General features: G+C 68.8%; 116 protein-coding genes, 2 tRNA genes and 1 pseudogene (2 of these 119 cut by a window edge). 70 read left to right on the forward strand and 49 right to left on the reverse strand.

Going from position 1 to position 114,886, the window contains the following annotated elements:
- The 5 genes from RYH79_RS00920 to trpG form a co-directional block, all read left to right on the forward strand.
- Nucleotides 1-27, forward strand: partial view of a class I SAM-dependent methyltransferase gene (locus RYH79_RS00920; RefSeq protein WP_370895317.1) — the end only. Its footprint begins 618 nt before the window's first position; only the last 27 of its 645 coding nucleotides appear in the window; the start codon falls outside the window, past its left edge; it ends in the stop codon at nt 25-27.
- Between the two features lie 120 nt (nt 28-147).
- A complete protein-coding gene (gene trpD, locus RYH79_RS00925; protein ID WP_370895318.1) occupies nt 148-1,146 on the forward strand; it encodes an anthranilate phosphoribosyltransferase in 999 nt (332 codons plus the stop codon).
- 46 nt (nt 1,147-1,192) lie between these two features.
- Entirely contained in the window at nt 1,193-1,861 is a 669-nt protein-coding gene (locus tag RYH79_RS00930) for a phosphoribosylanthranilate isomerase (RefSeq protein WP_370895320.1), read from the forward strand.
- A 157-nt stretch (nt 1,862-2,018) separates the two neighbouring features.
- Complete coding sequence (gene trpE / locus RYH79_RS00935; RefSeq protein ID WP_370900716.1) at nt 2,019-3,548, forward strand: anthranilate synthase component I; 1,530 nt, start codon at nt 2,019-2,021, stop codon at nt 3,546-3,548.
- A complete protein-coding gene (gene trpG, locus RYH79_RS00940) occupies nt 3,545-4,138 on the forward strand; it encodes an anthranilate synthase component II (protein ID WP_370895322.1) in 594 nt (197 codons plus the stop codon). Before trpE ends, trpG begins: the two co-directional genes overlap by 4 nt.
- Before the next feature lie 183 nt (nt 4,139-4,321).
- Here the strand turns inward: trpG and RYH79_RS00945 are convergent, their stop codons facing one another.
- Nucleotides 4,322-4,630 (reverse strand): DUF7718 family protein, encoded by a 309-nt coding sequence (locus tag RYH79_RS00945; RefSeq protein WP_370895324.1) that lies wholly within the window; start codon nt 4,628-4,630, stop codon nt 4,322-4,324.
- Nucleotides 4,631-4,865: 235 nt separating this feature from the next.
- Between RYH79_RS00945 and RYH79_RS00950 the strand changes: the two genes are divergently transcribed.
- Entirely contained in the window at nt 4,866-5,249 is a 384-nt protein-coding gene (locus RYH79_RS00950) for an HVO_A0114 family putative DNA-binding protein (RefSeq protein WP_370895325.1), read from the forward strand.
- Nucleotides 5,250-5,900: 651 nt separating this feature from the next.
- Here the strand turns inward: RYH79_RS00950 and RYH79_RS00955 are convergent.
- Complete coding sequence (locus RYH79_RS00955) at nt 5,901-7,169, reverse strand: arginine deiminase family protein (protein ID WP_370895327.1); 1,269 nt, start codon at nt 7,167-7,169, stop codon at nt 5,901-5,903.
- 323 nt (nt 7,170-7,492) lie between these two features.
- Here RYH79_RS00955 and RYH79_RS00960 point away from each other — a divergent pair, with 323 nt between their 5' ends.
- The 4 genes from RYH79_RS00960 to RYH79_RS00975 all read left to right on the forward strand — a co-directional run bounded on the left by RYH79_RS00960 (nt 7,493) and on the right by RYH79_RS00975 (nt 12,549).
- Complete coding sequence (locus RYH79_RS00960) at nt 7,493-7,798, forward strand: HVO_A0114 family putative DNA-binding protein (RefSeq protein WP_370895329.1); 306 nt, start codon at nt 7,493-7,495, stop codon at nt 7,796-7,798.
- 216 nt (nt 7,799-8,014) lie between these two features.
- Complete coding sequence (locus RYH79_RS00965; protein WP_370895331.1) at nt 8,015-10,168, forward strand: acetate--CoA ligase family protein; 2,154 nt, start codon at nt 8,015-8,017, stop codon at nt 10,166-10,168.
- Nucleotides 10,165-11,301 carry an AAA family ATPase gene (locus RYH79_RS00970; RefSeq protein WP_370895333.1) on the forward strand — a complete coding sequence of 379 codons (1,137 nt, stop codon included), beginning with the start codon at nt 10,165-10,167 and terminating at the stop codon, nt 11,299-11,301. Before RYH79_RS00965 ends, RYH79_RS00970 begins: the two co-directional genes overlap by 4 nt.
- Nucleotides 11,302-11,370: 69 nt before the next feature.
- Complete coding sequence (locus RYH79_RS00975; protein ID WP_370895335.1) at nt 11,371-12,549, forward strand: pyridoxal-phosphate-dependent aminotransferase family protein; 1,179 nt, start codon at nt 11,371-11,373, stop codon at nt 12,547-12,549.
- A gap of 82 nt (nt 12,550-12,631) precedes the next feature.
- Here RYH79_RS00975 and RYH79_RS00980 read toward each other — a convergent pair whose 3' ends face one another.
- Nucleotides 12,632-12,838, reverse strand: a complete 207-nt coding sequence (locus RYH79_RS00980; protein ID WP_370895337.1) for a hypothetical protein — start codon at nt 12,836-12,838, stop codon at nt 12,632-12,634.
- Between the two features lie 426 nt (nt 12,839-13,264).
- Here RYH79_RS00980 and RYH79_RS00985 point away from each other — a divergent pair, with 426 nt between their 5' ends.
- From RYH79_RS00985 to RYH79_RS01000, 4 genes are all read left to right on the forward strand, one after another.
- Entirely contained in the window at nt 13,265-14,182 is a 918-nt protein-coding gene (locus RYH79_RS00985) for an ADP-ribosylglycohydrolase family protein (protein ID WP_370895339.1), read from the forward strand.
- A gap of 292 nt (nt 14,183-14,474) precedes the next feature.
- Nucleotides 14,475-15,662: a M24 family metallopeptidase gene (locus RYH79_RS00990; RefSeq protein ID WP_370895341.1), complete on the forward strand. Its 1,188-nt coding sequence runs from the start codon at nt 14,475-14,477 to the stop codon at nt 15,660-15,662.
- Between the two features lie 62 nt (nt 15,663-15,724).
- Complete coding sequence (locus tag RYH79_RS00995) at nt 15,725-16,339, forward strand: HAD family hydrolase (protein ID WP_370895343.1); 615 nt, start codon at nt 15,725-15,727, stop codon at nt 16,337-16,339.
- A gap of 129 nt (nt 16,340-16,468) precedes the next feature.
- Nucleotides 16,469-18,001 carry a TrkH family potassium uptake protein gene (locus RYH79_RS01000; RefSeq protein WP_370895345.1) on the forward strand — a complete coding sequence of 511 codons (1,533 nt, stop codon included), beginning with the start codon at nt 16,469-16,471 and terminating at the stop codon, nt 17,999-18,001.
- A 35-nt stretch (nt 18,002-18,036) separates the two neighbouring features.
- On the opposite strand, the gene RYH79_RS01005 is transcribed toward RYH79_RS01000, so the two are convergent.
- Complete coding sequence (locus tag RYH79_RS01005; protein WP_370895347.1) at nt 18,037-19,287, reverse strand: MFS transporter; 1,251 nt, start codon at nt 19,285-19,287, stop codon at nt 18,037-18,039.
- Nucleotides 19,288-19,494: 207 nt separating this feature from the next.
- On the opposite strand from RYH79_RS01005, the gene RYH79_RS01010 reads away from it, so the two are divergent.
- Both RYH79_RS01010 and RYH79_RS01015 read left to right on the forward strand, forming a co-directional pair.
- A complete protein-coding gene (locus tag RYH79_RS01010; RefSeq protein WP_370900718.1) occupies nt 19,495-19,839 on the forward strand; it encodes a hypothetical protein in 345 nt (114 codons plus the stop codon).
- A 73-nt stretch (nt 19,840-19,912) separates the two neighbouring features.
- Nucleotides 19,913-20,848: an alpha/beta fold hydrolase gene (locus tag RYH79_RS01015; protein ID WP_370895349.1), complete on the forward strand. Its 936-nt coding sequence runs from the start codon at nt 19,913-19,915 to the stop codon at nt 20,846-20,848.
- 2 nt (nt 20,849-20,850) lie between these two features.
- Here RYH79_RS01015 and RYH79_RS01020 read toward each other — a convergent pair whose 3' ends face one another.
- Nucleotides 20,851-21,342, reverse strand: coding sequence for a hypothetical protein (locus RYH79_RS01020; RefSeq protein ID WP_370895351.1), 492 nt, complete (start codon nt 21,340-21,342; stop codon nt 20,851-20,853).
- 3 nt (nt 21,343-21,345) lie between these two features.
- On the reverse strand, nt 21,346-22,071 hold the full coding sequence (locus tag RYH79_RS01025; RefSeq protein ID WP_370895353.1) for a hypothetical protein: 726 nt from the start codon (nt 22,069-22,071) through the stop codon (nt 21,346-21,348).
- Between the two features lie 359 nt (nt 22,072-22,430).
- Between RYH79_RS01025 and RYH79_RS01030 the strand changes: the two genes are divergently transcribed.
- Nucleotides 22,431-22,736 carry a hypothetical protein gene (locus RYH79_RS01030; RefSeq protein ID WP_370895355.1) on the forward strand — a complete coding sequence of 102 codons (306 nt, stop codon included), beginning with the start codon at nt 22,431-22,433 and terminating at the stop codon, nt 22,734-22,736.
- Nucleotides 22,737-22,985: 249 nt separating this feature from the next.
- On the opposite strand, the pseudogene RYH79_RS01035 reads toward RYH79_RS01030, so the two are convergent.
- Together RYH79_RS01035 and RYH79_RS01040 are read right to left on the reverse strand one after the other, a co-directional pair.
- Nucleotides 22,986-24,671 (reverse strand): annotated as a pseudogene (locus RYH79_RS01035) (ABC1 kinase family protein); the annotation flags it as partial.
- A gap of 6 nt (nt 24,672-24,677) precedes the next feature.
- Nucleotides 24,678-25,058, reverse strand: a complete 381-nt coding sequence (locus RYH79_RS01040) for an Hsp20/alpha crystallin family protein (RefSeq protein WP_370895357.1) — start codon at nt 25,056-25,058, stop codon at nt 24,678-24,680.
- A 262-nt stretch (nt 25,059-25,320) separates the two neighbouring features.
- Here RYH79_RS01040 and RYH79_RS01045 point away from each other — a divergent pair, with 262 nt between their 5' ends.
- The 3 genes from RYH79_RS01045 to RYH79_RS01055 all read left to right on the forward strand — a co-directional run bounded on the left by RYH79_RS01045 (nt 25,321) and on the right by RYH79_RS01055 (nt 29,895).
- Nucleotides 25,321-26,817: a molybdopterin molybdotransferase MoeA gene (locus tag RYH79_RS01045; RefSeq protein ID WP_370895359.1), complete on the forward strand. Its 1,497-nt coding sequence runs from the start codon at nt 25,321-25,323 to the stop codon at nt 26,815-26,817.
- Complete coding sequence (locus RYH79_RS01050) at nt 26,814-28,805, forward strand: molybdopterin biosynthesis protein (protein WP_370895361.1); 1,992 nt, start codon at nt 26,814-26,816, stop codon at nt 28,803-28,805. The genes RYH79_RS01045 and RYH79_RS01050 overlap by 4 nt, the downstream gene beginning before the upstream one ends.
- Before the next feature lie 67 nt (nt 28,806-28,872).
- On the forward strand, nt 28,873-29,895 hold the full coding sequence (locus RYH79_RS01055; RefSeq protein ID WP_370895363.1) for a lysylphosphatidylglycerol synthase domain-containing protein: 1,023 nt from the start codon (nt 28,873-28,875) through the stop codon (nt 29,893-29,895).
- 41 nt (nt 29,896-29,936) lie between these two features.
- On the opposite strand, the gene RYH79_RS01060 is transcribed toward RYH79_RS01055, so the two are convergent.
- Nucleotides 29,937-30,158 (reverse strand): hypothetical protein, encoded by a 222-nt coding sequence (locus RYH79_RS01060; RefSeq protein WP_370895365.1) that lies wholly within the window; start codon nt 30,156-30,158, stop codon nt 29,937-29,939.
- A gap of 122 nt (nt 30,159-30,280) precedes the next feature.
- Between RYH79_RS01060 and RYH79_RS01065 the strand changes: the two genes are divergently transcribed.
- Together RYH79_RS01065 and RYH79_RS01070 are read left to right on the forward strand one after the other, a co-directional pair.
- On the forward strand, nt 30,281-31,183 hold the full coding sequence (locus RYH79_RS01065; protein ID WP_370895367.1) for a ParA family protein: 903 nt from the start codon (nt 30,281-30,283) through the stop codon (nt 31,181-31,183).
- Nucleotides 31,180-32,706 carry a chemotaxis protein CheW gene (locus RYH79_RS01070; RefSeq protein WP_370895369.1) on the forward strand — a complete coding sequence of 509 codons (1,527 nt, stop codon included), beginning with the start codon at nt 31,180-31,182 and terminating at the stop codon, nt 32,704-32,706. Before RYH79_RS01065 ends, RYH79_RS01070 begins: the two co-directional genes overlap by 4 nt.
- Nucleotides 32,707-32,728: 22 nt before the next feature.
- Here RYH79_RS01070 and RYH79_RS01075 read toward each other — a convergent pair whose 3' ends face one another.
- From RYH79_RS01075 to RYH79_RS01085, 3 genes are all read right to left on the reverse strand, one after another.
- Nucleotides 32,729-33,040, reverse strand: coding sequence for a DUF7521 family protein (locus tag RYH79_RS01075; RefSeq protein WP_370895371.1), 312 nt, complete (start codon nt 33,038-33,040; stop codon nt 32,729-32,731).
- A complete protein-coding gene (locus RYH79_RS01080; RefSeq protein ID WP_370895373.1) occupies nt 33,037-33,432 on the reverse strand; it encodes a helix-turn-helix domain-containing protein in 396 nt (131 codons plus the stop codon). The genes RYH79_RS01075 and RYH79_RS01080 overlap by 4 nt, the downstream gene beginning before the upstream one ends.
- 73 nt (nt 33,433-33,505) lie before the next feature.
- Nucleotides 33,506-34,285, reverse strand: coding sequence for a helix-turn-helix domain-containing protein (locus RYH79_RS01085; protein ID WP_370895375.1), 780 nt, complete (start codon nt 34,283-34,285; stop codon nt 33,506-33,508).
- 161 nt (nt 34,286-34,446) lie between these two features.
- Between RYH79_RS01085 and RYH79_RS01090 the strand changes: the two genes are divergently transcribed.
- The 4 genes from RYH79_RS01090 to RYH79_RS01105 all read left to right on the forward strand — a co-directional run bounded on the left by RYH79_RS01090 (nt 34,447) and on the right by RYH79_RS01105 (nt 38,183).
- Nucleotides 34,447-34,797, forward strand: a complete 351-nt coding sequence (locus RYH79_RS01090) for a helix-turn-helix domain-containing protein (protein WP_370895377.1) — start codon at nt 34,447-34,449, stop codon at nt 34,795-34,797.
- A gap of 199 nt (nt 34,798-34,996) precedes the next feature.
- On the forward strand, nt 34,997-36,589 hold the full coding sequence (locus tag RYH79_RS01095) for a phytoene desaturase family protein (protein WP_370895379.1): 1,593 nt from the start codon (nt 34,997-34,999) through the stop codon (nt 36,587-36,589).
- A gap of 62 nt (nt 36,590-36,651) precedes the next feature.
- A complete protein-coding gene (locus RYH79_RS01100) occupies nt 36,652-36,969 on the forward strand; it encodes an Htur_1727 family rSAM-partnered candidate RiPP (RefSeq protein WP_370895381.1) in 318 nt (105 codons plus the stop codon).
- The gene (locus RYH79_RS01105) at nt 36,966-38,183 is read left to right on the forward strand and encodes a TIGR04347 family pseudo-SAM/SPASM protein (RefSeq protein WP_370895383.1); all 1,218 of its coding nucleotides are present in this window, start codon (nt 36,966-36,968) and stop codon (nt 38,181-38,183) included. The genes RYH79_RS01100 and RYH79_RS01105 overlap by 4 nt, the downstream gene beginning before the upstream one ends.
- A 1-nt stretch (nt 38,184) precedes the next feature.
- Here the strand turns inward: RYH79_RS01105 and RYH79_RS01110 are convergent, their stop codons facing one another.
- The 7 genes from RYH79_RS01110 to RYH79_RS01140 form a co-directional block, all read right to left on the reverse strand.
- Nucleotides 38,185-38,415 (reverse strand): hypothetical protein, encoded by a 231-nt coding sequence (locus tag RYH79_RS01110; protein ID WP_370895385.1) that lies wholly within the window; start codon nt 38,413-38,415, stop codon nt 38,185-38,187.
- Nucleotides 38,416-38,450: 35 nt separating this feature from the next.
- A complete protein-coding gene (locus RYH79_RS01115; RefSeq protein ID WP_370895387.1) occupies nt 38,451-38,690 on the reverse strand; it encodes a hypothetical protein in 240 nt (79 codons plus the stop codon).
- Nucleotides 38,687-39,682, reverse strand: a complete 996-nt coding sequence (locus RYH79_RS01120) for a DUF8098 family protein (RefSeq protein ID WP_370895389.1) — start codon at nt 39,680-39,682, stop codon at nt 38,687-38,689. Before RYH79_RS01120 ends, RYH79_RS01115 begins: the two co-directional genes overlap by 4 nt.
- Nucleotides 39,683-39,762: 80 nt before the next feature.
- A complete protein-coding gene (locus RYH79_RS01125; RefSeq protein WP_370895391.1) occupies nt 39,763-40,389 on the reverse strand; it encodes a GNAT family N-acetyltransferase in 627 nt (208 codons plus the stop codon).
- Between the two features lie 68 nt (nt 40,390-40,457).
- Nucleotides 40,458-41,801: an outer membrane protein assembly factor BamB family protein gene (locus tag RYH79_RS01130; protein ID WP_370895393.1), complete on the reverse strand. Its 1,344-nt coding sequence runs from the start codon at nt 41,799-41,801 to the stop codon at nt 40,458-40,460.
- Nucleotides 41,802-41,871: 70 nt separating this feature from the next.
- Nucleotides 41,872-42,198 carry a DUF7977 family protein gene (locus RYH79_RS01135; RefSeq protein ID WP_370895396.1) on the reverse strand — a complete coding sequence of 109 codons (327 nt, stop codon included), beginning with the start codon at nt 42,196-42,198 and terminating at the stop codon, nt 41,872-41,874.
- Nucleotides 42,188-43,228 (reverse strand): zinc-binding dehydrogenase, encoded by a 1,041-nt coding sequence (locus tag RYH79_RS01140; RefSeq protein ID WP_370895398.1) that lies wholly within the window; start codon nt 43,226-43,228, stop codon nt 42,188-42,190. Before RYH79_RS01140 ends, RYH79_RS01135 begins: the two co-directional genes overlap by 11 nt.
- A 160-nt stretch (nt 43,229-43,388) precedes the next feature.
- Between RYH79_RS01140 and RYH79_RS01145 the strand changes: the two genes are divergently transcribed.
- From RYH79_RS01145 to RYH79_RS01195, 11 genes are all read left to right on the forward strand, one after another.
- Entirely contained in the window at nt 43,389-44,786 is a 1,398-nt protein-coding gene (locus RYH79_RS01145; protein ID WP_370895400.1) for an MATE family efflux transporter, read from the forward strand.
- Between the two features lie 287 nt (nt 44,787-45,073).
- Complete coding sequence (locus RYH79_RS01150; RefSeq protein WP_370895402.1) at nt 45,074-46,924, forward strand: ABC transporter substrate-binding protein; 1,851 nt, start codon at nt 45,074-45,076, stop codon at nt 46,922-46,924.
- 182 nt (nt 46,925-47,106) lie between these two features.
- Nucleotides 47,107-48,168, forward strand: coding sequence for an ABC transporter permease (locus RYH79_RS01155; protein WP_370895404.1), 1,062 nt, complete (start codon nt 47,107-47,109; stop codon nt 48,166-48,168).
- A 1-nt stretch (nt 48,169) separates the two neighbouring features.
- The gene (locus RYH79_RS01160) at nt 48,170-49,639 is read left to right on the forward strand and encodes an ABC transporter permease (RefSeq protein WP_370895406.1); all 1,470 of its coding nucleotides are present in this window, start codon (nt 48,170-48,172) and stop codon (nt 49,637-49,639) included.
- A 50-nt stretch (nt 49,640-49,689) separates the two neighbouring features.
- A complete protein-coding gene (locus RYH79_RS01165; RefSeq protein WP_370900720.1) occupies nt 49,690-50,850 on the forward strand; it encodes an ABC transporter ATP-binding protein in 1,161 nt (386 codons plus the stop codon).
- 23 nt (nt 50,851-50,873) lie between these two features.
- Nucleotides 50,874-52,385, forward strand: a complete 1,512-nt coding sequence (locus tag RYH79_RS01170) for an oligopeptide/dipeptide ABC transporter ATP-binding protein (RefSeq protein WP_489753357.1) — start codon at nt 50,874-50,876, stop codon at nt 52,383-52,385.
- Nucleotides 52,385-52,906, forward strand: a complete 522-nt coding sequence (locus RYH79_RS01175) for a DUF7555 family protein (protein WP_370895410.1) — start codon at nt 52,385-52,387, stop codon at nt 52,904-52,906. Before RYH79_RS01170 ends, RYH79_RS01175 begins: the two co-directional genes overlap by 1 nt.
- Before the next feature lie 51 nt (nt 52,907-52,957).
- Nucleotides 52,958-54,049, forward strand: a complete 1,092-nt coding sequence (gfo6, locus tag RYH79_RS01180; protein ID WP_370895412.1) for a D-xylose 1-dehydrogenase Gfo6 — start codon at nt 52,958-52,960, stop codon at nt 54,047-54,049.
- 263 nt (nt 54,050-54,312) lie between these two features.
- On the forward strand, nt 54,313-54,582 hold the full coding sequence (locus tag RYH79_RS01185; RefSeq protein ID WP_370895414.1) for a hypothetical protein: 270 nt from the start codon (nt 54,313-54,315) through the stop codon (nt 54,580-54,582).
- Nucleotides 54,583-54,625: 43 nt separating this feature from the next.
- Nucleotides 54,626-55,189: a class I SAM-dependent methyltransferase gene (locus tag RYH79_RS01190; RefSeq protein ID WP_370895416.1), complete on the forward strand. Its 564-nt coding sequence runs from the start codon at nt 54,626-54,628 to the stop codon at nt 55,187-55,189.
- A gap of 79 nt (nt 55,190-55,268) precedes the next feature.
- Nucleotides 55,269-56,624, forward strand: coding sequence for an LLM class flavin-dependent oxidoreductase (locus tag RYH79_RS01195; protein ID WP_370895419.1), 1,356 nt, complete (start codon nt 55,269-55,271; stop codon nt 56,622-56,624).
- A 229-nt stretch (nt 56,625-56,853) separates the two neighbouring features.
- On the opposite strand, the gene RYH79_RS01200 is transcribed toward RYH79_RS01195, so the two are convergent.
- Together RYH79_RS01200 and RYH79_RS01205 are read right to left on the reverse strand one after the other, a co-directional pair.
- Complete coding sequence (locus RYH79_RS01200) at nt 56,854-57,033, reverse strand: DUF8015 family protein (RefSeq protein WP_370895421.1); 180 nt, start codon at nt 57,031-57,033, stop codon at nt 56,854-56,856.
- A 43-nt stretch (nt 57,034-57,076) separates the two neighbouring features.
- On the reverse strand, nt 57,077-57,784 hold the full coding sequence (locus RYH79_RS01205; RefSeq protein ID WP_370895423.1) for a DUF7114 family protein: 708 nt from the start codon (nt 57,782-57,784) through the stop codon (nt 57,077-57,079).
- Between the two features lie 61 nt (nt 57,785-57,845).
- On the opposite strand from RYH79_RS01205, the gene RYH79_RS01210 reads away from it, so the two are divergent.
- Nucleotides 57,846-58,544 (forward strand): enoyl-CoA hydratase/isomerase family protein, encoded by a 699-nt coding sequence (locus RYH79_RS01210; RefSeq protein ID WP_370895425.1) that lies wholly within the window; start codon nt 57,846-57,848, stop codon nt 58,542-58,544.
- Nucleotides 58,545-58,688: 144 nt separating this feature from the next.
- Nucleotides 58,689-59,030, forward strand: coding sequence for a helix-turn-helix domain-containing protein (locus RYH79_RS01215; RefSeq protein ID WP_370895427.1), 342 nt, complete (start codon nt 58,689-58,691; stop codon nt 59,028-59,030).
- Here RYH79_RS01215 and RYH79_RS01220 read toward each other — a convergent pair whose 3' ends face one another.
- The gene (locus RYH79_RS01220; RefSeq protein WP_370895429.1) at nt 59,031-59,762 is read right to left on the reverse strand and encodes an RAD55 family ATPase; all 732 of its coding nucleotides are present in this window, start codon (nt 59,760-59,762) and stop codon (nt 59,031-59,033) included.
- Between the two features lie 169 nt (nt 59,763-59,931).
- On the opposite strand from RYH79_RS01220, the gene RYH79_RS01225 reads away from it, so the two are divergent.
- Nucleotides 59,932-60,510 (forward strand): HalX domain-containing protein, encoded by a 579-nt coding sequence (locus tag RYH79_RS01225; protein WP_370895431.1) that lies wholly within the window; start codon nt 59,932-59,934, stop codon nt 60,508-60,510.
- A gap of 2 nt (nt 60,511-60,512) precedes the next feature.
- Here the strand turns inward: RYH79_RS01225 and recJ are convergent, their stop codons facing one another.
- On the reverse strand, nt 60,513-62,024 hold the full coding sequence (recJ, locus tag RYH79_RS01230) for a RecJ family nuclease (protein ID WP_370895433.1): 1,512 nt from the start codon (nt 62,022-62,024) through the stop codon (nt 60,513-60,515).
- Between the two features lie 114 nt (nt 62,025-62,138).
- On the opposite strand from recJ, the gene RYH79_RS01235 reads away from it, so the two are divergent.
- Entirely contained in the window at nt 62,139-62,549 is a 411-nt protein-coding gene (locus tag RYH79_RS01235; protein WP_370895434.1) for a hypothetical protein, read from the forward strand.
- Between the two features lie 234 nt (nt 62,550-62,783).
- The gene (locus RYH79_RS01240; RefSeq protein WP_370895436.1) at nt 62,784-62,972 is read left to right on the forward strand and encodes a hypothetical protein; all 189 of its coding nucleotides are present in this window, start codon (nt 62,784-62,786) and stop codon (nt 62,970-62,972) included.
- Between the two features lie 21 nt (nt 62,973-62,993).
- Here RYH79_RS01240 and hemB read toward each other — a convergent pair whose 3' ends face one another.
- Nucleotides 62,994-63,974 carry a porphobilinogen synthase gene (hemB, locus tag RYH79_RS01245; protein WP_370895438.1) on the reverse strand — a complete coding sequence of 327 codons (981 nt, stop codon included), beginning with the start codon at nt 63,972-63,974 and terminating at the stop codon, nt 62,994-62,996.
- Between the two features lie 113 nt (nt 63,975-64,087).
- Between hemB and RYH79_RS01250 the strand changes: the two genes are divergently transcribed.
- The 3 genes from RYH79_RS01250 to RYH79_RS01260 all read left to right on the forward strand — a co-directional run bounded on the left by RYH79_RS01250 (nt 64,088) and on the right by RYH79_RS01260 (nt 69,166).
- On the forward strand, nt 64,088-64,573 hold the full coding sequence (locus RYH79_RS01250) for a thiol-disulfide oxidoreductase DCC family protein (protein WP_370895440.1): 486 nt from the start codon (nt 64,088-64,090) through the stop codon (nt 64,571-64,573).
- Nucleotides 64,574-64,731: 158 nt separating this feature from the next.
- Nucleotides 64,732-66,843, forward strand: a complete 2,112-nt coding sequence (gene hisS / locus RYH79_RS01255; RefSeq protein WP_370895442.1) for a histidine--tRNA ligase — start codon at nt 64,732-64,734, stop codon at nt 66,841-66,843.
- A gap of 181 nt (nt 66,844-67,024) precedes the next feature.
- Complete coding sequence (locus tag RYH79_RS01260; protein ID WP_370895444.1) at nt 67,025-69,166, forward strand: hypothetical protein; 2,142 nt, start codon at nt 67,025-67,027, stop codon at nt 69,164-69,166.
- Between the two features lie 9 nt (nt 69,167-69,175).
- On the opposite strand, the gene RYH79_RS01265 is transcribed toward RYH79_RS01260, so the two are convergent.
- A complete protein-coding gene (locus tag RYH79_RS01265; RefSeq protein ID WP_370895446.1) occupies nt 69,176-69,373 on the reverse strand; it encodes a hypothetical protein in 198 nt (65 codons plus the stop codon).
- Nucleotides 69,374-69,518: 145 nt separating this feature from the next.
- On the opposite strand from RYH79_RS01265, the gene RYH79_RS01270 reads away from it, so the two are divergent.
- Entirely contained in the window at nt 69,519-70,328 is an 810-nt protein-coding gene (locus RYH79_RS01270; protein WP_370895448.1) for a transcriptional regulator TbsP domain-containing protein, read from the forward strand.
- A 16-nt stretch (nt 70,329-70,344) separates the two neighbouring features.
- Here the strand turns inward: RYH79_RS01270 and RYH79_RS01275 are convergent, their stop codons facing one another.
- Nucleotides 70,345-72,318: an aconitate hydratase gene (locus RYH79_RS01275; RefSeq protein WP_370895450.1), complete on the reverse strand. Its 1,974-nt coding sequence runs from the start codon at nt 72,316-72,318 to the stop codon at nt 70,345-70,347.
- Between the two features lie 556 nt (nt 72,319-72,874).
- Here RYH79_RS01275 and RYH79_RS01280 point away from each other — a divergent pair.
- On the forward strand, nt 72,875-73,387 hold the full coding sequence (locus RYH79_RS01280; RefSeq protein ID WP_370895452.1) for a deoxyuridine 5'-triphosphate nucleotidohydrolase: 513 nt from the start codon (nt 72,875-72,877) through the stop codon (nt 73,385-73,387).
- A 10-nt stretch (nt 73,388-73,397) separates the two neighbouring features.
- Here the strand turns inward: RYH79_RS01280 and RYH79_RS01285 are convergent, their stop codons facing one another.
- The 6 genes from RYH79_RS01285 to RYH79_RS01310 form a co-directional block, all read right to left on the reverse strand.
- The gene (locus RYH79_RS01285; RefSeq protein WP_370895454.1) at nt 73,398-74,090 is read right to left on the reverse strand and encodes a TMEM165/GDT1 family protein; all 693 of its coding nucleotides are present in this window, start codon (nt 74,088-74,090) and stop codon (nt 73,398-73,400) included.
- Nucleotides 74,087-74,791 carry a metal-dependent transcriptional regulator gene (locus RYH79_RS01290; RefSeq protein ID WP_370895456.1) on the reverse strand — a complete coding sequence of 235 codons (705 nt, stop codon included), beginning with the start codon at nt 74,789-74,791 and terminating at the stop codon, nt 74,087-74,089. The genes RYH79_RS01285 and RYH79_RS01290 overlap by 4 nt, the downstream gene beginning before the upstream one ends.
- A 91-nt stretch (nt 74,792-74,882) precedes the next feature.
- Nucleotides 74,883-75,845, reverse strand: a complete 963-nt coding sequence (locus RYH79_RS01295; protein WP_370895458.1) for an extracellular catalytic domain type 1 short-chain-length polyhydroxyalkanoate depolymerase — start codon at nt 75,843-75,845, stop codon at nt 74,883-74,885.
- An 81-nt stretch (nt 75,846-75,926) separates the two neighbouring features.
- Nucleotides 75,927-76,724, reverse strand: a complete 798-nt coding sequence (locus RYH79_RS01300) for a methyltransferase domain-containing protein (RefSeq protein ID WP_370895460.1) — start codon at nt 76,722-76,724, stop codon at nt 75,927-75,929.
- A gap of 175 nt (nt 76,725-76,899) precedes the next feature.
- Nucleotides 76,900-76,973: transfer RNA gene (locus RYH79_RS01305), tRNA-Lys, on the reverse strand.
- Nucleotides 76,974-77,009: 36 nt separating this feature from the next.
- Entirely contained in the window at nt 77,010-77,723 is a 714-nt protein-coding gene (locus RYH79_RS01310) for a DUF7119 family protein (protein ID WP_370900722.1), read from the reverse strand.
- 103 nt (nt 77,724-77,826) lie between these two features.
- Between RYH79_RS01310 and RYH79_RS01315 the strand changes: the two genes are divergently transcribed.
- Nucleotides 77,827-78,462, forward strand: a complete 636-nt coding sequence (locus RYH79_RS01315) for a non-canonical purine NTP pyrophosphatase (protein WP_370895462.1) — start codon at nt 77,827-77,829, stop codon at nt 78,460-78,462.
- Nucleotides 78,463-78,584: 122 nt separating this feature from the next.
- Here the strand turns inward: RYH79_RS01315 and RYH79_RS01320 are convergent, their stop codons facing one another.
- From RYH79_RS01320 to RYH79_RS01330, 3 genes are all read right to left on the reverse strand, one after another.
- The gene (locus RYH79_RS01320) at nt 78,585-79,073 is read right to left on the reverse strand and encodes a DUF7384 family protein (RefSeq protein WP_370895464.1); all 489 of its coding nucleotides are present in this window, start codon (nt 79,071-79,073) and stop codon (nt 78,585-78,587) included.
- Nucleotides 79,074-79,182: 109 nt separating this feature from the next.
- On the reverse strand, nt 79,183-80,145 hold the full coding sequence (locus RYH79_RS01325; protein WP_370895466.1) for an ABC transporter ATP-binding protein: 963 nt from the start codon (nt 80,143-80,145) through the stop codon (nt 79,183-79,185).
- 3 nt (nt 80,146-80,148) lie between these two features.
- On the reverse strand, nt 80,149-81,195 hold the full coding sequence (locus RYH79_RS01330) for an ABC transporter permease (RefSeq protein ID WP_370895468.1): 1,047 nt from the start codon (nt 81,193-81,195) through the stop codon (nt 80,149-80,151).
- Nucleotides 81,196-81,256: 61 nt separating this feature from the next.
- Between RYH79_RS01330 and RYH79_RS01335 the strand changes: the two genes are divergently transcribed.
- The gene (locus tag RYH79_RS01335; protein WP_370895470.1) at nt 81,257-81,988 is read left to right on the forward strand and encodes a TOBE domain-containing protein; all 732 of its coding nucleotides are present in this window, start codon (nt 81,257-81,259) and stop codon (nt 81,986-81,988) included.
- Nucleotides 81,989-81,991: 3 nt separating this feature from the next.
- On the opposite strand, the gene thrC is transcribed toward RYH79_RS01335, so the two are convergent.
- Both thrC and RYH79_RS01345 read right to left on the reverse strand, forming a co-directional pair.
- Nucleotides 81,992-83,260, reverse strand: a complete 1,269-nt coding sequence (gene thrC, locus RYH79_RS01340; RefSeq protein WP_370895472.1) for a threonine synthase — start codon at nt 83,258-83,260, stop codon at nt 81,992-81,994.
- A gap of 79 nt (nt 83,261-83,339) precedes the next feature.
- Entirely contained in the window at nt 83,340-83,750 is a 411-nt protein-coding gene (locus RYH79_RS01345; RefSeq protein ID WP_370895474.1) for a putative quinol monooxygenase, read from the reverse strand.
- 114 nt (nt 83,751-83,864) lie between these two features.
- Here RYH79_RS01345 and RYH79_RS01350 point away from each other — a divergent pair, with 114 nt between their 5' ends.
- From RYH79_RS01350 to RYH79_RS01360, 3 genes are all read left to right on the forward strand, one after another.
- Complete coding sequence (locus RYH79_RS01350; protein WP_370895476.1) at nt 83,865-84,773, forward strand: ketopantoate reductase family protein; 909 nt, start codon at nt 83,865-83,867, stop codon at nt 84,771-84,773.
- 168 nt (nt 84,774-84,941) lie between these two features.
- The gene (locus RYH79_RS01355) at nt 84,942-88,277 is read left to right on the forward strand and encodes a S8 family serine peptidase (protein WP_370895478.1); all 3,336 of its coding nucleotides are present in this window, start codon (nt 84,942-84,944) and stop codon (nt 88,275-88,277) included.
- A gap of 88 nt (nt 88,278-88,365) precedes the next feature.
- Nucleotides 88,366-89,106 (forward strand): cohesin domain-containing protein, encoded by a 741-nt coding sequence (locus RYH79_RS01360; RefSeq protein ID WP_370895480.1) that lies wholly within the window; start codon nt 88,366-88,368, stop codon nt 89,104-89,106.
- A 123-nt stretch (nt 89,107-89,229) separates the two neighbouring features.
- On the opposite strand, the gene RYH79_RS01365 is transcribed toward RYH79_RS01360, so the two are convergent.
- The 3 genes from RYH79_RS01365 to RYH79_RS01375 form a co-directional block, all read right to left on the reverse strand.
- Nucleotides 89,230-90,051 (reverse strand): DUF4097 family beta strand repeat-containing protein, encoded by an 822-nt coding sequence (locus RYH79_RS01365; protein WP_370895482.1) that lies wholly within the window; start codon nt 90,049-90,051, stop codon nt 89,230-89,232.
- Nucleotides 90,052-90,471: 420 nt separating this feature from the next.
- Nucleotides 90,472-90,543, reverse strand: a tRNA-Thr gene (locus RYH79_RS01370).
- Nucleotides 90,544-90,629: 86 nt separating this feature from the next.
- Nucleotides 90,630-92,501, reverse strand: coding sequence for a stage II sporulation protein M (locus tag RYH79_RS01375; RefSeq protein ID WP_370895484.1), 1,872 nt, complete (start codon nt 92,499-92,501; stop codon nt 90,630-90,632).
- Between the two features lie 107 nt (nt 92,502-92,608).
- Between RYH79_RS01375 and RYH79_RS01380 the strand changes: the two genes are divergently transcribed.
- A complete protein-coding gene (locus RYH79_RS01380) occupies nt 92,609-93,208 on the forward strand; it encodes a transcription antitermination protein (protein ID WP_370895486.1) in 600 nt (199 codons plus the stop codon).
- A gap of 121 nt (nt 93,209-93,329) precedes the next feature.
- On the opposite strand, the gene RYH79_RS01385 is transcribed toward RYH79_RS01380, so the two are convergent.
- On the reverse strand, nt 93,330-93,596 hold the full coding sequence (locus tag RYH79_RS01385; RefSeq protein WP_370895488.1) for a DUF7553 family protein: 267 nt from the start codon (nt 93,594-93,596) through the stop codon (nt 93,330-93,332).
- A 185-nt stretch (nt 93,597-93,781) separates the two neighbouring features.
- Between RYH79_RS01385 and RYH79_RS01390 the strand changes: the two genes are divergently transcribed.
- The 4 genes from RYH79_RS01390 to RYH79_RS01405 all read left to right on the forward strand — a co-directional run bounded on the left by RYH79_RS01390 (nt 93,782) and on the right by RYH79_RS01405 (nt 97,943).
- Nucleotides 93,782-94,975, forward strand: a complete 1,194-nt coding sequence (locus RYH79_RS01390; RefSeq protein WP_370895490.1) for an extracellular solute-binding protein — start codon at nt 93,782-93,784, stop codon at nt 94,973-94,975.
- A gap of 7 nt (nt 94,976-94,982) precedes the next feature.
- Nucleotides 94,983-95,957, forward strand: a complete 975-nt coding sequence (locus RYH79_RS01395; protein ID WP_370895492.1) for an ABC transporter permease — start codon at nt 94,983-94,985, stop codon at nt 95,955-95,957.
- Nucleotides 95,958-96,043: 86 nt separating this feature from the next.
- Nucleotides 96,044-96,880 carry an ABC transporter permease gene (locus RYH79_RS01400; RefSeq protein ID WP_370900724.1) on the forward strand — a complete coding sequence of 279 codons (837 nt, stop codon included), beginning with the start codon at nt 96,044-96,046 and terminating at the stop codon, nt 96,878-96,880.
- 49 nt (nt 96,881-96,929) lie between these two features.
- Nucleotides 96,930-97,943, forward strand: a complete 1,014-nt coding sequence (locus RYH79_RS01405) for an ABC transporter ATP-binding protein (RefSeq protein WP_370895494.1) — start codon at nt 96,930-96,932, stop codon at nt 97,941-97,943.
- 16 nt (nt 97,944-97,959) lie between these two features.
- On the opposite strand, the gene RYH79_RS01410 is transcribed toward RYH79_RS01405, so the two are convergent.
- Both RYH79_RS01410 and RYH79_RS01415 read right to left on the reverse strand, forming a co-directional pair.
- Nucleotides 97,960-98,922, reverse strand: coding sequence for a Gfo/Idh/MocA family protein (locus tag RYH79_RS01410; protein ID WP_370895496.1), 963 nt, complete (start codon nt 98,920-98,922; stop codon nt 97,960-97,962).
- 50 nt (nt 98,923-98,972) lie between these two features.
- Complete coding sequence (locus tag RYH79_RS01415) at nt 98,973-99,323, reverse strand: nuclear transport factor 2 family protein (RefSeq protein WP_370895498.1); 351 nt, start codon at nt 99,321-99,323, stop codon at nt 98,973-98,975.
- An 88-nt stretch (nt 99,324-99,411) separates the two neighbouring features.
- Here RYH79_RS01415 and RYH79_RS01420 point away from each other — a divergent pair, with 88 nt between their 5' ends.
- From RYH79_RS01420 to ncsA, 5 genes are all read left to right on the forward strand, one after another.
- Complete coding sequence (locus RYH79_RS01420) at nt 99,412-100,311, forward strand: SDR family NAD(P)-dependent oxidoreductase (protein WP_370895500.1); 900 nt, start codon at nt 99,412-99,414, stop codon at nt 100,309-100,311.
- A 206-nt stretch (nt 100,312-100,517) separates the two neighbouring features.
- Nucleotides 100,518-100,988: a histidine kinase gene (locus RYH79_RS01425; protein ID WP_370895502.1), complete on the forward strand. Its 471-nt coding sequence runs from the start codon at nt 100,518-100,520 to the stop codon at nt 100,986-100,988.
- 57 nt (nt 100,989-101,045) lie between these two features.
- The gene (locus RYH79_RS01430; RefSeq protein WP_370895504.1) at nt 101,046-101,510 is read left to right on the forward strand and encodes a DUF5799 family protein; all 465 of its coding nucleotides are present in this window, start codon (nt 101,046-101,048) and stop codon (nt 101,508-101,510) included.
- A 118-nt stretch (nt 101,511-101,628) separates the two neighbouring features.
- Nucleotides 101,629-101,940, forward strand: coding sequence for a DUF5779 family protein (locus tag RYH79_RS01435; protein ID WP_370895506.1), 312 nt, complete (start codon nt 101,629-101,631; stop codon nt 101,938-101,940).
- 40 nt (nt 101,941-101,980) lie between these two features.
- Nucleotides 101,981-102,955, forward strand: a complete 975-nt coding sequence (gene ncsA / locus RYH79_RS01440; protein WP_370895508.1) for a tRNA 2-thiolation protein NcsA — start codon at nt 101,981-101,983, stop codon at nt 102,953-102,955.
- On the opposite strand, the gene RYH79_RS01445 is transcribed toward ncsA, so the two are convergent.
- Nucleotides 102,952-103,653: a hypothetical protein gene (locus RYH79_RS01445; RefSeq protein WP_370895510.1), complete on the reverse strand. Its 702-nt coding sequence runs from the start codon at nt 103,651-103,653 to the stop codon at nt 102,952-102,954. The two genes, ncsA and RYH79_RS01445, sit on opposite strands and share 4 nt — an antisense overlap.
- 104 nt (nt 103,654-103,757) lie before the next feature.
- Here RYH79_RS01445 and RYH79_RS01450 point away from each other — a divergent pair, with 104 nt between their 5' ends.
- From RYH79_RS01450 to RYH79_RS01460, 3 genes are all read left to right on the forward strand, one after another.
- Complete coding sequence (locus RYH79_RS01450; protein WP_370895511.1) at nt 103,758-103,922, forward strand: hypothetical protein; 165 nt, start codon at nt 103,758-103,760, stop codon at nt 103,920-103,922.
- 90 nt (nt 103,923-104,012) lie between these two features.
- Entirely contained in the window at nt 104,013-106,106 is a 2,094-nt protein-coding gene (gene uvrB / locus RYH79_RS01455; RefSeq protein WP_370895513.1) for an excinuclease ABC subunit UvrB, read from the forward strand.
- Nucleotides 106,107-106,180: 74 nt separating this feature from the next.
- Nucleotides 106,181-106,393 (forward strand): DUF8149 family protein, encoded by a 213-nt coding sequence (locus RYH79_RS01460; protein WP_370895515.1) that lies wholly within the window; start codon nt 106,181-106,183, stop codon nt 106,391-106,393.
- On the opposite strand, the gene RYH79_RS01465 is transcribed toward RYH79_RS01460, so the two are convergent.
- The 4 genes from RYH79_RS01465 to RYH79_RS01480 form a co-directional block, all read right to left on the reverse strand.
- Nucleotides 106,390-108,354 carry a DUF460 domain-containing protein gene (locus tag RYH79_RS01465; RefSeq protein WP_370895517.1) on the reverse strand — a complete coding sequence of 655 codons (1,965 nt, stop codon included), beginning with the start codon at nt 108,352-108,354 and terminating at the stop codon, nt 106,390-106,392. The genes RYH79_RS01460 and RYH79_RS01465 overlap by 4 nt on opposite strands.
- A 66-nt stretch (nt 108,355-108,420) precedes the next feature.
- The gene (locus tag RYH79_RS01470; RefSeq protein WP_370895519.1) at nt 108,421-109,761 is read right to left on the reverse strand and encodes a hypothetical protein; all 1,341 of its coding nucleotides are present in this window, start codon (nt 109,759-109,761) and stop codon (nt 108,421-108,423) included.
- A gap of 63 nt (nt 109,762-109,824) precedes the next feature.
- Nucleotides 109,825-110,472 (reverse strand): histidine phosphatase family protein, encoded by a 648-nt coding sequence (locus RYH79_RS01475; RefSeq protein WP_370895521.1) that lies wholly within the window; start codon nt 110,470-110,472, stop codon nt 109,825-109,827.
- A gap of 46 nt (nt 110,473-110,518) precedes the next feature.
- A complete protein-coding gene (locus RYH79_RS01480) occupies nt 110,519-110,956 on the reverse strand; it encodes a DUF7994 family protein (protein ID WP_370895523.1) in 438 nt (145 codons plus the stop codon).
- A gap of 124 nt (nt 110,957-111,080) precedes the next feature.
- Here RYH79_RS01480 and RYH79_RS01485 point away from each other — a divergent pair, with 124 nt between their 5' ends.
- The 5 genes from RYH79_RS01485 to RYH79_RS01505 all read left to right on the forward strand — a co-directional run bounded on the left by RYH79_RS01485 (nt 111,081) and on the right by RYH79_RS01505 (nt 113,826).
- A complete protein-coding gene (locus RYH79_RS01485; protein WP_370895525.1) occupies nt 111,081-111,290 on the forward strand; it encodes a hypothetical protein in 210 nt (69 codons plus the stop codon).
- Nucleotides 111,291-111,381: 91 nt separating this feature from the next.
- Nucleotides 111,382-111,696, forward strand: coding sequence for a hypothetical protein (locus RYH79_RS01490; RefSeq protein WP_370895527.1), 315 nt, complete (start codon nt 111,382-111,384; stop codon nt 111,694-111,696).
- Nucleotides 111,693-111,992, forward strand: a complete 300-nt coding sequence (locus RYH79_RS01495) for a hypothetical protein (RefSeq protein ID WP_370895529.1) — start codon at nt 111,693-111,695, stop codon at nt 111,990-111,992. Before RYH79_RS01490 ends, RYH79_RS01495 begins: the two co-directional genes overlap by 4 nt.
- Before the next feature lie 325 nt (nt 111,993-112,317).
- The gene (locus tag RYH79_RS01500) at nt 112,318-113,520 is read left to right on the forward strand and encodes a chymotrypsin family serine protease (RefSeq protein ID WP_370895531.1); all 1,203 of its coding nucleotides are present in this window, start codon (nt 112,318-112,320) and stop codon (nt 113,518-113,520) included.
- The gene (locus tag RYH79_RS01505; protein WP_370895533.1) at nt 113,521-113,826 is read left to right on the forward strand and encodes a hypothetical protein; all 306 of its coding nucleotides are present in this window, start codon (nt 113,521-113,523) and stop codon (nt 113,824-113,826) included.
- Nucleotides 113,827-114,154: 328 nt separating this feature from the next.
- Here the strand turns inward: RYH79_RS01505 and RYH79_RS01510 are convergent, their stop codons facing one another.
- Nucleotides 114,155-114,886: the 3' portion of an MATE family efflux transporter gene (locus RYH79_RS01510; protein ID WP_370895535.1), read on the reverse strand. Its footprint extends 642 nt past the window's final position; only the last 732 of its 1,374 coding nucleotides appear in the window; the start codon falls outside the window, past its right edge; it ends in the stop codon at nt 114,155-114,157.

Consider the following 114,886-nt stretch of genomic DNA (forward strand, 5'->3'; position numbering starts at 1 on the left):
ATCTGGACGTTCGCGCACGAGAGCTGAGACTTCCGGTTCCACAACATCGTCCGGGTGGAGCAGACTCTGAGGCCGACGAGCTGAGTGAGCCGCGAAAGCCTCAAGTCGATGTACACACTCGTACATCGCACGACCAAATCGTACACCATGTCCATCCAGAGTCTCACAGAACGGGTGACGGACGGCGAGGACCTGAGCGTCGACGAGGCGCGGGAGGCGTCGCGGCTGGTCTTCGAGGAGGCGACGGAGGCACAGATCGGGGCGTTGCTGGCGGCGCTCCGGGCGAAAGGGGAGACGGAAGCGGAGATCGCCGGCTTCGCCCAGGGGATGCGGGAGGCGGCCCGGACGATCCAGCCGGACGCCGACCGACTCGTCGACACCTGCGGGACGGGCGGGGACGACTTCGACACGATCAACGTCTCGACCACGTCGGCGTTCGTCGCGGCCGGCGCGGGCGTCACCGTCGCCAAACACGGCAACTACAGCGTCTCCTCGCCGTCGGGGAGCGCGGACGTGTTGGAGGCGATCGGCGTGGACGTGGAGGCGGAACCGGCGGACGTGGAGGCGGACATCGAAGACAACGGGATGGGGTTCATGCTCGCGCCCGTCTTCCACCCGGCGATGAAGGCGGTGATCGGCCCGCGCCAGGAGTTGGGGATGCGGACGATCTTCAACGTGCTCGGGCCGCTGACGAACCCGGCGGGCGCGGACGCCCAGGTGTTGGGCGTGTACAGCGAGGCGCTGGTGCCCCAGATCGCGGAGTCGCTGACCCACATGCCGACCGAACGGGCGCTGGTCGTCCACGGCGACGGCGCAGACGAGATCGCGCTCCACGGGGAGACGACCGTTGCAGAGGTGGACGGGGACGAGGTGACGGAGTACACGCTGACGCCGGAGGATCTCGGCTTAGAACGGGCACCGGTGTCGGAGATCGCCGGCGGCTCGCCCGAGGAGAACGCGGCGGATCTGGAGGGGATCGTCCGCGGGGAGGTGACCGGCCCGAAACGGGACGTGATCCTCGCCAACGCCGGCGCGGCGGTGTACGTCGCCGGGCTGGCAGACTCCCCGGCCGAGGGAGTGGAGGTCGCAGCCGACGCCATCGAGAACGGCGAGGCGGCGGCGGCGCTGGAGCAGATGCGGTCGTGAGCCGCGAGGGTCAGAGTGAAGCCCACCGCCCCACGAGGAGAAGACGATGACCAGAGTGAAGATCTGCGGCGTGACGAACGCCATCGACCTGCGAGCGGTCGTGGAGACGGGTGCGGACGCGGTCGGCCTGATCACGGACGTGTCCGCGGACACGCCACGCGAGATCGACCGGTCGACGGCGGCGGATCTGGCGGCCCGAACGCCGCCGTTCCTGACGAGCGTCGCCGTCACGATGTCGGAGACGCCGGAAGACGCCGTCGACACCGTGCGGTCGGTCGCCCCGGACGTGGTCCAGCTCCACGCCGACTTCGACGCCGAGCAGTTGGGGTACGTCCGGGCGGAGACGGAGACGCAGGTGGTGCCGGTCGTCGACGCCGACAGCCCACACCGTGCCCGGGAGATCGACGAGGCGGCCGACGCCGTCTTGGTCGACTCCACGACGGAGTCGGGCGCGGGCGGCACCGGAGAGACACACGACTGGTCGGCGACCGGGGAGCTGGCCCGGGAGCTGTCCTCTCCGGTCGTGCTCGCGGGCGGGCTCACCCCGGACAACGTCGCCGACGCCGTCCGGGTTGCGGAGCCGTTCGCCGTCGACGTGGCGAGCGGCGTAGAGCGGGCCGGCGGCGCGAAAGACCACACCGCGGTCGCCAGGTTCGTCCGCAACGCCGGGCGCGCGTTGGACGAGCCGGCGGTCAGCGAGGGGGAACTGGGCTGACGAGTCGACACGGACGCGAGGAGCCACAGTGACAGACCAGACACACACGAACGAGACGGCAGCGACACCCGGGGGGGACTCCGGCGAGACGGACGGCGGGCGGGCGGTCGAGACGACGGTCGAACTCGACCGCTCGCGAGAGACGTTCCGGGATCTCGTGGCCGACGCCGACGGACCGGTGGTCACCAGACTGGCGGCGCCGGTGCCGGCAGACGTGGAGCCGTTGACGGCGTACGCCGCCCTCTCGGAGCGGTCGGACCACTCGTTCCTGTTGGAGAGTGCACAGAAAGTGGCCAGCTCCGACCCGGACGGCGCCTTCGCCCCGAGCACGGACGACGCCGACCGACACGCCCGGTTCTCCTTCGTCGGCTACGACCCGGATGCGGTCGTCACCGTCCGGCCGGAGGAGACGACGGTCGACGCCCGCGGACCGGCCGCGGAGTACGTCGAGACGGCGACGGGAGACACGTTAGATCGGGTCCGGGCGGCGCTGCCGGACGTGACCCGCGTCGGGTTCCCGGACCACGACCGCCAACACCTGGACGGCGGGCTCGTCGGCTTCCTCTCGTACGACGCCGTCTACGACGTGACGCTGTCGGAGGTGGGTGTCGACCGACCGACGCCGGTCGCCCCGGACGCGGAGTTCCTGCTCACCACCCGGACGCTCGTGTTCGACGACCGGACGGACAGTGTCGAACTCGTGTTCACCCCGGTCGTCGGCCCGGACGACGACCCGGACGCCGTCTACGACGAGCTACAGACGGAGGCGGCGTCGGTGGTCGAGCGACTGTCGACGGCAGCGCCGCCCGAGACCGGCGGGGTGACGGTCGACGCGGAGACTGCCGGCGCGCAGGCGGACTACGAGGAAGCCGTCGAGACGACCAAACAGCACGTCCTCGACGGCGACGTGTACCAGGGGGTGATCTCCCGCACGCGGACGCTCTCGGGCGACGTGGACGACCTCGGACTGTACGAGTCGCTGCGGGAGGTGAACCCCTCGCCGTACATGTACCTCCTCCAACACGGCGACCGGTCGGTGATCGGCGCCTCGCCGGAGACGCTCGTGTCCGTTCGTGGAGACCGGGTCGTCGTCAACCCGGTCGCGGGCACCTGCCCCCGGGGGACCTCCCCGGTGGACGACCGGCGGCTGGCCGGGGAGATGTTGGCCGACGAGAAGGAACGGGCGGAGCACACGATGTTGGTGGACCTGGCCCGCAACGACGTGCGCCGGGTGAGCGACCCCGGCTCCGTCCGGGTGGAGGAGTTCATGAACGTCCTGAAGTACAGCCACGTCCAGCACATCGAGTCGACAGTCGTGGGCACCCTCGCGGCCGACGCCGACGCCTTCGACGCGACGCGGGCGACGTTCCCGCGTGGCACCCTCACGGGCGCGCCGAAGGTGCGGGCGATGGAAATCGTCGACGACCTAGAGACCTCCCCGCGGGGGATCTACGGCGGCGGCGTCGGCTACTACTCCTGGAGCGGGGACGCGGACCTGGCGATCGTGATCCGGACCGCGACCGTCGACCACGGTGGGTCGACGGACGAACTCGGCGTCCGGGCGGGCGCGGGAGTCGTCGCCGACTCCGACCCGACCGCGGAGTACGAGGAGACGGAACAGAAGATGCGCGGGGTGTTGGACGCGGTCGACCGGATCGCCGACCGCGACGGAGGTGGAGGGTCGTGAAGGTCGCGTTCGTCGACAACTACGACTCGTTCACCTACAACATCGTCGAGTACGTCAGCGACCACGAGCCGGACGGCGAGCCCGTCGAGACGACGGTATTGAAGAACGCCGTCGACCTGGAAGACGTACGGGCGGCCGACCCGGACGGGATCGTCATCAGCCCCGGCCCGGGCCACCCGAAGAACGACCGCGACGTGGGCGTGACGATGCCGGTCCTCCGGGAGCTGTCCCCGGAGATTCCCACACTCGGTGTGTGTCTCGGCTTGGAGGCGGCCGTCTACGAGTACGGCGGCAGCGTCGGCCACGCGCCCGAGCCGATCCACGGGAAGTCGTACCCGGTGTCACACGACGGCGAGGGGGTGTTCGCCGGGCTCGATCAGGGACTGCGCGCAGGCCGCTACCACTCGCTGATCGCCACGACGGTGCCCGACTGCTTCGACGTGACTGCGACGACCGACCACGACGGCGAAGAGCTTGTGATGGGTGTGCGCCACCGCGAGCACCCCATCGAGTGTGTCCAGTTCCACCCGGAGTCCGTGTTGACCGGTGCCGGCCACGACGTGATCGAGAACTTCCTCGGGAGCGTCTGAACTACCGCAGCCGACACCCGAACAGACTCGAGACCTGTTGGTAGACGAACTGTCACACTCGTAGATCGCCCGAGTGGCCCTCGCGCGGTGACGAGACACAGTCGTCGTCGATGTCACAGGGACCGCCCAACTGAGTGTATTCACCCCCACCCAACTCGATGCAGCTTCCGTCGGGAGACGAGCCTACCGTGGGTCAGTTACGTCTCTGTCCTCACGGTAGCGTGCGTACCGCCACGCGTACACCCGCCACTTCTCGGTGAAGTGGTCGATAGCGTCGTCGACAGTGAAGTCGGATCCGAGCCAGTCTTTGTCCCTCTGTGCAGGCGGGAGCCAGGGCTTGTCGAGGTGTGGTTCTCCGTGATCCGTGTCGATACGTACGACGTTGGTGTTTGCTGCGGGTTCTGATCGAACAACCGAGACACACCACTCGTCTGTTTTCCCAGGTCTTTTAGCAATATTGATGTAATAAATGTCTCCTTCGTACTCTCCCAACGGCACGTCGTCAACTGTCTCCTTAGATCCGCGAGTCACGAGACATCACGCGTACCGAGACCGTTCCCGTTCGGTCGTTTGAGCCGTTCGTTGGGCCTGTCTATCCGGGTTCTCGTCATTGTCGAACGCACGAACTGTGTCTGTATAGAGTATTTAGTAATCTAACTACTGTTGACACCAATCAGTACGTTTTTGTCGTTGGAGTATCTACCAACAGTCAGTAGGGGAACAACAGATGGGTAAACACGACGACGACACAGACGCGCCGAGAGACGCTGTCGGCGAGATCGGGGCGTCCGCCGAGGAACGCCCCGAGCAGAGACGGGTCCGATTCTACCGTGCGCTGCGGGACGCCGGCTACAACGACCTCACGATCATTAGACGCGAGGACGTTGCAGACGAGTTCAACCACAGACACTTCGCAATCATCGACTATCTCCGGGAGGAGTCGGCCGACTCGGTCCGCGACCTCGCGCGCGAGCTCGGCCTCGACAAAGGGGATGTCTCCGAGGACATACAGTTCCTCTCTCGTCTCGAGATCGTCACGTGCGAGACGGACGGCCGAGCCAAGATCCCTCGCCTGAAGAAGGATCACGTCTTCGTCGAACCGCTCGTCTGAGGGGGCTGTCGACGGCGTCTTCCGTGTTCGACTGTCACCTTTCGCCTGCGACCGAGCACGGAGAAGCGCTCGGACACGGACTGACAGCGCTGACGCGGGGGTACGCCGCTGGTCGTTCACTCCGCGTCCCACAACGGCAACACACCGACTCTTCGTAGTGCCCAGTCGACTACCATACACACGCCCAGTAGTATCGAGAAGAACACGAGATCATAGCGGACGCCGGCGAGGAATGCGATTCCCGCTACGACACCGGCGACTCCGTAGCTAACTGACTCCCACTGTCGGCGTCCGAGACGACACCAGTCCCGTTCTATCGGGACGTACCCCGCGAACACGACTCCGTGACAACCGCACAGTGCAGCCACGTACGGGTGACTACTGGACACGTGGACGGCGATGAAGAACAGAGCAGCCGAAACACCGATATTGAGCAGAGCGGTGTACATCGGTCGAGATCACACGAGTGGTGACGTGCAGTCGTTCCCCCCGTCTGATCGAGACGGTCCAGACCAGTTCGCACGCTCTCTCTGGTCGAACACACGACACTGTACCCAAACGAGCGATCAAAAGTCTTGTCGAATATCACTCACAATCTGTGGCCTGATGGGTGTCCCACAGCCCAGCGACAGCAGTTTACTCGTGGGCGAGTCACCCACGCGCCAGCGGCGCAGTCATGCAGTGGACGCCGCCGTAGCCGCTCCGGAGCGCCTCCATCGGGAGGCCGGTGCCGTCGGGGACGATCTCGACGCCTGCGTCGCGGAGTCGTCGGATCGTCTCGTTTCGTTCCGGGTCGAACGCGCCGTCCTCGTCGGGGTAGTAGATCGGGAGGACAGTCCGGTCCGACAGCGTGAGGAAGTTAGTGCCGACCGCGCGTTCCGCGTGGGGGACGGCAACGAGGTCGAAGCCGTGATGGTCGAGGTAGTCGGCGAGCGAGCAGTCGCGGTCGTGGTGGTAGCCGTCGCCGTCGCGGACGAACACCTCGACGGTGGCGGCCTCGACGAGCGGCTCCCGTCCGACGGCCAGGTCGTGGCCGGCGACGTTGAACCAAGTGTCGAGGTGCATGATCTCCATCTCCGCTTCTCTGTCGTCGCCAGCGTGGCGCGCCCGGCTCCGGCGGTCGGCCGCCAACGGCGCTCGGACGAGCCCAACCTCCGAGTGGCCGACGGCGTCGGCGGCCAACAGCTCTCGTGCGGCCGCCCGGCTCGTTCGGACCACTCGGTCACCGTCCGGGCGGTCGGCGGAGACGCCGAAGAGGCCGAACTCCCCGGCGGGGAGGTAGTCGCCGCCCTCCAACGGGCCGGTCGACACCCGGTGGACGGGGTCGACGGCCCGCGCGACGATTTCCCGTTCCCGGCGTCTGGTGTCGGTGGCGGCGGCACACAGCACGTGCCCCCGCGGGGTGGTGATCTGTTGGTCGCGTTGGAAGTAGAGGTTCGACGCCGGCTCGTCGAACACCAGCCGGGACGTCTCTAGGCGCCCGGGGTCGAGGTCGCCGGCCAGCGAGTCGGTCTCGTCGTCGTGCGGGGCGGCGCCGAGCCGGGTGACGCGCGCGCCGGCGGCGATCAACTGGAGCTGTTGACGAGACGAGAGCCCACGGAGCGTCTCGTGGAGCTGTCGTTCGACCGTCTCGCGGCGGTCGTCACGGAGCCCGTCCGTGTCGACGGCCACCGTCTCGGCGACCAGTCCCGACAGTTGGCCGGCGGCGGCCAACTCGTCGGTGAGCGTTCTGACGGTGACGCCGGCGTCCTCCAGGGCCGCGACGAGCCGTCCGTGTTCTCGTCTGGCGGCCTCCAGGGAGAACCCCCTTCGAAAGAGGTTCGGCAACGGGTCGACCACCCCGGCGAGCGTCTCGAACCCGGGCTCGTGAACCCGGACGGCGGTCAACGGCTCCCACTCCGCCTCGACGGTTTCCTTCATCGACGGTCCGTTGCAACCTCGGACACAAATCGTTACTCGTATTTGAAAGACAAGCTACACGATTGCGGCCGCGCTCACTCGGCGTCAGCGTCGGACGGGGACCGACTCCTCTGGAGACGGAGGGATAGAGAGACGTCGTGATCTCACTGGCCGTCGACGGTGGTGCGGTGGTACACGGAGCCACGAGCGTCGGTGGAGACCAGGAACGAGAACGACACTACCGTGGGTCGGTCACGTCTCTGTCCTCGCGGTAGGTTGCGTACCGCCACGCGTACTCCTCCCACTCCTCTGTGAAGTGATCGACAGCGTCGTCGACTGTCTCCTTGGAGCGACGAGTCCGCTCCTACCGCGCGCTGCGAGACGCCGGCTACAGCGACCTCACGACCGTCAGACGCGAGGACGTCGCAGCGGAGTTCAACCACAGACAGTTCGCGGTCGTCGACTACCTCCGGGAGGAGTCGGCCGACTCGATCCGCGACCTGGCGCGCGAACTCGGCTTCGACGAGGAGGACATCTCCGAGGATCTCCAGTTGTTGTCCCGTCTCGAAGTCGTCACGTGCGAGACGGACGGGCGGGCGAAGGTGCCTCGCCCGAAGAGAGAACACGTCTCCGTCGAACCGCTCGTCTGACGCGCTCTCTGCCGTCCCTCACGTTCGACCGTTACCTTCCTCCCTCTCGGTTCAGGAAGAAAGAGAGACTCTTGACCCTGGACCGACAAGTCCGACGCGACGGTGCGTCGCCGGCGGGCGGCGACGCGCCGAGCGAGCACGAATGACACGCACACGACGGCCGCGGACGGGGGTCCGGGGCTACGAGACGGGCGAGACGCGCAGGAGGTGTCGCGGGTGACGGACGGCGGACTGTTCGCGCCCGAGCGGGTGGCCGTCGTCGGCGCGACGGAGCGGGACGGCTCCGTCGGCCGGGCGGTGACGGCGAACCTGTTGGCGGACTTCGACGGCGAGGTGGTGCCGGTGAACCCCAACCGGGAGACGGTGTTGGGCGAGCCGTGTGTCGCGGCCGTCGGCGACAGCGGCGCCGATCTGGCGATCGTCGCCATCCCGCCGGAGCCGGCGGTGGAGGCCGTCCGGGCGGCGGGCGAGGCGGGGATCACCAACCTCGTCGTGTTGACGGCCGGCTTCGGCGAGACCGGCAGCGAGGGAGCCACCCGGGAGCAACGGCTCCGGGAGATCGCCGCGGAGTACGACCTGACGCTCGTCGGCCCGAACAGTCTGGGGATCGCCAGCACGCCCGTCGGGCTGAACGCGACGTTCGGCCCGTCGATGCCCGATCCGGGCGGGATCTCCTTCATGAGCCAGTCGGGGGCGTTCGTCACCGCGGTGATCGACTGGGCGTTCGAGCAGGACATCGGCTTCAGATACGTCGTCTCGCTGGGCAACAAGGCGGTCGTCGACGAGACGGACCTGGTCGCCGACTGGGGCGACGACGACGGGACGGACGTGATCGTCGGCTACCTAGAGAGCGTCGAGGACGGCGAGGCGTTCGTGGAGACGGCCCGCGAGGTGACGAAGGAGACGCCGGTCGTCGCGGTCAAGTCCGGCCGGACGGAGGCTGGCGCGGGGGCGGCCGCGAGCCACACGGGCGCTATCGCCGGCAACGAGCGGGCCTACGAGGTGGGGTTCCGCGAGGCGGGCGTCCTGCGAGCGGAGTCGACGGGAGAGCTGTTCGACGCCGCTCGGGCGTTGTCGGGCCAACCGTTGCCGAAGACGGACGGCGTGGCGGTCGTGACGAACGCCGGCGGGCCGGGCGTGATGGCGACGGACGCCATCGGCGACGCGGAGTCGTTGTCGCTGGCGGATCTCTCGGACGAGACGGTCGACCGACTCGCGGAGGTGTTGCCGGCGGAGGCCAACCGGTTCAACCCGGTCGACGTGATCGGGGACGCGGACGTCGACCGGTTCCGGGACGCGTTGGAGGTGACGCTCGCGGACGACGGCGTCGGCGCGGCCGTCGTGTTGTCGGCTCCGACGGCGACGCTGTCGTTCGACGAGCTGGCGACGGCGATCACGGAGGTGCAGGCGGACGCGGAGCTGCCGGTCGCCGCCTGTCTGATGGGCGGCGAACGGGCAGACGAGTCGAGCGGCGTGTTGTCGGCGGCGGGGATCCCGACGTACTTCGACCCCTCGCGGGCCGTCGGCAGCCTCGACACGCTGGCCCGGTACCGGGAGATCCGCGAGCGGCCGACGCCGGAGCCGGAGCGGTTCGACGTCGACCGCGAGCGGGTCCACGAGGTGCTGTCGCGGGTCCGCGACCGGTCGGACAACCGACTGGGCGTCGAGTCGATGGAGATCCTAGACGCCTACGGCGTACCGACGCCGGACGGCGAGATCGTCGACAGCCCGGCGGACGCGGCGACGGTCGCGGCCGGGATCGACGGCCCAGTCGTGATGAAGATCGTGAGCCCGGACATCGTCCACAAGAGCGACATCGGCGGGGTCGCCGTCGGCATCGCGGACGACGAGGTGCGAGACACCTACGAGCGGCTCGTGACCCGGGCACGAAACTACCAGCCGGACGCGACGGTGTTGGGCGTCCAGGTGCAGGCGTCGATCGACCTGGACGCGGGCGTCGAGACCATCGTCGGCGTCAACCGCGACCCGCAGTTCGGCCCGCTGGTGGTGTTCGGGCTCGGCGGAATCTTCGTCGAGACGTTGGAAGACACCGCGGCGAGCCTGGCGCCCGTCGACGAGCGGGCGGCCCGCGAGATGACAGAGGAGATCCAGGCGGCACCGTTGCTCCGTGGCGCGCGCGGCCGGGAGCCGACCGACCTGGACGCCGTCGTGGAGACGATCCAACGGCTGTCACAGCTCGCAGACGACTTCCCGGCGATCCTCGAACTGGACGTGAACCCGCTCGTCGCCACGCCCGAGGGGGTCCAGGCGGTCGACCTGCGACTGACCGTCGATCCGGAGCAGTTGGGCGAGGCGCCCACGACGACGGACACGCCCGTCGAGGCGACCGACGGGGGAGAGTCACAATGACAGACACAGACCCAGACACAGACACGGAACCCGACGCGGCGACGGATGGATCGACGACGGACGACGGCGAGACGGACGTGGTGCTGATCGGCTCCGTCGACGGCAGCGGCGGCAAGACGGCCGTCGCCTTGGCGCTGGCGACACTCGCACGACGGCGGGGGCTCGACGTGGGCTACGCCAAGCCGAAGGGGACGCGGCTCCGGAGCCGCGTCGGCAAGACCTTAGACGAGGATCCGATGCTGGCCCGGGAGCTGCTCGGTACGGACGACGAGGTGCACGAGATGGAGCCGGTCGTCTACTCCCCGACGTTCGTCGAGGGTGCCATCCGTGGGATGGAAGACACCGACGAGCTCCGGGCGCAGGTCCGCGAGAGCTTCGAGACGGTCGCGGCCGACAGGGACTTACTCGTGGTCGAGGGCGGTGACAGCCTCGCCACCGGCCGCGCGGTCGACCTGGCGGACCCACAGGTAGCGGCGCTGTTGGACGCGGAGATCCTGTTGGTCGCGGACTACGAGGAGCCGGGCGACGTGGACGACGTGTTGGCGGCCGCAGACGACGCCGGCGACCGACTCGCGGGCGTCCTGTTCAACCGCGTGACGGACGCACAGTACGACGATGTGGCCGCGGACGTGGCGCCGTTCCTGGAGAGCCGGGACGTGCCGGCGCTCGGCGTGCTGCCCCGGCGGTCGGCGCTGGCGGGCGTCACGGTCGACGCGCTCGGCTCGGAGCTCGGCGCCGAACGACTGACCGACGCCGGCGGCGACGAGCTCGTCGAGGGGTTCCTCGTCGGCGCGATGGGGGGTGACGCCGCCCTACGACACATGCGTCGGCGGAAGGACGTGGCCGTCATCACGGGCGGCGACCGGTCGGACGTGTTGACCGCAGCGATCGACGCCGGCGGGGTGTCGTGTCTCGTCCTGACGGGCGGCCACCGCCCCTCGGGGGCGATCCTCGGCAAGGCGGAGACGGCCGGCGTCCCGGTGTTGCTGCTCAACACGGACACGCTGACGGCCGTCGAGCGGGCGGAAGACGTGATCCACGAGGGCCGTACCCGCGACGCGGAGACGGTGGCGGTGATGCGGGAACTACTGTCGGATCACGCGGACGTGGAGACGATCCTGGACCTGGCGTAGTCGTCGCGGCGACACGCGAGTGTCGCACCCCTCGTTGGCTTTATCGTAGTTCCGTCCCTGAGTACGTGTATGGACGACGACTTTCTCCTCTTGAATCCGGGACCGGTGCCGGTGCGACAGTCGGTCCTGGACGCGATGGCGGAGCCGATGGTGTCACACCGGTCGGCGGAGTTCGAGGCCGTCTACGAGCGCGCACAGACGGGCGTCGAGTACGTGTTCGAGCAGTCGACGCCGACGGAACGAGAGACCGCCGCCGGTGGGACGGCGTTGTTGCTCAACGGCACCGCGACCATGGGGATGGAGGCGGCAGTCGCCAACCTGGTCGACTCGGACGGCCACGTCGTGGCCCTGGTCAACGGGAAGTTCGGTCGGCGGTTCGCCCGGATCGCGGAGCGACACTCCGAGAACGTGACCCGTGTGGACGTGCCCTGGGGGGAGTCGATCCCGTTGTCGGCGGTGAGAGACGCCGTCCAGCCGGACACCCAGCTCGTGACGATGGTGCACAACGAGACGTCGACCGGGCTCCAGAACCCGGTGTGGGGGGTCGGCGACGTGGTCGCGGACCACGACGCCCACTTCGTCGTCGACGGCGTGACGAGCGTCGGCGGCGACGTGTTCTGCGTCGACGACTGGAACGTGGACGTGGCGATCACGGACGCTCAGAAGGCGTTGGAGACGCCGCCGGGAATCTCGGCGGTGTACGTGACGAGCGAGGTGCGCGACGAGTTCGACGGCGAGTCGGCGCCGTTCTACGAGGACCTGGAGTGGCACCTCAGGAAGGCGGAGAGCCACCAGACCCCGTTCACCTCGGCGGTGCCGTTGTTCCGTGGAATGGCGGAGGCCGTGAAGGCAATCGAACGCGAGGGGATGCCCGCCCGGATCGCCCGGCACCACAGACAGGCTCGAGCGTTCCGCCACGGGTTCGCCGCGCTCGGGTTGGAACCGTTCCCCGACGCGGCGGACCACACGGTGTTGTCGAACACGGTGACGGCGATGTCGCTCCCGGAGTCGCTCCGCGGTGACCCCGAGGAGTTCTTCGCGGCCGTAGAGGAACGCGGCGTGTCGATCTCCGGCGGCCAGGCCCACCTCGGCGGAGAGATCTTCCGGGTGTCGAACATGGGGTCGCTCCGGGGCGACCAGGTCGTCCGCGGCGTCCGGGTGGTCGGGGAGGCGCTGTCGGCCGTCGGGATCGACGCCGACGTGGACGCCGGCGTCGCGGCCGCTCGTGAGCGGGTGGAGACGAACTGATCGGCTCGAAGAACGGAGGAACTCGTGGAGGGTGACGGGCCACGAACCCGTAGTCGTCGAGACGCGACCGCCTACTGACCGATCACCAGAGGCCGAAGATGGAGCCGACCTCGTAGACCGTCTCCGCGACGGTAATGATGGTGTCGGAGTTGTCCCCGATCCAGTTGAAGGCGTCCGTGAACCAGCCTGCCGTGGCGGCCTGCAGAGTGGTCTGGGCTGCGACGGGGTCAACGAACGACGCGACTGCGACCAGGGCCATTGCGGCCAGGACGATGCGCTTGATGTTCATGACGCACCTACTGATACAGGAGATAACAACTAAAACTTTTCTCTAGCTATCTAACTAGTCCTCTTCGAAATTAGTTTCAACTCCGAAAGCCAAGTCTCGGACGCGAACAGTGAATTATAGTGCAGGTGGCGAGTGAGGAGCCCGCGTGGACGACGAACAGTACGGCTGTGACCGTGACACGCGTGGTCGGGGGGTCGGCTCGGCGCTCACGGCTCGCGTGTGGATACGATCGATCGAAACTGAGAATTTCAGCTGCGTTACGAGTCACTGCCGAACGTAACACTGTCGTCTGCGGGCGGGAGTCGGGCTTCGACAGTGGGGCGTGTCGGTCGGTCGACGCGACAGACGCTCGTCTCCGTCGTCTGGTCGCGTCAGCGTTCCCGCGGCGCCGAAAGAGCGATTGGTCTGCCGGCCGCGGGTGGAGGCGTGACCACGACACACTCACGCGCGGTCGGCTGTCTGCTCGGGCTGGCCTGCGGCGACGCCCTCGGCCGGCCGGTCGAGTTCCAGTCGTCGACCGGGATCGCAGACCAACACGGTCGCGTCGACCAGATGTACGGCGACGGTACCCACGGCCAACCCGCCGGCACCGTGACGGACGACACGGAGCTCGCGCTGGCGCTCGCCAGGAGTCTCGCGGACACCGGCGGCTTCGACGCCGCGGACGTCGCCGACCGGTACGTCGCGTGGTACGAGTCGGGGCCGTTCGACGTCGGTCTGGCGACCGCCGACGCGCTCCGCGAGCTCCGCGACGGGGCCGACCCGGCGGACGCCGGGCGGATCGTCTGGGAGCGCCGTCCGGAGGGACAGAACGCGGGCAACGGTAGTCTGATGCGGTGTGCGCCGTTGGCGCTGGCGACCCCGGACGACGAGCGTCGCGCGGCGGCCGCCGCCGCAGACTCCCGGATCACACACGCGGACCCGCGGTGTGTCGAGGGCTGTGTCGCCTACCTGACCGTGCTCGACCGACTGCTCTCGGGGGCCGACCCGGAGTCGGCCGTCGACGCCGGGCTGTCGACCGCCGCCGACCGCGACGCACCCCGCGCGGTGCGGACCGCGCTGGCCAACGCGACGGACGGCCAGGCGGCGTCGTTGGAGACCTCCGGCTACGTCGTCCACACGCTGGAGACGGCACTGTACGACGCCGCGACCGCGACGACCGCCGAGGAGGCGATCGTCACGACGGTCTCCCGAGGCGGGGACACGGACACGCTCGGGGCAGTCGCGGGCGCCGCCGCCGGCGCACGCTTCGGCGCCGACGCGATCCCGGACCGGTGGCTGGACGTGCTCGACGTCGAATCGGAGCTTCGAGAGCTCGCGGAGACACTGATCGACGAGCGGTAGCTCGCTCGCGGACACGGCGACGTGGGTGGAGGTGCAGCTCCCGACCCGTGGATCACGGTCTCCTCGCAGAGAGCGTACGCCGTCTACCTGCAGGTCTCGTCTCTCTCCCGGAGTAGTTCTCGCCCCTCTGTCGTGCTCTCCCGTTCTCGTCCCGGCCCGCGGTGGGCAGTGACGGCGAATTCTCTATCGCGCTATGCGCTTTACGAGTCGGGATGCGCGGGCGGTTCGACGGCTCGCTCGGCGGGGGCCGGGACCCCGTCACTTATACCCCAAGCCGCGGGAAATTGGTCGTATGTCGACACGACTGCCGGAGGCGGCCTTCGACGAGCGGCTCGCGGCCGTCCGAGACCGGCTCGCGGAGACGGACGCAGACGCGGCGGTGTGGTTCGGGGCGACCAGCATCGAGTACCTCACCGGGTTCCACCACGTCCCGACGGAGCGGCCGGTCGCGCTCGCGGTCACCGACGACCGGGTAGAGATCGTCGTCCCACGCCTGGAGGTGGAGCGTGTGGAGCCGAACCCACGGATAGACGGGGTCCACAGCTACTTCGACTACCCGGGCGATGCTCCGTTGGAGACGGTCGCGGAGATGCTGGCCGGACTGGACACCGACCGGGTCGCGGCCGACGCCGACGGCGCACCGGGCGTGATGGGGTACGAGGGCCCGGCGCTGTCGGCGTTCGTGGAAGTCGACACCCAGGGGTGGGTCGCGCGAATGCGCTGGGAGAAGAGCGACGCCGAGATCGACCTGATCCGGGAGTCGGCCAAGTGGGCCAACCTCGGGCACCGCTACCTCGCAGACTACACGGAGCCGGGCGCACACCCCGCGACCGTGAGCCAGCGCGCGTCGATGGACGCCTCGCGGGCGATGCTGGACGCGCTGGGCGACCGCTACGCCGTCCGGGTGCGTGGCGACGGCCCGGTCCACGCGGGCTACATCTCCGGCCACGAGACCGCCCTCCCGCACGGTCACACGCCCAACGAACGCCTCTCGGAGGGTGACGTGCTCGTCACCGGCGCGTCGGCCAACGTCGACGGCTACCGCTCGGAGCTGGAACGGACGATGTTCGTCGGCGAACCCAGCGAAGAGCAGACCCACTACTTCGAGCTGATGCTGGAGGCCCAGACCATCGCTATCGACGCGCTCGGGCCGGACGTACCCGTCGCGCACGTCGACCAGGTCGTCTGGGACTACTTCGAGGAACAGGGCGTGACGGATCTCGCACAACACCACGTCGGCCACAACATCGGGCTGGGTGGCCACGAGCCGCCGTACCTCGACCGCGGCTGGGGGGAGTACGACCACGTCGAGGAAGGCGACGACGTGATCCGGCCGGGTCAGGTGTACACGCTCGAACCCGGGCTGTACACCGAGGAGTACGGCTACCGCCACTCCGACACCGTCGCCGTCACCGAGGACGGCACGGAGACGCTGACCACGTTCCCCCGGGACCTGGAGTCGAACACGATCCGACACTGACAGCGAGTGAAGCCGAGCCGAAGCCGAACCAGAGAAGTTCACGCGCCCGCCTACCCCCGGGCGTGACAGCCAACTCCTTCGAACTGTTCGGGACGCTCGTCGACGCAGACCTACCAGACGACCCCGCACGCGCCGTCGGTCGGGAGCTGGCCGACCGCGGCGTCGACCTCCCGGCCGACTGGGCGACCGCTTACGACGAGACACACATCGACCCGCCGGCGGAGGCGGTCGTCCCGTTGCCGGCCCACGTCAGCGCCGCCCTCGGCTCGCGGGGGGTAGACGCCCCGGACAACGCCCCGCGACGAGCGGTTGTCGCGGCGTTCGACCCGGAAGTCCGGACGCGCGAGGGGGCAAGTGAGGCGCTCGCGGCCGCGGCCGACCGCGGCCCCGTCGCGGTGCTCGCGGACGCCCCCGCGCCGGAGTTGGCCCGCCGGACGCTGATCCGTGCGGACCTGGACCGCTCGCTCCTCGACGCGACCGTCTCCACCGCCGCCTGCGGCTGGGCGCTGACCGCTCCGGAGGCCCACGAGACGGTCGCGCGCCGACTCGGGGCCGAGCGAGTGGTCCACGTCGGCCGCGCTGCCGTCGACCGCGAGCAGGCCCGCGACGTGACGGAGACACCCCTCCCGGCGCTGGCCCGCGAGTGGCGGGAGTCGCCGGACGACGCCGCTCGGTAAACCAGATACCGCGATACAGAATCGCCGTCTCCACTCTCGGTCGCGCCGAGTCGACTCGGGAGACTTTTTCACTACGCCAGCCGTCCGGATGAACGTCTCTGTGAGACGAAATGCTCCGAGGTGTCGGTCGTGACGTTCCGCGTCGACCTCCGGACGACGGCGAGCGTGCTCGGACGGGTGCTCCAGTACCTCGCGGTGCCGGTGGTGTTCCCGTTGACGATCGCCGTCTACTACGGCGAGAGTCTACTCCCGTTCGTGGCGACCATCGTCGTCGCGGTCGTCGTCGGTACGGCGCTGTCACGTCTCGATCCAGACCCGGACCTGGACGCGCCCGAGGGGTTCCTGTTCGTCGGGCTGACGTGGCTCGTCGTCCCGCTCGTCGGGACCATCCCCTACCTCGTCGCCGGGGAGGGGACGATCGCGGCGTTCCCGAACGCGTTGTTCGAGGCGATGAGTGGCTTCACCACGACCGGCGCGACCGTGCTCGGCGACATCTCCGTCGACACGCACGGTCGTGCAGTGCTCATGTGGCGACAGCTCACCCAGTGGCTCGGTGGGATGGGAATCGTCGTCCTGATGGTGGCGATTCTCCCCGAACTCGGCGCCGGCGGTGCCCAGCTCGTCGAGTCGGAGTCGCCGGGACTGGAACTGGACAAGCTCACCCCACGGATCGCCGAGACGGCGCGAGCGCTGTGGCTGTTGTACGTCTTCCTGACGGCCATCCTGGCCGGGCTCCTCTACCTCCTCCACCTCCTCGGGCTGGCGGACGGGATGACCCTCTACAACGCCGTCGCGCACGCCTTGACGACGATGCCGACCGGCGGCTTCTCGCCGGAGGCCCGGAGTATCGAGGCGTTCTCGCCGGCGGTCCAGTGGGTGATCACCCTGTTCATGGTCGTCGCGGGAACGAACTTCGCGTTGCTGTGGCGGGTACGGGCGGGTGACCCCGACCGACTCCTCCGCAACGAGGAGTTCCGGACGTACCTCGCGGCCGTCGCCGGGGTCGCCGTCGTCGCGGCGACGTTGCTCGTCACCGGCGCCGGGCTGGCCCGGACGCCGACCGGCGTGCCGGCGATCGTCGGCAACGTGGAGCGAGCGCTCCGGCACGGACTGTTCCAGGCGGCAGCCATCGTCACGACGACGGGCTACGCCAGCATGGACTTCAACACCTGGAGTGCGCCCGCGAAGTACCTCCTGTTGGCGGCGATGTTCCTCGGCGGCTCCGCCGGCTCCGCGGCCGGCTCGGTGAAGATCGTCCGCTGGGTCGTCGGGGTGAAGACGGCCGTCCGGGAGCTGTTCACCACCGGCCGCCCGGACGCCATCCGACCGGTCCGGACTAGCGGCGAGGTGGTCGACGAGGCGACGATCCGGGGGATCTTCGCCTTCCTCTTCCTGTTCGTCGTCACCTTCGCCGTCTCGACGCTGTTGTTGTTCCTCGACGCCGTCGGCACTGGGCTGGATCTCTCCGTACTGGAGGCTGCGAGCGCCACTGTCGCCATCCTGGGCAACGTGGGCCCGGGATTCGGCGCGGTCGGCCCGATGAACGGCTACACGGACTTCTCCACCCAGTCGAAGCTGTTCATGGTGTTGTTGATGTGGATCGGACGCCTGGAGATCGTCTCCGTGCTCGTCCTACTGACGCCCTCGTTCTGGCGGACGTAGTCGTCACGTGGGCGTCTCGCTGCGCGCTCCCGGCCTCACGCGGCCATCGTAGTGTCGAGTCGCCCGCGCGCGACCCACCCCACCGCGAGCAGGACGCCGCCGGCGACGGCGAACCCGGCTGCCGGGGAGACGCGGGCGGCGAGCCAGCCGCCGCCGAGGTACGCCAGCGGGAACGGCAGTTGGTACAGCGCGTTCGCCGCGCCAACGACGGTGCCGCGGTCGCGTTCCGGCACGCTCGCTTGCAGGACGCTGTCCGTCGGGACGTTGAACGCCGGCTGTGTCGCGCCGACGACGGCGGCCGCGACGGCCGCGGCCGCGAGCCCGACGGTCGTGCCGCCGCCGACGGCGACGACCGCGGCGAGTCCGAGGGTTGCGAGTCCGCAAGCGACGACCCCGCCCGCGAGGGCGGCCGTCCGGTCCCAGTCGGCACGGGCGACGACCCCGTTGCCCAGGAGTTTGCCCGCCTCGAACCCGACGAGCAGCACGGTGTACGCGAGCGCCGCCTCGAACGTCGCCGCTCCCAACGCCGCGAAGAACAGACTGTACGCGGGCATCACGAGGTTGATCCCGACGGCGACGGCGACGAGCACCGCGAGCGGGCCACGGAGGTAGCCCACGCCCGTCCGGGTCCGCGACAGCAACGCCCGAGGGCGCAAGCCCGGGCCCGTCTCGTCGGAGTCGCTCGTCTCGTCGCGCCCGTCGGCCCGCCCGGGTGGGAGCGCCGCCAACGGGACGGCCCCGACGAGTGCGGCGGCGCCGGCGACGCCCAGCGCGGTCGTCGCCGTCGTCGCGGCGGTGAGGAGCCCGCCGGCCAGCAGGACCACCACCTGCGTCGCCGCGTCCGTGCCGTGGACGACGGCGTTGGCGGCGTCCAAGTCCGTGACCAACTCCGGCAGCCACGCCTGACGGGCGACGTGGTGGAGGAACTGCCCGACGCCGAGCACGACCACGACGGCGTACACCGCCGGCAGTGACAGCGCTCCGACGGCCGCCAACGCCGGCAGCGCGACGAGCCCGCCGCCGAACAGGATCACTCCGGCCGCGACCACTCGGCGGCGCGGGAGGTGGTCGACGAGCGAACCGACGACCGGCGCCAGCAGCGCGTCGACGGAGCCCAGAGCCAGCGTCGCGCCGAGTTGGAGCGGCGACCCGGTCCGGCTCACGACGAGCCACGGCAACGCGACCCGCCGGAGCCCCGCCGCCAGCCTGACCGCGAGGCCGACGGTCCACAGCAGCGCGAACGAGCGTCGTCGTCGGAACAGCGAACGCAGCCACACGCGAACCACCCGCGGGCCGTTCGCCCGACCCCGATTTGACCGTTTCGACGGTGTGTGAGTCTGGAACACGGCGACGGCGGCGAACGTCGGCCGTCCGGCGGGACGGGGGACTTTTGTCCCGGCCGCGTGAAGTGTCGTCTCGTGACAGACGGGGGCGTCGACGAGGAGACTGCCGGCGGACGAGCCGACGGCCCGACGGCCGATCAGGTGGCCGAGTTGGCCGAGCGTGACTGGCGAGCGGCGCTGGCGGCCACGGGAGAGCTCGTCGGCCCGATCACTGACGAGATCATCCGGACCCACGGCGACCGCGGCCGTCGCGCCATCGAGGCGGTGTCGGAGCTCCGGGTGAAGCAGTACCGCGACTTCACGGTCGTCGTCGGCCACCACGAGGAACACGTCGTCGAGGACGGGGGCTGTGACTGTGCCGACGCCGCCTACAACCTCGACCCGGACGACCCGGATCAGCAGTGCTGGCACGCGCTCGCCGTCGACGTGGCCGAACGGGTCGACGCCGTCGACCACCACGACATGTGGTACTCCGAGGTGCGGGAGTTCCTGTAGGCCCCCGACGAGTCGTCTGCCCGGTGTAGCGACGAGCGACACGCTTTCGCCGTCAGTCCGCGTACCGACGCCCGTGACAACCGCCGCGTCGGAGCGACGGACGGACGACCTCCCCGCGGGTGTGCCGGGCGAGGCCACCTACCGGACGGTCGACGGCGAGTCGTTCCACGTCGTCGAGGCCGGGCCGGAAGGGGGCGAACTCGTCGTGTTGCTCCACGGCTTCCCGGAGTTCTGGTACGGCTGGCGCGACCAGATCGCACCGTTGGCGAACGCGGGCTACCGCGTCGTCGCCGTCGACCAACGGGGGTACAACCGGTCGCCCAAGTCGCCGGAGCGCCGCGACTACCGCCTCGCCGCGCTCGCAGAGGACGTGATCGGGCTCGTCGACGCCTACGACCGCGAGCGAGCGCACGTCGTCGGTCACGACTGGGGCGGCGTGGTGGGGTGGTGGCTGGCCGCCCGTCGCCCGGAGCGACTGCGCCGGTTCGTCGCCGTCCAGGCGCCCCACCCCGCGGTGATCCGCGGGACGCTCCGGCGCGACCCGACGACGCTCGTGCGAGCGAGCCACGCCGTCGCGTTCCAGGTGCCGGTCGCCCCGGAGGCGGCCTCTCGGGCGCTCGGCTGGCGGCTCCCCAAGACGATCATGCGCCGGACCGCGATGCCCGGCAGCTTCGACGAGGCGGACTTCCGGCGGTACGTCGCCGCCTGGGAGCGTCCGGGCGCGTTCACCGCGATGCTGAACTGGTACCGGGCGAACGCGCGGCCGCCGCCGCGACTCCCCGAGTCCGTCTCCGTGCCGACCCGGATCGTCTGGGGCGGCGACGACAGCTTCCTGCCGACGCAGATGGCCCACGACAGCACCGACCACGCCGCCGACGTCCGGATCACGATGCTGCCGGAGGCGACCCACTGGCTGCAACACGACGTGCCCGCGAAGGTGACGGACGCGATCCTGGACGAACTCGGCGGCCGCGGCGGGGGTCGGTCGGCACGCCGACGGCCGGAGTGAGCTTATTCCTTCGCCATCGTCACCCGAAGCCGGCCGCTTGGAGAGATGTCCAAGAAGAGAGCCTCGTACCCCGGAACCCCACCCGGCGGGACGCCGAACACCATCGTCTCGACTTCGTCGTGCTCTTCAGATGTCAGCTGTACCTCGTACCGCTTGTTCCCCCTGAGGTTGAGCGACTTCTCGGTGACACGCGGGGTCGCAGTACCTCCGGAGCCCAGAGCTGGGAGTGAGAACGAGCGTCCGTACACCGGGGGATCAGCCTTCTCGAATCCGCTTCCCGGCGTCTCAGTGACCGGAACAATCCTGACGATCGGAGTGTGGCCCGTCTGTGCACGATTCTCGACCTTCATGTCGAATGGAATCGCCCGGTCGGGACGACTGCCACTCTCGTCGTCTGCTGCGGCAACTGTCGAAGTTGATCCGATTCCAGCGACGGCTGCCGCGGTGAGAGATTGGAGAACTGTCCGTCTGTCGTGGTCTGTGTTGTCACTCATGATCTACTTCTGGTAGGCGTACGGGCTCCACTCGTCGAGACAGCAGCTCGACCAGATGTGCCGGAACAGCACGTCGTCGGCTCCGGTGTCTGTTCCTTTGTCGTAGTAGTGCGGGACGCCACACTCGTTCTCGTCTTTCCCTTTGATAACCCCCATCGGGGTGGTCTGATACTTCGTTGAGGAACTTGAGGTGCGGTCTGTCTTGCCTACGTTGTGTTCGTACTTTGGATCAGTGTTCTCCATGAACGCGTGCCCAAGTTCGTGGAGTACGGTACTCATAGCAGCGTGGGCTTTCCCGTTGCCTGCTTTTTGATAGCTAGAGGGTAGTTGTGAGACCCAGTACCCGGTTTGAGCATGCATGCACCGTGCGAAGGCCAACCCTCCACTTGTCTCATCCGTATTTGAGAGGAGAACGGATACGTCGTCGAACTCATCGTGACCCGGCTGAAGGCTTTTACACGCTAGCCAGTCTCTGAACCATCCGTTGAGCCAACTCCAATCACTGCTAATGGACCCACATGGTACCGGTCCACTAACGTCCTTATAATACTCTTGTGGCGGATTTGGAGTTTTTGACCTGATTTCGATATCGATAGTGAGATTGATTCTGCTAAACGCACCTTTGATGTACGTCTTAGCACGGTTAAGCGCCCTCTGAGCATGTCTTTCGTTGTACATTCGATTATACAATGATTGCGTCTGATAGAGATAGATGTTTTTATCTGCCATCTACCGGCACCTCCTGTGTGTCGTGGTTGTCATCGGCACTTGGTCTATTTTATGGGGAAAGTAATGAAAACCACGATGATCTGTATTGCAAAAGGTTATTATAGTACTGATAGAGTTCGGTGTATGTGGAAACGAAACGCCGGCGGTTAGTCGCGGTTATATGTGGGATGCTCACTGCTGGCTGTGCAACCCGCGGCGACGAAAACGGAGTGACGGAACCCGAGACAACGGACTCGTCACGAACCCGAACACCAACCAAGACCCGGACACCCACACCACGCGAGACGATCACCTGGGAGACTTGGATCGATCTGGTCCCAATTGTCCTCTCTGACGAGGAGCGCGAGCGGGTTGAGCCGATGTCGTTTGAGTCGCTGCCCGCCGAAGAGCGGCGGATCGTCCGTGAGGCGGCTGACGGGGAGTTTTCGGTCAGCTACGGCCGATACCAGACCCCAACGGACGGCGGCCGGGCAGCCGGACTGTCCTCGCTGACGGACCGCATCTTCGCCCGCCTGGACCGTCAGATCGCAGCATACGAGTCGACACACGGAACGGACACGGAGGTGCCTTCACACGTCAGAGCCGTCTACGTTCGCTACGAGGGACAACTGTACTGTCTTGATGTCGTTGTCGGCGACGCGAAACGGTACAGTTGCCCGTACTGACCCTCAGTCCCGCCCGGACTTGACTTCGATCTCGGTGGTGTCGCCGTCTGTGGTCGTGTCGGCACCGCCGTCCGCGTTCCCGTCGCCTGCGCCGCCGCCGCCCGCACCACCGCCGCCGCTCGCCGAGCCGCCGGCCTGATTCGCCGCCCCCGGCAGCACCGTCTGGGCACCGGGCCCGTCGTCTTCCCCGCCGTCGCCGTCCTCGTCGTCACCGAAGTCAGTGGCGGCGGCGACGCCGCCGCTTCCCCCCTGGCGTTCCTTGAGGTTCTGGCGGGTGAACTGCGGTTGGGCCTGGAGACTCTTCGACCGACTGCGGAACGAGCGGTAGAGGAAGAACACCATCGGCAGCGTGAGCACGACGATCCCGGCGGCGATGTACAGGTCGACCGTCTCCGTCGCGGCCGTCCGGAAGGAGTAGACGATGGCGGCGGACAACAGCCCGACCGCGGTGAGGATGGAGTACGACAGCCGCTTGGCCAGCCGGTCCAACACGTCGTTGTCGTCTTCGAGGTTGACGTTGACCGTCAGACTCTCGCGTTCGACGCTGTCGAGGACGCTGTCGAGCTTCGGCGGGACCGTGAACAACGCCTCCGTCGTCTCCCGCACCTGGCCGGCGGCGTCGGCGGCGTACCGCTGGGCCGTCTCCTCCAGGTAGCCCTGTTCGCCCAGGTAGTCCGTCGCCACCTCGATGAAGTCGAACTCGGGGTCGAGCGTGACACACACCCCTTCGACGACGGTGGCGACCCGGAGGACGAGCGCCATGTTCTGTGGCAGCCGCAGCGGGAAGTCGTAGATCGTCGACTCCACCTCCTCGATCACCTGTTGGACGCGGTACTGTTCGACGTCCTCGCCGCGCACGTCCGCGATGGCCAGCTCCATCACGTCGGCCATCACGTCCCGGTCTGCCTCCGGCGAGAGCGTCCCCATCTCCACGAGCGCGTCCAGGATCCCGTCGATGTTCTGGTCGGCGACGGCGACGTAGAAGTCGATGATCTTCTCCTGGACGAACGGGTCGACCCGGCCGGACATCCCGAAGTCGTAGAAGACGATCGCACCGTCGTCCGTCACCGCGAGGTTGCCCGGGTGCGGGTCGGCGTGGAACACGCCGTCTTCCGCGATCATCTGGAGGTAGATTCGTTGGAGCGTCGTCGCCAGCTCCGTCCGGTCGATCCCCTTCTCGTCTAACGTCTCCACGTCGGAAATCTTCACCCCGGGGATGTACTCCATCGTCAACACCCGGCCCGTCGACGCGCGGTGGACCGGCTCCGGAATGACGACTCGGTCGTTGCCCGCGAAGTTCTCCTTGATCTGTGTCAGGACGCGCCGTTCCCGGTCGTAGTCCATCTCCTGGTTGATCGTCTTGTCGAACTCGTCGGCGAGATTCTCCAACGAGAACGCCTGGCCCTGGCCGACGAACCTGACGAGCAACGGCACGGACCACTTGATCACCTTCAGGTCTGCGTTCACGAGCTCCTCGATGCCCGGGCGGCGCACCTTCACCGCCACCGTCTGGCCGTCGTACTCCGCGACGTACACTTGGCCGAGGCTGGCTCCCGAGATGGGTTCGCGGTCGAACTCGTCGAACACCTCGTCGACGGGGCCGAGCTCCTCTTCTACGACCGCCTTCGACTCCGTCCACGACGCCGGCGGCACGTCGTCTTGCAGCTGTGACAGCGCCTCGATGTACTCTGCCGGGAGCACGTCCGGTCGGGTGGAGAGAATCTGCCCGAGCTTGATGAACGTCGGACCGAGGGTGAGCAGGGTGTCCAACAGAATCTCTGCACGGCGGCGCCGCTGGTCTGGCGTCACCTCGCGGCCGGGGCCGAACAACAGGAACCGGTTGCGGTCCCGGAGTAAGGCGACGATCAGCGGCAGGAACCGATAGACGACGAGCGGGAACCGACGGTAGGCGCGGAGAGAGACCAGCGTGACCACCCCGGCTTACGCACTCGCGTCCGACGCCGTGTCGGGCTCCGTCACCGGAATCGTGCGCTCGCTGTCCGTCTCCCGCTTCGGGAGGCGAACCTCCAACACCCCGCGGTGCATCGAGGCCTCCGCCCCGTCGCCGACCGCGTCCGGCGGCAACGGAATCTCCGCGTCGAGGAACAACGCGCGGTCCTCGCCGAGGTACTGGAACTCGTGTGGCGTGTCCTTCTCGCGTCTGGCCTCCACGCGCAGTCGGCCGCCGCCGAACGACACGTCCGTGGTCTCGGCGCTCGCACCGGGGAGGTCGACGACGAGGAGGTACGCCGCCTCGCTCTCCAACACGTCGGCGAACACCGTCTCCGGCAGGTCACGGAGCGCCTCGCGGAGCTTCGACATACGCGGAACTACACGGAGCACGTCGAAAAAGGCCGCGATTCGTCTCTCGTGTTGTTCGTGTGGTCGCCCGTGTCCGTCGGATTCTGTGACTGTACGGCGCGTGTTCTCGTCTGGGTGGAAGCCCGCGGCTCTCGCTTCGGTGCCGAAGAGTCTCGCTCCCCGGCAGTCTGGCGGGGCGTTCGGCCCGTCCGTGACCCTGCGACAGTCGGGCGAGACGACGAACGACCGTCAGACCCGTAACGGAGCCCGCCCAACGGAGCCCGTGACACACGAACACACGGGCATCAAGCGCCGGACGCGGGTGGCGGCGGCCCGAGAGCGGCTCCACGAACGACTCCGTCCCCACGACCGGACGGAGCAGGTCCCGTTGCGCGAGGCGGTCGGCCGGGCGCTAGCGACGGACGTGACGGCGTCACGCGCGGTCCCACAGACGGACCGCGCGGCGGTCGACGGCTGGGCAGTCCGGGCGAGTGACACGGTGGGCGCGAGCCCTCGGGCGCCGGCCGTCCTGCGCGTCGCCCGGGACGGAGACGGTGCGGAGACCGACGGGACCGACACGACCGACACACACGCCGAGACTCCGACGGTCTCCCCGGAGGCGGCAGTTCCGGTCGACACGGGTGAACCGTTGCCGGCCGGCGCCGACGCGGTCGTCCGGGTGGAGGTGACGACGCGTGTCGGCGACGAACTGGAGGTGGCCCGCGCGGTGCCCGAACGGGGGGACGTGGTGGTCCGCGGCGAGGACGTGACCGGGGGCCAGCAGCTGTACCGCGCCGGGCACCGGCTGCGGGCGGGCGATCTGGGGCTGCTGCGGGCGGTCGGACGCGAGCAGGTGACGGTCGCCGAGCGGCCACGGGTCGCCGTGTTCCCGACCGGGGACGAGTTGGTGGGGCGCGACCCCGACCCGGGGGAGACGCTGGAGACGAACGGCGTGGTCGTCGAGCGGCTGACGGCCGCCTGGGGGGGTGACGCGACGGTCGAGCCGGCCGTGCCGGACGAGCCCGCGGCGCTCCGAGCGCGGCTGTCGACTGCCGCACGCGGACTCGACACGTCAGAGACAGTCGACGACGCTGCCGACGGCCCAGCCGGTGCCGACACTCCCACCGACGCGGACGTGATCGTCACGGTCGGCGGGACGGCGGTAGGGGGGCGCGACCACCTCCCGTCGGTGGTGGCGGAACTGTCGGAGGGCGACGAGAACGCGACCGAGAGAGACGAGCGGGCCGAGCCGGACGACCCGGCCGACGAGCCGTTCGTCCGCGGGGTCGCGGCGGAGCCGGGCCACCCGACGACGCTGGGGGTCGTCGGCGACACCCCGGTCGTCTGTCTGCCGGGCTACCCGGTCGCCTGCGTCGTGGCAGCGGTGCAGTTCCTCCGCCCGGCCGTCCACCGACTCGCGGGGGGTCACACGCCGCCACACCCGACCACGGAGGCGGAGCTCACCCGGAAGGTGGCGTCCGGGCCGGGCGTCCGGACGTTCGCGCCCGTCCGACTCGGGGACGACGGTACCGACACCCACCGATCCGACACTGTAGGCACCGACGGCGCCGACGACACAGACACCGCGCACGACACGAACGTCACGGGCGCCACCCCGACGGACGGCGGCACGAGCGCGCGGTCGACGCTCGGGCTCGCGGACGGCTGGGTGGTCGTCCCGGAGTCACGCGAGGGGTACGACACGGGCGAGACGGTCACGGTCGAACTGTGGGAGCGGCCGGCGGCCGGCCCGGCCGACACCGTGGGGGGACCGGCGTGACGGACCGCAAGCAGTTTCGGGACCTGATCGACCCGGAGACGGCCCGCGAGACGATCGCGGACCTGGAGATCGCGCCGCCGCCGGAGACGGTGCCGCCGACGGACGCCCGGGAGCGCGTGCTCGCCGAACGGGTGGACGCCGGAATCGACGTGCCGGGGTTCGACCGCGCGGCCGTCGACGGCTACGCCGTCCGGGCGGCGGACACGGCGGGCGCCGACGCCGACCCCGTCGAACTCCCGCTGACGGGGACGGTCCACGCGGGCGAGACGCCGGCGACGACCGTCGAGTCGGGGGCGTGCGTCGAGGTGTCCACCGGCGCGGTGCTGCCGGACGGCGCGGACGCGGTGGTGATGGTCGAGGACACGGACGAGCCGACGCAGTCGTCGGCCGACGACGCCGACCGAGCGGACGGCGAGACCGGCACCGACACCACACACGCGCCGACGGTGACGGTCCGGACGGCCGTCGCCCCCGGTGACCACGTCGGCTTCGCGGGCGAGGACGTGGCCGCCGGCGCCCGGGCGCTCGGCCCGGGGACGCGGGTCGGGCCACAGGAGGTCGCGTTGTTGTCGGCGCTGGGGGTCGCCGAGGTGCCGGTCCGCGGGCGGCCGACGGTCGGAATCGTCTCGACGGGTGAGGAACTCGTCCGGCCGGAGACGGAGCCGAACCACGCCCGCGGCGAGATCCACGACGTGAACGCCTACACGGTCGCGGCGGGCGTCGAGGAGGCCGGCGGTGACGCGGAGATCTACCCGCACGTCTCGGACAACGTGAGCGACCTGGCCGGGACGCTCCGGGAGGCGGCCACAGAGTGTGATCTCGTCGTCTCCTCGGGGTCGACCTCGGCCAGCGCCGTCGACGTGGTGTATCGCGTGATCGAAGAACAGGGGGAACTGTTGTTCCACGGCGTCGCCATCAAGCCGGGCAAGCCGACGCTCGCCGGCAGACTCGACGGCACGCCGTACGTCGGACTGCCGGGCTACCCCGTGTCGGCGGCGACGATCTTCCGGACGTTCGTCGCGCCGGCGATCCGGTCTGCCGCCGGGCTGCCGGAGCCGGCGACGGCGACCGTCGACGGCAGGATGGCCGTCAGACAACGGACGGAGGAGGGTCGCCGGCGACTCCTCTCTGTCGGGCTCGTCGAAGACGGTGCCGGCGAGACGCTCGTGTACCCGGTCGACAGGGGGTCGGGCGCGACGACGAGTCTGGTCAACGCCGACGGCGTCGTCTCCGTCCACCCGGACACGACGTACCTCGCGGCCGGCGAGCGCGTCACCGTCCAGACGTTCGGCGCGGACGCGCGACCGCCGACCGTGTTCGGCGTCGGCGAGGACGACCCCGCCGTCTCGCGGCTGCTCGACCGACTCGACCGCCCGCGGTACCTCGCGGAGGGGAGCCGTCGCGGGCTCCGAGAGCTCCGCGCCGGCGTGCCGGACGTCGCCGTCACCGCCGGGCCGGTCGACGGGACGGGCGAGACAGCCGGGGCGACCGACGCGGGCGACGCGCCGGACGCGGGTGACGCGGCCGAAGTCGGGGGGTGGACCCGCGACTGGGGGCTGCTCGTCCCGGCCGGCAACCCACGAGACGTACGCGGGATCGCGGACCTGATCGACCGCGACCTCCGACTCGTCGCCCGCGACAACGGCTCCGGGCTCCAGACGAGTCTGGCGAACGCCGTCGCCGCGCTCGCGGACGAACGGGGGGTCGACCGCCACGACGCGGTCGCGGCCATCGACGGCTACGACCGCGGGCTCCGCGCCCACGAGTCGCCCGCCAGACGTGTGCTCGCGGACGACGCCGACGCCGGCCTCGGGCTGCGCGTCACCGCCGACCGGCTCGACGTGTCGTTCGTCCCGGTCGACGACCAACGGGTCCGGGTGTGGGCTGCCACAGACCGTCTGGACAAACCCGGCGTGGAACGACTCCGTGACGCTGTCGACGCCGGCGTCGCCGACGGGCTCGCGGGCTACCGAGAGTCAACTGACTGACGCCCGGCACGGCTCCCGACGGGGGACGACCGACGGCCTTTCGACCGTGCGTCTCGCAGCGAAAGCTGTGCGCCGTCGTCTGCGGTTCCTCGTCGGGCTCGCCCTCGGTGGCGGTGCCCTCGCCGTCGGCCTCCAGTTCGTCGGGACGGACGCGGTCGTCGCCAGTGCCAGACGGCTGGCACCGTGGGCGCTGGCAGTCGTCGCAGTGCTCGTCGCCGCCGAGGCGGTTGTCGACGGACTCGGAGTGTGGGCGTCCGCCCGACCGCTGGCGGGTGGGCTGTCGGCCGCCGACAGCGTGAAGTTCGCGCTCGCGGGGGACTTCTTCGACACCGTCAGCCCGGCCGGTCCGGTGAGCTCCGAGCCGGTCGTCGCCCGCTTCCTCGCCGTCGAGACCGACACCGGCTACGCCGACGCGCTGGGCGTCCGGTCGACCGCGAAGTACGTCAAGTCCGGCACACAGTTGTTGGCGTCGCTCGCGCTCGGTGGGGTCGTTCTCCTGGGCGTCGGTGCGACCGGACCGTCGTCGACGGCCGTGCTCACGGTGCTCGGGGGGGCGGCAGTCCTGCTCGTCGCCGGCGGGGTGGTCGTGGTGCGGGCGCGAGCGCCGCTCTCGCGGGGCGTGGTCGCGGTCCTGACGCCGACACTCGGCCGTGGGGCGCGACTCCTCGGCCGAGAGCCGCCGACGCGGGCGGCAGTCGAGGCGGCGGTCGACCGATTCTGGGGACGGGCGCTCGTGTTCGGCGCCCGGCCACGACTCCTGGCGGCCATCGCCTTGGCCGGCGTCGCCGAACAGCTCCTGGCGGCGTCGACGCTGTGGGTCGCGCTCGTCGCCGCCGACGTGACGGCGCCGTTGTCGGCCGTCGCGGCGGTCGTCCCGCTGACCCGGGTCGCGAGCGTCGTCCCCGTTCCCGGGAGCCTCGGGGCGTACGATCTGTTGCTCGTCGGCGCGCTGGTGGCGGTCGTCGCGGTGCCGACGGCGCCGGCGACGGCTGCGGTGCTCGTGGTCAGGGCGGCCGCGTTGCCGTTCGCGCTCGTCGCCGGCGGCGTCGCGGTCGCGTTCCTGCGGGGCTGGCGACCGACGAACGGCTGACCGTCACGAGCGACACTGTCGACAGAAGAGGAGACGGGAGTTCAGTCGTGGTCTGGCGCGCCACGTCCCGGGACTGGGCGACCGTCCGCCCAGGCGATCCAGACGAGCCAGTAGCCGACGGCGACGACCGGCAGCGCCCACCAGACGGGCGCGGCGACGTCGGGCGCCGGAACGAACCCCGCGGAGACGGCCAACATGAGCGCCGGCATCGCCGCAGCCGCGACGGCGGCGGCGACGACCCGGAGCGGCGGCGTATCTGTCATGATCGTTCACAGCAACGGACGGTACAAGAGGCTGTCGGGTTCACTCGGAGGCGAAAGAATTGCCGAGCGGGCGCTCCGCCGAGTCTGGGACGTTTATGTGCCGGTCGCCGGTACGTTCGACCATGGACAGCGAGGCAACGGGAGACGACGCCGTCCGGATCTGCGTCACCAACGCGAAGGGGGGGACCGGGAAGACGACCGTCGCAATCAACGTCGCGGGGGCGCTGGCCCGCCGGGGCCACGAGGTGTTGTTCGTCGACCTCGACCCGCAGGGCAACGCCACCGAGGGACTGGGCTTCCCGGAGGCGTACGACGCCGAGCCGCCGACGATCCTCGACGCGCTCACGTCGACGGCCGCCCGCGACACGACTGCGCTCCTCCGTGACCACGCGGAGCTGGACCTGTTGCCGAGCAACACGGACCTGTTGCACGCCGAACACGAGCTGACGATCGCGGATCTGATCGCCCGGGCGGAGGCGGAGCCGGACGTGCGGCTGGACCCGGCGAGTCTGTCGGCGCTGTCGATCAACCTCGACCCGGGGATCGTCGGCGACGGGGGGCACGCGGTCGACCAACTCGATCGGGTGCTCGACCGAGTCGACGACCCGTACGACTTCGTGTTGGTGGACACGCCGCCGTTCTACGGCCGGCTGACGGACAACGCGATGTACGCGGCGCCGAATCTCCTGATCCCGGCGTTGACGGAGGCCACCTCCGAGCGGGCTATCGAACTCCTGTTCGACCAGGTGGCGGTGTTGGAGGACGAGACCGGGGTCGAGGTGTCGGACGTCGGGGTGGTCGCCAACCGTGTGGAGACCACCAACGAGGACACGGAGATGATCGAGTGGTTCCGGACGGTGTTCCCGGACGTGCCCGTCTGGGAGGTCCGGAAACGGGTCGCGCTCCAACGGGCGTTCTCCAACGGCACCTCGGTCTTCGAGTACGACGACACTGTCGACATGGCAGAGGTGTTCCTCGACGTGGCCCGATCGCTGGAGGGCCGCTTCGACCGGGAGGCGACATGAGCGACGACGCCGACGACGCCAGCGACACAGCCGACACAGCCGACCGAACGACCCGCGCCGACCGGATCCGTCGCCGGCGTGGAGACGGTGCAGACGACGACGCAGAGACGACCGAAGACGGCGGGGCGTCGACGGACACGAGCGGAGCCGGCGACGACGAGACGGCGGACGGCGCCGGGGCCGACGAGACGGTGGACACGGACGGAGCCCCCGAGACCGACGGCGACGCTGCCGACTCGTCGGGCCCCCGGCAGAGCCGTGCCGAGCGGCTCCGCGACTCCCGAGACGCCGGCGGCAGTCGCGCCGACCGGATCAGTCGAGCCCGCTCCGGCCGGCGCGACGACACGGCGTCGGCGGATACGGCGGACTCGGTGGACGGAGTGGATTCGACCGACGAGACAGACGACGACGACGACACGACGAGTGAGAACGAGACGGACGACGACGACACGACGAGTGAGAACGAGACGGACGACGACGACACGACGAGTGAGAGCGAGACGGACGACGACGACACGACGAGTGAGAGCGAGACAGACGACGACCGAGATGGCGTGAGCGACGACTCCGGCGACGCCGTCACCGCAACCGCGACTGACGAGGACGCCGACGAGGACGCCGACGAGACGGCGACGACCGACGCGGCCGAGCCAGACGGCGAGGCGACGGACACCGTCGGCTCGTCGCCCACCACCGCCGAATCCGTCGAGACGGAGCCCGCGGAAACGGCGGCTGAATCCGTCGATACGGGGCCGTCGGACCCCGAACGGGCGGCCGGGTCGACGACGGACGGCCCGTCGGCACCGGAGACAGACGCGACTACGGCAGAGTCGGACACGACGGAGCCCGACACCGAACAGACGGACGACGCGGACCCGGCGGCCACGGCGGAGCCGTCGCCGACCGACACCGCCGTCGGGTCGGCGTCGACCGACGACGAGACGACAGGGGCCACCGACGAGCCGACCGATTCGACCGTGGAGCCGACGGGTTCAGACGACGAGCTGGCGGAACCGGACGAGCCGACAGAGCCGGACGAGCCGACGGTGCCGACGCGCCACGAGGGCGCACACCCGACCGAGCCGTTCGAGGTGATCGAGTTCCGGCTCGGCGAGGAGACGTTCGCGCTGGCGATCGACTACGTGGAGGCGATCGAACGGATCGACGACGTCACGGAACTGACTCGGGTGCCGGGGACGCCGCAGCGAGAGGTCGGCGTGACGGCCGTCCGGGGGCGGACGACGACGGTCGTCGACCCGGACGTGACGCTCCGGGCGGACTCCGGGGTGGCAGACGGCGACGAGAACGGAGAACGGACGCTGATCGTGTTGGACGAACGGACCGTCGCGGCCTCACGCCAGGTCGGGGTGTTGGTCGAGAGCGTCCGGGCGGTGACGACGGTGGACCCGGAGCGGCTGACGGACCCGCCGACGCCGGACGACCACGTCGCGGGCGTCGTCGACCGTGGTGACGAGTTCCTGATCTGGGTCGCGCCGACGTTCGCCGTTCCGGACGCCGAGTAGGAGAGCCAGCCAGCCCCGCCGATCAGTCCATGTACAACGAGTAGGTGATGACGCCGAACCCGACGAGCGTGAGCGTGCTCGTCACGAGCACACCCCACAGCGTCGACTCCGACCCGAGGAGGAACTGGTCGATCACGCCACCCAGGGCGGTGCCGACGGTGACGACGGCGAAGCCGACGGACAACGCCCGCAGCGGGGGGGCGCGGGTCCGGCTGTACGCCTGCCAGCCCAGATACGAGATCAGCCCGCCGAGCACGAGCGTTCCGAGCTTCGTGACGGCGATGGCGGTGTCGACGTGGATCAACGGCGCGAGGAGGGTGGTGTCGGGGATCACGTCTCTCTGCGCACCTCCTGCCACATCGTCGACAGCCGTTCTTCGGCGCCCGTGCTCTCGGGACGTTCGACGCCCACGTCCAGCGAGCGGTCCTCCTCCAGGCTCACCCGCACCTCGTCGAAGTCGGTCACGTAGACGCTCGCGTGGTGGCCGTCGGGGCGCACCTCCGTCCCCTCCTCGACGAGCGCGGCCTCCGAGAGGAGATCGAGCTTCCGGTACATCGTCGAACTCGGGATGTCGGTCGCGTCGGAGAGCTCTGCTGCGGTCATGGGTTGATCGAGGTGTTCGATGATCGTGCGGCAGTCCCCGTCGTTCAGGGCGTCGAGTACCGCGTCGAGGTCGGGATCCGGACCGTCGCCCGGTCGCCGCCGCGACAGGGTGTCGCGGGCCATACCCCCTCTCTCTCGGAGAGGTACTTATCCTCGGCGTTCCGTCGACAGGCTCTCGCGCCCGTGTGAGGCCCCGTTAGCGGTCGAACACGGAGCCGAACAGCTTCGCCTGTGCAGTCGCCAGGTGCTCGCGGAACGTCGCGGCCGACACCCCCAGCTGCTCGGCGACCGTCTCGGCGTTCGACTCCCGCGGGTGGGCGAAGTAACCCGCCTCGTAGGCGGTCTCGACCGTCTCTCGTTGGCGGTCGGTGAGCCGACCGCGGTCGACGACGACGGCGTCCGACCGCTCGTCGCCGGCGCTGACGACGTAGTTGAGCCGAACGTCGTTTGCGGCCTCGCGTGCGGCCGCGATGACCTCCCGGAGCCGTTCGTTCGACCGGACGCGAAACTGGACGAGCAGCCGGCCGTCCGTCGCCCGCACGTCGTCGACCGGACAGCCGACGGCCTCGATCCGTTCACAGACGCAGTCGTCCCAGTCGCGGTCGAACTCCAGCGTCTGGGCGCTGCCGTCGTCGAAGACGGTGTCGAACGCCGGGGCACCGTCCGGTATCGACGCCGGGGTGTCGGAGGGTGTTCTGCCGCCGGAGCCAGGACTCGAGTCGGGGTCGGAGTCGGTCTCGGGGTTGGATCCGGCTTCGGCCTCGGCGTCTGCCCCGGGGCCTCGGTCCGTGTCTGTGTCGGTCCCGCCGATCGGAGCGTCGCTCGACACGTCGAAGCGTTCCACGGTTCCGTCGGAGTCGTCCGTCGTCCACGTCACGTCGCGGAGAGTCTCGTCCGTTGCGAGCGAGGCGGCCGCCACCGGGCAGCTCTCGACGGCCGAGATCGACAGTTCCGCGCGGAGACCAGTCACGTTCACACTCTTATCGCCGGCAGCGGCATAATGTCACCGTTCGCAGGGGCCGAGTCGTCACCCGTAAGTTCGTGTGGATCTCTCGCACGGTGGGATTCCAACCTACTTGAAACCCCCCGGTACCGTGGGATCAGCTATCCGGGGCTGGAGTGCCAACGTAGTCGTGTATGACGCGAAACGCGCCAGCCGCCGAGACGGTGTTCGAGGTGCTCGGAGACGAGTCGACTCGCCGGGTGTTCGCCCGACTGGACACGCCGCTGTCGGCACAGGACGTCTCCGACGAGAGTGGCATCCCGTTGTCGACCGTCTACCGTGCGCTCGACCGCCTGGAGGAGGCGGACCTCGCCGAGCGCAAGATCGTGATCCGGGACGACGGCAACCGGGTGTTCCGGTTCGTCCGCGCGACGGACGAGCTCGCAGTGTCGGCCGGCGGCGGCGACCTCGAACTCGACGCCGGCTTGGAGGAGACGGCCGTCGACGCCCGCGCCGCACACTCGGCGGCCGGCGCGTCCGACTGAGTCGACTACGACGGAGACCACCCACCCGTTCTGTACACACGCCACCCACCGAACAGTGACGGTGCCGTCCCGCGACGCGACCTCCACCCGCCACGGCGACCGCCCCGACGACCCCAGCCGCGCCGCCGTCGCGCCGGCCGGTTCCAGCCGGCCGGGAATCCCGCCCCGCTTGAGACGGGTCGGGCCCTTACCACTCGATATGTCACGGAGCGACGCAGGAGATCGGTTCGTCGGCGACGTGTCGCCACGCAGCCCCAGCGACGCTCTCCGTGGGGCGACGGCGACGGTCGTCGGCGGTGGAATCGGCGGGCTCGCTGCGGCCGCCTCGCTGGCGGCCGACGGCGCGGACGTGACGCTGTTCGAACAGGGGGACCGACTCGGGGGCTCCGCGAACCTGATCGAACGAGACGGCTTCCGGTTCGACACCGGCCCCTCGTGGTACCTCATGCCGGGCACCTTCGAGCGGTTCTTCGCCCAGTTCGACCGCGACCCCAGCGACTACTACGACCTGGAGCGGCTCGACCCCCACTACCGGGTGTTCTGGAAGGACGGCGACCGGGCGGACGTGGCCGACGACCTCGCGGCCGTCCGGTCGTTGTTCGAGGAGTACGAGGACGGTGCCGGCGAGGCGCTGGACAGCTACCTGGACGACGCCGAAGAGGCGTACGAACTCGGGCTGGAACGGTTCGTCTACACGGACCGCTCCCGGCTCCGGGACTTCGTCGACTTGGACGTCGTCAAGAGCGGCCGGGCGCTTCCGATGCTCCAGTCGATGGACGACTACGTCCAGTCGTACGTCGAACACCCGAAGCTCCGCCAGCTGCTGGAGTACACGCTCGTGTTTCTCGGCGGCTCCCCGTACAACACGCCGGCGCTGTACTCGATGCTGAGTCACGCCGACCTGAACCTCGGCGTCTACTACCCCGAGGGTGGGATGTACGCCGTCGTGGAGGCGCTGAGAGATCTCGGTACCGAGCTGGGCGTGGAGTTCCGGACGGGCACACCCGTCACGGGAGTCGACGCGACGGACGGTGGCGGTCCGTTCGACCGCGAGTTCACCGTCACGACCCCCGACGGTCCGGTCCGAGCGGACACGGTCGTCTCCAACCTCAACCCCGCAGTCGCGGAGCGTGACCTCCTGGCGCCGGACCTCCGACGGCACGGCGACGACTACTGGGACCGGTCGACGCTCGCGCCGTCCGCGTACATGCTGTACCTGGGCGTGGAGGGCTCCGTCGAGCCGTTGGAGCACCACACGCTCGTGCTCCCGACACACTGGGACGACCACTTCGCGTCCATCTTCGACGATCCGGCGTGGCCCGACGACCCCGCGTACTACGTCTCCGTCCCCTCCCGGACGGACGACACTGTCGCGCCCGACGGTCACGAGACGGTCGTCGTCCTGGTGCCCATCGCCCCCGGGCTGGAGGACGGGCCGGACGCGCGCGACCGCTACCGCGAGACAGTGCTGTCTGATCTCGCGGAGTTCACCGGCGTCGACCTCCGGGACCGGATCGTCGTGGAGGAAGACGCCTGCGTGACGGAGTTCGCCGAGCGGCTCGGCGCCCCCGGCGGGAGCGCACTCGGACTGGCCCACACGTTGGACCAGACCGGGCCGCTCCGGCCGGGCCACCGCGGCGGCGCGCCCGGGCTCTACTTCACCGGCGGCTACACCACGCCCGGGATCGGCGTGCCGATGACGCTCCTGTCCGGCTCGCAGACGGTGGACGCGCTCCGGGCGGACGCGGAGTCCGACCGGCTGCTGCCCGCGTCCGTTCCGTTGCCGCTGTAGGCGTTCCCACCCGTCGGGAACTGCCGCGGGGCGTACACCCAGGCAGTTCCTCACCCCTGCCGATGACCGACGACGGCGACTGGCACCGCGTGGACGCGCCGCGCGCCGACGCGGGCCGCGAGTGGGAGGTGTTCGTGCGCGAGACGACGGACGACGGCCTGTCGCACGTCGGCAGCGTCTCCGCTCCGAGCGACGACCTCGCGCACGAACAGGCGACGGCGTTGTTCGGCCACGCCGCCGAGACGATCTGGCTGTGTCCCGCCGACGAGACCCGACGGGTCACCCGCTCGCGGCTGGGGGCCGCCCACGCCGACGGCGACCAGACGGACCCCGGGACGGACGCCGACGGCAACCGGCGAGAGGGGGGTGACGCGGCGTGATCTCCATCAGCAAGCTCCTCCACGGGCTGGACGCCGAGGGGGACGGGCTCCGGTACGACGCCGCAGACGAGAGCGACCGCCGACAGATCCGCGAACAGAGACAACGCCGCCCGGTCGTCGTCTGGAACACGACCGAGCAGTGCAACCTGGCGTGTGAACACTGCTACGCCGCCGCCGAGTTCGAGCGAGCGCCCGGCGAGCTGTCGACGGCGGAGGCGAAGGGACTGATCGACCAACTCGCCGACTTCGGCGTACCCGTGATCCTCTTCTCCGGCGGCGAGCCGTTGCTCCGGCGCGACCTCGTCGAACTCGTGGACTACGCCACCGACGCCGGGCTCCGTGCGGTGTTGTCGACCAACGGCACCCTGCTGACGGAAGAGCGCGCCCGCAAGCTCCAACGGGCCGGTCTGTCGTACGCGGGCGTCTCCGTCGACGGCCGCCGGGAGACGAACGACGCCTTCCGCGGCCAGCAGGGGGCGTTCGACGCCGCCGTCCGCGGGATGGAGGCGTGTCTCGACGTGGGGCTCAAGACCGGGCTCCGCTACACGATCACGGACGCCACCGCCCCGGACGTGGAGGGGATCGTCGACCTCCTCACGGACGTGGGCGTCGACCGGTTCTGTTTCTACCACCTCGACTACGGTGGTCGCGGGGTGCCGGACGCGGACGTGTCCCGGGAGCGCCGGCGCGAGGCGGTCGAGCGCATCTGTGAGCTGACCGGCGAGTACCACGACCGCGGCGAGGCAATCGAGACGCTGCTCGTCGGCAACTACGCCGACGCCGCCTTCCTCGTGGAGTACGCCCGCCGGGAGTACGGCCGCGAGCAGGCCGAACGGGTCCGTCGGTACCTGGAGGTGAACGGCGGCGACCCCGCCGGCGAGCGGGTCGCGGACGTGGACTACCAGGGCAACGTCCACGCCACTCAGTTCTGGCAGGGCTACTCGCTGGGCAACGTCCGGGACCGCCCGTTCGGCGACATCTGGTCGGACGAGGACAACCCCGTGCTCGACGCGCTCCGGGCGCGCCCGGAGAACCTCACCGGGAAGTGTGCCGACTGCGGCTACCGGAGCGTCTGTCGCGGGGGGTCGCGGCTCCGCGCGCTCGGCGTCTCCGGTGATCTGTTCGCCCCCGACCCGCAGTGTTACCTCACAGAGCGGGAGCGCACCTCGCCGGTGGAACTGGACACGGGCGGTACCTCGGCGTCGGCAGACTGAGCTACGGGTGCTCGCAGTTCGGCAACAGGGTCAACTGATCGAACGCTCTGTAGTGTTTGTCCCACGTTGCGACGTGTGACAGTGCAGACTGCTCGACGAACGCTTTGGTGAGAAAGTCCGTCATCGCGCCGCCGTGGTCGTCGAACGCGACGAACGCGTCACACGCCGCGTCGAGTTCGGCACACGACACCGAACGGATCTCGACGACGGTCGACTCCCGAACGCGGCTCACGCACTCGACCGCGTCGGCGTGTCCGTGTCTCTTCTTCAGTCGAGTCGCAGCCTCGTCGACGACGTGATCGTTGACAACGACTCTGGTGAACGGGAGCTCTCCGTCTCCCACCAGTCGACCAGTTTCCGTGCGAACCGTCGTCTCCGCCTCTCGTCCTCGTTAACGGGAGTCGTCACGAAAACCGACGTGAGGAACTTCGGCCCGACACAGACGAACTGCGTGTACCCACTTCGGTCGGGTCTGAAGTGCTCCCGCGTCGGGGTGTCGACGCTCACTCCACCACCTCGAACAGTGGGTCGTCGTCGGGGACCGATCGCTGCTCTCCCGCGAGGATGTCTGGCTCCACCCCGGCCTCCTCGACGTAGTCGTCGAATTCGAGGTTCGGGAGACGATCCGTCGTCGCTTCGACGGCGACGCCCAGTCCGTCCACTGCCATCTGGAACTGCCCGAGCTTGGCCTCGAACAGCTCCCGCTGTCCGGACGCTTCGCGTCTCCGTCGCGCTTTGGTGTCGTCGGCAGACGGTCCCTCGACAGTGACGTAGCTCATCCGCTGTCCACACCCGCGCCAGACACCGTCGTAGAAGAGTTCGTACAGCCTGTCGAACTCGTCGTAGTGCTCGACTGGACTGTTGTCCCACTCGTGCCGCTCGATCCACCCGACGAACGGCTCTGCGGCCCGGGCGAACTCGGTGACGTACGGCTGGATTCCGTCGAACAGTGCGTATCGGGACAGCGCACGCTTCAGCGCTCCACAGGACGTTTCGACCGTCGTCGATAGATCATCCGGAACCTCGCCTCCGGCACCCATCGCTGCGTCTCGGGTTCGATGGAGCGCTGCGTACAACGGAAGTGCGGCTCGATAGACGTCTTCGAACGGAATCGATCGCTCTCGGTAGTAGTCCCCGAGCCACTCGAACGTCTCTGCCGACAGCGCCTCGTGTACGTACTCCCTGCTGTCCCCGGTCAGCTCGTCGAAGATCTCGTCCTGCGTCGGAATATCGCTGTCCACGCCGGTCGGGAGATCCAGCGTCGCGTTTCCGGCCCTGTTGTCGGCCTTCCCCTTGACCGCAACGTCGCCGTGGAGATACCACTGTGTCGTCACGTACGCCTCGACACCGAACTGCCGAACCGTGTAGAGGATCAGCTTCTGTCTGGTGATCGGATCGAGATTGGCGGTCGAGACACCCTCGATCTCGGTTGCGGCACGCTGAACCTCGCTGTCGACCGTCGACAGCAACGGGTCTTCGAGGAACGAGGGCTCGCTCATCGTCGGATTGTGGCTCGGTTTCGAATATAAACTCTTCTCCCCGAAGCGTGCGTTCGACCGCCGAGAACGCCGTCGTCGGCTCACTCGTCGCTCGTGTCGCCGCCGAGCGCCAGCAAGTGTGGCGGAATCGACGCCGGGAGCGACCGGTGGAACACGCCGATCCCACACGAACAGTCGGCGGCGCCACACTCCGAACAGACACCGTCGTCCGGCCATGAGAGGCCGGCGTGGTAGACGGGCTCGAAGCCGAGCCCGCGGAGGAGTCCCCGCGCGTCACGGTCGGGGTCGTACTCCCACACCTCGACGAACACGCGGGAGTGACCGGCGCGGACGGCGAGCGCCAACAGCTGCCGGAGCATCGTCTCGCCCACCCCGCGCGACTGGTGGGGTGGAGCGACGTAGGCGTACGCCAGGTAGCCGACAGACTCCGAGCGGCCGACCCCGAGTTCGTCGGCCGTCGGCGGCGGGACGGCCATCGACCCGTCGACCACGTCGCCGCCGTCGCGTTCGAGGTAGAGACTCATCGTCGCCACGACGCCGTCCTCCGGGGTCGTGGCGACGAGCGTGTGCGGGTCCGCCAACGGGTCCGTCATCTCGCCGACGGGGGCGTGGACGCTCCCCGGCCCGTCTGCGACGCCGGCGACCCGCGCGATCAGCCGGGCGACGGTCGGCTCGTCTGCCGGCGTCGCCGTCCGGTAGTCGTACACGATCCGGTCGTCGCAGTGACTGTACAAGTCTCTTTCTGGTTGGGCGAACGTGACAGCCGTCGGAACAGTCAGGCGTCGATCACGCCGAGTCGGCTGCCGGTCGAGAGGAACAGTCGCCCGTCCGGCCCCAGGACGGCGCTCTCGACGGAGAGGCCGTCGAGACGGACCCGCTCGCTCCCGTCCGGCACGGCCCAGACGCGAACGGCCTCGGGGGTCCAGAACGAGACTCGTCCGTCCCGAACGGTGACCGGCGGGCCGTCGACGCCCCCGGCCGGGCTGCCGAGGCCCGGTGTCGTGACGGACGAGAGTCCGTGTCGCCGGCGCCACTGGACCGTGCCCGACGAGCCGACGGCCGTCAGCGTCTCGCCGTCGATCACGTACGCACCGGCGCCGCCGACGGCCCCGACCGCGCCAGGCCGACGCCACCGCACCGTTCCGTTCCGTCTGTCGACCCCGGTCGTCACCCGACCGCCGTCGAACCCGGTCGCGTAGACGACCGGACCGACGGCGACCGGGGTCGTGGCGGGCTCGTCGACGCGCCACCGTAGGTCACCGGTCGTCGTGTCGAGCCCGACCATCGCGGCGTCCGGCCCGCCACAGACGACAGTCCCGTCGTGGCCGACGGTCCGTCGCGGCGCGAACTGGCCGTCTGGGGTGTGCCGGCCGCGGTGTGTCCCGGCCTCGGCTGCCAGCAGGTCCACCCGACGGCCGTCGACGACGGCGATTGCGTCACCGACACGACGGCTCGTCGTGTCGAGCGACGGCTCGACGGGGTCTGGGAGCGTCGTCCGCCACCGCACTGCGCCGGTGTCGGGCTCTCGGCAGACGAGCCCGTCGCCGTCGTGTGTGAGGAGGTGGCTGTCGGTCCAGGAGACGAGTTCCCCGACTGACTGTTCCCAGACGATTTGCCACTCGTCCGTGTCGAGCCGGAGCACAGTCTCCGGGCCGTCTCCAGCGACTCGAAACCACAGTCCGTCGCCGAACGCGAGCAACCGGAGGCGTCGTTCGTCGCGCCACCGTGCGTCGGTCTCCGGAAGCGCGTACGTGGCCGTCGCGGTCGGTGTCTGCTCGACGACTACTCCGTCGGGGGTGACGACGGACCGACCTCCCGTTCGCAGTGTGCGCAACTCCGTCAGCGTGGCCGGATCGTACACGCCGATCAATCGCCCTCCCGACCGTTCCTCCGAGCCGATCAGGAGCGAGGGAGAGACAGTGAGTCGCTCGGCCACGGCCGACTCCGCCACCGTGTCGAACGGCTCCGAACGGGTCGGCGTCGACCGGAGCGCCGGATTCACCGTCTCGCCGCTGCCGTCGTCGCTGTCGTCGCCGAGCGCCGAACACCCCGACAGTGTTGTCGCCGCCGCGAGCGCCGCGACCAGTTCCCGTCGCTCGATTCTGTCTGGACTCGACACACTGGAACCGCAGTCGGCACTGTAATGTAAATCGTGGGCTCGATAGCGAAACTGCGACACCCCTCTCCGACTACTCCCCGTCGGAGACGGCCGTCCACACTGCGACCACGCCCAGCAACAACGCCGGGACGAACGGGAGCGCGAGCATCGCCACGAGGAACGGGAGTCCGGCGTCGCCCGGCGCGGTGGGGAAGACGTAGATCAGCCCGGGGATACCGAGGAACGCGAGCGCGACGACGGCGACGAGCGCCCAGCCGAAGCTCCCCAGCCCGGGCTCGGCGTCGGGCGTGGTGACGCTGTGATCGGGCTCGTCTGCCGCCGTTCGCTCGTCCGTTGCGTCGTCGTCGCGGGCCTGGCCGGGGCGGTGGACGTAGCCGTCGGTGTCGTCAGAACTCACTGTCCGGTCTCAGGACTACTTTGCCAAAGCCCTCACGCTTCTCCAACATCTCGTGGGCGCGAGCGGTCTCGGACATCGGCAGCGTCTCGCGGATCCGCGGCTCGAAGGTGCCGTCCCAGACGAGTCCGAGCACGTCGTCCGTCTCCCCGGGGGTGGCCATCGTCGACCCGATCACCTCCAGTTGATTCCAGAAGATCCGATTCACGTCCGTCTCCGGGTTGCCGCCGGTGGTGGCGCCACAGGTGAGGAGTCGGCCGCCCTTGGCGAGCGAGCGCAGCGAGTCGCGCCAGGTCGCGGCGCCGACGTGGTCGACGACGACGTCCACGCCGCGGCCGTCCGTGAGCGACCGCACCTCGTCGGCGAAGTCCGTCGCCTCGTAGTCGAGCGTGTGGTCGGCGCCGAGTTCGGCGGCGTACGACCGTTTCTCCGCGGAGGATGCGGTGGCGAACACCTCACAGCCGACGTAGTCGGCGATCTGGACGGCGGCGTGGCCGACGCCGCCCGAGGCGCCCAACACGAGAATCGACTCCCCCGGTCGCAGCTCCCCGCGGGTGACGAGCATTCGCCAGGCGGTCTGGAACACCAGGCTCGCGGAGCCGGCGACGGTCCAGTCGACGCCGTCCGGGACGGCGACGAGGTTGTCCGCCGGCACCGCGACCCGTTCGGCGTGGACCCCTTCGACGTGCTCCCCGAGGAGGTGGTAGTCGACACACATCGACGGCTCGCCGTGACGGCAGAACTCGCAGGTGCCACAGGAGACGCCCGCGGAGACGGCGACGTGGTCGCCGGGCTCGAACCGAGAGACGGCGTCGCCGACCTCGCGGACGACGCCGGCGGCGTCACTCCCGGGGACGTGTGGCATCTGGAGGTCGACGCCGGGGAGCCCGCGGCGTGTCCACACGTCGAGGTGGTTCACCGCGGCCGCCCGCACGTCGACGAGCACCTCGTCGCGGCCGGCCTCGGGCTCCGGGTAGTCGTCGTAGCCGATCACGTCGCGGTCGCCGTGGGCGCGGAACTGGACTGCTCTCACGACATCGAGGTGGACTGCCGGCGACAAAAACGGTACCGACGACCGTCGCCGGCCCGGTTTCTCCGCCGTCTCTATTCTCGCTCGGTTCTAGATCTGGTGATTTTCTCCTTCAGAGACGCAAATTACTTACTGTTCGGAACTGTGTGTCGTACTACGGACGATGCTGGACGTGAGTCCCGAGGAGATTACCGACGGGCCGCTCGGACGGGCGCTGGCCGTACTGGCCGCCCCCATGGTCGTCCAGCACTTGGTGTTGGTCGGCCAACAGGTGGTCGACGTGTTCTGGGTCGGCCGTCTCGGCGGCGAGGCGGTCGCGGCGATCGGGCTGATCGCGCCGGTGGTCGGACTGCTCGGCGTCGGCACGCGAATCGGCAGCGCCGGCGGCCAGGTCCTCGTCTCTCAACGGATCGGAGCGGACGACCCGTCGGCCGCGCGGCGAGCGGCGACACACGCTATCGGCTTCGCCGCGGGCACGAACGTGGTGTTGGCCGCCGTCGTGTCGCTGACGGCCGGGTCGATCGTCGGTCTGTTCGACCCGGGCGGGACCGTCGCCAGTCTGGCGGCGTCGTACCTCGCCGTGCTCGCCTTCTCGAACGTGTTCTCCGGCGTGAGCGACATGGTGGAAGCGAGCTACGTCGGCGCGGGAGACTCCCGGACGCCGATGGTGCTGAACTTCCTGGCGATCGGGGTGAACCTGGGGTTGGACCCGTTCCTGATCTTCGGCTGGGGGCCGTTCCCGCAGCTCGGGATCGAGGGGGCGGCGTTGGCGACACTGATCGGCTACGGCACGTCGGCGGTCGTCGGACTCACCCTGTTGTTCTCCTCGTACACCGGATTCTCGCTGCGGCTCGACTCGTTCCGGCCGGACTCGGGAACGGCCCGAGAGCTGTTGGAGATCGGACTGCCGGCGGGTGGCCAGAGCGCCGCCAGACAGTTCGCCCGGCTGGTCGTGGTGTGGGTCGTGTCGACGGTCGGCGGTGGCGCGGCGCTGGCGGCGTACACCATCGGCGCCCGGATCGCAACCGTGGTGTTCGTCCCGGCCCAGGCGCTCGGCAGCGCCTCCACGACCGTCGTGGGTCAGAACCTCGGTGCCGACCGGCCGGACCGAGCCACCCGGGCGACGTGGTTGGGTGTCGGCGCCGGCGCGATCGGGCTGGGGCTGTTGGGCGTCGGCCAGTGGCTGTTCCCGACGACACTAGCGGAGTTGTTCGTTCCGGGGATCGGCGGCGAGACGCTCGCCTTCACGGTCACGTACCTCCAGATCCTGGCGTACGGCTACTGGGCGCTGGGGACGATCTACACGGTCCAGGCGGGGTTCGACGGCGCCGGCCGGACGGAGATCGGAATGTACGCCACGATGCTCCAGTACTGGGCCGTCCGAGTGCCGTTGGCGGCCGCCGGAGCGTTCCTCCTCGGAATGGGGGTCTCGGGGCCGTTCTGGGCGATCACCGTCTCGAACGTCGTCGCCGCCCTCGGTCTGGTCGGTTACTTCTGGCGCTCCACCGACGACGGGATGTTACGACGCGCCGCGGAGAACGCGAGCGCCAGCGCAGACTGACCGCGTCCCGATCGCGTGCGAGATCCTCCGCGATCGAGAGCGTGAGTGTGTGTACCGCTCACACGGTTCTGCCGATTCGGCCGGAATCGACAGACGGCGCCGGATTCGACGAACCCGAACGTCCGGACTGCACGAACCGGCGCCGGGCCGTCGACAACACCACTCCGAGTTAACTGTTGTCGTACGGACTATGTACGTGCAACGAACACCCGTTGTCGAACGTACCGGGTGGTACTGTAACGTAGAAACGCCACGTTTATGCTCTTCTGCCGGCCAGATGCCGTCGCATGACAGACCAGAACACATCACGGCGTCGGTTCCTCGCAGCGACCGGGTCGGTCGCTGGCGCGGCCGCGCTCGCAGGCTGCTCGGGCGGCAGCGGTACCGACACCGAGGCGGAGACGGGTGAAGGTAGTAGCCCGACCGCGACGGAGGGCGGCGACACCGGCTCCTCCGGAGGGACGTTCAACCGAATCAACAGCACCATCTCGACGTTCGACCCCATCCAGGCGACGGACACGGCCTCCGGTCGGGTCATTCGGCAGGTGTTCGACACGCTGTTGATCTACGAGAACGCGACCACGACCGTCACGAACCAGCTCGCGACGGACTACGAGGTGTCCGACGACTTCAACACGTACACCTTCACGCTGGCCGACGACGCCACGTTCCACAACGGCGACGACGTGACGGCCTCGGACATCGTCTACTCGTGGGAGCGGCTCGCTCAGTCCACCAACTCCAGCCGGGCGTACTTCATCCTCGACTCCATCGGCGTCACCTCCGAGACGGAGACCGTCATGCAGGACGGCGAGGAGGTCGAGCAGTACAAGCCGGGGAGTCTGGGTCTCGAGGCGGTCGACGAGAAGACGCTCCGGATGGAGCTGTCGGCCCCGTTCCACGCCACGCTCCAGATGATGGCGTACACCTCCTTCGCTGCGGTGCCGGAGGGCATCGTCGGCGACATCGAGGGGTACGACGGCGACATCCCGCGTGACGAGTTCGCCACCTCGAACCCGGTCGGTGCCGGTCCGTTCGAGCTGGAGACCTACGAGTCCGGTACGGAAGTGTCCGTGACGGCGCGCGACGAGCACTACCGCGGTGGCGCGAACGTCGACCGCGTCCACTGGCAGATCATCGAGAAGGACCAGCCGTCGTACAACTACGCGATGAACCGGAACGCCGACCTGTTCGGCATTCCGACGCCGTTCTACGAGCCGAGCAAGGTGTCCGTCGAGGAGGAGGACTCCGCCGGCCGGATGCTGGGATCGTACGGCCAGATCCGCAACGGCGACACGGTGAACTACGTCGGCATCCCGACGATCAACTCCTTCTACGTCGGGTTCAACATGGAGAAGGTGCCGAAGGCGGTGCGGAAGGCGTTCGCCTACGTCGCCAACCAGGAGCTGTTCATCAACGAGGTGTTCAAGGGCCGCGGCTCCGCCTCCTACCACTTCACGCCGCCGTCCATCTATCCGGGCGGCGCCAACGAGTACACGAACCACGCCGAAAGCGAGTACCCGTACGGCTACGGCGAGGCGCTCCAGGACAAGGCAATCGAGGTCATGGAGGAGGCCGGCTACGGGCCGGACAACCGCTTCGAGGTCCAGTGGACCCAGTACCAGTCGGAGTCCTGGCTCCAGATGGCGCAGATCCTGCGTGACCGGCTCTCGTCGGCGTACATCGACATGAAGATCGAGCAGGCACCGTTCGGGCCGCTGCTCTCGCGTGGCCGCAACGGGAAGCTGGAGGTGTACACCCTCGGGTGGATCGCCGACTGGCCGGCGCCGGACAACTTCCTGCAGCTGCTGAACCCGCCGCAGACGGACACGAGTTCCTCTGCGCCGGTGTCGTACATCAACTGGAACTCCGAGGAGGCCGAAGCGGACGCCGCCCAGGAGGCGGCAGACGCGTACAGCAGAGTTCGGGACAACCAGGCCCCGACCGATGCTGCCCAGCAGGAACGGAACGACGCGTACGTCCAGATCGAGGAGGCCAACTGGGAGGACGTCGGCTTCCTGCCGATCTACCACCAGATCAAGGAGTACATGTGGTACGACGGGCTCCAGGACTTCACCCCGCCGGGTGGGATGGACCTGAGCCGGCTCCAGTTCGACTCGATCAGCCTGGACAAGTAACTCGGTCGGCTCCGTCGGCACTCCGTCGCCGACTCTCGATTTCGACGACAGATGGTCACAAGGACTCTTAGCACGATCTCTACGCTCGGACGAGACCGACGCGCGGCCGAAAGCGTAAGGGACAAGCGTACGATACGGGAAGGCCACAACAGAATGCACACGCACAGGTGGAGGTGGGCGCCGTGAGCCGGTGGCGGTATCTCGGCCAGCGGCTCCTCCTGTCGTTTCCGGTGTTGTTGTTCGGGACGACGGTGTCGTTCTTGCTCGTGTACGCGAGCCCGTTGGATCCGGTCTCGTCGATTCTGGGGAACAACTACACGCCAGAGGCGGCCGCCCGGATCAGGCAGTCGCTCGGGCTGAACCAACCGCTGTGGGAGCAGTACGTCGACTACATCGTCGGGCTGTGGACGTTCGATCTGGGTAACTCCTGGGTGATTCAGCGCGGGACGGACGCGGGCACACTCGTGTGGCTGTACCTCCCGCGGACGATCTGGCTCGGCTTCTGGTCCGTGCTGATCGCCATCCTGTTCGGGATCCCGCTGGGCTTCTACGCGGGGCTCAACCCCAACACCGGTGGGGACTACCTCGCCTCGTTCGGCGGGATCGTCTGGCGGGCGATGCCGAACTTCTGGCTGGCCGTCATCCTCGTCAGCGTGCTCTCGCAGTCGAAAGACTACCTCGGGTTCGAGTGGGCGGGGTGGCTGGTCAAGACGAACATCGTCACACCGCCGACGCTGGACTTCCTGGCGAACCCGGCCGGCGCGGTGACGAGCCCACAGGAGTGGTGGATCGAGGTGGGCGACGACGGCTCGTTCCTCGCAGCGACCAAACAGATCCTGCCGGCGGCGCTCGTGCTGGGGTCGGCGTCGATGGGCAACGAGATGCGGATCGGCCGAACTGCAGTCTTGGAGCAGCGAAACGCCCAGTACGTCGAGACCGCCCGAGCGAAGGGGGTGCCCGAACGGCTGATCGTCTGGAAGCACGTCTTCCGCAACGCGATGATCCCGTTGGTGCCGATCATCGCCGGGGAGGCGTTCCTGCTCATCGGCGGGAGCGTCCTCGTCGAGACGGTGTTCGCGATCAACGGGCTGGGGTACCTGTTCTTCCAGGCGGCACTCCAGTCGGACGTGCCGCTCTTGGGAGTGCTCGTGTTCATCTTCTCCATCCTCCTGGTGGGGCTCAACATCGCACAGGACCTGCTGTACACACTGATCGACCCGCGAGTCGGCTACGACGAGGACTGAAATGGCAACAGAGAACGTCACGACGACCGAACAGACGCTCGAACGCAGCGACCAGTCACTGACCCAGCGCGTGCTGGCGACGCCACGCCCGGCGATGGTGTGGCTCGCCGGCCTGACGCTGCTCGTGCTCCCGGAGCTCGGAGCGCTCCTCACGACACTCGCCCAGGCGTTCCTCGGGGTGTTGAAACTGCTCCCGAGCGATCCTGCGGTTGCGACCGCGAACGGGCTCGTCTCCGGTGCCGAACAGATCCCGACGCTGCTGTCGAGAGAGACGATCCCGAACCAGGGTCACGAGCTGCCGGGAGGCGGCTGGACCGGGACGTTCCTGGGACTGGAGCCGATGTGGGCGTGGACGATCCGTGCCGGGCTGATCTACGTCTACACCGGGGTGACGCTGTGGTGGCTCTGGCGCGGCTACGACACCTACCGGGAACACTACCGGGTCGCGGACTGGAGCCCGGCCGACGACCAGATCGACCGGTTCGCCAGACACGACTGGGGTCGGTTCGGGCTGGTCCTCGTCGCCTTCTTCGTGGTGATGGCGTTGTTCGCCCCGGCGTTCGGACCGACGACGGTGGAACAGAACATCAGACAGCCGTACAGCTACGAGACGGAGTACCTCAACCCCGATACGAACACGGTGGAGACGGTGACGGTCGGTGTCGCCAACGTCCGGGCGAGCTCCGGCGGGGGTGAGGCGGTCGGGCCGTGGACGTACGACGACTTCGGTCGGTTCCACCCAGCGGGGACACTCACCACCGGGAAGGACATGATGACGTTCCTCGCGCACGGCGCACGAGTGTCGTTGTTCATCGGTGGCGTCTCCATCGCCGTCTCCGGGTTCATCGCCGTCGTGCTGGCCCTCGTGACGGCCTACTACAAGGGGCTGGCGGACCTCATCACCGTGATCACCAGCGACTCGATCCAGGTGATCCCGCAGTTCCTGTTGTTGATCATGGCGTGGGCCGTGTTCAGCAACCACTGGCTGTCGGCGGTGTTCAACGGCGCGCTCCTGATGATCGCCATCTTCTCGTTCACGAACTGGACGTTCATCTGGCGGACGATCCGTGGCCCGGCGCTCCAGGTCGCCGAAGAGGAGTGGATCGACGCCGCACGCAGCTACGGACAGACGCCGCGGAAGACGATGAACAAACACATGCTCCCTTACATCGTCGGCTACCTCTTGGTGTACGGTTCGATGCGGATCGGTGGGATCGTCGTCGCAATCGCCGGGCTGTCGTACCTCGGCCTGGGGATCACCCCGCCGACCCCGGAGTGGGGGCGGGCGATTGCGAGCGGACAGAGCCTCGTGACGACCGCGTCCTGGCACATCGCGCTGATCCCGGGGGTCATGATCACGTTGTTGGTGACCGGGCTGAACGCCTTCGGCGACGGGATCCGGGACGCCATCGACCCGCAGAGCGAGGGCGCGAGCAGTGAGGAGGCCGAGGCGGCCGGGGGTGGAGCGTGAGCTCGCAGAGTCGCGCCGGGACGGCGACGACGCCGTCGGGCGACGACCCGATGCTGGAGGTGACGAACCTCCAGACGACGTTCTACACGGACAAGGAGACGATCCACGCCGTCGACGGGGTGAGCTTCTCGCTGTACCCCGGCCAGACGACCGGCATCGTCGGCGAGTCCGGCTCCGGGAAGTCCGTCACGGCCCGTTCGATCATGGGGCTGGTCGACGAACCCGGTCGGATCGAAGGGGGCAGCGTCCGGTTCTGGCACACCCCGACGGTCCGGCAGTTCGCCGACCGCTACGGCGGACGGACCGCAGAGCCGTCCGAGACGCCCGGTGACGACGACTTCGTGGTCGTCACGGACCGCTCCGACGGCCGGGTGACGGACGGCTACGTCAGCATGACGGACGCGCCGGACAAGGCGTTGCGGAAGCTGCGCGGCGGCGGGCTGGCGATGGTGTTCCAGGACCCGCTGTCGAGTCTCAACCCGGTGTACACCGTCGGCAACCAGATCCGCGAGGCGCTGGACCTCCACCGGGACCTCTCCGGGAAGGAGGCGCGTTCGAAGGCGGTCGACCTGTTGGAGGCGGTCGGGATCCCGGACGCCCCGCGGCGGCTCAAGGAGTACCCCCACGAGTTCTCCGGCGGGATGCGTCAGCGGGCCGTGATCGCCATGGCGCTGGCGTGTGACCCGGAGGTGTTGATCTGTGACGAGCCGACGACGGCGCTGGACGTGACGATCCAGGCGCAGATCCTCCAACTGCTCCAACGGCTGACGGAAGAACGGGACCTCGCCATCATGTTCATCACCCACGACATGGGTGTGATCGCGGAGATGTCCGACCGCGTGAACGTGATGTACGCCGGCGAGATCGTCGAGAGCGCGCCGGCCGCGGAGCTGTTCGACCGCCCGGCACACCCGTACACGGAGGGGCTGCTCGGCTCGATCCCCGGTCGTCAGGTCGGCGCCGACCGGCTCCAGACGATCGAGGGTGACGTCCCGACGCCGACGGAGCCGGCGAGCGACTGTCGGTTCGCGTCGCGGTGTCCCAAGGAGTTCGACGAGTGTACGTCCGTCCACCCGGAGCCCGTCTCGCCGGCGGCCGACGGCGACTCGACGGACCACCGCGTCGCCTGTCTGTTGTACCCGGAGGACACGTCGGAGGCGAGACGGATCGACGACTACCACCTCGCGGCCGACGGGGGTGACGGCTCGTGACCGACGACGAGCCGCTCGTCGAGGTGAACGACCTGAAGACGTACTACGACGAGGGTGGCGGCCCGTTCTCGGACCCGCCGGTCAAGGCCGTCGACGGCGTCAGCTTCGACATCCACCGCGGGGAGACGCTGGGGCTCGTCGGGGAGTCCGGCTGCGGGAAGACCACCCTCGGCCGGACGCTCGTCCAGTTGGAGACGGCGACGGCCGGCGAGGTGGAGTTCGCCGGCCAGGACGTGACCCGGCTGTCCGGGGGAGAGCTGAAGCGCTGGCGACGGGACGCCCAGATGGTGTTCCAGGACCCCGAGTCCAGCCTCAACGACCGGATGACCGTCGGGGAGATCGTCCGCGAGCCGTTGGACGTCCACGACTGGCCGAACCTCACGGCGGCCGTCCCGAACCAGAGCGTGGCCGTCTCCGGCGACGCGCGAGCGGTCGACACACAACGCGACGCCGACATCGTCGTCTCGCCGGACGGGGAGGTGTCCGTTCGAGAGTCGTTGCCGTTGTCGGCCGACGAGGTGGACGCCACCCTCTCGGGAGGCACCCTGTCGATCGACCTGCTCGTGGACAAGCAGGCGATCCGGCGGGACCGCGTCCGGTTCCTGTTGGAACGGGTCGGGCTCCGGGAGGAGCACTACTTCCGGTACCCGCACCAGTTCTCCGGCGGCCAGCGGCAACGGGTGGGAATCGCCCGGGCGCTGGCGCTGGAGCCGGAGTTCGTCGTGTTGGACGAACCGGTGTCGGCGCTGGACGTGTCCGTCCAGGCGAAGGTGTTGAACCTCTTGGACGACCTCCAGGCTGAGTTCGACCTGACGTACCTGTTCATCGCCCACGACCTGAGCGTGGTGCGACACATCTGTGATCGGGTCGCCGTCATGTACCTCGGCAACGTGATGGAGCTGGGCCCGACCGAGGAGATGTTCCGCGACCCGGCGAACCCGTACACGGCGTCGTTGCTGTCGGCGATCCCGGAGCCGGACCCGAGCGTGGAGAAGGAACGCATCACGCTGCGTGGCTCCCCGCCGTCGCCGCGGGACCCACCCGAGGGGTGTCCGTTCGCCACACGCTGCCCGGTCACGGTTCGACCCGACGAGTACGCCGACGTGGACGACGAGGTGTGGGAGCGGATCCAGGAGTACCGGGACGTGGTCCGGGAACGCTCCCGGGTGTCGAAGTCGATCGTGGAGATCGCCCGCGAACGGCTGGGACTGAGCGGCGGCTACGAGGACGCCCGCGCGGTGGTCGACGACCTGTTCGAGGACGTCGACACGCCTCCGGCCGTCCGCGAGGTCGTCGACGAGACCGCAGACCGGGTCGTCGACGGGGACGCCGAGAGCGCCCGGAACCTGTTGGTCGAGGAGTTCGGCGGCGCCTGCGACCAGGAGGAGCCGGAGGCCCACGAGGTGAGTGACGCCGGGCGGACGAGCCGCTGTCACAGACACCGACCGGACCACGACGATCCGGCCGCCGTCGCGCCGGAGGTCGCGAGCCTCCACGAGCCGGAGGTCGACGACACCGCCGCGGCCGACGACTGATGGCGTCGTCACAGCGCGGGGATCGGCGGCCGCGATCAACCCGGACACGTCGCCTGTTGGACGGCCTCCAGTACGCCGTCGCGTTGGCGGCGCTCGTCGCGGCCGTCTCGACGGTCGTCGGCGTCGCGCTCGCCGGCGTCGACGCGGCCGCCGTGGCCGCGAAGTACGGGCTGTTCCTGGGCGGCACCGTCCACCTGGGGTACGCGACCGTGCTCGCGTGGGTCGGCTCCCGCGCTCCGGCGTTGTCGAACAACGGCATCATCGCGCGGGTGCGGTCGGTCGCGTCCTCGGACGACCGCGACGAGCGCGCCGGCACCGGTGCGTCGCTGTCGCTGGGTGACGACGGGGACCTCGCCGAGCCGAGCGGGCTCCAACGGCTGATCCGTCGAGCCCCACCGACCGCGTGGTACCCCGTCCGTGCCCGCGACCGGATCAGTGACACCGGTCGGCTGTTCCTCGCCAGCGGCGCGATGTTCCTCGCGTCGTTCCTCTCGGAGGCCGCGTTCGGCGTCGCGCTGTGACTGCCCGCGGGACCGTCAGATATCTGTGTCGGGCGCGTGAGCCACCGGCCCGTGACGATCGACAGCGTCGCGACCCTGCGGGAACGGGACTGGGCGACCGAGGACCCGGCCGACGTGGAGCCGTTGCGGTACGCCGTCGTCGGACTCGGCGGCTACGCACGGAACGTCTCGCTGCCGGCCATCGAGCGGGGCTCGTACGCGGCCGTCGGGGCCGTCGTCAGCGGCGACCCGACGAAGGCGGACCGGGTCACGGCGGAGTACGACGCCGTCCCGTTGTCGTACGAGTCGTACGCGGCCGGCGAGGCGACGGGGGCGTACGACGCCGTCTACGTCGCCACGCCCAACCGAGAGCACCGACCACACGTCGAGACGGCCGCCGAGCACGGCCGACACGTTCTGTGTGAGAAGCCGTTGGACGCGACCGTGGACCGAGCGGCCGCGAGCGTCGAGGCGTGTGCGGCGGCGGACGTCCGGCTGATGACGGCCTACCGGATGCAGACGGACCCGGTCGTCCGTGGTCTCCGGCGGCTGATCGCGGACGGAGCCGTCGGCGACCCGGTGAAGCTGTTCGGCGACTTCACGTTCCCGGTGCTGGCGGGCGACCGTGGCGTCGACCAGTGGCGGCTCGACGCGGCACTCGCCGGCGGCGGCGCGCTGTACGACGTGGGAGTGTACCCGCTCAACACCGCACGGTTCCTGTTGGACGCAGACCCCGTCGCCGTGACGGCGACCGCCGTCGGCGGCGACGGGGAGGAACGCTCGTCGGCGACGCCGTTCGCCGAGGTGGACGCACACACCCACTTCCACGTCGAGTTCCCGGACGGCGTGGTCGGCAACTTCTCCGCGAGCTTCCGTGGAGCCGGGAACGCGACGCTCACGCTCGTCGGAACGGACGGACGGGTTCGAGTGGAAGACGCCTTCCAACCGGGTCACGACCGCCGGGTCGTCGTCGAGACGGGCGACGAACGGGTCGAGATCGAGGATGTCGGCGGCGACGAGACGGTCGCGGCGTTCGACTACTTCGCACACGCAGTCCGGACCGACGGAGCGATCGACCCGGACGCTGACGACGGACTGACGGACCAACGGGTGCTCGCGGCGATCCGACGGGCGGCTACGGACGGAGAGCGCGTGGCGTTGTGAGGACGAAGGCGAAGGGGGAGTGAGGCCGGGGCGAGGCGGGTCGTGCGTCGTGGCGGGCCCGGTCACGACGCACCGGGTGGCGTCGGCGTGGCGCGGGTTTCTGTCGCCGATCAACGACGAGAAAAGCGTCGTCTCTCGGCATCTATCTGTAGCTCGGCGTATCTTATAAATCCACTGTTGTCGGCACTGACGGCGTCGGGGGTGTCTCTATATAGTCGTAACCAGGCCAAAGTGCTATACTCGTCCCACCCCAGGCAAACAGTATGGGTCAGGTACGGGCCGACAGTCTGTTGCACGCCGAGGGAGTGTTGGCAGAGCCCACACGGCTGTTCCGGCCACACCCGCTGGGTGAACCGGGCGATCGAGTCGTCGCCGCCGACGGCGACGACACGGTCGTCGGGCGACTCGTGGACGTGACGGAGGTGCCGCTGGCACACCTGGATCTGGCGCCGGACACCCGCGAACGGCTGTGTTCGGAGGTGGGCGACCGCCGGACGGTGTTCGTCCACGAGATCGCCGCCCGGGGTGAGTGAGTCGGCCAGAAACTGTCAAGGAGACGGCGGCCCTCGTCCGAACGTGGGGTACCACACTTTCGACGTGGGGCGGGCGGACGCACTGGAGGACGACGACCGATTCAGGTTCTGTTCTGCCGAGGAGCTCCGGTCGGCACTCGCGCTCACGGGGACGGAGACGGTCGCGGACCTGGGGTCGGGGACGGGCTTCTACACGGACACCGTCGCAGACCGGGTGGACCACTGCTACGCCGTGGACGTGCAGTCGGCGATGCACGACCACTACCGGGAGAAGGGGCTGCCGGAGACGGTGGAGCCGGTCACCGCAGAGGTCGCGGACCTGCCGTTCCCGGACGACACGCTGGACGCCGCGTTCTCGACGATGACGTTCCACGAGTTCGCCTCGGAGGCGGCGCTGGCGGAGTTGGCGCGGGTCGTCGCTCCCGGCGGCCGCGTCGTCACGGTGGACTGGAGCCGTCACGGCGCCGGCGAGGCGGGCCCGCCCAGAGACGAGCGGTTCGGCGCGGGTGAGGCGGCGACGTTCCAGTCCGACGCCGGCCTCCGACTCCGGACGGCGACAGAGCGCGACGAGACGTTCTTGACGGTCGCCGACGGGGGGCCGGCGTAGCCGCCCACACGTCGCCAGAACCCCCGACGGATTGCCTGCACCGTGGCGACCACCCGCCCGGCTGTCGTCTGTCCGAGCCGTGAGCGACCACCTTCACCTCAACCTCTTCACGATGAACGCGGCCGAACACGTCTCACCGGGGTCGTGGCGACACCCGGGCGACCGGTCACACGAGTACACGGACCGGGAGTACTGGACGGAGGTGGCCCGGACGGCCGAACGAGGTGGGTTCGACGCGGTGTTCTTCGCCGACGTGCGGGGGATCTACGACGTGTACGGCGACGACCGAGAGACGGCCATCCGGAAGGGGGTCCAGACGCCGGCGAACGACCCGACGTACCTCCTGCCGGCGATGGCGGAGGCGACCGACCGACTCGGCTTCGCCGTCACTCGGTCGACCACCTACCAACACCCGTACGAACTCGCCCGGCAGTTCTCCACGCTGGACCACCTCACGGACGGTCGGGTCGCGTTCAACGTCGTCACCTCGTATCTGGAGTCGGCGGCGATCAACCTCGGACTGGACGAACGGATGGACAAGGAGACCCGGTACGACCGCGCAGCGGAGTTTCTGGAGGTGTGTTACGCGCTGTGGGAGGACTCCTGGGACGACGACGCGGTCGTCCACGACCGGGAGTCGGGGGTGTACACCCGACCGGAGGGGGTCGCCCAGATCGACCACGAGGGGGAGTTCTTCGACGTGCCCGGGCCACACGGCTGTGAGCCGTCGCCACAGCGGACGCCAGTCGTGTTCCAGGCCGGTTCCTCCGAGCGCGGCCGGGAGTTCGCGGCCCGCAACGCGGAGGCGGTGTTCTGTTCGCAGCCGACGGAGGCGGGCGTCCGGGAGTACGTCGAGGACCTGCGGGAGCGAGCGGCCGCACACGGCCGCGATCCGGACAGGCTCGCCTTCTTCCCCGGGGTCGTCCCGGTGGTCGGCGAGACGACGGCGGCGGCGGAGGCGAAGTACGAGCGGCTGCGCGAGGGAGTAGACGTGGAGGCGACGCTGGCACTGTTGTCGGGGTTCCTCGACATGGACCTGTCGGCGCTGGACCCGGACCAGAAGATCGAGCACATCGAGACGGACGCGATCCAGGGGACGATGAACGCCTTCACGCAGACGGACCCCGACCGGGAGTGGACCGTCCGGGAGGTGGCGGAGTTCTCGGGGCTCGGCACCACCTCGCCGGTGATCGTCGGGTCGCCGACGGAGGTCGCCGACGAACTGGAACGCTGGGTCCGGGAGACGGGCGTCGACGGGTTCAACGTCAAGGAGGTGGTCCGCACCGGCGGCCTCGACGACTTCGTCGACCTCGTGACGCCGGAGCTGCGTGAGCGTGGACTCCTCCCGGCGGCCGGCGACTCGACGACGCTACGCGAACGGCTGTTCGGCGACGGCCCGCGACTCCCGGCGACCCACCCCGGACGAGCGGAGTGACCGGACCGAGGGGTCCGTCGGCCGTTCGCCCGTCGGACGAGCGTGCGGACAGTTTCGTATCCGGCACCACGAGCCGACTGCGCTAGGATTAAGTGCGACGCAGGGTTACAGTCTGGTGACGCTTCGCTTGGAGGGCCGAAGCGTCAGCGGGGACCAACTCAGGGCGGTACGCGCGCTGCACCTCTCTTCGCAGCGCGCTCCCACCCTTTCGTCACGAACTCGAGAGTGCTCACTCCGTCGGTGGTCTCGCCAGTCCGTCGACAGTCGCGACGAAAGCGACGACGAGGCCCGCCGGGGCGGCCGACTGTGTCGGCAACAACGCTGCGTGACCTGCCGCCGCGACAGCCAACCCCAGAGCGATGACGGCGAGCAACACGTCGGGGCGCGCGAGGCTGTCGACTGCGGGCACGCTAATGACATGTAATTACAGCCTCGAGTATCTTGTGGCGTCGTCAGGAATCGACGGAGACGCGTTCTTCCTCGGCGAGTGCGGCGATCCGGTCGGCGGCGGAGTCGGGCAGCGACCGGACGGTCGGCAGTCCGTCCTGATCGGCAGCGAGGTCGGCGGCGTACGACCGGAGCCCGTCCGGCGTCCGACCGGCGACGGCAGAGCTGCCGGCGACGACCGCCAGCTCGAGCACGTCCGTCTCCAGGCTACGGTCCAGTGACGCCGGGTCGTCGGCCGACCGACGGAGCGTCTGGTCGCGGCCGAACCGTTGGACTACGCCGACGGCGTCTCGGGCGGCCTCCGTCCGTGCCAGGAGGTAGAACCCACGGGCGACGAACACGTCGGCCGCGAGCACGCCCAGGTCCGCCGCGACGGCCTCACCGTCGCCGACCGGGGTCGCGGCGGCCGCGGAGACGGCCCCCGTGGCGTCCACGGAGGTCGGAGGGGGCTCCTCGTCCGTCCACGGCTCCTCGTGTGCGAGCTGTCGAGTGAGGCGGAGCCCCTCGTAGATCAGCTGTACGCCGGCGGCCCGGTCACCGACGGCGACCGTGTCGGTGTCGGAGGTCAGAGCACGGGCGCTGTACACCGTCAACACGCCCGGAGTCATCTCGGCGTCGGCGAGCCGCCCACACAGGGTCTCGCGGAGACGCGCCGGCTCGATGTCGGCCAGCGCTTCCTCGGCGGCGTCGCGGACCCGCACGGCGTCGTCCATTACGACTCATATATCGGTGGGACACGCAAAGACCTTTGGAAACCACCGGCCAACGGCGACCGTGATCCGAACGGAGACGGCAGACGGCGTCACCCGCGTCACGCTGGACCGGCCGGCGGCGCGCAACGCCCTCCGACCGACGGCGCTAGACGAGTTGGCCGCGGCGGTCACGGAGGCCCCGACCCCGGTCGTCCTGTTGTCGGGGGCGGGGTCGGCGTTCTGCGCCGGCGCGGACTTAGACAGCGTGGCGTCGCTGTCGGAGCCGGCGGCGTTCGCCCGCCGGGGTCAACGGACGGCCCGACGGATCGAGACCGCAGACGCGGTCGTCGTCGCCGGCGTCGACGGTGCCGCCCGTGGCGGTGGGGTGGAGCTCGCGTTGGCGTGTGACCTGCGGGTGGCGACTCCGGCGGCCAGCTTCGCGGAGTCGGGCGTCCGACACGGGTTGTTCGGCGCGTGGGGAGGGACCCACCGACTCCCGGCCACGGTCGGGCAGACGGTCGCGGCCGACATGGCGCTGACCGGTCGCACGCTCGACGCGTCGGCTGCCGCCCGGGTCGGGCTCGTCTCCCGTGTCGTCGACGAGCCGTCGAGCGTGGCGACGGCCGTCGCCGACGCCCCCGCCGACACGCTGGCGCGACTGTCGACGCTCCTGACGCCGGAGACCCGGCGACGGGAGCGAGCCGAGGCCGCAGAGCGCCGGGCGTTCGCCGCCCTCCACGCTGCCCACGTGGACGAGATCGGAGCCGACCGAGAGGGGTGAGAGCCACCCCGAACTGGCACACTAACTGTTTATAACTTCGAATATTGAATCTGATACCTGTCGGACGCCGGTCCGACAGAGTGGTCGGAGTGGACGCCTTCCCGGCGTCAGTGTTATACGGGAACGTATCGAACCTGATAGCGAATGGCCGAGGAAGACGAGGACATCATCCAGGTGCTGGGGAACAAGTACAACCCGGAGATCCTCGACGCCACCGGGGAGCCGAAGTCGGCACAGGAGCTGTCGGACGAACTGGAGGTACCGATTGCGACCTGCTACCGGCGGATCAACGAACTCGAGGAGACGGACCTCCTGGAGCTCCACGACCGGCCGTTGTCCGACGAACACCGCCGGATCAAGGTGTACCGCCGGTGTGTCGACTCCATCGAGGTGACGTTCCGGAACGGACTGGAAGTGGACCTGGAAGAACGCTCCGAGGTGCAGAACAAGCTCGACCAGGTGTGGCGAACGATGACGGAGGGGTAGTCAGAAGCCGGCGGCCGGGTCGTCGCCGCCCATCATCGAGAAGCCGCTGGCCTTGTCGTAGACGGTGATCCCGCCGTCGGCGATCTCCATCGGGAAGATGTCCGTGTCGATGTTCTGTTTGCGCATCTTCGCCACCCAGACGTACCGGTTGACGCCGTCTTCCGTCGGCGTCTGGATGAAGTAGACGTTGCCGTCCGTCAGGAAGTTCTCCAGCCCGATCTCCGTCTCCGGGAACACCGCCCCCTGTTCGTTGATCAGGAGCGACGTGAGCCCGTTGCGCTTGAGGATGTCGGAGAACTTCAGGAGGTACGTCCGTTCTTCGGCCTCGTCGTCGAAGAACAGCTGGAACATCGTCAGCGAGTCCAACACGAGCCGATCGTAGCTCGTGTCCGCGAAGTCCTCCAACAGCGTCTCCAGCGTGGCGTTGAAGTCGCTCTCCCGGAGCATCTCCGTCTTGTCGTAGATCTGTATCTCCCCCTCGTCGACGAAGTCGCCGAACTCCTCGAAGCCGATGGAGGCGGCCGCCTCCTCGATCGCCTCGGCGTCCTCCTCGAAGGAGATGTAGATCCCGCGCTCGTCGTGTTCCGTCACCCCGGTGTAGAGGTACTGTATCCCGAACAGGCTCTTGCCGGTGCCCGGGTTCCCGCTGACGAGGACCGTCGAGTCTTTCACCAACCCACCGTTGAGAATCTCGTCTAGCCCCGTGACGCCCGTGGGTACCGTCTCGACCATACAGTAGAGTTCTGGCGGGAGCGTGTAAATAGTTGTGTCACCGACCGTCGGTCCCCCCCGGCTCGCCGGCAGCCGCCCCGGTAGCGTGTGCGACAGTTTTAATATCTGGATTCGCGCAGTTGCAATGCATGACAGCTGACGGCACGCGATCCGTGGGGGCGGGTGTGTCGTGACACGCAGTGTTCTCGTCGTCGAGGACGAGTCGCAGGTGGCAGACCTGTATCGGAGCTACCTGGAGGACGACTACGACGTGACAGTCGCGGAGACGGGCGCGGAGGCGTTGTCGGCGATCGACGCCGACACGGACGCCGTGCTCTTGGACCGCCGGCTCCCGGACCACCCGGGGTCGGAGGTGCTACGCGAGATCCGCGACAGAGGGCTCGACTGTCGGGTGGCGATGGTCACCGCCGTCGAGCCGGACACGGACATCGTCCAGATGGGGTTCGACCTCTACCTCGTGAAGCCCGCCACCCGAGATGACATCCGGACGGTCGTCGAACGACTGGAGACCCGCGCCAGCTACGACGAGCGGCTCCAAGAGGTGGCGTCGCTCGTCACCAAGCGCGCGGTGTTGGAGGCCGAACGCACCGCAGCCGAGCTCGACGCGAGCGAGGAGTACGGCGAGCTACTCGACCAGATCGACGACCTCCAGTCGGAGCTCGCGGATCTCTCGGAGGCGTTCTCGCCGGACGACTACCGACTCCTCTTCCGGGAGATCGGCGACGAACACGGCTCCGAGTCGGCGTAGACTCACCCCAGTTGGCGGTCGACGATCTCGTCGGCGCGGTCCAGAAACGTCTCTCTCTCGTCACCCGGGATCGTCGCGCCCGCGGCCACGTCGTGTCCACCACCTTCGCCGTCGACCGCCGCGGCCGCCTCCGACATCACCGTCGAGAGGTCGAGCCCGCGAGCGACGAGCCGTCCCGTCGCCCGTGCGGACACCTTCAGGTCGCCCCCCTCCGTCTCCGCGAACGCCAGGATCGGCACCGAACGCGGGATCCCGTCGCTCCCGACGGCCATGCCGGCGACGATCCCGACGATCGTCTCCCGGATGCGCGTGCCGGCGTCGAACCACTGGAGGTTGTCCGCCCGTTCCGTTCCCTCCGTCTGGATCAGGTCCACCCCCTCCGAGAGGTTCCGCCGGTGTTGTTGCAGCAGCGTGCGAGCCCGTTCCAACGCCGCTCCCCGGTCGCCCAGACAGACGGCCAGCCCCACGTCCGCCCGGTCGTACCGCGCGGTCGCGTTCAGCAGCGTCGAGAACTCCGACACGTCCCGGAGCTCCGTGCCGGGCGTCTCGTCGGTGAGCACGTACGTCGTCCCGATCAGCGACTCGACGCGGTCGGCCGGCACCCCGGAGCTGACCGCCCGGCGGACGAGCGCGCTGGCGACCGTCTGGCGCTCCTCGCCGTCCAAGTCCGCCCAGCGGCGCCAGTCCCCGTCCGCCTTCAGGTCGATCCCGGTCTCCTGGAGGAACTCGACGGCACCCGCCTGGTCGTCGGAGATTCCCGGGATCTGTACGTCGCCGGCGTACTCCAGCAGCTTCGGCAACGGTCGGGTCTGCCGGCCGTAGATCGTCAGGTCCGTCTCCTCGCTGAGCACGCCGGCGGCGACCCCCTCGGCGACGATCCGGCGGTTGGCGCCGGCGAGGCCGTCGCCGGAGTCCTGCATGTCGCCGACGGCGCCGACGACGGCCAGCTTCGCCAGGTCGCGGTTGTCCGGCGTGTCGCCGGCGGCCCCGGCGTCCGCGACCGCCGTGCCGCCGTCCGTCGCAGCCGGCGTGTCGCCGGCCTCCTCCAGCGCTCGGGCGAGGACGTACGCCGCGCCGGCACCCGACAGCTCCGCGGCGCCGTCGATCCCGAACAGGAGCGGGTTGAGGTGGAACTCCGTCTCCGCGTCGGCGGGCTGGTGGTGGTCGGCGATCACGGGCGTGAACGCCCCGCGGCGCTCCGCCTCGGCGACGGCGGTCAACTGCCCGCTGCCGAAGTCCGTGAACAGGACGGTGTCGTACTCCGTCGCCGCGACCTGCGCGACGGCCGTCTCGTCGAGTTGATCGAAGAAGGCCGTCTCGAAGGTGATCCCCGCCCGCCGGAGCGCCAAAGACGCCACCGCGGCGCTCGTCAGCCCGTCCGCGTCGATGTGTGAACAGACCAACACCTCGTCGGCCGCGGCCAGCCGGTCCGCGCACGCGGCCGCGCGGTCCGCGAGCGCCGGCACCGGCGGCGTGTCGGGCGACGGGTCCGGGTCGACTTCGCCGAGTGTCATCGAGGTGTACTCCGGCGGGATGGTACTTAAACGGTCGTTCGTGATGGAATCACAAAAATACTATGACATTTAGACCATCGGAAACGGTATAACTTTAGACTATCTTGTCTGGATGTGGACGGGCGCACGGATCGGATTCAGAACCTCAAGCTGACACTCGAAGAGGCGAGACGAGAGTACGAACTGAAGACGGAGCGGCTCGAAGAGATCGACGACAAGGCACTCCGCTCGTCTCGGACTGCGACGCTCGTGATCGGGTTCGCTGTCTCCGCGGTGAGCGTCGGGGGTTCGTCGTCACTTCTAGAGATTCCTGCTGTACACATCGCTATCCTCTCAATTGGCTTGACAATGACACTGTTCACATCTGTACTAGGTGTAATCATATCGTCGGTAACTGGCTACCCTGCTGGGATTGGCCCAGAGCAGAGAGGAGAAGCGAGTAGTCCCCCCTATGGATATCAGTCTGCCCTTTCTAGCCACATCCAGCAATACGAGTTTATGATTGAAGACGCATCAAAAAAGTAAATAAAAATTCTCAGGCCTTGGACACCGCGCAGCTGCTCGTGTTCCTCGGAACACTGTTCCTGTTTGTCGGGGCTGGTGGATTCGTGATCGTGATAGCTGCCGAGTCGTTCTACCAAACAGAAGATTTTGCATTGTACATCGATGCGATCACTCTCGGACCTCCCACGGCCCTGTTCCATGTCGGGATAAAAGTAGTCCAAACTATGAATAAGCGCGAGTAACGAGCCACACACGATGAGTCGAGACGACAACGACCCCATCCAGTACGAGAACGAGCCGAGTCGGATCAGGAAGGGCTCGGAGTTCTCTCGAACACTGTTCGGACTCGTTGGATTCCGGTCGGCACGAGACGAGCGACGCGGGAACTATCCCTCGTTCGGAGAGCGTGTTCGTCGCCGAATCGCCCAGGTCCTCGATAAGTAACAGTTCCGCTGTGGCTGGCGGCTACAGATTCTCTGCAACTCTCTCGGCGAAGTAGGTGACGATCAGGTCGGCGCCGGCGCGTTTGATCGACAGCAGCGACTCGTGAGCGGTCGCCTCCAGATCCAACCACCCCTTCTCGGCGGCGGCGTGGAGCATGGCGTACTCCCCGGAGACGTTGTAGGCGGCGACGGGGCGGTCCGTCTGGCGGCGCGTCTCGGCGACGATATCGAGGTACGGGAGCGCGGGCTTGACCATCAGGAGGTCCGCGCCGGCTTGGTCGTCCAGTCGCACCTCGCGGCGGGCCTCGCGGGCGTTCGCGGGGTCCATCTGGTAGTGACGGCGGTCGCCGAAGGCGGGGGCGCCGTCGGCGGCGTCGCGGAACGGGCCGTAGAACGACGACTCGTACTTTGCGGCGTAGCTCAGAAGAGCCACGTCCGTGTGGCCGGCGTCGTCCAGTCCCTCGCGGATGGCCGTCACCATCCCGTCCGTCATCGACGACGGGGCGACCACGTCGGCGCCGGCCTCGGCGTGCGAGACGGCCGTGCGGGCGAGCAGGTCCAGCGTCTCGTCGTTGCGGACGGTCGTCGTCGGGTCCGTCTCGGCGTCGGCCTCCAGCACGCCACAGTGGCCGTGGTCCGTGTACTCACACAGACAGACGTCCGTGATCACGGTCGCGTCCGTCTCGTCGGTGATCCGGCGTGTCGCGCGCTGGACGACGCCGTCGTCGGCGTACGCCCGGCTGCCGCGGGCGTCCTTCGACTCGGGAACGCCGAACAGGATCACCGTCTCCACGCCGGTCTCGGTGACCTCGTGGACGCGCTCTGTGGCCTCGCTCACCGGGACGCGCTCGTGGCCCGGCATCGACTCGATGGGGACCCGCTCGTCCGTCGTGGCGTCGACGAACACCGGCGCGATCAGGTCCGTCGGCTCCAGCCGTGTCTCGGACACGAGCGAGCGCAGGCCGTCCGTCCGCAGGCGACGCGGGCGGTCCGTCGGGAACATACACGACGGTCGGGCGGTGTGGCGCAAAACGCCGTCGGTCGCCGTCGTCCCCAGCGTGCCCACCGAGCGCGACGAGCGCGGGGTTGATACCGTTCTCGCCCCGAAACACGGACGTGAACGACGAGACTGCCAGCGACGGCGGCGAGCCGGACGCGAGCGGCGTCGACGCCGACACGGTGCTGTCGACGGTCGACGGCCCCATCCTCCTGTTCGACGGCGTCTGCAACCTGTGTAACCGGACGGTTCGGTTCGTGGTCGACCACGACGGCGACGGCCGGGTGTCGTTCGCCCCGCTCCAGTCGCCGGTCGGCGAGGCGTTGCTGGAACGGGTCGGGCTGCCGACGGAGACGATGGACTCCGTCGTCCTGATCGAGGGGGAGCGCGTCTCCCGGAAGTCCGACGCCGCGCTCCGGGTCACCCGGTACCTCGACGACCCGTTGCCGGCGGCGCGGTTGTTCGAGCTCGTGCCGGCGCCTCTCCGGGACGCCGGCTACGACATGGTGGCAGAACACCGCTACCGTGTGTTCGGCCGGAAGGAGTCGTGTCCGGTGCCGGACGCGGAGACCCGCGAACGGTTCCTCGACGGCTCGTTCGACTGACGACGGGTCCACGCTCGGGACCCCCAGCCCGGTGGGGGATGGCGTCCGGAGCAGACACCGACATAGCTTTACGACGGCCACCACCAGACGGGAGTACAGTGAGACACGACGGCAGCCGCCGACGGAGTCGTGTCGTGCGTGGTGATTCCGCATGATCGGTGGACGGGTTCATGGTCCCGGAGAAGGGACGAAACGCCTACACGGCGCTGCGACACGAACTCGAGGGTGAGCCGTTAGAGGCGGCCTGGCTCCGCGAGGTGATCGACGAGCGGGGGAAACGCGCCGCCAGGACCGGCGTCGGCTTCGACGAGGTCAGCGAGCAGGTGGCGCTCGTCAACGACATCTCGGAGACGGCCGACGGCAGCACGCTCAGGCTCGGCTTCAGGGACTACGGCCGACTCGAACCGCGGCCGGTGTTCGAGGCGGCGGAGCTGACGACCCGCCGAATCGAGGGGTACGAGTCGCCGAGTGATGCCTACCGCGAGGCCGGCGTGGCGCGTTTCTACGCCGGCTACGACGAGCTGATCGAGGGGTTCCTGGCGGCCGGAGCGGAGACGACCGTCGACGGGTTCGAGACGACGGTCGAACGAGAACTGAGCGACCACGGGTACGAACGCGTCGACGCCCTGGGTGAGCCCGTGCAGTGGGCGGCGATGGGCCGCGACGGCGCGGTACCGGCGGCGCCGTCGGTCGTCCTGGTGCCGGCGGCGTTCGAGCGGCTGGGGCGTGTGCTCGCGGAGCGCACGTTCGAGACGGTCGGCCGCGTCGAGACGTACGCGGGGTACGCCCGGCGGACGGACGGCGTCGCCTTCGACGACGAAGAACAGCTACTCGCAGACGCCCCGACCGACGTGGCGGGGATCTACATGACGGTCTCCGGCTCCACGGCCGCCGAGTACGGCCTCGGGGTCGAGGCGGTGCCGGGGGCGGTCAGCAGACTCGGAGTGTTCGAGACACGACAGATGACAGACGAGATCACGAGCCTGAAGGGCTTCTACGACCGGTACGCCGACGAGTTCGCCTCGTGGCGACAGGTCATCGACACGGTGGAATCGACGGCACGGGAGTTCGGCTTCCGCGAGGTGAACACCCCGGCGCTCGAACGGACGGAGCTGTACAGGGTGAAGTCCGGCGACGAGCTCCTCGACCAGACGTACACGTTCGAGGACCGCGGCGGGCGCGAGGTGACACTCACCCCGGAGCAGACGCCGACCCGTGCGCGGATGGTCCAGGCCAAGCGCCAGGAGTTGTCGACGCCGATCAAGTGGTTCGACACCTCGAAGCGGTGGCGCTACGAGCAGGTCCAGAAGGGGCGCGACCGGGAGTTCTTCCAGACGGACATCGACATCTTCGGGGTGGAGTCCGTCGCGGCCGACGCAGAGATCGTCGCGTGTGCCGCACGGATCTACGAGAAGCTGGGGGTCCGCGACCGCGTCGACTTCCTGCTCAACGACCGCCGGCTGTTGGAGGCGATGTTGCGCGCCGAAGGGGTCGACAACACCACACAGGTGATGCAGGTCGTCGACGACAAAGAGAAGCTGAGCCGGACGGAGTTCCACGACGCGCTGGCGAACGTCGGCGTCGACGGCGACACTGTCGAGCGCATCGACGAGCTCACGTCCATCTCCGGCCCCATCGCGGAGACGGTGTCGGAGTTGGCAGAGCGGGCGCCGGACGACGAGGCGACCCGCGAGGCGGTCGCGCGGATGGAGGAGTTGGCCGACCGGCTGGAGGCGTACGGCGTCGCGGACGTCTGTCGGCTGGACCTGTCTATCGTCCGCGGACTGGCCTACTACACCGGGCTCGTGTTCGAGGCGTTCGACAGCGAAGGGGAGCTCCGGGCGTTGTTCGGCGGCGGCCGCTACGACGACCTCGTCGGGCTGTTCGGCGACCGGGAGGTGCCGGCCGTCGGCTTCGCCTTCGGTTACTCACCCACCCGGGAGCTGTTGGAACGGGAGGGGAAGCTCCCGCCCGAGGAGCCACGGACGGACGTGTACGTCGCGGCCGTCTCCGACTCCGTGTCGTCGGACGCGGTCGGACTGGCCGAACGGCTCCGCCAGGAGAGCCTGACAGTAGAGACGGACCTCTCCGGGCGTGGACTGGGCGACCAACTGTCGTACGCCGACGGAATCGCCGCCTCACTCACCCTGATCGTCGGCGAGCGCGACCTCTCGAACGACGAGGTGACCGTCCGGGACATGACGACCGGCGACGAGCGTCAGGTGCCGCTCGCGGAGCTGACCGACGAGGTGCTCGACGACCTGGCGTGAGCCCGCCGCGCTCCTGTCGTCCCGAGTAAACTAGCGAGAGATCCGTTCGTGTCCAAGCTCGAACACGAGAACATCCCGACTGGAAGCGGTCTCAGCTACGGTCTCCGAGCAAATATCAACGGCGTCTGTTAAGACAGCTAACAAAAGTGAAATACTGTTCGGCTCGCGTAGCCTCCAACGGATGGATCTGGAACGGACGGGCGACGGTTTCCGAGCGATCGACTCGACGAAGAACACGGTCGAGGTCGGCGCCGAGGGGTGGGAGCCGGTCTCGGAGGCCCCGTCCGTGGAGACGGCGCTGTCGTCGTCGGCGTTCGACCCGGAGACGGTAGACGAGACCGTGAGCGGGCGCGTCGAGCGACTCGAACTGCCGTCGGTGTACCTCGTCGCTGCCGACCTCGACAACGGCCACCGACGCGACTTCGGCGGGTTCGAGGGCACGGAGCGGCTGGCGGCCGGCGCGCGTCTGTTCCAGTTCTCGGCGACGGTCCGGGTGTTCCTCCGGACGGACGCACCGGTGACGCTGACGCGACGAGAGCCCGGCGACTACGAACTGTCGTTCGACGAGCCGACGACAGTGTCGCTCGGCTTCTACAGTACGGTCGACGCTCCGGGGTCGTCGATCGTCGTGCCGCCGACGCCCGACGGCGTCGCGGACGCGCTGTCGCTGGCGCCGGCGACGACGGCCGACACTACGCCAGACCGGACGTGGCCGACGAAACGGAGTCGCCCGCCGTCGATCACGGTGGGCGAGAAGCGACTGCTGCCCGCGGCGCTGCGTGAGCGCCGCCCGGACACCGGGATCGAGATCGTCGTCCCGCCGGACCTCCGGTACCTGTTCACCGCGGCGTCGTTGGGTCACTACCTCGGCGCGACGTTCCGGACGGAGCCGGACGCGCGGCCGCGACTCCTGTTCGACGGCGAGGAGGAACCGCTGGGGACGCTGCCGGCGTTCCAGCGACGCACCGCGTCGCTGCTGCGGCGAGTGTTCTCGTTGGACTGTGTTGCCAGGGGCGCCGGGCCACACGGCGGCCAACTGGCCGTCGCGGACACGTTCGACACGCTGGGGTTGGACGCCGCTCGGCTGTACGAGGCGCCGATGGCCGAACGACTCCGGACGTACCTGGACACCCCGTTCGACGCCGTCGCCGACCGGTTCCCGGAGTGGCACCTCGGGATGTACGTCGACCCGACGTACGACCACGTCGAGACGCTGCCGCACCTCCTGTCGAATCTGTCGCAGTTGTTCCTGCCGTCGGCCACGTCGCTCGACAAGCGGGAGTTCCTCGAACGGACGATGTCCGACGGGTTCGGCGGCCCTCCGCAGGCGACGGCCGACGGGGACACGAGCTACCGGGTCCGCCGCGAGGTGTCGAGCGTCGACCTGGTCGACCCGGACCTGTGCCCGGCCCGCACCCACGGCTGGCTCGCGGACGACGTGCCCATCGACGTGTTCAAGACGCTCCCGGAGGCGTACGAGAACCGCTCCCGCTACCGCGGGGAAGAAGACACCCCGATGTCCGTCGCCGCCGTCGTCGTCGACCGGGACATGCCGTTGTTGACCGTCGACGACGCGGACGACGCCGCCATGCGCGACGAGCACACGGCGGCCGTCGACCACTACCGGGAGCGTGCGCCCCAACTCAACGCGGAGGTACGGATCGAGGAGAACGTCACGACGGCGGAGTTGGCCCGGATCTTCGAGGCCGGCCACGACCTCGTCCACTACATCGGCCACCGAGACGACGACGGCCTGGAGTGTGCCGACGGGGCGCTCTCGACGGAGAGCCTCTCGGAGTCGAACGCGCGCACGTTCTTCCTCAACGCGTGTGGCTCCTACCCGGAGGGGAAGCGACTCGTGCAGAGAGGCTCCGTCGCCGGCGGCGTCACCTTCGAACGGGTCGCCGACGACGAGGCGGCCGAGGTCGGCACCGCGTTCGCCCGGATGATGATGTACGGCTTCTCGATGGAGCGCGCGGTCGACAAGGCCCGCAAACAACTGCCGACGCCGAAGGACTACGCGGTGGTCGGGGACGGAACGTACGTGTTGACGCAGACGGACTCGCTGGTCCCACCGGATGTGTGGATTTCACACGGCGAAGGCAACGACTTAGTTGGTGTTGTTAGACACGGTTCACCATCGACTACTGGTGGGAAAGTCAGAGGAAAATTGGACGAGCAATGGCATCTCTGGGGCTCAGAGCGGTTAAGCAGCATGAATGTCTCAGATCTAATAGACTACTTAGACGTGCTTGAATCTCCTATTGTCTACGAAAATGAACTCTGGTGGCCGGGAGAACTGAAATCTCTGTTCTCGGAGTAGCTTAGTTTACTAAGGCCCAGGGTGACTATCCCCGTCCTCCATCACACCCGGCTCCAGCGCCCACTCGCCGCCACCCTCCAGCACCAGCGTTCCGGAGGCAGCCGACACCGCGAGCACGACCAGGAACACCAGCAGCCACGGGCGGGCCGCGAACAGCTGCACGATCTTCGACGATACTGCTTCTTTTGTCGCCTTCTGGCACGACATATCACTCGAGACGACGAGAACAAGTTTATAACTTTTTATAAATCGTGTTAAATTCTCAAGCCACCTGTATGTCTGATTCTCTGAAAAGTTATACTGTGAGTATACTTCATCAGTATTAACCCACGGGAAGTAGCTACTCTTGGTAATGCCGACTATCGAGCGTCACGAAGTAGAGACGTTCCGTGAACTGTTCGACACGGCCGAGGGGACGCTGTACGCCTTCGATCCGCCGGTGCAGTTGCTGTCTTCGTTCGTCGTCGCCGCCTCGCGGTACGACGAGACGACGCCGCCGATCCGCGTGCTGGCGGGCGCGACGACGCTCCGGCGGTTCACCCGCGACTTCGAGGCGGCGGCGACGGCCGCGGAGCTGTCGGCCGAGGGTCGGCTGTCCGTCCGGACGGACGAGACGACGGAGGGGACGACGGTGTTCGCCACCGCCGAGGCCGTGTTCGTCCCCGTGATCGTCGGCGAGGCCGACACCGCGGTCGCGGCCCGGCGGGCGACGTTCGCGGCGGACGTGTTCGAAACCTGCCGACATGCCTGGGAGACGAGAGACCCGTTCCGACTCACTACCCCGTCGTTGTCGACCGTCCGCGAGACGCTGACGACGGAGTTCGGCCGGGCCGCCGCGGCGGACTTCGAGGCGGCGCTGTCGACGGTCACCCGCGCCCCGGACCCGACGGCGTTCGACCCGGCGTCGGTGGTCGTGATGATCGCCGCCCGTCACGAACAGCTCCACTACGACGTGACGCGGTGGGGCAACGAGATCGGACTCGCCAGTAAGGCGACGTTCTCGCGGAAGAAGACGCGGCTGGAGGAGTTGGGTGTCGTCACGACGGACACGGAGTCCGTCCCGACCGGCCGCCCGCGACAACGACTGTCGCTGACGGAACAGTACGAACGGAGAGTCGAGGAGTCGGGAATCGACTCGCTCGTCGCCGCGGTGCTGTACTGACGCCGGTCGTCAGTCGTCAGTCGTCGGCGGGCGCGGCGTCGCTGCTGCCGCCGCCGTAGCGCTCCTTCGTCCACGAGAGCTTCCCGCCGGCCGCGAGGATCTCCCGTTCGCGCTCGGAGGCGTCCAGAGTGCCCGTCGCCTCCCAATCGTCGTTCACGCGGACGGTGAACTCCTCTTGGCCGTCGCGGACGCCCGCCTCGACGTCGTCGACGATCTCCACGTCGTCACCCTGCTCGATCCGTTCGTAGGTGTCCTCGTCGATCTCCAACGGGACGAGCCCGAAGTTGAACAGGTTCGCGTGGTGGATGCGGGCGAAGCTCTGGGCCAACACGGCCTCGACGCCGAGGAACATCGGACAAAGCGCCGCGTGCTCGCGCGAGGAGCCCTGTCCGTAGTTCTCGCCGGCGACCAACACGCCGCGTTCCGCCTCGCGGGCGCGGTCCGGGAACGAGGAATCGATCCGGGTGAGCGTGAAGTCCGCGTACTTCGGGATGTTCGAACGGAACTTCAGCGCCTCCGCGTTCGCGGGGGTGATGTGGTCCGTGGTGATGTTGTCGCCCATCTTCAGGAGCGTCTCGCCGGCCACGTCGCTCCCGAGCTCCTCCTTCAGGGGCACGTCGCCGATGTTCGGCCCCTTGATGAGGTCGTCGTCGACGGACTGGTCGGGCGCGATGATGTCCGGGTCGTCGGCGCCGTAGCCGGCGGAGTACCCTTCGCCCATCTCGAAGCCGGGCGCCTCCATGTCCAGTTCGCGCGGGTCCGTGATCTCGCCGGTGATCGCCGCGGCGGCGGCGACCTCCGGGGAACAGAGGAACACGGAGTCGTCCTCGATTCCGGAGCGACCCTCGAAGTTACGGTTGAACGTCCGCAGCGAGACGGAGTCGCTGGCCGGGACGTGACCGATCCCGATGCAGGCGCCGCAGGTGGCCTCCGAGAAGTTGACCCCGGCGGCCATCATCTCGGCGGTCCACCCCTCGCGGGCGAGCATCTCGCTGGCCTGCTTCGAGCCGGGTGCGACGATCATCTCCGTCTTCGGGTTGACGTTCTCCGACTCCAGCATCTTGGCGGCCGGGAGAATGTCCTCGTAGGCGCCGTTCGTACAGGAGCCGACGATGACCTGGCTGACCTCCTCGCCCGCGACCTCGCTCACCGGGACGACGTTGTCCGGCATCGACGGCTTGGAGATCAACGGCTCCAGCTCCGAGAGGTCGACCTCGATGGTGTCGGCGTACGCCGCGTCGTCGTCGGCCGAGAGGTCGACGAACTCGTCTTCGCGGTCGAACTCCTCGAGCCACTCGCGGGTCTGTTCGTCCGTCGGGAAGATGGAAGAGGTCGCCCCCAGCTCCGTCCCCATGTTCGTGATCGTCGTCCGCTCCGGGATCGAGAGGCTCTCGACGCCCGGGCCGGTGTACTCCAGCACCTTGTCGACCCCACCCTTGACGGTGAGGTCCTGGAGCAGCTTCAGGATCACGTCCTTGGCCGTCGCCCACTCCGGCAGTTCACCGGTGAGGTGGACGTTGACGACCTCCGGCATCTCGACGTAGTAGGCGCCACCGCCCATGGCGACGGCGATGTCGAGCCCACCCGCGCCGATGGCGAGCTGGCCGAGTCCCCCCGGCGTCGGCGTGTGGCTGTCCGAGCCCAGCAGCGTCTTGCCGGGGGCGGCGAAGTTCTCCTTGTGGACCTGGTGACAGATCCCGTTGCCGGGCCGGGAGAAGTACGCCCCGTAGGTGCCCGCCGCAGACCGCAGGAAACGGTGGTCGTCCGTGTTCTTGAAGTCGAACTGGTACGTCTGGTGGTCACAGTACTGTGCCGCCAGCTCCGTCTGAACCTCGTCCATCTCCAGCGCCTCGAACTGGAGCCAGACCATGGTTCCGGTGGTGTCCTGTGTGAGAACCTGATCGACGTCGATCCCGATCTCCTCGCCGGTCTCCAGCTCGCCGTCCACGAGGTGATCGTCGAGGATCTTCTCTGTGATCGTCTGACCCATATCGCTTGGGACTCCCCTCCGAACAGATATAAATCCGGCGAGAAGACGTGTCCTGCACCGAATCGCAAGACTGCGTCGGGGTGAGCTCCCGCCCGCTCGCAAAGGTTGCCAGGAATTCGACGGCTGGGGAGCCGCCGGTCGTCGGTCGTCGGGTCGGAGCTACGCTCTCCGGCACCCGCTGGCCCAGACCTCGAAGTCGCCGACACAGTGGTAGCCGAACGGGCCGAAGGCGTATCGCACCGTCGTCTCTCTGGCGGGGAGTTCGACCGAGCGGCGGACGCCGTCTCGTCACAGTCACTCTCGGCACAGTCGTTCAGTTCGACTCCGTCCGCCCTGGCACACCCAGCGAACACGCCGCCCGCCCCGGCGACGTCCGCCTCCGCCACCGACCGCAACACGCTGCGTCTGCTGGCTCTTTCCCTCGCACGTCCGGCGTGGGACACCGCGTACGGAGCGTCTCGTGCCGAGATGTCTCTCACTCGGCGCTGTCGGCCCTCTGGGAGACGAGCCGCACGAACGCACACGACTTATACACTCCACAGTGGTGAGTCCAGTCGTGTTTCAGTCGGGAGCGTCGGTCGCAGCCCACCTGCGGCCACACGACGACGCGTCGCTCGCTGACGACCAGGTCCAGCCGAACGGCGTCGATCTGACACTCGACGCGGTGTTCGAGCCGACGGAGCCGGGACGGATCGACACGGACGGCAAACGGGTCGGCGACCGCAGACGGATCGACCCGGACGCCGACGAGGACGGCGAACTGCTGTACTGGCTGGAGCCGGGCGGCTACGTCGTCAGGTACGGCGAGGTGATCGCCGTGCCGGACGGCCACGTTGGGTTCGTCCTCCCGCGGTCGACGCTGTTGCGCAACGGCTGCACGCTGGAGACGGCGGTGTGGGACGCCGGCTACGAGGGTCGCGGCGAGGGACTGCTCCAGGTCCACCACCCGATCGAGATCCGGCCGGGTGCGCGGATCGGGCAGTTCGTGCTCGCGGCTGCCGACCACGAGGAACAGTACGACGGCGACTACCAGGGCGAGAACACCGAAAGAGAAGACAGCGTGGACTGACGGTGGCCCGTCAGACGACGCCCAGCAGAATCTCCGAGACGGTGCCGACGAGTATCTCCCAGGCGGAGAAGCCGACGGTGATCGACGCGACCGTGTCGACGCCGAAGAAGGCGAAGATCGCCGCCCCGACGTAGTGGGCCTTCCGGAGGTCGAACCGGTGTGAGAACCGGTGGAAGAAGTAGGCGTTCGCCAGGCTCACCGGAATGATCGCCGCCATCTCCCCCACCCAGATCCCGGGGCTGGCACCGTACTGTGCGGCCAGCCCGATCGTGATGAGCTGGGTCTTGTCGCCGAACTCGCCGGCGGCCATCATCGAGAAGATGGAGAGGAACCGCCCGACGGGTCCGCCGACGGTGAAGCCGGCCAGCTCGAAGTCGGGCACCTGCGTGGCACCGACGACACCGCCGTCGGTCGCGGAGACGCCGCCGTCCGGAGCCGACTGGTACAGCAACACCGCGAACACGAGGAACAACGCCGCCGTCGTCGCGTCCAAGACGATTCCCGGCAGGACGCGCTGGAGCGCCTCCCCGAACAGGACCTCCAGGGCGGTCCAGCCCGCGAACGCGGAGCTGGCGGCGCCGACGACCAACAACGGTCTGTACCGCGTCGACAGCCCGGCGATGATGAACTGCACCTTCTCGCCCGGGAGCACGGTCAACTGTGCGACCGCAGCGATCAGGGCGATCTCCAGGAATCCAGTCACGCGCCCGCCCCCGTGGTCTCGACGTCGTCTAAGTCGTCGGCCCGGTCTGCCGGGCTGACGAGGATCGACCCCGCGACCGACTCCGGGAGGCTCTGTTCCGTCCCGTCGACGGTCACCGTCACCATCCCGAACGGCGCCACGTCCGTCACGGCGACGGTCGTCCCGGGAGTGATTCCCGCGTCCGCGAGGTACGCGAGGTCTTCGTCGTCCCGGTCGCTCACCCGGGTGACGACGATCCGGTCGCCCGGCTCACACGACGCCAACGGCACTGCCGACTCCTCGACCGGCGGCTCCAGATCCGCACCCGGAATCGGGTCCCCGTGGGGGTCTGCTGCCGGCTCGCCCAACACCTCCGCGACCCGGCGCTCGAACGCCTCGCTGATGTGGTGTTCCAGTGCGTCCGCCTCTGCGTGGACTTCGTCCCAGGAGTAGTCGAGCCGCTCGGCGAGGTACGTCTCCAACAGCCGGTGGTGGCGCAACACCTCGATGGCGACGGTCTCGCCTTCCGCCGTCAGCTCCGTTCCCTCGTACTTCTCGCGGGCGACGAGCCCCCGTTCCTCCAAGCTGTCCAGCATGCTCGTCACCGTCGGCGCCGTCTTCCCCACCCGTTCTGCGATGGCGGAGGTCGACACCGGCGGCCCGGACTCCTCTTGGATGACGTAGATCGCTTTCAGGTAGTCCTCCATCACGTCGCTCAGCATCTGTCTGCCAGGGATTAGACGAGTCTAATTCATAAGTGTGGTGTCTCACACATCGGCTGCCGGGAGCGCCACGAGGCGGCGTCCGTGGCGCTCAGAGGGACCAGCGCTGGAAGAACTTCCACATCGCGTCGCTGGCTTCGGGGGCGTCCGGCGCCACGTACGATCCGGCGTCGCCGCCGGACCACTCGTGACCCATATCGCCGACGAGCCAGTACTCCACGTTGACGCGACCCTGAGCGTCCGTGTAACGGTCGCGGCGGTAGTTGTACCCGCCCGTCGAGTCGTACACGCGGTCGTCCGGGTCCGTGGTAACGACGCCGCCGCCGGCGACGAGGTCGTTCGTCTCCACCGCCTGCGTCCGTGCCTGGTCCCCGTTCACGTCGTTCACGGTGTAGTCGGAGGTGCCGTGGAACACCACGGTGGGGACGCGCCCCGTCACGCCGTAGTCCTGCATGGCGTCGTAGGCGTCCTCGGCTTTGTTGTACGGGTCCGGTCCGCCCCAAGTCATCGCGTACGTGCCGGTCGTCGCGGTGTCTGCGGCGTCGTACTCCAGTCCGGAGTGGATCCCGCCGGCCGCGAACACGTCGGCGTACGACACGAGCAGGTTCGGCACCATCGCCGCGCCGGCGGAGAAGCCGGCGAGGTAGATCCGGCTCTCGTCGCACGACTCCTCGCTCGCGGCGTGCAACGCGATGTTGGTGATCGACGCCCCCTCGCCGCTCCCGCGGTCCGTGTTCGCGTCGTAGTACCAGTTCCAACAGCCGAACGCGTTGGAGAACGACGACTGGTCCGGATAGACGACGACGAACCCCTCCTGGTCTGCGATCGCGTTCATCCCCGTCGCGGCCGCGAAGTTGTCGGGCTCCTGCGAGCAGCCGTGGAGCATCACGACCAACGGTGACCCCGCCGACGCGCTGTCGGGCACGTACTTCGTGTAGTGGAGTCCGTCGTAGTACTCGTCCGTGTACGATCCCCCCGCCGCGGCCGGCACTGCGGCGACTCCCGTCGCCACCGCCCCCGCCCCGAGCGTCTGTAACAGTTGTCTGCGGCGCATGCCGTGTGGTCACAAGCCACGATTCGGGCATAAATTGCCAGGTTCACACGTTAACCCCATCCTGTCGGCAGAGAAACTCGTTTATTTTGGCGTGTAACTACTCGTGTGGCTCGTCGTCGGCTCCGTCTTCTCCAGCTCCCACACCTGTATCTCGGCGTCGTCCGCCAGCGGCTGGCCCTCGAACCCGCCGGCGGCGGTCCAGTCGCCGAACGGGGACGCCCGCGCCAGCAGTTCGACCTGTTGTGGCGGGAGGTGTGCGTTCACGTACGTCTCGCTGGCGACGGCGTTGCCGTCGTCGTCCAGCAGTTCGCGCTCGGCGCGGTACGTCTGTGCGACCGTGTCGTCGACGGTCGTCCGGGTCAGCCCCCGTAGCGTCTCCCCGTCGGCCGTCGTCACCGTCGTCTCGCGCCACTCTCCGAACGACTCCGCCACCACGGACGGCCGCGGGACGTAGACGTCGAACAGGAGTCGCCCGCCGGGACGGAGGAGCTCGTGGGCGGCCGCGAGCGCCGCGAGCTGGTCGTCGACGGTCGTCAGTGCGACCAACGAGTTGTACGGGACGACGACGAGTTCGTACTCGCGGTCCGCGCCCGGCGTCCGGAGGTCGCCGACCCAGACGCTCGGGTGGAGTCCGTCGGCGTCCGCCTTCGCCTCGAGCCTGTCGAGCATCGCCGGCGAGGCGTCGAACCCGTCGGCGTCGACCCCTGCACGCAACAGCTCCAGGTACAGCCGGCCGGTGCCGCAGGCACCCTCCAACACCGGGCCGTCGGCGTCCGCCGCCGCCTCGCGGTAGTACGTCTCGTCGCCGACGGTCGTGTCGTGCAGCTGTGCGTCGTAGAACCGCGCGAACGGCTCCGTGTACTCGTTTACCCCAGTCACGTCCGTTCCTGTCGGCTCGGCGACTGAAGTCTGGCCCGCTGTCACAGGAACTGGGACGCCAGGGGGGTATCGTGATCGGTGATCGTGGCCCGAGCGAGCGCCTTTTTGATCGACACTTTCGCCGTGAGCGGTGCGCGCCGCAGGCGCAGACCAGAACGGTAAAAAGCTCGTGTGACGGGCCGGGAGGGACTCGAACCCCCGACCGTCCGGTTAAAAGCCGGACGCTCTCCCAAACTGAGCTACCGGCCCAGCGAACACGCGTAGTCGCCGGTCAGGTTTAAGCGTTTACTCCGCGTCTCGGCCGCGGTCCCTGCGTTCCTCCGGGAAGTACCGATCCAGCGCCTCGCCGAGCACCTCACCGAGCGGACGGTCGTCCAACGACGCCGTCACGCGGAGCCGTCGGTACGTCTCGAACGGGAGGTCGACGCTGACGCGACCGGGAGAGATTCCGTGTTCGCGGAGGACCCGCCTCGGCTCGCGGCCCTCGTTGATCTCGGAGGCGAGTCGACGGACCTCCCGGACGGTGAGTCCCCCGTCGAGGATGGCCCACGCGAGCGCGAACCGAGCGTCGCCGTCGACGCGGGCGACGTGTTTCGCGGCCGTCGGCGGGATGTCGCCCCGCGCGACGTGGCGCCGGACGGACTGCGGGAGGTCGTGGACGCGGGCCCACTTCCTGATGAACGAGACGGAGACGTCTTCGCCGGCGCGTTCGGCGGCGGCCTTGTACGACCCTTCGCCGCGGACGAGCGCGGCGCTGGCGGCGGCTCCGCGCAGCAGGACGACGTTGTCCTCGGCGCCGACGGTCTGGGTGGCGAACCGACGGACGGTCTCGGCGGCCGCCCGCAGACTCTCCTCGGTGTCCGGGTCGAACCCCACCGCCTCCGCGGCTCGCTCGCCCGCGACGCTCGGGTCGCCGCGGACCACCGGGTCGCCGACCGCTGCCGCCCTGTCTGGCGGCTCGTCGACGTCGCCGGGGTCCAGTTGTTCGTCGGTCACGATTTTTACTACGGCCCCGGCGAGAAAAGCGTCTCGGTGGTGGCAGTCGCGCGCGCACGGGCGACGACACCGACGAGGCTAACCGCCGCGGCGCCAACCCTCTCGCGTGCTCCACTACGTCACGACGAACGACGGCAAACTCGCCGAGGCGGACGACTACCTAGACGAGGTGACGCAGTTCGACTTCGACTACACCGAGATCCAGGCGGCCGATCCGGCGCCGATCGCGGCCCACGGCGCTCGGGCGGCGTACCGCCGCGTCGACGGCCCCGTTCTCGTCGACGACGCGGGACTGTTCCTCGAGGGCTTCGACGGCTTCCCCGGCCCCTACTCCGCGTTCGTCGAGAACACACTGGGGATCGACACCGTCTGGCGGCTCGCCGACGCGGAGCTAGACGACCATCGGGCCGCCTTCCGGTGTGTGTTGGCGTACTGCGACGGGGAGTCGTTCGACGCCTCGCCGGATCCGGTCGACCGCGGTGACCGGGTAGCTGCGGCGGCGACGGGGGCCGACGCGGACGAGGACAACGACACTACGGAGACCGACCTCCCGGTGAAGCTGTTCGAGGGTGTCGTGCGCGGGCAGTTGGTCCCGCCGCGCGGCGACGGCGGCTTCGGCTACGATCCGATCTTCGAGTACGACGGCACGACGATGGCGGAGATGGGGCCCGCGGAGAAGAACGCTATCTCACACCGTGGACGGGCGTTGGAGAAGTTCGCGGAGTGGTACGCACAGCGGTAGCGACCGAGGGTTCTTCAACGGGGAGGCGACCAGACGGCGCGTGCCCTGACCGATCACGCAGCGTCGAACTCGGCGGGAGTGCGACACACCGGCGCTGCCAGTCGAACGTGTCGCCTGCTCGCTCACGCCCGTGGGTCGCGGTCCGGTCCGTCGTACTCCCCCCCGACGACCACGCCGTACAGGCTCTCGGCGTCGAACAACGACGCGAACGCCGCCGGCTCGCGCACGCTCACGTCGAAGTGACCCGCCAGCCCGACACCCGCACCCGCAGTTGTCAGCCGACCGTCTAGCGACAGGACGTGCATCGCGCCGCCGTGGTAGGCGGACGCGAGCGCGGGGTGGTCGTCGGCCGGGTGGGTGACGGACTCGCGCCAGTTCGCCACCCGCTCGCGCCAGTCGTTCGCCAGCGTCTCGTCTGCGAGCGACGCGATCACCGCCTCCGCGTCGGCCAACAGCGCGTCACTCGCAACCAACGTCGTCCAACTGTGCTCGCGGAGGTGGTCCAACGCTGCCCGCGATGGGCCGTCACAGAGGAGGTCGGCCGCGAGCACGTCCGCGTCGGCGACGACCCGCGCCGGCGACGGCTCCGGATCCCCGTCAGTCGCCGCCACGCCTCGCCTCCAGCGCCTCTCGAATCGCCGTCTCGTCGGTCGACACGTCTGTGCCGCGCTCGAACAGTGTACGCCAGGTCTCCACACCGTCTGTGACACCCGCGAACGACTAATCCCTCCCGGTCGTCCTGTCTCCGTCACTCGTCGGAATCGTCCAGGGATCAGACGGCAGTTGCAGTCCGATCCGGTCGTCGACCGCCGGCGGATCGTCGGTGTACGCCACCACTTCGACGCCGTCCACGGCCACGACGACGCGGTGGGCCGTCTCGACGCGAGACCGACGCCGGACACACCCGACGGTCTCGGTGTCCGTCGGGGAGACGAGCGCGACGGCCTCCGGTCGCACGGCCGTCGGCCGCGGCGCTCCCACGCCCGCCGGGAGGACGTTCGCGCCGACGAACCGTGCGACGAACTCCGACTCCGGGCGCTCGAACACGGCCGAGGGTGACCCACGCTGGACGACCTCACCGTCGTGGACGACGGCGATTCGGTCCCCGAGCGCCCTGGCGGTCGTCCGGTCGTGTGTGACGTACACGACCGTCCGGTCGGCCAGCAGTCGGCCGAGGTCGTCACGCAGCGTCTCCCTGGTCGGAACGTCCAGCGCCGCCAGCGGCTCGTCCAACAACAGAACTCCGGGGTCGACGGCGAGCGTCCGGGCGAGCGCGACACGTTGTCTCTCACCGCCCGACAGTGTCTCGGGCCGGCGGTCGGCCAGCTCCGAGACGGCGAGCCGTTCCAGCAGCGTCGCCGGCTCCCGTGTCGTCTCGTGGTAGCGCCGGCCGAACCCGACGTTCTCGCGGACGGTCAGGTGTGGGAACAACGCGTGCGACTGGAAGAGGAGTCCGGCGTCCCGCGTCTCCGGTGGCGCGTCCGTCACGTCTCGTCCGGCAATCTCGACGACACCGTCGTGATCGTGGAAGCCACCGAGACACTCCAACAGGAGCGTCTTCCCACTCCCGCTGGGCCCGAGAACGACCAGTGTCTCCCCGGACGCCACCGTCGCGTCGGCGGTCAGGCGAAACGACTCGGCGCCGTCGCCGAACCGGGCGCGGACGTCGAACGACAGCGACACCACTCACGCCACCCCGGGAGTTCCGTCGTCCGTCACCCAGCGTACGAGGAGGAACACCGCCGCGGAGACGGCCAGCAACACGGCTGCGACGGCGCCGCTCTCGGCGAGTCCCCGGCTCGTGTACGTCTGGTAGACGAACACGGGCGCGTGACTGGCCGTGATCGCCCCGACGCCGGGGACGACGACAGAGACGGTGTACGCGACGACCGCGACGGCGCCGAACTCCGAGACCCCTCGCGCCCACGCCAAGACGCCGCCGGTGACGACGCTCCGGCCGGCCAACGGGAGTGTGACCCGCCGGAACGTCTCGAACGGGCTCGCGCCCTGCGAGCGAGCCGCCATCCGGAGGTCGTCGTCCACCGCCTCGAACCCCTCCCGAGCGCCGTGGACTGCGAACGGCGCACCAACGAACGCCAGCGCCAACACCATCCCGGTCAGCGACGACAGAATCTCGACGTTCGGAAACACACCACCCCGCCCGAAGCCGAACAGGACCAGGATTCCGGCGACGGAGTGGGGGACGACCAACGGGAGGTCGACCAGACTCTCGACGACTCTCTCCCCGGGGAACCCACGAGCGAGGAGGTACGCGAGCGGCACCCCGCCCGCGAGCGACCCGAGCGCTGCGAGCAACGGGGCGTACACGGTCACGAACAGCATCCGGTGGACGGCGCCGTCCGTCGCCGCCTCCCACACGAGCCCCGGCTGTTGTCGCAGGAGAAACGCCAGGATCGGCACCCCGAGCGCCAACAGGAGCGTCGCGGCGAGCCCGGCGATCACGACCCCGAACCAGCCGTCGTCGTTCCGTGCGCCGAGGACCCCGGCCGACACGAGCGCGAACGGGACGTACCACGTCGGTCGCCCGGTCGCCGAGGCGACAGTGAACGCCGCCACCTGGACCGTCACGACGGCGAGAACGGCCGTCGGGCCTCCCCACAGTCCAGTCTGGCCCGACGACTCGGCCTCACCCACCGGCGTCCCGGCTTCGCTCACCGACGACCCGGTCTGGTCCGCCGACGACCCGGTCTCGCCGGAGCGACGTATCGACACAGATACATCGAAACGCCCAACCGGTCATAAGCGTTTTGTCGAGTGGTAGGAGAACACGACCGTGTCCGGAGACCCCGACCGCGCGGACGAGACCGCCGTCGCGGCTGGACTCACTGTGGACGGCGTCACCTTCGACACCACCGACGCGCGGCTCCTGCGTGCCGTCGCGGAGGCGGGCTCCGTCAGCGGCGCGGCCGAGCGACTCGGTCGCTCTCGGGCCCGAGCGCTCGGACGACTCGACGACCTGGAGTCGGCGTTCGGCTCGCTGTTGGAGCGTCGCCGCGGCGGGGCCGACGGCGGCGGGAGCCGGCTGACCGGCGACGGCCGGTCGTTGCTCGAACGCTTCGACAGGCTCCAGGCGGTGTTGGCCGGGACCGTCCGGGCCCGCGAGTCCGTGTTCCACGGCCGCGTCGCCGCGACGGACGGCGACACGGTCGTCGTCGCCACGTCGGTCGGTCGCGTCAGGGGGCTCGCCGTCGAAGCCCCGGTGGTCGACGACCGTGTCGCCGTCAGCGTCCGGAGCGACGCCGTCACGCTCCAGGCGCCCGAGGCGACCCCCCCGGCGGACGCTACGAGCGCCCGTAACCGACTCGCCGGGACGGTCGACAGACTCGACCGGTCGGCGTCCGTGGTCGCGGTGACGGTGGCCGTCGGCGGCGACGAAGAAGAGAACGGAGAGTCAGTCGAGGCGCTCGTGACCGCCGACAGCGCCGACCGACTCGACCTCGCCGTCGGTGACGCCGTCACCGTCTCGTTCAAGACGACGGCGGCCCGTGCCGTCCCGGTCCGGTGACGGCTACAACGCGTTCAAGACGGCGTCGGCGGTGGCGTCCGCCGGCACCGGCTCCCCGCCCGCCTCGTAGGCGGCGTCGGGGTCCTTGAGCAGGTGACCGGTCGTCAGACACACCACGTCCTCGTCGGCGCCGATCGTGCCGTGATCGCGGAGCTTCTTCAGTCCGGCAACGCTGGCAGCCGACGCCGGCTCGACGCCCACCCCCTCGCGGGCGAGCGCCCGTTGTGCCTCCGTGATGGCGTCGTCCTCGACGGCCACAGCCGTGCCGCCAGTCTCGCGGACGCCCGGGAGCGCCTTCGGTGCGTTCACGGGGTTGCCGATCCGGATCGCCGTCGCACGGGTCTCCACATCCGGCCACCGCCTGATCTCGTCGTTCCCCTCCGTGACGGCCTCCACCAACGGCGCCGCGCCGGCCGCTTGGACCCCGGTCAGCGACGGGACCTCCGACGGCTCCATCGCGCCGGCGGCGACGAGTTCTCGGAACGCCTTGTACAGCGCCGAGGTGTTGCCGGCGTTGCCGACCGGCAGGACGATCCGGTCCGGGTACTTCCCGTTGTCGGCGTAGAAACGCTCCAGGATCTCGAAGCCGATCGTCTTCTGCCCCTCCAGCCGGAACGGGTTCAACGAGTTGAGGAGGTACGCCTCGCCGCGGCCGGCCAGTTCTTGGACTACGTCGAGACAGTCGTCGAAGTTGCCGTCTAGCTCCACGATCCGGGCGTCGTGGAGACTCGCCTGTGCTACCTTTCCGGCGGCGACCTTCCCCTGCGGCAGCAGGACGAGCGTCTCTAGCCCGGCGCGGGCGCCGTACGCCGCCAGCGCCGCGCTCGTGTTCCCCGTCGAGGCACACGCCAGCCGGTCGACACCCACCTCCTGGGCGACCCGGACGCCGACGGTCATCCCGCGGTCCTTGAACGAACCCGTCGGGTTCATCCCCTCGTGTTTCACCCGGAGTCGGTTCACCCCGGCGTCCTCGCGGATGCGCGGCACGCGGTGCAACGGAGTGTCGCCCTCCGGTAGCGACACTCCCTTCTCGAACGGGAGGGCGTCTGCGTACCGCCACACCCCACGGTCCGTGGGGCTCGCCTCGAAGTCACCCCAGTCGGGGTGGTCGTCGTACCTGACCTCGAGCAGTCCGTCACAGTCGTCACAGGTGTACCTGATATCGTCGAACGGGGAGAACGTCGACCCACAGGCGACACAGGCGAGCCAGGTCCCGTCGTCCGCCGCCGACGGCACTGCCTCCGACTCGCCCACGAGCGGAAGTTCGGCCATACGCCTCCCTCGGTGCGCTCCGTGAAAAGTCGGGCGTTCGGTGTCAGACGTGCCGGTCCTCTCGCCGGGGCCCGTCTGCTCACTCCGTCTCGTTCGTCTCCTCGGTCTCGTCGGCGCCTTCTCTCTCGTCCGTCTCCTCGGTCTCGTCGGCGACGGCCGCAGCGGCCTCCTCCGGGGTGAACGTCGCCGTCGCCACGGCGTCGGCGGGCACCTCGAACTGGACGGTCTCGATCTCCCCGTCGGCCAACTCCGGGAGCCGTTCGTTGAACCGGCGGTAGAGGTCACTCGCTCGGTGTGTCTCCGCGGCGGCGGCGTCCGCGTACTGCTCGAAGAAGCGGGCGACCGGTCGGTCCCCGACACCGACGCTCGCGCGGTACCGGACCGTGTCCGGCTCCGCACGCTCGGCGCGTGCGACCAACTCCGCGGCGAGATCGCGGAACGCTGCCTCCTCGTCCGGTGCGACCGGGATCTCGGTGTGGACGACGATCACGGACGGACCTCGCACGCGCGCGACCAGTAGCTTGCGGGTGGTCTCACCGGCCGAGCCCACCCGTGGACGCCGCGACCACAAGCCACCTTGCCGTCGGAGTCCGACGAGGTACCAATGGAGATTCTCGTCTTCGGCGCCGGCGCGCTCGGGAGCCTCGTCGGCGGGTTGCTCGCCCGCGAACACACGGTGACGCTCGTCGGCCGCGACCCACACGTGGCCGCCGTCCGCGAGTCCGGGCTCCGGATCGAGGGGGCAGCCGAGGCGACCGTCGGCCCCGACGCCCGGACGGACGCCGCCGGACTCGACACTGATCTCGCAGTCGTCACTGTGAAGGCAGGCGACGTGCCCGCGGCCGCCGCGGCGCTGGCCGACGGCAGCCACGATACCGTCTGGTCGCTGACGAACGGGCTGACGGAGGAACGACTCCGGGAGACGCTGGGCGACCGCGTGCTCGCCGGCACCGCGACGTACGGCGCCGAACTGCCGGAACCGGGTGTCGTCCGGTGTACCGGTCTCGGCGACCTCCACGCCGGGGAACTCGACGACGACGAGACGGAGTCGGACCGTGCCCGGAGCGTCGCCGACGCCTGTCGTGCCGCCGGCGTCGCCTGTACGGCGACGGCACGGATGGACACGCGACGCTGGCGGAAACTCGCGGTCAACGCCGGGATCAACGGCGTCACTGCGCTGGCACGCGTGCGGAACGAGGCAGTGCTCGCAGACCCCGGCCGGCCGGTCGCGGCGCGGGCCGCCCGGGAGACGGCACGGGTGGCGCGCGCAGAGGGAGTCGATCTGAGCGACGAGACGGCCGTCGACGCCGTCCGCGAGGTGGCGGCGGCGACGGCCGACAACCGTTCCTCGACGCTCCAGGACGTGCGCGCCGGCCGGCCGACGGAAGTCGACGCGATCAACGGTGCAGTCGTCCGGCGCGGGGAGACCGCGGGCGTCGGTACGCCGACGAACCGCACGCTGTGGGAGCTGTTGGCCGCTTGGGCGACGGCGAACGCAGACACCAGCGGGTGAGACGCGCCGGCGAGCCGGACGGGCTCGCCTCCTGCCCGCAGACACCGGCAATTACTACCGCATGTCTGTTGGGATATGCCACACGAGAGAAACTCAGGGTAGGTGTGACCACAACTTACATATGCCACACGGTTCATACGGTGATTGCAAGCTAGAGGTCCAAGAACAATGGACAAAAACAGAAATAAAGCACTCGCACTGTTCCTGACGGTGCTGATGGTGGCCGCTCCCGGAGCCGGGACGGTCGCAGCAGCGCCGGGGACAGTGACCGACGCATCGGACACGAATCAGGTAACGTTCGAACAAGGGGTCGTCGACCCGTCGGCGGCCGTCGACTTCGCCGACGAGGGTGAGGTCGACCCGACACTGACCGACGCCGAGGGGACGACGACGGTAGTCGTGCGTCTCGACGGAGCGGACCAGTCACGGATCTCACAGCTCGACCGCGAGGCGAGCGTGCAGAGCCTGAAGTCGCACGCCGCTTCGACACAGCAGAACCTCCTCCGCTTCGTGAGTCAGCGCGACGGGGTCGAGGTGGAAGAACGGTTCTGGATCCTCAACGGTGTCGTGTTGGAGATCGACACGAACGAGGTCGACCTGCAGACTGTCGCCCGGATCGAGGGCGTCCAGCGGGTCCACAGCAACTTCGAGATCACGCTCCCCGAGCCCGACAAGCAGACGCGAGTCTCGGACACGTCGTTCGACGCCGGCGACGACGGTGTCGACACCACCTACGGGCTCGACCAGATCAACGCCCCGGAGCTGTGGTCCCAGTTCGACACGAAGGGTGAGGGTGTCGACGTGGCCGTTCTCGACACCGGTGTCGACCCGGACCACCCGGACATCAACATTCAGGACGAGCACTTCGTCGAGGTCGACTCTGACGGGAACGTCGAGAACGTCGCGCCGTACGACAACGAGGGTCACGGGACGCACGTCTCCGGGACGGTCGCCGGTGGGAACGCCTCCGGCGAGTACATCGGCGTCGCCCCCGGTGCGACCCTGTGGCACGGGAAGGTGCTCGGTAGCAACGGCGGCGGCTCGTTCGCCCAGATCGCCGGCGGGATGGAGTGGGCCGCGAACCAGCCCGAGATCGACGTGGTGTCGATGAGTCTCGGCGCCGGGGGCTACTACCCCGACCTGATCGAGCCGGTCCAGAACCTGGAGGCTGCCGGCAAGATCGTCGTCAGCTCCTCTGGCAACAGTGGCCAGGGGAGCTCCGGTACGCCCGGCAACATCTACGACGTGATGGCGATCGGTGCCAGCAACGAGGCCGGCGACATCGCCTCCTTCTCCAGCGGTGAACTCGTCGATACGAGCTCCGACTGGGGTGCCGACGCGCCCGCCGACTGGCCGGACGAGTACTACGTGCCAGACTACGCCGCGCCCGGCGCGGCCGTGAAGTCTGCACAGAACGGGGGCGGCTACACGGAGCTGTCCGGCACTTCGATGGCGGCACCGCACTTCGCGGGTGCCATCGCACTGATGCTGTCGGCCGGCGGGGAGGGCCTAGAGAAGTCGACGATCCAGAAGGCCCTGACCGACACGGCGACGCTCCCGCCGAACGCCGAGCCGGACCGGTTCGGTGACGGTATCATCGACGTCGCGGCCGCGACCGAACAGGTCACGCTGAACCAGTCGATCACCGGCGTCGTCACCGACACGAGCGGTGAGCCCGTTCCGGAGGCGACGGTGACGACGGACCAGGGCTTCGAGACGATCACGAACAAGTACGGTGAGTACACCGTGCTCGCCGAGGCGGGCGACGTTCAGGTGGACGTCACCGGGTTCGGCGTCGAGAACGCCTCGAAGACCGTGACGGTCCCCGAAAACGAGACGGTGACCCTGAACTTCACGGCCTCGCCGCAGGTCGGCGTCGAGCCGGTGAAGGCACAGCCCGCCGCCGTCGAGGCCGGTGCCAACGTGAGCGTCACTGTCGACGTCGCGAACATGGAGTCGTACAGCACGACGCTGGCAGACGGCTTCGACCAGTCGAACGCCACGCTGTCCGTCGACGGGACGGAGGTGCCGTTCGGCACGACGATCGAGTTCGACCAGCCGGTCGACGACACGGTGACGGTGACCGTCGAGACTGCCGACGGCTCCAGCGGTGACCTGTCGATGGTGCACACCTTCGGCGGCGCCGGCGAGAGCCTGGAGGTGACCACGGGTCCGACCCAGGTGTTCACTGAGCTGAAGGCGGTCGGTGTCGTCGACGACAGCGGCGAGTTCGGCGGTGCAGTCGAGCAGACGCTCGCCGAACAGCTGCCGGCGAGCTACGAGATCGACGTGATCGACAGCCAGACGGCGATCGACTCCGTGGACGCGTACGACGCGTACGTCGTCCAGAACATCGACGAGTCCTCCCCGCAGGAGTTCGTCGAGGTGACGAGCGGCTACGAGGTCGGGACGGTGTACCTCGATCAGTACGGCTCCAGCTCGAACGGTATCGAGGCACGCTCGAACGCGCTCGGTGATCCGGCGGAGACAGACCAGGCGTTCAGCGGGAGCAACCCGTTCCTGGTCGACTACCAGGCCGACCACCCGTTGTTCGACGAGGTCGCCTCCGGGTCGCCGATCCAGCTCCACGAAGGGGACTTCGCGGACCGGACGACGTTCAGCGGGACGGACGCGAACGTCCTCGCCGGCGTTAGCTCCGGTGCGAGTGGTTCCGTCGAAGGGAGCGCCGTCGCAGTCGACGAGGAACGCTGGGACATCCTGACGGCCTCGATGGGGTACACCAGCTTCGTCGGCGCGAGCGACTACACCACGGCAGCGGACATGATCCTCGGGAACGCCGTGGAGATTGCGGCCAACCCGCCGGGTCCCGCCGGTGAGATCTCGGTGTCGAACGAGACCGTCACGCCCGGAACGAACTCCACCGTCTCGGTCCAGACGACCGTCGAGGGTGTCTCCGGGTACGAGGTGACGCTGACGTTCGATCCGGAGAAGGTTCAGGTGTCCGAGGTGACCGGTGTCGACATGGCCGACCCGGTCGTGAACCTGGACAACGACGCAGGGAAGCTCGTGCTCACGCAGGCACAGGCGAAGCCGGTCGACGCCGCGGAGTTCGCCCGCGTCGAGTTCGAGACGACTGGTCTCGAGGGCGGTGAGTCCGCGACGATCGACGTCGCCGACGCCGGGTCCAACGTGTACGACACGAACGGTTCGGCGTTCATCTCGAACACCGACGCAGGTGAAGTCGAGGTGCTCCAGGCAGAGCTGGGTGACGTGAACGCCGACGGGGCGATCACCGCCGGTGACGCCGTCATCGTCCAGCGGTACATCGCCGGGCTGCCGACGGAGACCTCCGGCGACCAGATCGCCACGCTCGCCGACGTGAACCAGGACGGCGCCGTCACGTCCGCGGACGTGACCGCCATCCTCCAGCTGGTCGCCAGCGACGACGCGTCCGGCGAGGAAGAGGAGTCGAGCCAGCAGACGACCAACGAGGTCGAGACCACCCCGCCGGTCGACGCGGCGACTGTGGCCGTCGCCAACTGACCACGCCGGCGCGGACGACAAGCTTTTTTGTTTGCTAAATTATAGCTGTTAGTGCAAAATGAACAGAGTTGTCTCTACGCTCTTCGTGGTGTGTCTTCTCGCGGGGGGCGTGTTCGTCGCCACTAGCACGGTGGCGGCAACGGACGCGATCCACCAACAACAGCAGAACGGGACGATCAACGTCACGACGGAGCAGCGCGGCGAGACGCTGACCGTCACTCTGTCCGCGTCCGGCGAGATGGCCGGGTACCAGGCGAACGTCACGTACGACCCGAGCGTGGTGACGTTCCGGGGAGCGACCGGCGTCGACTTCGCCGATCCGGTGGTGAACAACAACGGGGCGGCCGGCTGGGTGTTCCTCACACAGGCGGCTGCCGACGGCGTCGAGAACCCAGAGCTCGTCCAGATCACCTTCGAGGTCGTCGGGAACGGGAACCCCCAGATCGGCTTCGATCGGTCGAACACACTCCTCAACGACGCCGACGCGGAGGTTGTCGAGCCGACCTACGAGACGAACGAGGTCGGCAGTTTCACGGTCGCCACGGCGACCCCGACGGCGACCCCGTCACCGACTGTGACACGATCTGCGACAGACTCTCCGACCGCGACTCCGTCGGTGACAGACTCGCCGGCTACGGCCGACACGGCAACACCGCCCACCGGCACGTCGACGACACAGTCGACGGAGTCCGGCACGGCGACGTCCGGAACGACCACGCAGGACGCTGACGACGGACTCCTGTCGAGCCCGCTCCTCGTCGGGATCGGCGTCGGCGCCGGGATGGTGTTGCTGCTGGGGGCCGGTGTCCTCCTGGGACGGCGACTCTGAAGCCGACTCCCGCCGCCCGACGACCGTCGAGTGACACGAGTGGTCGGTCGACTCGGCGGAGGGCCAACTCGGCACGGGGTCGACTCGGCGGACGACTACCACCGCCTCGTCGACTCCCTACGATCACTGTTCGAACGCTACGCTCCCCACCTGTGTCGAGACGGTCAACGTCGGCCCACCGTCGCCGACCTGCCCGCTCGCGGCGCCGCCGACGATCCCGTCGGAGCCGGACAGCCCCGGCGCGGTCACGCCCCCGACCGACGAGGACACGCGCACCTCGGCGTCCAACTCCGGACCGGCGCGCAGCCGCACGGAGCCGGTCGTGCTCTCGACGGCCGTGTCGCCGTCGATGGCCCGGACGACCGCGTCGATCTTCCCCGCTCTCGTCCGTACGTCGCCGATGGCCGCGGCCTCCCGAACCGTGATCGACCCCGCGTCCGTCTCGGCGGTCACGGTGCCGTCGACCGACGACACCTCCACGCCCCCGTTCGTCGTCGACAGCTCTGCGTCCCCGTCCACCCCGTCGACCGTCACCCCGCCGTTCGTCGACGAGACCGACAACGGCCCGGTCGTGTCCGTCAGCTCGACGCCCCCGTTCGTCGTCTCGACTCCACGGAGGGTGACACCCGTCGCCTCGACGCTCCCGTTCGTCGTCGCCGCCCGCTCGATCGGGAGATCTGTCGGGACCGCGACCGTCAGCGACACTGTCGCGTCCGACCCCCCGTCGTGTTCTACCTCCACCGAGAGCGGGTCCGTCCCACCGGCGACGACTCTGGCGTTCGCCAGTTCCCGCTCGCTGTCTCCCCGCTTGTGTGCCTCGACGACGACGTTCGACTCGTCGTGTGCGGTGAGTGTGAGGCTCCCGTTCGTCGTCTCGACCGCGAGCGACGACGGACGGTCGAACTCGTGGGTCTCCGTGGTCTCGTGGGTCTCGCTGCCGAACATCGTGAGTGTCGTCTCGGACGGCGACGGTTTGAAAGCTCGCAGAATGGCGTTTCTGTTCGTTCGGTGATGGATCTGCGGTTCGGCGAGGACTGCACGCCGAGTCGAGTCGCTCGGGCAGCCACCGGACGAGTGGTAGCGCCGGATACACTGTGGAGAGAAGTGAAACTGTCTGGACTTCGAACTCTGAAGGAGCGTACTGCCGCTCACTTCGTTCACAGCAGAAGACCTCAGCCGACGTTCGAACCTCGATTACTCCGCTCCCTGCTTCGAATCCCGGCACAGCTTTCGCTGTTAGCTTCGTTCACAGCAGAGAGCCTAGGCCGGGATTTGAACCTCGGTCGCTCCGTTCGCTGGCGCTTACTCCGCTCCCTGCTTCAAATCCCGGCACAGCTTTCGCTGTTGGCTTCGTTCACAGCAGAGAGCCTAGGCCGGGATTTGAACCCGGGCTCTCGTCCTTACCAAGGACGCGCTTTACCTCTAAGCTACCCAGGCAGGCACCACATGGTACCTCACTCGCGTCTTTAGTCGTTTCGATACGCGGCGGGACCGCGGGAGGGCGGCCGACTCCCACGCGACTCTTACAGCACGAACTCCGCGATCGCGGGCGTGAGGAACGCCTCGATCAGCGCGGCGACGACGAGCAACACCGCGACGCCACCGAGGACGTGCGCGCCGTGCCGGAGTTCGTCGGCGACGGTCGCGGCGTCCGTCCGGCCGCGAACCCCTCGCCAGCCGACGCCGGCGAGGTGGAGCCCCAGCCCCCAGGCGACGAGGAGGACGGGAATCTCGAGGATTCCGTGGGGGGCGACGAGCGCGACGAACCCTTGGAGGTCGAACGCGCCGGCGAGCGCGCCGACGAGTGCGCCGTTGAACGCCGCCGCGACGGCCGCGGGCACGCCGAAGGCGAGCCCGCTGTACACGCCGGTCGCGGCAACGAGCCAGTTGTTGGCCGCGATGTTGAGGAAGTCGTTCACCGGGAACGCCCCGAAGACGTTGCCCACGTTCTCCGGCGGCGGGACGGCCAGGCCGGCGGGCGCGGTGAGCCCCCAGCCGCCCAGGAGGCCGACGGCGAACGCCGCCAGCGCGCCGACGACCGCCAGCGGCGACTCGGCCGCGAACCCGGTGAACGCCCGGAGCCCGCCGCCGAACGCCGTCCGGAGCCGGTCGACGACCGACTGCCGAGACCGGGTCGGTACCGTCGGCGGACCGGCGGGTGCGGCCGGCTCGACACTGGTCGCCGTCGCCGCTGGGTCGTCTCGTGCCGCCGTCGTGTGCGTCTGTGTCGACCGAGCGGTCGCTCCCGGCTCCCGGTCGTCCGTGTCGCGGTCGAGTGTTGCGTGGTCGGACGTGTCGCCACCTGGCGCGCTGCGGTCGTGCCCGTCGCGGCCGGACGTGGCGTCGTCACCGTCGGGGGCGACCGCCGCCGACCGTGTGTCCGGAGACGCGGGGCCCGTCCGGACGCCGGCGTAGACGGCGGTGGCGAGGAGATCGACCACCGGGGAGACGACGAGCGGCGTCAGGAGCGCGCCGACGCGGGCGGCCGAGACGGTGCCGAGGACGCCGGCGACGACGCCGGACGCGACGTACAGCCCGCCTGCGGCGACGACGAACGCGACCGCGACGGCGGGGTGGTGCCGGAAGAAGCCGAGACTCCCCCGGACGGCGCCGACGACGCCTCGGTCGTCGACGACGGCGGCCGGCCCGGCGAACGACAGGAGGATCACGACCACCAGCGTGACGAGCACGCCGCCGAGCCCGAGCAGGACCGTCACGGCCGCGGCCACGGAGCCGGCGGCGACGAACACCCCTGTCGCCGCCAGCGGGGCGCCGACGAACAGGAGTCCGACGACGAGACGGAGGAGGAACAGCCCGAGGAACGTCCGCCAGCGACCGGCGCCGCGCACGCCGGCGGTCAGCGCCGTTCGCGCGGGCTCGGGGTCGTCTTCGACCGCGAGCGCGGCCCAGACCGTCGACTGTGTGACGGCGACGGAGACGCCGCGAACGAGCGCGAACGCCAGGACCGACAGCAGGACGCCGGCGACGACGACCCCGACGACCGTCGGCGAGGCGAGGTCGGCGACCGCCGCAGACAGCTCCGGCGGGATCGACAGGTCCGGGGCGCCGGGCGGTGTGCTGGGGTCGGCGGGGTCGACTACGCCGTCGGCGCCGTCGCGGCCGACGAGCGGCTCGGCCGCCCGGAGCACGGGCTCGATCCGGCCGGTCGCGGCCAGGAACGCGACCGCGACCCCGAGCGCCAGCAACAACGGCGCACGGGCGACCCCGGCGGCGCCGAGCGCGACCAGGTACGCCGGCAGGACGGCCGTCGGGAGGTCGCGCACGACCCGGCCGGCGGCCGTGACGGCGCCGGAGACGGTCGGATCACGATCCGAGAGCGGGGGGAGCGACCGTTCCGTCGGCGGACGCTCCCGGTCGTCGTCTGGCTGGGACACGACGAACAGGTGACACGCCAGGAGCGTAAACTCTGCCGGTGGGTGTCGCACGGCGAGACACGGGCACGTCGCGCAGTCTTTTCGGCCCCCCCGGCCGAACACCAGGTATGGACACCGAGGAGTTCACCGACGCGCTGCGAGAGGCACACGAGACGCCGTTGTCGCGGCTGGGGTCGTCGAAGTCGCTGTACGCGCTCACCGGCGGCGAGATGGCCGGCGACGCCGTCCGGGCGGCAGTCGCCCGCGAGGCGACGTTGGCCGCCGAGACGTACGACGACCTCGCGGCCGCGACGGACGGCGAGACACGGACGCTGCTGTCCGACCTGGCGGCGTCGGCCCGCGACCAGGCGGAGACAGCTGGCACGGAGCCGACGGACCGCCAGTTCCCGGATCTCGAAGCGCTGGCGGCGACGGAGACGGACGCCGGCCGGCTCGGCGGCGCACTCGCCCGCCAACTGCTCGCAGAGACGCGGGTCGCCCAGGCGGTGGGGTTCTTCGTCGGCGACGCCGACCCCCAGAGCGCACAGACGTTCCGGTCGCTCCGCTCGGCCGTCGAGACGGACCGCGACCGCGTGGCGGAGGCGCTGGCGGGCGTCGACGACCGGGAGACGGCCCGCGAGGCGGCCGACGCCGTGATCGAGGCCGCCTACGAAGACTACGTGGAGAGTCTCGAGTCGATGGGCGTCGAGCCGAAGAACGTCTGTTGAGCCGGAGGTCGGCGACACGCCGTCTCCCGGCGTGACGGGAGTGCGCGTCACCCCCGGCGTGACGGAGGTACGCGTCACCCCCGGCGTGACGGAGGTACGCGTCACCCCCGGCGTGACGGCACTACACCCCGTCGACGCCCTCTCGGTACGACGAGAGGAGGTCGCGGGCACGTTCGACGTGGTCGGCGGCCGTCTCGTCCACTTCGGCTTCGATCTCTCGGAGGACGTGGAGGTGGCGGGCCAACTTCCCGTGGTCCGGCCCGGTGTCGGCCGTCGCGGCGTCGGCCAACGCCTCCGCCTGCTCGAACAGTCGTTCGCGCGTCTCCCCGGCCGTGGTCTCTGTGGCGGTGCGGAGCGCGTCGCTCGCGTCCGAAAGTTCCTGGTGCACACGACACACTCCTTCCGGCCGTCGTGGTAAACTTATCCCCGTCTCTCGGAACTGTCTGTCCGTCTAGGATTAATTACTTTGTTATTTGAAGAGTTGTAAACTGACGGGAGAGATATATAGTCTACGCATCGGTACCTCCGGCTCATATCAAGGATTAATACGCGAATCCTGGAGACCAAACCACGATGCGATCCAGACGGCAGGCACTGTCACTGACGGGAGCGGCGGTCGCAGCCGGACTGGCCGGCTGTGTGACTGATAGCAGCGGCACGGACACGGAGGCGGGTGGTTCCGGGTCCGAGGAGGCAGGGTCGGACGACTCCGGGGGCTCGGGCGGCTCCGACGGCGAGACGTACGAGGTGGGGTACGAGGACTCGAAGACGACGGTGTCGGCCGCCGACTTCCCGGAGAAGCTGTACGTGTACGCGGTCCAGACGGGCTGGTCGAACTGGGGCGCTCAGATGAAGACGTTCGAGGAGAAGTACGGCGTCCCGTTGAACGACGATCAACGTTCCTCCGGAGAGGCGCTGTCGGACCTGCGGGCTAACGCCCAGGACCCCACCCACTCGGCGTACAACGGCGGCTACACGTTCGGCATCCTGGCGATGAAAGACGGGCTGACTCAGTCGTACAAGCCGGCCAACCGGGACAAAGTGCCGGAGAAGCTGAAGACGGACAACGGCCACATGACGGCCACCCGGCGGATGACGACCACCGTCACCTACCGGAAGGACATCTACGAGGAGGAAGGGATCGAGCCGCCGGAGACGTGGGAAGATCTCAAGCGAGAGGAGATCGCCTCGAAGACTCAGTACCAGCCGCCGAACGCGGCCGTCGGGCTGGCGGGCGCACTGTCGATCAACAACGCCTACGGCGGCAGTCTCGACGACGTGCAGCCGGTGGTCGACTACTACAAGGACGTGAAAGAGAAGGGCGCCGTGTTCGCCGGCAACGTCGAACAGAAGTTCACGAAGGGTGAGGTCCACACCTTCGTCGAGTACGACTACACCGGGCTGGACCTGAAGTACAACGCCGACTCCATCGGCGAGGACCAGGTCGCCACCAGGCTGCTCACCGGCCCCAACGGCGAGAAGGGTGCGTTCAACCAGCCGTACGGCTACGGGATGCTGAAGGGCGCCCCGAACCCGGAGGCGTGTAAGCTGTTCATGGACTACGTGCTGTCGCTGGAGGGTCAACGGAAGTTCCTCGACGCGTTCGTCCGGCCGATCCGCGCGCCGGAACTGGAGATGCCCGACCAGTTCCCGCCGCAGTCCCGTTACGACGAGACGGAGTTCCAGGTGGACTACACGAAGCTCGTGGAGAACCAGAAGTCGATCATCGAGCAGATCGGGAAGGGCGTCGGGCTGACGGGGTACTGAGCCGCCGATGTCCACACTCGACTCGGAGTCACTGCGCCGGGCCGCGACGGTCGCTGCCCCGGAGACGGAGCGGGACCGCGAGCACCGCCGGATCGCCCTGCTGTCGCTGCCGTTCCTCGCGCTGGCGACGTTCGGCGCGTTCGTCCCGCTCGCGGAGATGCTGCGGGTGAGCACCTCCACCTCCAGTTTCGCGGTCGAGGGGTTCACGCTGTCCGCCTACCGGGAGCTGTTCGCGTCGATGCTGGCGTTCGTCCCGATCGTCGGCGACGCGCTCGTCCCCGAGGCCAGCGCCGTGTACGGCTCCGTGATCTGGAACTCGCTGTGGTTCGGCGCCGTGACGACCGTCGTCAGCGTCGCCGTCGGCGTCGGGCTGGCCCACAGTTTGGAGAAGTACGACCTCCCGTTCGAAGGGACACTCGTCACGCTGCTGTCGTTCCCGATCAGTCTTCCGGGGATCGTCGCGGCGTTCATGATGATCGTCCTGTTCGGGACGACCGGCGTCCTCTCGAACGCGCTGGCGTTCCTCGTCGGGACGAACCCGGACGCGGTGGCGCTGACGGGCCAGCCGTCTGGCAGCCCCGCGGCCGTGCTGGGGCTGTTCTTCGGCTACCTCTACTCCATGATCCCGCGAGCGACGTTCCTCCTCCGGGGGACGTACGCGGAGGTGAACCGCGACGCCGAGGAGGCCGCCCGGGCGCTGGGCGCGAGCCCGTTGGAGACGTTCCGGCACGTCACTCTCCCGCAGATTCGGCCGGGGGTCGTCGCGGCGCTGATCCTCACCTTCCGGACGGCACTGGCCATCTTCGGCACCGTGCTCGTTCTGAAGGCGCTGTCGGTCGTGACGTTCCGGTTCGACCAGGAGATCCAGGTCGGATTCGACCTCCCGATGGCGTCTGCGCTTGCGGTGGTGTTCTTCGCGTTCACGCTCGCGTTCACCTTCCTCGGGCTGCGGTTCACGAGCGCGGAGGTGGGTGAAGCGTGACGGACGACGATTTCGCTGCCGACGGGGGCGTCCCGCAGGCGACGAACGGCACGCTGGACCGACTGTCGGCAGAGGTCGGCCGCCGGCTGCTGTTGGTCCTGTTCGGCGTGACCCTCCTGTTCCTGATCGGACCGGTCCTGCTCACGTTCGCCGCCTCCTTCTTCGAGAGTTGGACGGGGCTGGCTCCCAGCGGCCCGCTGACGACGATCCACTGGGAGCAGGCGCTCGGGCTGACGGAGACGGTCGGCGCCTCCCGCGGACTCGGCACCTGGATCGTGGACATCCCGGCGACGGGACTCGCCGTCCGGGTCCCCGCGAGCATCGGGTTCAGTATGCTGCTGGCGCTGGCGGGTGTCGGGATCAACTTAGTCGTCGGGGTACCCATCGCGTACGCCGTCACTCGGTACGACTTCTACGGCCGGGACTGGCTCAACACGGTCGCGGTGTTGCCGATCGTCCCGGGGATCGTCCTCGGGATCGCGTTTCTGCGGACGTACCCGAACCTCCCGAGCGCGGTCGCGTTGATCATCGGCTACTCCCTGCTGAAGGCACCGTACATGGTGTTGTCAGTCCAGTCGTCGTTCGAGTCGATGGACCTGCGCCGACTGGAGGAGACCGCACGGTCGCTGGGTGCCTCCTGGCCGCGGACGCTGGCGACGGTGATCCTCCCGAACGCGAAGCGGGGGATCATCTCCGGGTCCGTGGTGTGCTGGACGCTGGCGGCCGCGGAGTTCAACTTCTCGTACATCGTCTACTCCCGCGGGCCGAAGCCGTTCTCGTTGTTCCTGTTCGAGAACATCTCCAACAACCCGTTCCAACGGGCGGCCGCGGCGGTGTCGGTGTACTTCCTGATCGTCGGGTTAGTGACGGCGTTGCTGCGGGCGACCGGCGAGCGCGGGTTCTCCGCGGGTGGTGTACAGTGACGCGAGCGACTGTCGAGGCAGTGACGACTACGGACACGAGGTGAGCACGATGGCAGAACGAGTGGAGTTGACAGACGTGACGAAACGCTTCGGAGACACCCTCGCGGTAGACGGGGTCTCGCTGACGGTGGAGCCGGGTGAGACGCTCGGGCTCGTCGGCCCGTCCGGCTGCGGGAAGACGACCACCCTCCGGGCGGTCGCCGGCTTCGAGACGCCGACGGCCGGCCGGGTCGCCTTCGACGACGAGCCGGTGACGGACGTGCCCCCCGAGCGCCGGGACGTCGGGCTCGTGTTCCAGTCGTACGCCCTGTTCGACAACCTCTCGGTCCGGGAGAACGTCGCCTTCGGGTTGAAGATGCGAGACGTGCCCCCCGAGCGCCGGCGGGAGCGCGCGACGGAGCTGTTGGAGCTGCTGGGGATCGACGGCATGGGTGACCGCGACCCGACGACGCTGTCGGGCGGCCAACAACAGCGTGTCGGGCTGGCGCGGGCGCTGGCTATCGAGCCCCGCGTGCTCCTCTTAGACGAGCCGATGACCGGGCTAGACGCCAAGCTGAAGCGACGGCTAGAAGAGGAGATCGGTCGCCTGCTCGCGGAGTTGGACGTGACGGCGCTGTACGTCACCCACGACCAGGCGGAGGCGATGGTGATGTGCGACCGGATCGCCGTCATGAACGAGGGACAGATCGAACAGGTCGGCCCGCCGGAGACGGTGTACGAACGGCCGGCTAGCTCCTTCGTCGCCGACTTCGTCGGCACCTCCAACCGGCTGTCGGCGACCGTCGACGGCGACCGCCTGGACCTCGGTCACGCGACGGTGCCGGCGCCGCCGGCCGCCGCCGCCGGCGACGTGACCGTCGTCGCGCGACCGGAGGCGTTCACGCCCGGCGACGGCCCGGTGACGGCAACCGTCGACGAGCGGTTCTACCTCGGCGACCACGTCCGCGCCAGCGCCACGCTCCCGGACGGGAACGAGCTGACGCTCCGATTCGACCCCGGCGAGGAGCCGGACGGCGACGAGGTCTCACTCGCCGTCGACCCGGATCGACTCCACGTTCTGTGAGTGTCGCCGGGGTCTCTCACTCCAGCGCGACGGACTCTCCGTCGGACGCGAACACGGCGTCGACGACACGCTGGATTCGGGTCGCCGTCGACAGTGACACGAGGTCGCCGTCGTCCCCGTCGAGCTCGGCGACGAACTCGTCGAGCAGCCGTCGGGTGGTCGGCGCGCGGTCGTCGACGAGCACCCGTTCGGACTCGCGGCCGCGGTCGGCGACGAGCCGGTGCCAGTCCGTCAGCGTCAGCTTCCCCTCGGTCCCGAGGACGGTGATCGAGTTCTCCTCGTCGTCGGCGACGCCGGTCGCCAGGTCGAGCGTCCCGTGGACGCCGTCGACGGCGAAGGACCCGACGACGGAGGTCTCGTGTCGCTCCGGCCCGTCGTACTGTGTCTCTGCAGTGAGCCGCTCTACCGGACCGAAGGTCTCGTCGACCCCGAACAGGAAGTGGGTGCCGACCTCGCGGATCGGCCCGCCCTGCTCGCGCGACTCCAGCCAGGCGACGTCCTGCCACTCTCGGGGCCACCGAGGGAACCGGAACCGGAGGTCGACGCGCCGCACCTCGCCGACGTCGCCGTCCGACACCCGTCGGCGAAGTTCGCGGAACCCGGGGGTGTAGCGGAACGGGAGGTTGACGCCCGCCACGCGGTCCGTCTCGGCGGCGGCGTCGACCAGCGTCTCCCCGCCGGTGGCCGTCGGTGCGATCGGTTTCTCACACAGGAGGTGTTTCCCGGCCGCGAGTGCGTCCGTGCCGACGGGCACGTGCCCGACCGGCGGGACGCCGACGTACACCACGTCGACACTGTCGTCGCCGACGAGGTCCGTGTGGTCGCGGTGGGCGACACAGTCGTACGTGTCGGCGAACTCCTCGACCCGGTCGGCGTCCGTGTCACACGCGGCCCGGACGGTCGCGTCCGGGTGGTCCGCGAGCGTCTCCGCGAGTCTCGTCCCGATCACGCCGCAGCCGACGACTCCGAACTCGTACACGGTCGCCGTCCGACCGTGGCGCACTTGTGGGTTCGGCTCGCGGCGACTCGTCACACCTCGTCGCGGTCGGTGAACGTCTGCCGGTGGGTGATCAGTCCTGCGTCGTCGAACGTGTGGAAGTCGGCGAACCAGAACTCGACCGGATCGCCGGCCTGGCGACCCTCGAACTGGCCACGGACGGCGACGGTCCCGCCGTCGGCGACGACCTCGCCAACCTCGTGGCTGCCGTCCGACAACGGTCGGTCGCGCTCGTAGAACGTCCGCAGCGCCTCGCGCCCCTCGATGGGAGACTGTCCCGGGCGTTCGTACGTCACGTCCGGGGCGAACAGGGCGACGAGCGCGTCGGTCTCCCCCGCGTCGACGAGGTCGTAGTACTCCCGGACAGTCGCAGTGTGGCTCACGACTTCTCCTGTGACCGCGACAGTATAAGCCGAACGGCCGCCGACGGGCGACCAGGGGGTTCAAGAGCCGGCCCGGCGGAGTCGGAGTGTGACAGACGACGGGGAGCGGCCGGTCGCGCTCGTGACGGGTGCGGCCGGCGGGATCGGACGAGCGACCGTGGCGCGGTTCGCCGCCGCCGGCTGGCGGGTGTACGCGACGGACGCGGACGAGGCGGCGTTGTCGGCGGCCGACTGGGACGGCCACTCGGTGTCGACGGCGCGGCTGGACGTGACGGACGCCGACGACCGCGAGCGGGTGGTCGACCGTGTCGCCGCCGAGACCGGCCGACTCGACTGTCTCGTGAGTCTGGCTGGGTACGCGCTCCCGGGGCCCGTCCTAGACGTGCCCAGCGAGGCGGTCCGGGAGCTGTACGACGTGCTCGTCCACGGGCCGACGGCGCTCGTCCGGACGGCGTTCGACGACCTCGTTGCCTCCGAGGGCCGGATCGTGACGGTGACGAGTTCACTCCTGCGGGCGGTGTTCCCGGGGACGGGTCACTACGCCGCGGCGAAGGCGGCCGCCGCGCGGACGACGGAGGCGGTTCGGATCGAGTGTCTGGACACGCCCGTCTCGGTGACAACCGTCGAGCCAGCATGGGTGGACACCCCGTTCGAGCGTCGGGCGGCCGACAGGCTGCCGGAGGACCGCCGGGCGGCGTTCGACCGGACGTACCGCTTCCACGAGGCGGGACGGATGTTGGACGGCGGGCCGGCGGCGGTCTCACCCGCTCGGGTCGCCCGGACGGTGTACCGCGCCGCGACGGCCGACCGACCACGGTCTGTCTACCCGGTCGGGCTCCCGGCAGTCGCACTGTGGCTCGCCGGGCTCGTGCCCGTCGGACTCGCCGACCAGATCCGGACCGGAGTCGCCGAGACCGTCACCCGGTTCCGGAGCGGTCGCCGCCGGCTCCGTAGTTTCGTCGACCGACTCCGTCGGCGTGTCGGCTAACTCTGCGGGTTCGGCGACCGACTCCGCGGACAGTGGCCCCGGAGTCGAACGGTTCCACCCGCCGGCACGCTCCCGTCGTTCCACGTCGCACAGAGCCGACAGGGTGGTTTCGATTGATAGCCATTGTATAAATCTTCGGGGAAGCGCCGTAGCGAACACACGACACCCCCAGGGTTGTGTCGTGGTCGCCCGACCGTCGAGACACGATGTCGACAGGTACACGGACTGTGGACGGACTGGGAGCACAGGGCAACTGGCGGGCAGGCGTCCTCGGAGGCGTCGCCGGAGCGCTCGTGATGGGCGCGTTGGTCGTCACGATGAACACGCCGACGATCGCGGTTGCGATTCCGTCGCTGTACACGCTGGCGCCGCCACAGAACCCCGCGGCGGGACTGGTCGTCCACGCCGCCCACGGCGCGGTGCTGGGTGTAGCCTTCGCCGGGCTGGCGGGCGTGGCCGGCGTAGACTCGCTCGGGCGCACCGTCGCCGGCGGGGTCGCGTGGGGAGTGGCGACGTGGGTCCTGTTCGCGGCGCTCGTGATGCCGCTGTGGCTGTGGGCGATCGGGTCACCGGCGTCGCCGCCGTTCCCGAACTTCGCACCGCCGTCGTTGCTGTGGCACGCCGTCTACGGGCTCGTCCTCGGTGGGGTGTACGCGGCCACGACGGAGGTCGTCTGAGCGGCAGCGGCGCCGAGAGGGGAAACCCACAAGCCCGCCGCTCACGTCTCTCCGGGTATGAGTGATTGGACGGACGCCATCGTCGGCGACCGGATGCAGGTGGACCAGCAGTTCAACGAGCGGGTCCGCGGCTCCGAGTTCACCAACCAGGAGTGGGGTCTGATCATGACGGCGACGGAGTTCGACATCGAGGCCGCAGACGACCCGGAGGCGGCCCGGATCGTCGCCGACACGGACAAGCTCCCGCAGGTCATGCCGGAGTTAGAGCAGATGTCCGAGGGGATGGGGGGGATGGGCGCCGGTCCCGGCGGTCCCGGGAGCCAGGGTGGCGGCGGCGGCGGCCTCTCGGACGCCATCTCCGGGATCAAAGACGCCATCCTCGGCGGCGGCGACGGCGGCGGCGTCGACGACGACCGGCTCGCGGCCGCAGAGGAGTTGACACAGGAGTACGCGGAGACGCTCCAGAACCACCTCGAACAACAGGGGAAGTGGGAGCAGGTGCGGCTCGCCTACCGGGAGTAGCCGTCCGCCGGGCGACGGTTCAGTCGACGGTTCTCTGCACCACCCGAGAAACGTCTCTGTCGGCGCCTCTCGTCTCTGCCGGGCAACGCTTTAGTTGGCGCCTCCCGTCCCCGCCGACGTGAGCGACGGAGACGAGGAGCCGACGGTAGACCTCGGACTCGCGGACATCGAGTCGGAGATGGCCGACGAGGGGGTCGTCGGGGACGTAGTGCTGGGGGTGCTCGACGGGACGACCGACCCGGCGGAGTGGGTCCGAAACGTCGAGTACGGCAACGTGCTCGTGTTGGACGTCGAGGGTGACCTGAACGAACTCGCCCAGGAGATCGCGCCGGCCGTCTCGGAGATGGACGGCAGCCTCACGCACTTCCGTGGGTTCCTGATCGTCTCCCCCAGCGGCGTCGAGATCGACACGAGCCGGCTGGGTGGCTGAGACGAAACCGTGAGGTGGCCGCGGCCGATACGCCGACGCGATGGAGTGTGACAAGTGTGGCCGCGACGCGGTCCACCACGCCGCCTACTCCGGGGCGCACCTCTGTGGCGACCACCTCTGTGCGTCCGTCGAGCGGCGAGTGCGTCGGCGCGTCCGCGAGGACAGTCTGTTGCCGGACGACGCCACCCCCGAGGATCCCGAGCGGTGGGTGATCGGCCTCTCCGGCGGGAAAGACAGCGTCGTCCTCACACAGATCCTCGCGGAGACGTTCGAGCAGGACCGGCGCGTGGAGATCGTGGCGCTGTCGATCCACGAGGGGATCGAGGGGTACCGCGACGAGTCGCTCACCGCGTCCGAACGCCTGACCGACGATCTCGACGTCGTCCACGAGACCGTCGGCTACGCCGAGGAGTTCGGCGTCCGCATGGACGACGTCGTCGAGGACGACCCGGAGAACATGGCGCCGTGCGCCTACTGTGGTGTGTTCCGGCGCGACCTGTTGGAGGCGTACGCGGAGAAACACGACGCCGACAAGCTCCTCACCGGGCACAACCTGGACGACGAGGCGCAGACGGCGCTGATGAACGTCTTCGAGGGCGACGTGCGTCAGATGGCGAAACACTTCGACGCCTCGCTCGGTCCGTTCCCGGAGCGCAACCCGACCGACCGGTTCGTCCCGCGGGCGAAGCCGCTGCGAGACGTGCCCGAGAAGGAGGTGGCGTTGTACGCCCACGTCCGCGACCTCCCGGCCCACATCACGGAGTGTCCACACGCCAGCGAGGCGTACCGTGGCGAGATCCGCGACCTCCTCCTGGAGTTCGAGGAACGACACCCGGGCGTGCGCCACTCGATCATGTCCGGCTACGAGGAGTTGGCCGCGCTCGCGGCCGAACGACACCGAGGGGAGGACAGCGAGACGGACGAGGCGCTCTCCCCGTGTGTCGAGTGTGGCTCTACGACCGCCAACGAGGTGTGCCGGAAGTGTTCGTTGCTGGCGTCGTTGGAGGCGGCTTAACGCCGCCACGGCGACCGCGACCGACGGGTGAAGCGCCGGGTGAGTGCGGTGTACACCGCCGGCGTGACGAGCGCCGCGGTGCCGCCGACGAGCGCGGGTAGCCTCGGGACGGCGCCGACGACTCCGGCGGTCACGAGCCCGGCGCCGGCGAGGAGGCCGGCCGCGACCGCCAACAGGCGGTACCGGTACGCCGGGAGCACTCCACGGCGACCGGCGTACAGCCCGAGCGGCAGTGCCAGCAGGGGGCCGGCGGCGCCGCCGTACAGCGACCCCGCGAGCGCGCCGACCGTGGGCAGTCCGACCCCGAGCAGTCCGGCGGCCGCGAGTGTCGGTCGCGCCGGCGGGCCGAGCGTCTCGTCGTAGCCGACGGCGTAGGCGGTCGGCGGGACGGCGACGACCCCGCCGAGGAACACCCCGCGCGTGAGTGCCGCCGGCACGGTGTCCCGGGCCTGGAGCAACACGTCGACGGCGACGACCCCACCGACGAGAACGGCGACCCCGCCGACGGCCCACGGGACGAGCACGCCCGTCGGGTCGTCGTCCACGCGGACGGCGTAGCCCGCGAACGGGTACGCGAACACGACCACGACGAGCACGGACTGGTGGACGTCGCCGGTCGCCCACAGCGCGAACCCACCGAACGACAGGCCGAGGAACACCCCCGTCAACAACGCGAACTCCGGCACCCGTCGTGTCACGAACTGTGGTCGGACGGCGGCGGGCAAAACGCCGTCGGACCGCAGGCAACGCAGTAGTCTGCGTTCGACGTAGATTTGTACTGCTGGAGGCGCGACAGTCGCGTGTGACAGACGAGGGCCCGGGCGTCTCGCGGTGGGTGGAAGCGACGACAGCGTTCGACAGGGTGCAGTCGACGGCGCTGTCGACGGCCCCGACGCGGCTCGTCTGGGTCGTCTGCTCGCTCGTCGAGGACCGGCTGGCGACCTGGCCGGACGCCCGTGACGGGTGAGGAGAGGGTAGTGCGGGGGTGGAGTCCGACGAACCCGAACCCGGCCGAGCGCCGAACCCCTGAAGCCGTTCGCGCTCGTAGCCGACTCCGATGAGTGACGCCGAGGGCCCACTGTCGCCGGACCGTCCGGAGGTGGACCGCGACTTCGAGGTGGACGCACCTTTCGACCCCGCCGGAGACCAGCCGGAGGCGATCGCGCAGTTGGCCGACGGCTTCCGGGAGGGGATGGACGAACAGACGCTGCTGGGGGTGACCGGCTCCGGCAAGACGAACACGGTGTCGTGGCTGGTCGAGGAGATCCAGAAGCCGACGCTGGTGATCGCCCACAACAAGACGCTGGCCGCACAGCTGTACGAGGAGTTCCGAGAGCTGTTCCCCAACAACGCCGTCGAGTACTTCGTCTCCTACTACAACTACTACCAGCCGGAGGCGTACGTCGAGCAGACGGACACGTACATCGACAAGGAGCTGTCGATAAACGACGAGATCGACCGGCTGCGCCACTCCGCCACGCGGTCGTTGTTGACCCGTGACGACGTGATCGTCGTCGCCAGCGTCTCCGCGATCTACGGGCTCGGTGACCCGGGCAACTACCGCGAGATGGCGCTGGAACTGGACGTGGGCGAGGCCGTCGGACGCGACGAACTGCTGTCGCGGCTGGTCGACCTCAACTACGAGCGCAACGACGTGGACTTCCACCAAGGCACCTTCCGGGTGCGGGGAGACACCGTGGAGGTGTTCCCGATGTACGGCCGTCACCCCGTCCGGGTGGAGTTCTGGGGCGACGAGATCGACCGGATGACGAAGGTGGACCCCGTCGACGGCTCCGTCGTGAGCCGGGAGCCGACGGTGATGATCCACCCGGCGGAACACTACTCGATCCCGGGCGAGAAGATGGAGACGGCCGTCTCGGAGATCGAGGAGCTGATGGAGCGACGGGTGAACCACTTCGAGCGGGAGGGAGACCTCGTCGCCGCCCAGCGAATCGAGGAACGGACGACGTTCGACCTGGAGATGATGGAGGAGACCGGCTACTGCTCGGGGATCGAGAACTACTCCGTCCACCTCTCGGACCGCGAGCCGGGCGACGCGCCGCACACGCTGTTGGACTACTTCCCGGACGACTTCCTGACGGTGATCGACGAGTCACACCAGACGATTCCCCAGATCAAAGGCCAGTTCGAGGGGGACAAGTCCAGGAAGGACTCGCTGGTGAACAACGGGTTCCGGCTGCCGACGGCGTACGACAACCGTCCGCTCACGTTCGAGGAGTTCGAGGAGAAGACGGGCCAGACACTGTACGTCTCCGCGACGCCCGGCGACTACGAGCGCGACAACTCCGCGCAGGTGGTCGAACAGATCGTCCGACCGACCCACCTCGTCGACCCGGCGGTGTCCGTGACTCCCGCCGAGGGCCAGGTGGACGACCTGTTGGACCGGATCGACGAGCGTGTCGACCGCGACGAACGGGTGCTCGTCACCACGCTCACCAAGCGGATGGCCGAGGACCTGACGGAGTACGTCGAGGAGGCGGGCTACAGCGTGGCGTACATGCACGACGAGACGGACACGCTGGAGCGTCACGAACTGATCAGGTCGCTCCGGCTCGGCGACATCGACGTCCTCGTCGGGATCAATCTCCTCCGGGAGGGGCTGGACATCCCGGAGGTGAGTCTGGTGGCGATTCTAGACGCCGATCAAGAGGGGTTCCTGCGCTCGGACACCACGCTCGTCCAGACGATGGGGCGGGCCGCCCGGAACGTCGAGGGTGAGGTGGTCCTCTACGCGGACGAGCGGACGGACGCGATGCGGTCGGCCATCGAGGAGACGCGGCGCCGCCGCGAGATCCAACGGGAGTACAACGAGGAACACGGCTACGAGCCCCAGACCATCCAGAAGGAGGTCGGCGAGACGAACCTCCCGGGCGCCGAGACGGACACGAGCGACACGACGGACGGTGACGTCGCGGACGCCGAGGCGGCACAGGCCCGCATCCAGGCGTTAGAGGAGAAGATGGACGAGGCGTCGGCGAACCTGGAGTTCGAACTCGCCGCGGACATCCGCGACCGCATCCAGGACCTCCGTCGGGAGTTCGAGCTCGCCGACGACGGCGACGGCGTCCCGCCGGAAGACCCCGCTGGTGTCCCGACCGACGACGAACTCGGGATCGAGCCCGGGGAGTGAGGCGGTAACGCCGACTGGACTGGTGACGATGTCGAACCGACCCGTATTTTACGCGGTCGGTCGAACGACGACTCGTGCCAGACCAGACAGAGTCAGATCCGGAGGTACCGGTCGTCTGTGACGCCTGCGGAACGGAGACGGCGGTGCCGCTGTCGGAAGTGGAGACGACCGTGACGCGGCACAACGAACGGCTCCACGGCGGTGAGACGCGCGCCGAGGTGGATCCGGCGCTGGCCGACCAGCTCGCAGATCTCGTCGCCGAGGAGATGGGGCTGTTGGAGGACTAGCCGGACTCCGCCCGGTGTTCGGAGATGATCTCGTCGACCATCTCCGCCGTACGGCGCCGTTCCCGTTCGCGGGCGCGGTCCTCCCAGTCGTCGATCACCTGCTCCACGTCGCTCTCGCGGGCGACGGCGAGGTCGTCCACCTCCTGCATCGCCACGTCGGCGGCCGGACCGACGGGCACGTCGTTGTCGAACAACACCTCGTCTGCGGCGTCGGAGGTGTTGCCCGACCGCAGGACGACTCGGGGGTCCGTGGCGACGAGCTGTTCTGCGGTCGCCCGACCCGCGCCGGAGGCGTCACGCAGGTACACCACGTCGCCGGACGCGAGCCCGTACTGCTCGTCGGCTTCGCGGATGGCGTCTTTCGTGAACTGTTCGACCACCTTCACCGGGACGAGATTGCGTCCCTCCGCCACGTCGGTGAAGTCGTCGTGGTCCAGCTTCCACAGCGTCTTCAGCCGGGCGAGCTTGTCTTCCATCGCCGACAGTTCCTCTCTCGCCTCGTCGCGCTGGCGCTCCAGCCGGTCGTTCTCCCGGCGGAGCCGGGTCACCTCGCGGTCGCGGCGCGCCTCGCGGCGCTCCTCGCGGCGAGCGTCCGTCAGCTCCGACTCCAACTCCTCGATTCGCTCGTCCTTCTGTTCGAGCTGTTCTTTCAGGTCGTCCGTGTGGTCTTGGAGCCGTTCCACCTGGGTCTCCAACTCCCGGATGCGGCGCTCCTCTTCGGACAGCTCCGGCTCCTCGTGGCCGTCGTCGTCTTCGCTCGGCTCCTCGTCGCCGCCGAGGTCGCGCAGGACTGCCTCGACGGACTCCTCGCCGGAGACGACCCGAGCGATCACCGTCTCGCGGTCGACCCCGGCGGGCACCTTCCGGGTGATGCGCTCGAACTGGTCTTCGTGGTCGTCCAAGGCGTACAGCGCCGCCGCGAGCGCGTCTCGTTCGTGGTCGTTTTCGTACGAGTACTCGCGGGTGCGGTGGAGCTTCTCGTCCACCGGGAGGTCCGTCGGCGGCGTCCAGCCGGCGGCGTCGAACGACCGCCGGAACTGTTCGACCGTCTCCGGAATCGGTGTCACGTCGGCGGCGACGATCACCGGCCGACCACGCTCCACGAGCCACTCGATCACGTCCGCGGTGTCGGCCGTCCGGGTGGAGTGGACGTCCAACACCTCGCCGTCCAAGTCCACGACCGCGACGGCGGTGGTCGTCCCGGGGTCGATCCCGACCAGGACGTGGTCGCGGCGCTTCACCAGCGGCTCGAACTCGATCCCGTCCGTCCGCTCGCGTTCGATCTCGATCCGGGTGTCGCCCACGCGCTCCCGAGAGACCGGGAGCTCGTGAGGCGGCGCCTCGACGATGAACACGGCGTTCTGGAAGCCGCCGTACTTCTCCGTCACGTCCCGCTCGTACGCCAGCCCGGCGTCGTCCAACATCGACTCCACCTCCCGAGTGCGTTTCTTGACGTTGCCGTGGATGCGTCTGGTGTAGCGGTCCTGACTCCAGCCGCCGGAGCCGGTAGAGCGGCCCCGCGACACCTTCACCTCCGTCGTGTCGGCGAACGCCGACACCTCGTAGCCGACGTTGGCGGCCGCCAGCCGCGCGGCCGCCTCCGCTTCCTTCATCGGTTTCTTGCCGTACGGGACGCTGTGGCGAGCCGCCACCCGGGACAACGGCTCCGGCCGCTCGGCCCCCGTCACCTGGACGAGCGAGGTCTCTCCCGGCAGGGACCGCAACAGCCGGACGAGCGCGTCCTTGTCTGCGGCCAACTCGTACATGTTGTCCGTGCCGACCAGGGCCGGCTCCACCTCGTCGATCCGACGCCGGAGCTTCCGGTGGCTCACCACGTCCCGGTGCAGCTCCTCGCCGTCGAACTCGACGAGTGCGTACGAGGGGCTGTCCCCCCGAACGTCCCCGCTCTGTACGTCGACACCGAACACGACCGAGTCGAGCGCACTCGTCCGGGCGTTCACGAGTACAGTGTACGGGGGTGAGTGACAAAAACTCCCCGGCGAGAGCGACCACGAGACACGCCCCGCTCAGCCCGGCCCGTGCCACACCCGTACGCCGTCGGCCGTCCCAGCGGCGACCGCGACCCCTTCGCCGGTCGACACGCCCGCGACGTTCGTCGTCAGCCGCCCCCCGAGCGGGAGCGACCAGACGGCACGCGTGCTGTCGTCACCGCTCCGACGGATGGCGTCGAGTCGTTCCCGACTCGTCCGTGGGAGGAGTAGTTCGACGGTCCCGTCGGCGTCGAGGTCTCCCGCGAGTGCGCCGTCGAGCACCCGCGAGTCGTAGGTGTGTGTCGAGTAGCCGGCGCGGCGCGCCGTGACCCGGAGTTCCCCGTCGTCGAACCGGTAGAACTCCACCGTCCGGTCGACGTGCGGCTTCCGGAGGACGGCCACCTCTCGGCCGGCACCGAAGTCGGCGACACAGAGGCGGTGTCGCCACCCGGAGCCGTACACCGGACCGGTCGCCCGCGGATCGCCGTCCGTGTCGTACAGCCGGAGCCGCGCCCCCTCCCGAGCGTCTGCGACAGTCGTCAGGAGTCCCGACACACCCCCGATCTCGACCGGAAGCGGCGCGAACCCCTCGAACACCGACCGCTCCAGGGAGTGATCGACGACGACCTGCTCGGCGGCGGTGTCGACGACGAGGAGTCGGGACGCCTCCACCGAGTCGCCGAGCGCGCCGTGTCGGTACCTGCCGGTCGCGCCGCCGTACACCGCGTACCGACCCCCGCCGACCGGGACGGGTCTGGCGTCCGGCGGCGCGTCGATGTCGAACGACACTCTGCCGGCGTCGTGTCGGTGGACGAGTCTGCCGTCACCGGCGACGAAGAGCCACCCACGCCGCGTCGGGACGGGGTGAGTGTGTGGCGCGAGCGCCGGGGGTGGAGTGACGACACCGACCGATCCGTCTCTCACGTCGGTGTCGGTCCGGGCCACCGCGTCCGCCTGGGCGTCCCGGTCACTCGCCCGCCACCCGACCGGCGGCGTGTGGACCCGTCCGTGCTCGGCCACCAGCCTCACCCCGTCGCCGACGTGGTGTGTCCGCGCCCGGCCGTTCTCGGCGACGACGGTCCAGACCGACGCCGTCGGGCTCCTGCCCACCGCCGGGTGGCCGACGAGCCAACGTGGTGTCCCCCGTGTCGGAATCTGTGTCTCCGCTCCCGTCGCGACGTCTCCGACACCGTCGAGCACGCGACTCCCACGGGCGTCGACACCCGCGAACGCGAACTGGACGCCTGCGGGTGCCAACGGCCCGTCGACGGTCTCACTGGGACTGGAGCCGTCTGTCGATCCGTCGGGGGTGGTCACACAGCCGGCCAGCGAGACGGCGACCGTGGCGTCGAGCACCGCACGTCGTGAGCGTCGCACACCGCTCGTGTTCCCCCGACGACGGGAAGAGTGTCCGGCTCTGTCCGCCGATTCGCCGTCGGCTCAGAGGTGGCTGGTGTCTCCGGAGGAGTCGAGTCGCCACCCACCGTCAGTGCCGTCGCCCCCTCCACGGTCGTCGGTAGCGTCGCGCTCGACGCGGGTGAGTCCGCACAACGGGGCCTCGACACCCGCAGTCGATCCGACGAGTCCGTCAACGACGCCACCGATCGTCAGGCCGTGACCCACCAACAGGACGGGGCCCGCCTCCCGCGCGACGATCCGGCGCGTGGTCTCGCCCACGCGAGCGGACGCCTCGGCGTGGCTCTCCGGAAACGACGGCGTGACGAGCGGCTCGTGGTCGAGTTGGAGGGTGTCGAACCGCGCGGCCAGCTCCTCACGAGGGAGTGTCTCCGGTTCGGCGTCGAACCAGTCCGCGTTGCGGTGTTCACCCAGCCCAGGTTCGAGCCGGAACGTCGCGTCGATCTCCCGGCAGATCTCCGCCGCGGTCTCGACCGTCCGGGTGAACGGAGAGGCGTACACCGCGTCGAAGCCGACCGACGACTCCGCGAACCGCCGACCGACCCGCCACGCGGCCCACCGTCCCAACTCCGTCAACGGCGGGTCGTGGACTCGCTCCGCCACCGCCTCCCAGTCGTCGGTGACGCTGTCTCTCCGCTCTCCGTGCCGGACGGCCCAGACGGTGTCGGTCACGCGTACGTACTCCGGGAGCGCGCGGCCGAAGACGTTGGTGGCCGTCTCACGCGTCCTTCCGACTGGCCGACTGCGAGAGCCGGACCACTCTGTCGACGTTCTCGGTCAGATCGAGTGTCTCCGGCCGGCGAACGACGAGCCAAGCGTGGACGACGACGGACGAGGCGATAGCCAACTGCGCGACGACGAGAAGCGACTCCTCGGCACCACCCAACGACCCAGACGAGCCGAGTTCCCCGAGTGCCGTGGCGACGACACCACCGGTCAGCAGGCACATACCGACGGCGTACCACCCGCGCCACGACAGTTCGAACGACCCGACCGCGACCGACTCCACGGAGCCCGCGACGACGACCGCACCGGCGGCCACGAGGAGCCCGATGACCAGCGGGTCGCCGAACCGTAGGACCTCGAACGGGAGCGTGGAGGCGACTGTACCCACCGCCTGGAGCCCCCCGGCGTACCGGAGTGTCGACTGATTCACAACAGGTTGTGACACCACGGCCTCCTAACGTTGTCCCCGGCTCTCGACGGGCGCGACAGCCGCGGCCACGCCAGAGTCAGCCGTGACCACAGTAGATTTAAGCTGGCCCGTGGTACTCGGCGACGTGAGAGACACCACCCTCGCGGCCAAACAGAGCCTCGCGTTGCTCCTGACGCTCCCGGTCGCCACCGCCGGTGTCGGAACGCTCACGCGATCCGATCCTGTCGCCGGCGCGTGGTCCGGGCTGGCGCTGGCGGTCTCGACTGCGCTGATCGGATCGTGGGCCGGGCTGTTCGGCGATCCCGACCGGACGGGTGCGTGGCTGGGGCTGTAGCTGGGTCGGAGCTCCGTTCACGACTGCTAATGTACGACTCTCTGTACGTCGTTGTGGTCCCGTTCCAGCACGGACCCGCGTGGAGGACAGTGTGAGTTCCCCAGAGCGGCGACGAATCAAGCAGTTCGCAGTCGTCTCGCTGATCGTGGGGCTGTTCTCGCTGCGGGCGGCGTTACTGGGCCCGCCGTACGCGGTGTTTTCGATACGGTACTGTACGGAGACGACTGGCTCGCTGACCGTCGTCTGGACCGCCGACCTCACGTTCGACTACGCCGGCGGCTGTGGAGCGTTGTTCGCCCGCCACCTCTACGCGGTGAAGTACGTCACGACCACCTGCGGCGCGATTATGACCCTGTACGGCGCTGTGATGCTGTTCAGACACGGACTCCCAGGGATGAATCGATGACCGTTCCAGAGTGGCGACGGAAGTTGGCGATTGTCGCTCTCACGACGGGTCTGCTCAGCCTGCGAGCGGCGCTGACACACCCTCCGGGGCCGGTACTCCAGGCGGGCTGTCAGGGGTGGCACTACAATCCAGTCACGTGGCGAGCCGATCTCACACTCGACTTCTACGATCAGGAGTGTTACGGCTATGCCGACGGCGCACTTGTCGTCTTCTCGCTCGTCACCGCCTGCGGCGTCGTTCTGACGGCGTACGGCGCAGTCACCCTGTTCCGCCACGGCCTCGACGGCAGTCAGTGACTCCCTTCAGTCCCCGCCCGCTTCAGTCCCCGCCCGCTTCAGTCCCCGCCCGCTTCAGTCCCCACCGGCCCCACTCCCACGCTCGTCCATCATGTCGGCGGCGCGGTCGGCCCAGTTCGTGTACCGGAAGCCCGAACCACCACCTCGGAGTCAGCTCTTGACCACAGTACATCTGGAGTCGCGGTAGTCGGCGACGTGAGAGACACAGCCCTCGCTGCCAAACACATCGTTGTGTTGCTCCTGACACCCCCGACCGGGTGGGTGCGTGGCTGGGGGGGCCGTAGTCCGCCAGAGGCGCTGTCGTGGTTGCGTCGGGCCTGTAACGATGTCTAGACAAACAGCTAACAGCAGCGAAACAGAAACTTATACAAACTCGGATTCAATACACGGAGATATAACACGCTCGACCCGGCGGTCTGCACTCAAGAGTCTCGGCATCGGTGTTCTCGGCGTCGGAACTGTCCCAGTGGCTTCGGCCGACAAGAAGGTGACAGTGGTCACTGGGCGGTCGGGGTCTGAGCCGGTTGCGAGGGAGACGGTCCCGCGGCGGTGGTACGAACACGCGAAGGCGGCCCGCCGTGTCAAGTCAAACCTGAGCCGACGGTACGCAGCGAACGACGCGGTGGTGGACGTGGCAATCGGGCGCGGTGACTCGAAGATCGGACGCCTCTGGAAGAACACGGTCGAGGTCGACGTGCAGCGAGGCGCTGCCAGCAGTCTCAGTCTGCCGGACTCCGCTGAGGGAGTCGCTGTCAACACGAACGCCGTCGACCGGACGGACAACGAGATCGAACTCCAGTTCTGTAACAACATGGGGGACTACGACGGAATCGTGGGTGGTGTCGAGACCCGCGCGATTCAGGACGGCGACAACACCCTCGATTCGACTGCCACGATGTGTTGTCCGGTCACGAAGGGCTCGACACAGTACGCCCTGGTTGCGAATCACATGTTCCTGCCGGACAAATCACAGTGTGACGGGAACTGGGACAAGCGACTGTACCAAGACGACGCTAACGACTACATCGGTCAGGTCGAACGGTACAACGAAGAGTTAGACTACGCCCTGGTGAAGCCGTACGACCCGACCATGACAATTCAGAACCGTGTCGTCGGTGAGTCGTGGGCAGACGGCAGTATCGTCGGCCACGCCACCCTGGATGGACTCCAGATTTATATGTCAGGAGAGACGCCAGTGCGCAAGATGGGCGTATCTACGGGCAGGAACAGCGGACGGATTAAGCGTCTTAATGCAGACTTCACATCTGGCTGCCCGTCAATAAATGGCGAGGGTATAAGAACTGGGGCGGAAGGTGCTAAAGGGGACTCTGGCGGACCACACTACGTTACAACGGAGATGGATGGTGTACTCATTACTGGAATGCACGTAGGTGCAAAAGGAGATAAAACTGGAGAGAAATCTTGTACAAATGATGGGGTCTCGGGGAATGAGAGTCCTATACGGCCGGTGAGTATATCTACACCAGCGTACAAGATGTCTAATATAGACAATTTAAAATTTGGATAGGTGGCAGTCCACATGAGTAGGCGCATCAAACAGTTTGCAGTCGTCTCGCTGATCGTCGGCGTGTTCGCGCTCCGGGCGGCACTTTCGAATCCTCCAGCAGGCGTGCTACACGGTGGCTGTCTGTCTGAGAGTGAGCCAGTCACTTGGACCCGTGGCCTAACACTGGACTTTTATCAGCAGTGTAGCATGACCTACGCCGAGCATGCAGTTGTAATATATCAGACTATGGTAGTCTGCGGCGCGATCATGACGCTGTACGGCGCGGTGATCTTGTTCAGACACGGACTCCCGGGGATGAACCGATGACCATTCCGGAGTGGCAACGGAAATTAGCTGTTACCGCTCTCCTGACGGGTCTGTTCAGCCTGCGAGCGGCCCTCACGAACCCCCCTATTTACAACGAGGTCTGCCAGGGATGGGGCTACAACCGAGTCACGTGGCGGCGAGATCTCACACTCGATTTTTATATGCAAGGTTGTCAAAGGCCGGTTGTCGGCTCACTTGCGATCTTCTTGGGTGTCACCGCCTGCGGCGTCGTTCTGACGGCGTACGGCGCAGTCACCCTGTTCCGCCACGGTCTCGACGGCAGTCAGTGACTCGTTTCAGTCCCCGCCCGCTTCAGTCTCCGCCCGCTTCAGTCCCCACCGGCTCCACTCCCACGCTCGTCCATCATGTCGGCGGCGCGGTCGGCCCAGTTCGTGTACCGGAAGCCGAGGAAGGCGACGGCGGCCATCCAGACGTAGTGGAGGCCGACGGCCCAGTAGGCGCCGACGGGGCCGAGTTCGAACACGACGCCCAGGAGGTACGTCCCGCCGAGTAGTACGCCGAACACGCCGGAGAGGCGGGCGACGAGCGGGATACGGGTCTCGCTTGCGCCCTGGAGCGCCCCCGAGAGGACGACGTAGCCGACGAGAAACACGGCGGTGAGCCCGTACACCTGGGCGAAGGCGACGGCGTACGGGACGGCGGCGGGCGAGCCCTGGGCGAACAGGGCGACGAACCGGTCGGCGAAGGCGACGAGCCCGAGGCCGACGGCGCCGACGGTGGCGAGCCCGAGCCCGGTGGCGGCGTACCCCTCGTACAGCGCACGGTCGGCGTCGCCGTCACCCAGCGCCTGACCGACGACGACGGAGCCGGCGACGTTGTACCCGCGCGAGAGCGGACCGGTGACCTGTTGGTACATCCGGCGACCGATCTGGAAGCCGGCGTTGACGGGCGTCCCGAAGCTCAAGAGGAGCGCGTTGAACGGGAACTCCGCGGCGGTGGCGGCGAACCCCTCCAGCACGCGTGGGGTCGACACCCGGACGAGCTGGCGGGCGATCACGAGGTCGCGCGGCCGGACGAGCGAGGCGTTCGTCCGGTCCGT

This window comes from Halobaculum sp. MBLA0143, from assembly GCF_041361465.1.
In the GTDB taxonomy this organism is placed as follows: Archaea; Halobacteriota; Halobacteria; order Halobacteriales; family Haloferacaceae; genus JAHENP01.

What these genes read in the sequence shown, in the direction of transcription:
- RYH79_RS01205 (WP_370895423.1), bottom strand. Translation starts at nt 57,784, where the DNA reads ATGGACGACGCCGTGCGGGTCCGCGACGCCGCCGAGGAAGCGCTGGCC.
- RYH79_RS01265 (WP_370895446.1), bottom strand. Translation starts at nt 69,373, where the DNA reads ATGTCGTGCCAGAAGGCGACAAAAGAAGCAGTATCGTCGAAGATCGTG.
- thrC (WP_370895472.1), bottom strand. Translation starts at nt 83,260, where the DNA reads ATGGCCGAACTTCCGCTCGTGGGCGAGTCGGAGGCAGTGCCGTCGGCG.
- hemB (WP_370895438.1), bottom strand. Translation starts at nt 63,974, where the DNA reads ATGTTCCCGACGGACCGCCCGCGTCGCCTGCGGACGGACGGCCTGCGC.
- RYH79_RS01220 (WP_370895429.1), bottom strand. Translation starts at nt 59,762, where the DNA reads ATGGTCGAGACGGTACCCACGGGCGTCACGGGGCTAGACGAGATTCTC.
- RYH79_RS01275 (WP_370895450.1), bottom strand. Translation starts at nt 72,318, where the DNA reads ATGGGTCAGACGATCACAGAGAAGATCCTCGACGATCACCTCGTGGAC.
- RYH79_RS01380 (WP_370895486.1), top strand. Translation starts at nt 92,609, where the DNA reads ATGGACACCGAGGAGTTCACCGACGCGCTGCGAGAGGCACACGAGACG.
- RYH79_RS00955 (WP_370895327.1), bottom strand. Translation starts at nt 7,169, where the DNA reads ATGAAGGAAACCGTCGAGGCGGAGTGGGAGCCGTTGACCGCCGTCCGG.
- RYH79_RS00990 (WP_370895341.1), top strand. Translation starts at nt 14,475, where the DNA reads ATGTCGACACGACTGCCGGAGGCGGCCTTCGACGAGCGGCTCGCGGCC.
- RYH79_RS01355 (WP_370895478.1), top strand. Translation starts at nt 84,942, where the DNA reads ATGGACAAAAACAGAAATAAAGCACTCGCACTGTTCCTGACGGTGCTG.
- RYH79_RS01240 (WP_370895436.1), top strand. Translation starts at nt 62,784, where the DNA reads ATGAGTCGAGACGACAACGACCCCATCCAGTACGAGAACGAGCCGAGT.
- RYH79_RS00930 (WP_370895320.1), top strand. Translation starts at nt 1,193, where the DNA reads ATGACCAGAGTGAAGATCTGCGGCGTGACGAACGCCATCGACCTGCGA.
- RYH79_RS01365 (WP_370895482.1), bottom strand. Translation starts at nt 90,051, where the DNA reads ATGTTCGGCAGCGAGACCCACGAGACCACGGAGACCCACGAGTTCGAC.
- RYH79_RS01295 (WP_370895458.1), bottom strand. Translation starts at nt 75,845, where the DNA reads ATGCGCCGCAGACAACTGTTACAGACGCTCGGGGCGGGGGCGGTGGCG.
- RYH79_RS01495 (WP_370895529.1), top strand. Translation starts at nt 111,693, where the DNA reads ATGACCGTTCCAGAGTGGCGACGGAAGTTGGCGATTGTCGCTCTCACG.
- RYH79_RS01090 (WP_370895377.1), top strand. Translation starts at nt 34,447, where the DNA reads ATGACGCGAAACGCGCCAGCCGCCGAGACGGTGTTCGAGGTGCTCGGA.
- RYH79_RS01185 (WP_370895414.1), top strand. Translation starts at nt 54,313, where the DNA reads ATGGGTCAGGTACGGGCCGACAGTCTGTTGCACGCCGAGGGAGTGTTG.
- RYH79_RS01405 (WP_370895494.1), top strand. Translation starts at nt 96,930, where the DNA reads ATGGCAGAACGAGTGGAGTTGACAGACGTGACGAAACGCTTCGGAGAC.
- RYH79_RS01145 (WP_370895400.1), top strand. Translation starts at nt 43,389, where the DNA reads ATGCTGGACGTGAGTCCCGAGGAGATTACCGACGGGCCGCTCGGACGG.
- RYH79_RS01215 (WP_370895427.1), top strand. Translation starts at nt 58,689, where the DNA reads ATGGCCGAGGAAGACGAGGACATCATCCAGGTGCTGGGGAACAAGTAC.
- recJ (WP_370895433.1), bottom strand. Translation starts at nt 62,024, where the DNA reads ATGACACTCGGCGAAGTCGACCCGGACCCGTCGCCCGACACGCCGCCG.
- RYH79_RS01100 (WP_370895381.1), top strand. Translation starts at nt 36,652, where the DNA reads ATGACCGACGACGGCGACTGGCACCGCGTGGACGCGCCGCGCGCCGAC.
- trpD (WP_370895318.1), top strand. Translation starts at nt 148, where the DNA reads ATGTCCATCCAGAGTCTCACAGAACGGGTGACGGACGGCGAGGACCTG.
- RYH79_RS01070 (WP_370895369.1), top strand. Translation starts at nt 31,180, where the DNA reads ATGAGCGACGACGCCGACGACGCCAGCGACACAGCCGACACAGCCGAC.
- RYH79_RS01030 (WP_370895355.1), top strand. Translation starts at nt 22,431, where the DNA reads ATGTCGTTTGAGTCGCTGCCCGCCGAAGAGCGGCGGATCGTCCGTGAG.
- RYH79_RS01165 (WP_370900720.1), top strand. Translation starts at nt 49,690, where the DNA reads ATGCTGGAGGTGACGAACCTCCAGACGACGTTCTACACGGACAAGGAG.
- RYH79_RS01080 (WP_370895373.1), bottom strand. Translation starts at nt 33,432, where the DNA reads ATGGCCCGCGACACCCTGTCGCGGCGGCGACCGGGCGACGGTCCGGAT.
- RYH79_RS01260 (WP_370895444.1), top strand. Translation starts at nt 67,025, where the DNA reads ATGGATCTGGAACGGACGGGCGACGGTTTCCGAGCGATCGACTCGACG.
- RYH79_RS00950 (WP_370895325.1), top strand. Translation starts at nt 4,866, where the DNA reads ATGGGTAAACACGACGACGACACAGACGCGCCGAGAGACGCTGTCGGC.
- RYH79_RS01270 (WP_370895448.1), top strand. Translation starts at nt 69,519, where the DNA reads ATGCCGACTATCGAGCGTCACGAAGTAGAGACGTTCCGTGAACTGTTC.
- RYH79_RS01020 (WP_370895351.1), bottom strand. Translation starts at nt 21,342, where the DNA reads ATGAGTGACAACACAGACCACGACAGACGGACAGTTCTCCAATCTCTC.
- RYH79_RS01040 (WP_370895357.1), bottom strand. Translation starts at nt 25,058, where the DNA reads ATGTCGAAGCTCCGCGAGGCGCTCCGTGACCTGCCGGAGACGGTGTTC.
- RYH79_RS00975 (WP_370895335.1), top strand. Translation starts at nt 11,371, where the DNA reads ATGGACGACGACTTTCTCCTCTTGAATCCGGGACCGGTGCCGGTGCGA.
- RYH79_RS01425 (WP_370895502.1), top strand. Translation starts at nt 100,518, where the DNA reads ATGTCGACAGGTACACGGACTGTGGACGGACTGGGAGCACAGGGCAAC.
- RYH79_RS01395 (WP_370895492.1), top strand. Translation starts at nt 94,983, where the DNA reads ATGTCCACACTCGACTCGGAGTCACTGCGCCGGGCCGCGACGGTCGCT.
- RYH79_RS01350 (WP_370895476.1), top strand. Translation starts at nt 83,865, where the DNA reads ATGGAGATTCTCGTCTTCGGCGCCGGCGCGCTCGGGAGCCTCGTCGGC.
- RYH79_RS00980 (WP_370895337.1), bottom strand. Translation starts at nt 12,838, where the DNA reads ATGAACATCAAGCGCATCGTCCTGGCCGCAATGGCCCTGGTCGCAGTC.
- RYH79_RS01430 (WP_370895504.1), top strand. Translation starts at nt 101,046, where the DNA reads ATGAGTGATTGGACGGACGCCATCGTCGGCGACCGGATGCAGGTGGAC.
- RYH79_RS01500 (WP_370895531.1), top strand. Translation starts at nt 112,318, where the DNA reads ATGTCTAGACAAACAGCTAACAGCAGCGAAACAGAAACTTATACAAAC.
- RYH79_RS01160 (WP_370895406.1), top strand. Translation starts at nt 48,170, where the DNA reads ATGGCAACAGAGAACGTCACGACGACCGAACAGACGCTCGAACGCAGC.
- RYH79_RS00970 (WP_370895333.1), top strand. Translation starts at nt 10,165, where the DNA reads ATGACAGACACAGACCCAGACACAGACACGGAACCCGACGCGGCGACG.
- uvrB (WP_370895513.1), top strand. Translation starts at nt 104,013, where the DNA reads ATGAGTGACGCCGAGGGCCCACTGTCGCCGGACCGTCCGGAGGTGGAC.
- RYH79_RS01175 (WP_370895410.1), top strand. Translation starts at nt 52,385, where the DNA reads ATGGCGTCGTCACAGCGCGGGGATCGGCGGCCGCGATCAACCCGGACA.
- RYH79_RS01150 (WP_370895402.1), top strand. Translation starts at nt 45,074, where the DNA reads ATGACAGACCAGAACACATCACGGCGTCGGTTCCTCGCAGCGACCGGG.
- RYH79_RS01025 (WP_370895353.1), bottom strand. Translation starts at nt 22,071, where the DNA reads ATGGCAGATAAAAACATCTATCTCTATCAGACGCAATCATTGTATAAT.
- RYH79_RS01120 (WP_370895389.1), bottom strand. Translation starts at nt 39,682, where the DNA reads ATGAGCGAGCCCTCGTTCCTCGAAGACCCGTTGCTGTCGACGGTCGAC.
- RYH79_RS01290 (WP_370895456.1), bottom strand. Translation starts at nt 74,791, where the DNA reads ATGCTGAGCGACGTGATGGAGGACTACCTGAAAGCGATCTACGTCATC.
- RYH79_RS01065 (WP_370895367.1), top strand. Translation starts at nt 30,281, where the DNA reads ATGGACAGCGAGGCAACGGGAGACGACGCCGTCCGGATCTGCGTCACC.
- RYH79_RS01095 (WP_370895379.1), top strand. Translation starts at nt 34,997, where the DNA reads ATGTCACGGAGCGACGCAGGAGATCGGTTCGTCGGCGACGTGTCGCCA.
- RYH79_RS01060 (WP_370895365.1), bottom strand. Translation starts at nt 30,158, where the DNA reads ATGACAGATACGCCGCCGCTCCGGGTCGTCGCCGCCGCCGTCGCGGCT.
- RYH79_RS01390 (WP_370895490.1), top strand. Translation starts at nt 93,782, where the DNA reads ATGCGATCCAGACGGCAGGCACTGTCACTGACGGGAGCGGCGGTCGCA.
- ncsA (WP_370895508.1), top strand. Translation starts at nt 101,981, where the DNA reads ATGGAGTGTGACAAGTGTGGCCGCGACGCGGTCCACCACGCCGCCTAC.